This window comes from Methylocystis sp. Sn-Cys (assembly GCF_016745395.1).
GTDB lineage: Bacteria > Pseudomonadota > Alphaproteobacteria > Rhizobiales > Beijerinckiaceae > Methylocystis > Methylocystis iwaonis.
Window position 1 is genome coordinate 77,083 of sequence record NZ_JAERVJ010000010.1, and the last position, 112,385, is coordinate 189,467.

Genomic DNA, 112,385 nt, shown 5'->3' on the forward strand with positions numbered 1-112,385 from the left:
CCTTCTCCCGCCTGCGGGAGAAGGAGACTCCCTTATTCGTGATTCGCCTTCCGTTCTCCTATATGCTCGTTTGAGGAATCAGAAGGAGCAAAGGGTTGACCGATTTCGACGATTACGCGCCGCAAGCCGGCGGGCTCGCCGCCCGCGCCGCTGCTGCGGCGCAACGGCCGCGCTATCTCGACGGTCTCAACCCCGAGCAGCGCGCCGCGGTCGAAACGCTCGACGGCCCCGTGCTCGTCCTCGCCGGCGCCGGCACCGGCAAGACCCGCGCGCTCACCACGCGCATCGCGCATATCATGGCGCTGGGCCAGGCGCGCGCCTATGAAATCCTCGCCGTCACCTTCACCAACAAAGCGGCGCGCGAGATGCGCGAGCGCGTCGAAATGCTCGTCGGCGACGGCGCGCAGGCCATGCAATGGCTCGGCACCTTCCACGCCATCAGCGCCAAAATCCTGCGCCGCCACGCCGAGCTTGTCGGGCTGAAACCCAATTTCACCATTCTCGACACGGACGACCAGATCCGCCTGCTCAAGCAGGTGCTGCAGGCCGAGAACATCGATGACAAGCGCTGGCCCGCCCGCGCGCTCGCCATGCGCATCGACGGCTGGAAGAATCGCGGCCTGCTGCCCGCGCAAGTGCCGGCGGGCGAGGCCGAGAGTTTCGCCAATGGCAAAGGCGGCGCGCTTTACGCGCTCTATCAGGAGCGCCTCAAAATCCTCAACGCCGTCGATTTCGGCGATTTGCTGCTCGAGACGCTGCGGCTCTTTCGCGAGAACCCCGACGTGCTCGCGGATTACCAGAAACGCTTCAAATATATTCTCGTCGACGAGTACCAGGACACGAATGTCGCGCAATATCTCTGGCTGCGGCTGATCTCGCAGGGGCGACGCAATGTCTGCTGCGTCGGCGATGACGATCAGAGCGTCTATGGCTGGCGCGGCGCGGAGGTCGAAAACATCCTGCGCTTCGAGCAGGACTTCCCCGGCGCCAAGATCGTGCGGCTCGAACGCAACTATCGCTCGACAGGGCACATTCTCGTCGCCGCCTCGCATCTGATCGCGCATAATGAAGGCCGCCTCGGCAAGACGCTGTTCACCGATGGCGAAGAGGGCGAGAAGCCGACGCTCACCGGCGTCTGGGACAGCCAGGAGGAAGCGCGCGTCATTGGCGAGGACATCGAGCAATTGCAGCGCAAGGGCCATTCGCTCGAAGAGATCGCCATTCTCGTGCGCGCCTCCTTCCAGATGCGCGAATTCGAAGAGCGCTTCGTCGAAATCGGCCTGCCCTATCGCATCATCGGCGGCCCGCGCTTTTATGAGCGCGCCGAAATTCGCGACGCGCTCGCTTATCTGCGCTGCGTCGCGCAGCCTTCCGACGATCTCGCCTTCGAGCGCATCATCAATACGCCCAAGCGCGGCTTGGGCGACGCAACGGTGCAATTGCTGCATGAATATGGACGGCGCGAGCGCATTCCGCTGATGCAGGCGGCGCGTTTTCTCGTCGAGACGGAGGAGCTGAAGCCCAAGCCGCGCGGCGCGTTGAAAAGCCTCGTGGCGGATTTCGAGCGCTGGCGCAATCTGATCGATTCGAAGCCGCAGCACGAGCTCGCCGAAATGGTGCTGGATGAATCCGGCTACACGCAAATGTGGCGCGACGATAAGACGCCCGAAGCCGCCGGGAGGCTCGAAAACCTGAAAGAACTCGTGCGCGCGATGGAGGAATTTCCCGACCTCGCCGCCTTTCTCGAGCATGTTTCGCTCGTCATGGAAACCGAGGAAAGCAAGGAGCAGGCGCGCGTCTCGGTGATGACGCTGCATGCGGCGAAGGGCCTCGAATTCGAGACCGTCTATCTGCCGGGATGGGAGGAAGGGCTCTTTCCGCATCAGCGCTCGCTCGACGAGCAGGGCCGCGCGGGATTGGAGGAGGAGCGCCGCCTCGCCTATGTTGGCGTCACGCGCGCGAAACGCCGGGCGCGCATATTTTTCGCAAGCAACCGCCGCATTCGCGGATTGTGGCAGCCCACCGTGCCGTCGCGCTTCGTCGATAATCTGCCCTCGGACCATGTCGAAGTGGTCGAGGCGCCGAGCGCCTCGCAATATGGCGGCTATGCCGTCTCGCGCTTCGCCAATCTCGATGTCTATGGCTCCGATTATTCGACGCCGGGCTGGAAGCGCGCCAAGGCAGGCGCCGCAACGCCGCGCGCCGAGCCGATGCGCGAGTCGCGCCCACGCGCGAAGCAGCCGATGACGATCGAGGGCGAGGTCGTCGCCCGCTCATCGACCAATGCGCGATACGGCGCGGGGTCGCGGGTGTTTCATTTGAAGTTTGGGCCGGGCACGGTCGCGGCTGTCGACGGGAACAAATGCACGGTGGATTTCGACAAGGCCGGACGGAAGATGGTGCTGGAGAGTTTTTTACAGGCGGGGTAGTGGCCGAAAGGTAACGCCGATCCCGAAAATACAAGCAGGCCGGCCATCAGAAGGGCCATTTTGACTCATGGAGTGAGCTTCTCGGAGCGGCGCAAATCGGGAGAGCCTGGTGATCAGAAGATCTCTTCCAAGGGCCGTGCTGGCTGTACCTGTACTTTTCGCGGCATCGACATTCCATGCGCGCGCAGAAGACGCGCTGTCGTCCTTGGCCACGCAATCTTCCCTGACCGACACGCCCGATGGCCCCAAGGCGCAATTGCGTCGCTTTGGCGTCGCGCCCGATGTTTGGGTGACGCAGTTCTACCAGGGCCAGATTGCCGGCGACGCGAGCCAAACATGGTTCTATGGCGGCAAAGTCGACGCCTTCCTAAAGGTCGATGCGGAGAAACTCGGCCTGTGGCCGGGCTTCCACGTCAGCGCGCAATACGAGCATTATTTCGGCGATAATATAAACCGCAGGGACAACGCGCTCCTTCCCGTCAACACCGCTCAAGCCTATGTGAATAAGCAAGGCTACCACTCGGCGCTTTCCGTCTCCGTTACGCAAGATTTCGGCGAGCACATCTCCGTCAGCGCCGGCAAGTTCAACATGATGACGATCGCATCCCAGACGCCGCTCCTCGGCGGCGGCGGCATCGACACCTTCATGAACAGGGCTTTCGCTTTGCCATCGACCGGGGTGGCCTACACCGCCGTCCGAGGCGGAGCCGCCGACAGGGTCGTCGTCTCCGCGCCTTACCTCATCGGCGGCGCGGTGACGTTCAAGACTGCGCCGGCAACCTTGACGCTGGTGGTTGTCGATCCGCGTAGCGCGCAGAATCCGCAAGTGATCGAACATCCCTTTGAAAAAGGCGTTGCGGTCGGCGGCTCAGTGACCATTCCAACAGAGATTCTCGGTCTTCGCGGGTTTCATACACTTCGCGCCGCCTATAGCAACGCGCGCGGCATAGACCTGAACGACGTCCCGCAGGAGCGTCTATTGGCGGCGACGGGCGGTCCCGTGATCACCAAGAAAGGCTATTGGTTCAGTTCTTACGCGTTCCAGCAAAACCTCTTCCAAAGTAAAGATAAGCCGGCGGTCGGTTGGGGGCTGTTTACGCTCGGGACCCTTTCTGACGGAAACCCCAACCCGGTCAAATGGAGCGTTCTCGTGGGCCTTGCGGGGAATAATCTCATCGAGGGGCGCGAGAACGACCGTTGGGGCGTCGGCTTCTTTCACTATGGGCTGACCAAGCCGTTGCTGAGCGCGTTGGAGGCGCGTGATGTCAGGAGACGCAGCGAGGGGGGCGTGGAAGCTTTCTATAATCTTGCGATCACGCCTTGGCTCCGCCTGTCGGCCGATCTGCAATTGATCGATCCCTGGAACCCGGCCAAACAACGAGAGACATACATGGCGTTGCGTTTGCAAACTAAGCTGTAGGCTCTCATAGGCCAGCTAATTTGCTGACAATCTTTTGGATCAACTCCGCCACGGGGTATTTGAACAGAAATAACGGGACCATTGGCAGCAGCGCGGCGACCATGACGGTTATCACTAGACGCGTGCTTACCGGAACGAGCCGCATATTGCGCAAGATTGCGACGCTGTTCGACAAATCAGCCAGCGATTGCAAATCGGCTGTGCCGAGCAAGGGTTCGGCCTGGGAGCCGGGCGCGCTCAGCCATTTCCTGTCGAAGTCGTTGACGTAGCGCGCCGCCAACACCGAATAGTCGCTCAAGCCCCTCTCTTGGCAAGCCTTGAGTTTGAAGGCGAAAAAACACGGGGGAAACAACACCAGCACGAGGTCCAGGATCAGAGTGATCGCAAGCGCGGGGTAGATGGCCTCGAAAACGGATATTCCAGAGGAAATTTCTTCCGCAAACGACGCGGACATAAGCGCCGAGATCGCGAGGACCAATGGGAAAAAATAGGTCTGCGCGACTTCCAGATATCCGAGCCCGCCGGCGCCATCTGGATGGGCTGGCGCAAGGTGGAGTTTCAGTCTCGCCAACCGCCAGAGGAAACACCACCAGAGCGCGATCCGCCAGAGCCAACGAAACGCCAGGAAGCGCACGAGCGGCAGGCAAACCATCCAATACCACAGGCCGGCCAGCCGAAATTCGCTGACGGCGGCGCCGAGCTCCGATCCGGTTGTCCTTCCAGAGAGATGCTTCTGCGCGGCGATCACCGTCAACAGCACAGTCGCCAGCAGGCAAATTGCTTCCGGAACCCAATGGTCCCGCCACCGATTGGTCCGCGCGATCTCAGTCGCCAGCTCCGGCAGCGTATTCTTGGGAACGACGCCCGAACGCACGATCAGGCTGACGAACGCCCTTAACCGAACGTCGAGCAAGGATTCGCAAAGGAACAGCAACGGGATGACGACGAGCAGGCGAACATGCGCCGCAATCACCGAGAGTGAAAAAAACTTGTAACTGACGCCCTCGATCAACGCCAAGGCGAACAGGATCGACCAGGACGACAAGCCCAGCGCCAGTCCCAGCGCAAAGGCGCTCCTCCCCTTGCGGGCGAGGCCCAAGCGCCCCGCCAAACGGTGAAGCGGACCGCCGAACAGTGAGAAATTCTCGAAGGCTCCGTATCCTTCCATGACTTATGAGTAAGGCGACGGCGCGCCGCGGGTCAAATGACGAATTGCCACAACCTATGGCGGCGCAAAAACCTCAGCTTGTGGCGCATCGCGGGCGCCGCCCCTTCGTCGCCACCAGTCGATCCCGTCCCTCTGTCATGTTGCCCTCCCGCCACAGTGTCTCTTTTTGCGACATTCCGGCGGCCCGCCGCCATGTGCGCTGATTAACAGCCTGCCGCCCTCGCGCTAGATATTGTGACGGAGCCTGGCGCGGCGCTCCGGCGGCGACGCGTCCACATCCTTAATAATTCAGGTTTATGAAACCGACGCCGCGCACCCGGTTTCTAAGGGGCAGCCCATGCAGGCTCGCATATCTATTGCCCGTTTCTTCCTTTCCGCCGCCGCTATCGCCGCGGTTCTCGCCGTTGCGCCAGCCGGGGCCGCGCCGCGCCGCGCCGATATTTTCGCGCCGCCCGCTTCCGTCGCGCTGACGGGTCTCGACAAGCTGCCCTCGGCGGCGCCGTTCGATCCGCTCGAAGCCCCGGAGGCGCCGCCGGTCGTGGCCGTCACGGCTGCAAGGCTGCAAGCCGAGCCCGCGGAGCCGGACAGCCTCGACCTCGCCTGGAGCCTGCTGCCCGACCACCAGCGAGGGCTCGCGCTCGCGCTTCAGGACTGGACCTCGGGTCCTGAAGCCGCCCGCAACCCGGCGCGGCGGGCGATGCGCGCCAAGATCGCGGCCGCCTATGTGGGGCGCAAATTCGAGCCCTTCTGGACCGACGCCAATGGCTGGCGTGAGGGCGCGGCTTCCGCGGTCTCGCGCCTGCGCGCCGCAAATGAAGACGGGCTGGACCTTCGCGGCGTAACGATCCCGGAAGCCGACAAAGGCGCGTCCAGCGCCGCCGACGAGCTTGCGCTCTCCGAAGCTGTCGCAACCTACGCCTTCCAGGCGCGCGGCGGACGGCTGCAGCCCGAGCGGCTCTCCCGTCTCATCGGCGCCAAAACGGCGCTTCCCGATCCGGCGCAGGCCGTGGCCGACGTCGCCGCCGCCGGCTATCGCGCGGGCGAGACGCTGCAGGGCTTTAACCCGCCCCATTACGGCTATCAGCAACTGCGAGAGAAACTGGTCGAGCTCAAGACGCGCGGCGCCAGTGCGCCGCCGCTCGACTCGCTCTTCGCCGCCGCCGAGGAGGGCGTCGCTCAGACCGACGCGCTGCCGCCCGTGAAATCGAAGCGCCGCCGCATGGAGACGCTCGGCGGCCCCTCCACCTCGGCGCTGGAGAACGAGATCATCGCCAATATGGAGCGCTGGCGCTGGCTGCCGCGCGACATGGGCGACGATCGCATTGAGGTCAACATCCCGGATTTCGAGCTGGCGGTCATCCGCAATGGCGCGGTGACCCACCGCACGCGCGTGATCGTAGGCAAGGAACAAACGCCGACGCCCATCTTCTCCGACGAGATGGTGGAGATCATCGTCAACCCGTCCTGGTATGTGCCGCAGTCGATCATCCAGAAGGAGTGGCACGGCGGGGTCGGCGACGGCTATCAGGTTTCCTATCGCAACGGGCAGATGGTGGTGCGCCAGCCGCCGGGCGAGAAGAACGCGCTCGGCCGCATCAAATTCGTCTTCCCCAATGATTTCGCCGTTTACATGCACGACACGCCGTCGCGCGGGCTTTTCGCGGCGTCCCACCGCGCCTTCAGCCATGGCTGCATGCGCGTCGATCAGCCCTTCGCTCTGGCGGAGGCTGTGCTCGGACCGGGCTGGTCGGAGGAGCGAGTGAAGAAACTCGTCGGCCCCAGCGAGCGCTACATCAATCTCTCCAAGCCCTTGCCGGTGCATATCGTCTATTTCACCGCTTATGTGGACGATATGGGACGGCTGGTGCAGCGGCCGGATCTCTACGGCTATTCGGCGCGGGTGCGCAAAGCCCTGGGCCTGGGGGGCTAGGCCCCCGGGGCCGTGCGTCGCCGTCAAATGCGAAATAATGCGCTGACATGCGCATCGCCGAGTAAAGTCGTGACAAACGCCGCGCGCCGGTAGAAAAAGCCTCTCCTCTAGGCAACATCCGGTTCGCGCAATGGCTCCCCCTCCCCTTCTCGCCCTTCAGGGCGTCATGCTTACCCTCGGCGGCAAGCCGCTTCTGGAAGGGGTCGAATTGTCGGTCGCGCCGGGCGCGCGCATCTGTCTCGTCGGCCGCAACGGCTCCGGCAAATCGACGCTTTTGAGGATCGCCGCCGGCGAATTGGAATCGGACGCGGGAACGCGCTTCCTGCAGCCGGGCGCCTCGCTGCGCTATCTGCCGCAAGAGCCGGACTTTTCGGGGTTCAAAACCACCGCCGCCTATGTCGAGGCGGGGCTCGGGCCGCTGGATGATCCCCATGTCGCCACGACGCTTCTCCTCGAGCTTGGCATGACGGGCGACGAAGACCCGTCGAACCTCTCGGGCGGCGAAGCGCGCCGCGCGGCGCTCGCCCGCGCCCTCGCGCCCGAGCCCGACATTCTGCTGCTCGACGAGCCGACGAACCATCTCGATCTGCCGACGATCCTCTGGCTCGAAGAAAAGCTCGCCTCCCTGCGCTCGGCCATGGTCATCATCAGCCACGACCGCCGCTTCCTGCAGGATCTGACGCGCGAGACGGTATGGATCGACCGCGGCCGGGCGCGGCATCTGGCGCGCGGCTTCAAGGAATTCGAACCGTGGCGCGACCGCGAGCTGGAGGAGGAAGAGAAGCAGGCGCACAAGCAGGAGCGCAAGATCGCCAATGAGGAGCATTGGCTGCGCCATGGCGTCTCAGGGCGGCGCAAGCGCAACATGAAGCGTCTCGCGGGCCTGCATGCGCTACGCGCCGAGCACCGGAACCGCGTCATGCCGACGGGCGAGGTGAAGCTGGAGGCGAGCGAGGCCAATCTCTCCGGCAAGCTCGTCATCGAGGCGATCAAGATCAGCAAGAGCTACGGCGAGCGGATTATCATCGAGAATTTCACGACGCGAATCCTGCGTGGCGACCGGCTTGGCGTCGTCGGCGCCAATGGCGCGGGCAAGACGACGCTCATCAAATTGCTGACCGGGGTTCTGCCGCCCGACAGCGGCAAGGTGCGGCTCGGCGCCGCTTTAGAAATGGCGACGCTCGACCAGAGCCGCGCCAGCCTGAGGCCGGAGACCACCCTGCAGGACGCGCTCACCGGCGGCGGCTCGGATACGGTCGAGATCAATGGCGAGCGGCGCCATGTCGTCGGCTATATGAAGGACTTCCTCTTCAAGCCGGAGCAGGCGCGCACGCCTATCGGCAAGCTCTCCGGCGGCGAGCGCGGCCGTCTGATGCTCGCGCGCGCCCTGGCCAAGCCCTCCAATCTCCTCGTGCTCGACGAGCCGACCAATGATCTCGACCTGGAGACCCTCGATCTTCTGGAAGAGATGCTCGCCGATTATCCCGGCACGCTGATCGTCGTCTCGCATGACCGCGACTTTCTCGACCGCATTGCGACAAGCGTGTTGATGAGCGACGGCACCGGCCGCTGGGTCGAATATGCCGGCGGCTACAGCGACATGGTCGCGCAGCGCGGCAAGGGCGTCGAGGCCCGCGGCGCCGCGACGCGCGAGACGCCGAAGGAGAAGGGGCCGAAAGAAAAGCCTGCCGAACGGCAACCGGCAAGGGTCAAGCTCTCCTTTAAGGAACAGCATGCGCTGGCGACCTTGCCCACAAAAATGGAGGAGCTGAAGATCAAGCGCATAAAGTTGCAGGCGCTGCTCGACGATCCCGAGCTTTACTCCAAGGACCCGGGGAGATTTGCGAAGGCGAGCGAGATGTTTGCCGCGGTGGAGAGCGAACTCTCCGCCGCCGAGGAGCAATGGCTGGAGCTGGAAATCAAGCGCGAGGAGATCGAGGGGTAGTCAGCGTCATATGAAATCCGCTTGACTGGTTCGGTGTCATTCCCGACGCTCGCGCAGCGAGTGATCGGGAATCCAGAGCAAAACCGGCGCTTTTGTGGCTCTGGATTCCCGATCGGGCCTTTGGCCCGTCTGGAATGACAAGCGCCAATGCGAGCTATTCAAGCGGAATTCGTATCATTTGCGCGCATCGCGCGAAGCGCGCCCGATCCGCCAGATCATCGCCGCCCCCAGCAGCGGGCCGGCGGCAAGGACTAGCAGGGCGTCGGAGAATTCGCCCGTGGCGCCTTTGATGACGCCGATGAAATAAGGCCCCGCCAGCCCCGAGAGATTGCCGATCGAGTTGATCAGCGCGACTCCCACAACCGCATCGGTCGCGCCGATCGTCGATGTGCAGAAGCTCCAGAAGGTCGGCAGCGCCGCGGCGGACCCTAAAGCCGCCACAGTCAGCGCGACCATCGCCAATACAGGCGTCGGCGCATAAGCGGCGCATGCAAGGCCGACGCTCGCGACGATCGCAGCGCTCGCCGTGTGAGCGACCGTCTCGCCGCGCCGATCCGAGCTACGGCTCCAAAGCCACATCGCCACGGCGCCACAGCCATGGGGAATGGCGGTGAGAAAGCCCGCGGCGAGGATGCTCGCGCCAAAGCCCTTGATGATCTGCGGCAGCCAGAAACTGAGCCCGTAAAGCGCGAGAACCAGCCCGAAATAGGCGGCTCCAATAGTCAGAATGCGAGGATCGGCCAGCGCGCGCCAGTAATTCTCTTCATGCGCCGGCGCTTCACGCGCCAGCGCGGCCTCTAACCATCGGCGCTCGTTCGGGGCGAGCCATTTGGCGTCGGCGAGGCGGTCGGGAAGATAAAAGAAACAGACGAGGCCGAGCGCGATCGACGGCAACGCCTCCAGAAAATAAAGCCAGCGCCAACCGGCGACGCCGGAGACGCCATCCATGGTCGACAGGATCATGCCCGAGATCGGCGAGCCGATCGCGCTGCCGAGCGGCACGGCGATCAGGAAGCCCGCGAGAATGCGCGCGCGCTGCGCGGCGGGAACCCAGTACGTGAGATAAAGAATGACGCCTGGCGGAAAGCCCGCCTCCGCCGCGCCCAACAGCACGCGGAGAACAACGAAGCTGTTCTCGCTCCAGATGAAAGCGGTCGCGGCGGCGATGACGCCCCAGCTCACCATGATGCGCGCGAGCCAAAGCCGCGCACCGACGCGGTGCATGACGTAATTGCTCGGCGCCTCCAACAGGCAATAGCCAATGAAGAAGACGCCCGCCGCCCAGCCGTAGAACTCGGGCGTGAAGCCGAGTTCCTTGTTCATGGTGAGCGCGGCGAAACCGACATTCACCCGGTCGAGATAGGAGACGAAGAAACCTGCGGCGAGAAGCGGCACCAGCCGCCAGGCGACTTTGGCGACCACGCGGTCGCCATCGACTGGAATTGCCGCGGGTCTGTCGAGGGTGAGGGTCACGAGAGCGCCTGTCGCTGGAGGAAGCGAGAAGCCGCCCTCGCTAATGTTGTGGTGGGTTTAACGCAATTCGAAGCCGAGCGCCTTCAAAGCGTCGCGCAGGCGATCGCGGCCGCTCATCGCATCTGTCCCGCGCACGCGCGACAGCACCTGGCGAATCCAGCCCTGCTCGGGCAGTCCCTGCTCCTTCTGGAAATCCTTGAAGACCGTATCGAGCGTCTCGACCGCCTCGCGTTGCGCGTCGCCCCACTGATATTGCTCGCGATGCAGCACCGCCGCCTGGCCCAGGCGCGGCTTGACGCCGGCGTTGGCGGCCGGGTCGGGGACGCCGATGGTCATGCCGAAGACGGCGAAGACATTGGGCGGAAGATTCAGCTCTTTCGCCACTTCCTCCGGCTTGTTGCGCATGGCGCCGATATAGCAGCAGCCGAGCCCAATGGATTCCAGGGCGACGACGGCGTTCTGCGCGGCGAGCGCGGCGTCCACCACGCCGGTCATGAAGATTTCGAGATAAGGGAGCGCCGCCGCGTCGCGACCCCTCTCCTTGCCGAGATTTTCGAGCCGCGCGAGGTCGCAAAGCCAGATCAGCAGGAGCTTGCAGTCGCGAATATGCTGCTGGCCGCCCGCGAGATCGGCGAGGCGAATCTTGCGGTCCTCGTCCTCGACGGCGACGACGCTCCAGACCTGAAGATTGGAGGAGGTCGACGCGGACTGCGCCGCAGCGGTGATGATTTCGAGCGCGCCGGGCGGCAGCGGCTGGTCGAGATAATTGCGGTGCGACCGGTGCGCGAGAAGCAGGTCGAGCGTGTCGTTCCAGATCGCGGGCTTCGGCGAATCGGCGCGGCGATAGCGCTCGAACATGGCCGCGGCGGGCGCGTCGAAATCATCCGGGCTTACGGGCTTGTTCATAATGGCTCCTACGCTGTCCCTCGGCTCGGCGCGATCGACTGCGCGAATGCCGCCTCGGCGTCGGGGGATGGAGAGATCTCGGAAAGATGCGCCGGTCTTATACCCCATTCCGAGCGGCGCCGAAGCGGGATCATGCGCCCGCCTTCTCGATCGGACGGCGCGGCAGAGCCCGGCAAGAACGCCCGTCTTCTCGCCAGAAAGGCCCTCGTCCGGCTCAAATTCCCGGATCGTTCGCCGCCGTCGGCCCCTCTTTGCTCTCCAGACCGAAGGCCGAGCGCGTCCAGAAGCGCTCATGGAAATGACGCAGCGCGGAGATCGCAATCGTCTGGGCGATCGCGATCTCGAACGACACAACGGCGTCGCTCAACAAGGCGTTCACGATAACGAAATTGATGAGGGTCGCCGGAACCAGCCAGGAGGCCGCCTTCAGCAGGCTGCGCTTGGGCGTCGACAGCACGCTCCCTTGATCGAGCGCGACGCCCTCCATCGAGGCATAGCTGACGTCGGCCAAAGGCGCCGCGACACGGCGGCTGGAGGCCGAAACCTCCTTCACCATGCCGACCGCGACAGTCTCATTGGTGATGCGATCAATCAGGATGAAGCCGCCGGTCTCGCGGTTCTCGACATAGGGATCACAGGCGACCACGGTTTCGAGCGAAAGCTGCGCCTCGCCGATTTCGTTGAAGGCCAGCGTCTCCTCCGCGCCAAGCGGCGTCGCCAGGCCGGTCTCGATCTCGATGCGCGACTGCACGAGGTTGACGACCGCGGGCGTCGTCTTCGTCCCGATCTTGAGCAGATAGCTCTTGCCGGTGGTCAGCGGCTCACGCACAAGCCAGAGGAGCTTTGCCTCCAGCCTGTCGCCGACCTGCGCCGGTGAGACCGGCGAGCTCAACAGATCGCCGCGCGAGCAGTCGATTTCCTCGGCGAGCGTGATCGTCACCGACTGGCCCGATACGCCGCTCTCCAGATCGCCGTCATAGGTGACGACGCGCGAAACGCGCGTGTCGCGCCCGGAAGGGAGGATACGCACAATGTCGCCGGGACGGATATTGCCGCCGCTGATGAAGCCCGAGAAGCCACGGAAATCGAGATTCGGGCGGTTGACCCATTGCACCGGCATACGGAAGGGCGCGATGCGCATGACGTCTTCGACCGCGACGCCTTCCAGATAAGCGAGGAGCGATGGTCCGTCGTGCCACGGCATATACTGGCTAGAATGCACGAGATTGTCGCCGTCCTTGGCCACGAGCGGCACGACATAGATCGAGGCGAAGTGGAGATTCTTCGCGAATTCGTGGAAATCCGCCACGATCTTGCGGAACACGTCCTCGCTGTAGCCGACGAGGTCCATCTTGTTGACGGCGACGACCACATGGCGCACGCCGAACATGGAATTGATGACGCTGTGGCGGCGCGTCTGCGGCAGAATGCCCTTGCGGGCGTCGACGAGCAGAATGGCGAGATCTGCGGTCGAGGAGCCGACGGCCATATTGCGCGTATATTGCTCGTGGCCGGGCGTGTCGGCGACGATGAACTTGCGCTTGTCGGTCGCAAAATAGCGATAGGCGACGTCGATGGTGATGCCCTGCTCGCGCTCCGCCGCAAGTCCGTCGACGAGCAGCGCGAAATCGAGATCGTCGCCCTGCGTGCCGTGCTTCTTGGAGTCGGCTTCGAGCGCGGCGATGAGATCGTCCGGCGCCAGATTGGCGTCGTAAAGCAGGCGGCCGATCAGCGTCGACTTGCCGTCGTCGACCGAGCCGCAGGTGATGAAACGCAGGAGCGGCTTGTCTGCGGCGATGCGCGCAACCGCCGGCGCGGGGGCTTCCATGACCTCGACGCCCTGCATCTCAGAAATATCCTTCCTGCTTCTTCTGCTCCATGGAGCTGGAGCCGTCCTGGTCGATCAGGCGGCCCTGCCGTTCGGAGGTGCGGCTTTCGCGCATCTCCGTGATGATCTCGTCGAGCGTGGCCGCCTCGCTCTCGATGGCGCCGGTCAGCGGATAGCAACCGAGCGTGCGGAAACGCACCATCTTGCGCTCGATGGTCTCGCCGGGTTCGAGCGTCATGCGCGCGTCGTCGACCATGATCAGCGTGCCGCTGCGGCGCACCACCGGCCGCTCCTTCGCGAAATAGAGCGGCACCACGGGGATGTTCTCACGCGCGACATAGTCCCAGATGTCGGCTTCGGTCCAATTGGACATGGGGAAGATGCGCAGACTCTCGCCCGGCGCCTTGCGGGTGTTGTAGAGGCGCCAGAATTCGGGCCGCTGGTTCTTCGGGTCCCAACGATGCTGCGCTGTGCGGAAGGACAGCACGCGCTCCTTGGCGCGCGACTTCTCCTCGTCGCGGCGCGCGCCGCCGAAGGCCGCGTCGAATTTATATTTATCGAGCGCCTGCTTCAGCGCCTCGGTCTTCATGATCTCGGTGTGGAGCTTCGAGCCATGGACGAAGGGGCTGATGTTCATCTCAATCCCTTTGGGATTGATATATTCGACGAGCTCCAGGCCCCATTCCTTGACGATCTTGTCGCGAAACTCGATCATCTCCCGGAACTTCCACATCGTGTTGACATGGAGCAATTGGAACGGGAGCTTCGACGGATAGAAGGCTTTTCTGGCGACATGCAACATCGCCATCGAGTCCTTGCCGATCGAAAACAGCATCACGGGCCGCTCGCATTCGGCGACAGCCTCGCGCATGATGTGAATGCTTTCGGCTTCCAAACGGTCCAGATGGCCAAGCGAACGGGTCGGAAGCGCGCTCATTCGAATACCTCCGGCGAGGCGGAATCAGGCGCCGGACCGCGACGCAGAACGCCATCCTCGCCGACATGCAGGCCGCACTCTTTCTTGTCGTCCTGCTCCCACCACCAGCGGCCGGCGCGTTCGTCTTCGCCGGGCTCAATGGCGCGCGTGCAGGGCGCGCAGCCGATCGACAGGAAACCCTTGGCGTGGAGTTCGTTCACGGGGATTGAAAACTCCTGGGTCGCGGCGACGATGTCTTCGCGCTTATAGTCGAGGACGGGGTTGATTTTGATGACCCGGTAATTGGCGTCGAAAGCGACGAGCGGAACCTCGGCGCGCGCGGCGGACTGATCGGCGCGCAGGCCCGTGATCCAGCCGGAGACGCCGGCCAGCAGGCGAGAAAGCGGCTCGACCTTGCGCACATGGCAGCAGGCCTTGCGCGCTTCGGGGGATTTGTAAAAGCCGTTGACGCCCTGCTCTTCGACCAGCGCTTCGAGCGCCGCCGCCTGCGGATAGGCGGCGCGGATGCGCCGGGCGTAGCGAGCTTCGGTCTCTTCCCACAGGGTGTAGGTTTCGGGAAACAGGCGTCCGGTGTCGATCGTCACGACGTCGATATCGAGCCCCTGCGTGAAGATCGAATGGGTGACGAGCTGATCTTCGACGCCGAAGCTCGTCGTGAAGACGATACGGCCGGGGATGAACTCGCGGACGAGCTTGAGCCGGAGATCGAGATCAAGCGGCGCGAGACGCGGGCCGAGTATTTCCGGGATGGAAGGATTCATGATCTGAGCGCGCCCAAAGTGTCGGCGGACCGAAGGCCCGACCGGAAATCGAGCGCCCAAAGGGAGCCCTGGCGAAGCAACCAAGCCTTCATTTCGCCGCCGCCTTGCGCCGCGCTTCGAGAATAGAGCCCGGCGCGACATAGCCGCGCTGATAGGTGCGCGCATGCGCCGTGCGCTCCGCCTGCCACTGCGACTCATCCTGCCGCTCAGCGAGATCGTCTGGAATTTCGATCGTGTCGAAGCCGCAACCGAGCGCATGGCGATACTGGTCGGCAAGCAGCCGCCCGCTTGCGCGCAGCTCGCCCGTAAAGCCGGCCCTGCGGATCAGCCGCGCCAGCGAGAAGCCGCGTCCGTCCGCGAAGGCGGGAAAGACGATGGAGATAAGAGAGAGGCGGGGCAGCGCGGAAACGAGCGCCTCGGGCTCTGTGGTGTTCGGCGCGAGGACGCCGAGCGCCACGCCCGCATCGAGATGCGCGACCGCATGTTCGAGACGCGACAGCGACACGATTATCTTGCCGCTCTTGGGCAGCGCCTCTTCATCGGCGAGGCGGCGCCAGGCGTCTTCGATAAAGCGGCCTTCAGATATCAGCGCCATCTTCACCCTCCCGCCGCAGCACATCCTTGAAGCGGGCATGACCGATGCGCCGCCATGTTTCGATGAATGTCTCGCCCTCCTGGCGCTCGGCCAGATAGAAATCGACAATATGCTCGATCACGTCGGGCACTTGCTCCGCCGTGACGCCGGGGCCAAGAATTTCGCCGATCGACGCCGAGAAGGTCGGATCGCCCCCAAGCGTGATCTGGTAGGATTCCTGACCCTTCTTTTCGAGCCCCAGAATGCCGATCGCGCCGACATGGTGGTGGCCGCAGGCGTTGATGCAGCCGGAAATCTTGATGCCCAATTTGCCGATGCGGCGCTGGCGCGAGAGATCGGAGAAGCGCTTGGAGATCGCCTGCGCAATCGGGATCGAGCGCGCCGTCGCCAGCGCGCAGTAATCGAGCCCGGGGCAGGAGATGATGTCCGAGACGAGACCGGCGTTCGCCGTCGCCAGCCCCGCGCCGTCGAGCAGCTTCCACAGATCGAATAGATCGTCCTGCTTCACATGCGGCAGAATGACGTTCTGCTCATGGGAAATCCGCAGCTCGCCGAAGCCGAAGCGCTCGCTCGCGTCAGCGAGAACGCGCATCTGCTGCGAGGTGGCGTCGCCGGGAATGCCGCCGATCGGCTTCAGCGACACGGTGACGATGGCGTAGCCCGGAACCCGGTGCGGCGCGGCATTGACCTCGGCGAAATTGCCGAAGGCCGGATGGGCGACGCGTTCGGCCCGCAGCTTGGCCGACTCCGCCGGCAGCGCCTCGTAAGGCGGCGGCGTGAAGAAACCGGCGATGCGCTCGAATTCCGCAGGGTCATAGGAAAACGCGGAGCGATCCATCGCGGCGAATTCCGCCTCGACGGCGGCGCGCACTTCCTCGATCCCCTTCTCGTGAACGAGGATCTTGATGCGGGCCTTGTATTTATTGTCGCGACGGCCGAAGCGGTTATAAACCCGCATGACCGCCTCGAGATAAGCGAGGAGATCGGCCCGCGGCACATAGTCGCGGAGCACCTTGCCCACGAAAGGCGTGCGCCCGAGTCCGCCGCCGACCACCACCTGATAGCCGACCTCGCCCGCCGCATTCTTCACAATCCGCAGACCGACGTCGTGAACCATGATCGCTGCGCGATCATGCTCGGCGCCGGTCACCGCGATCTTGAACTTGCGCGGCAGGAAGGAGAATTCGGGATGAGCGCTCGACCACTGGCGCAGGAATTCCGCCGTGGCGCGGGGATCCTCGATCTCATCGGGCGCGACGCCCGAGAAATGGTCGGCCGTCACATTGCGGATGCAATTGCCGGAGGTCTGGATGGCGTGCATCTCGACTTCCGCGAGCGCCTCCAGAATATCCGGCGTGTCGATCAGCTTCGGCCAGTTGTACTGGAGGTTCTGGCGCGTGGTGAAATGGCCGTAGCCCCGATCATATTTATCGGCGATGTCGGCAAGGCGGCGCATCTGCCGCGCCGTCAGCGTGCCATAGGGGATGGCGACGCGCAGCATATAGGCGTGGAGCTGCAGATAAAGCCCGTTCATCAGACGGAAGGGGCGGAACTCCTCCTCCGTCAGAGAGCCTTCCAGACGCCGGCGCACCTGCTCGCGGAACTCCGCGACGCGCTCGCGCACGAAGGCGGCGTCGAATTCATCGTAGCGATAGGTCGTGACCGGCGTGTTCGGCCGCGCCAGACTGGGATCGTGAGCGGTCATCTCAAGCGCCTCCTTTCGCCTGCTTGCCAAGATCGGGGCGCACGCTCGGCCCCTTGAGGCGCATCTTCTCGCGATAGTGCAAGGGCGTCGGAACGCCGTCCGCGCCGACATCCACGTCGGCGAGATAAACGTCGACGACGCGATTCTTGGCGATCTCCGCCTTGCCGAAGCCCTCCAGCGCGGCGGCCTCTTCCTTGTCGCGCGCCACGCGGGCGCGCCGATGGTCGCGCTCCCAGCTTTCGGCGCCCAGAAACACGACCTCGCCGTCGGCAAGGTCGGAGGCCAAGAGTATCTGCGGATGTTTGAGCGCGGTCATCACGTCTCCTGCGCCAGCTTGAGGGAGAGGCCGCTCATCTCGTCGGACCAGATAATCTGACAGGCAAGGCGCGAATTTTCATAGAGCATCGGCAGCTCGTCGAGCTTTTCGAGCTCGTCCTCCTGCGGCGGCGGCACGCGGGCGGCCGAACCGGCGTCGAGCACCACGTGACATTCGGCGCAGGCCAGCGCGCCTCCGCACGTATTTTCCATGCCAATGCCGTAATCGCGCAATATCTCCATCAGCCGCCAGCCCTCTACGGCCGCCAGCTCGTGGATGACGCCGTTCCGGTCCTCGACGCGCAAGAACGGCGCCTCGGGCTCCAGGGGAACGGGGGATGGGTCGACGGCAGTTTCCAAGGCAATGCTCATGGGCTTTTCGTTGAGGCGGAAATCGCCACAGCAGTGGCGTTCTGTATTTCGAACGGTTAGATACTCTAAATCGCACGTAAGTCAATTCACTTCTAAAATATGCCATATGGACTAAAATCACATCTGTTTGCCGTTAAATATGGCGCCGCCAAATTTCATAGCTGGGACATGACAAGCGGCCAGAATCCATGTTTGTTAAGAATCAGGTGACCAATCGGAGCGGTGGGCGAAAGGGCTGCGCTCATCGCCAGAGGAGACCTCATGGTAAAAAGGCCAATAAAGACCGCGAAAGAAACGCCGCCTCCGAAAAAGGAGCCGGAGCCGCGCCGCGACGTGAGAGAAATCACGCCGCCTCAGCAATCCTCGGGAGCGATTATGAAACCAACGGTCATAGTCGTCGGCGCCGACAAGGGCGGCGTCGGGAAGACGACGATCGCGCGCGCGGTCCTCGACTTCCTTTCCCTCAACAATCTCGACGCCCGCGCCTTCGACACCGAGACGCCGCGCGGGACGCTGTATCGCTTCCATCCGGAAGAGACGATGATCGTCGATCTGACGTCGACCGCCGATCAGATGAAGATCATCGACACGCTGAATTCGTCGCAAGCGAAGGTCAGCGTGATCGACGTGCGCGCCGGCGGCTTGAGCCCCGCGCTCGAAGCGCTCGACGAGATCGGCTTTTTCGACGCGGTGAAAGCAGGCGAATTCCGCTTCATCCTGCTCCACGTCATCGGCCCCTCGATCGCCTCGCTCGACGAGATCGCCGAGATCGCGCCCTATATGTCCGACGCCAACTACTTCATGGTGAAGAACCATGTGAACGACACGACCTTCTTCGAATGGGACCCCCAGACCCACTCGAAATATTTCGAGGACGTGAACACCACAGGCGAGATCACCATCCCGAAGCTCGGCGAATTGGCATATGAACAGGTCGAGCTCGCAGGGACGCCCTATTCGACCTTCATCGCCAATCAGACGGCGGAAGGCGAACCGGCGGATCACTCTTTCGTCCTGCGCGGTTACGTGCGCACATGGCTCGCGAGAGTCGCGGATGAATTCGAGCGGGTCGGACTTCTCGATCTCGTCACATCGGGTGTGGCCAAGGCACGTTGAGACGAAGGCGGCGTCGCCCTCGTCAAGAGGATGAAATGAGTCGCCGCACCCTCGTCTTCTTCGTCTGCTCGCCGCACTCACGCACTGGCGTGACAACTGCGGCGCGGCTGCTGACCGATTATTATCTCTCGCGCGGGGTCCCTGTCGAAGGTTTCGACACGGATTCGCGCGAGCCTAACTACGCCTTGCTTTTTCCGAAGGTCGCGCGCGTTGTCGATATTGGCGACGTCAAGGGACAGATTTCCCTGTTCGACCGCCTGCTGGTCGCCGACGACGCCCCCAAGATCGTCGACGTCTGGAGCCGCTCCTACGACCAGCTCTTCGCCACGATCGCCGAAATCGGCTTTCTGGAGGAGGCGCGCCACGCCGGCGTCGAACCGATCATTCTCTTCCAGGCCGACAGTTCGCAGACGGCTGCGAGCAACGCCCGGCTGCTCAACACCACCTGGCCGAATTTGTGGCTGACGGTCATCCACAATGAGGGGGCTGCGCCGCTGCGCGCCGAGGCGCACGACATCCTCGCCCGCTACCCCGCGCGCGGGAAATTGGTGATCCCGAAGCTCGAAAGCGCCATCGCCGCGGCCCTCGACGACGCCGAACTCTCGCTGTCGACCTTCTTGCACGCGCCGCCACCCCATATATCCATCGTCGTGCGCGCGGCGCTGAAAGCCTGGCTTCTCCCGATCTTCACGCAATTTCAGAGCTTCGAATTGCGCATGAATCTGCAATCGAGCGAATTTCTACGTTAGGGCGCGATATGGAATACCGAAAACTTGGAGCCACCGACCTCTCCGTCTCGGCCATTTGTCTTGGCTCCATGACCTGGGGCCAGCAGAACACCGAGGCGGAAGGCCACGCGCAGCTCGACTATGCGCGGTCGCGCGGCGTCAACTTCATCGACACGGCGGAAATCTATTCGATCCCCCCGCGCCCGGAGACGCAAGGCTCGACCGAGCGCATAATCGGCTCGTGGCTGGCCTCGCGCAAAAACCGCGACAAGGTGATCATCGCCACCAAGGTCGCCGGGCGCGGCGAGGCGCATTGGCTGCGCGATGGGGGCGGGGGCACGGTCCTCGACCGTAAGAATATCCATTTTGCGATCGAGGGCTCGCTGAAGCGCCTGCAGACCGATTATGTCGATCTCTACCAGTTGCACTGGCCCGACCGCTCTTTGCCGCTCTGGGGCGCCGGCGGGACGACCTATCGGCCTCCCTCCAAGCGCCCCGAAGTTCCGATCGAAGAAACGCTGGACGCGCTGAACGCGCTGGTGAAGGCCGGCAAGGTCCGCCACATCGGCCTATCCAACGAGACGCCTTGGGGCGTCGCGCGCTTCCTGCGAGCGGCGGAGCTCGGCCATGGGCCAAGGGTCGTCTCGATCCAGAACGCCTATAATCTTATCACTCGCACGTTCGAGATGGGCCTCGCTGAATTTGCCGAGCGCGAGGCCGTCGGCCTCCTTGCCTATTCGCCCCTCGCGCAGGGCTATCTCACCGGCAAATATCAGGGCGGGGCAAGGCCGCCCGGCGCGCGCACGACGCTTTTCGAACGCGGCCAGCGCTATGAAACACCGGGGGTCGAGGCGGCGATCGGCGCCTATCTCGCGCTCGCCAAAGAGATCGGCGCCGACCCGGCGCAGCTTGCCCTGGCTTATGTCACGTCGCGCCCTTTCGTGACCTCGAACATCATCGGCGCCACGACGATGGCGCAGCTTCGAACCGATCTGGATTCAGAGAGCATCGAGATCACGCCGGAGATCGAAGCGCGGATCGACGAGATCCACCAGCTTCACAGCAATCCAGCGCCGTAAGGGATCACCTCCGTCATTGCGAGGAGGCGGAGCCGACGAAGCAATCTAAGGCCGCATCGCCGCCCTGGATTGCTTCGCTTCGCTCGCAATGACGGGTTCTGGGCAAAACCTGCACTATTGCGGCTCTGGATTCCCGGTCGGGCTTTCAGCCCGCCGGGAATGACATGCCCCAGTGCGAGCTATTCAAACGGATGTCTCAGCCGCGCATCCAACCGCTACGCGTGCCCCGAGATGGACGACAGCCGCTCCAAATCGACCCCCATGGAGCGCAGGGCGCGCACATATTTGCTGCCGAGGTCCCGGTCGAAGAGCAGCGCCGGATCGGCCGGGCAATGCAACCAGCCGTTCTTTTGGATTTCGTCCTCGAGCTGCCCCGCGTCCCAGCCCGCATAGCCCAGCGCGAGCAACGCATGGTGCGGCCCCTCGCCCGCGGCGATGGCGCGCAAAATGTCGATTGTCGCCGTGAGCGACACGCCGTCGTCGATTGGCAGGGTCGAATTGTCCAGGAAGAAATCCGGCGAATGCAGCACAAAGCCGCGGTCCGTCTGCACCGGGCCGCCGGAAAGCACCTGAATCTCCTCGGCGCCGCTCGGCAGCCTGATCCGCTCTTCAGGAGCGATCACTTGCAGTTGCACGAGAAGATCGGGGAAGTTCTTCACCCGAGCAGGTTGGTTGACGACGATGCCCATCGCGCCTTCTTCCGAATGCGCACACAGATAGATCACCGAGCGCGCAAAACGCTCGTCCGTCATGCCGGGCATCGCCACCAGCAACTGCCCGTCGAGATATCTTCGGCCGGGAGTCCGAGCGTCGCCAGCGGAAGACTCTTCGGAAACTTGCTTGGGGCGCAACCTACTCATAGCTTCATGCTACGCCCGCAACGCCCCCTTAACAAGCGGCGTGGATAAATCGCGCCAGCCGACCGGAAACCAGACCCGATGACTACGCCAAAGCCGAAGATGCGCGTCTTTTTTGCTTGCACAGCCACGCTCGCCGCGGCGCTGGCCTTCGCGCCGGCGCGGGCCGCCGAGCCGGCTTTTGCGACAGCGCCGGCAAAGGGAACGGTGTCCGCCATCAGGCTGCTCTCCGCCGGCCCGGCGGAAGGCGGCGCCTATCGCGCAGGCGTCGAAATCAGCCTCGCGCCCAAGACCGCCACCTATTGGCGCCAGCCGGGCGAGGCGGGCTCGCCGCCTGTCTTCGATTTCTCGAAATCGGTTAATGTCGCCAAGGTCGAAACCACCTTTCCGGCGCCCAAGCATCTGGATGAAGCGGGCACGATCGTCGCCGGCTATGACGAGACCGTGATCTTCCCGCTCAGGGTCACGCCGAAGGACCCAAAGGCGCCGGTGACGCTCGCCCTCGACCTCGACTATGCCGCCTGCGGCAAGATCTGTCTGCCCGCAAAAGCCGAGCTTTCCCTGGCGCTGCCACAGTCCGGCTCCTCGCCCTTTGCGAGCGCGATCACCGCCGCCGAGAAGCGCGTTCCGGTGAAGATCAGTGGGGCGGAAGCGGCCAAGCGATTGTCGTTGAAGAAGGATGGCGAATCCTGGCGGTTGAGCGTCGCTGGGCCCGGCAAGGTCCAGGACATTTTCGCCGAAGTCCCCGAGCCGCTCTTCATCGAGAGCAAGCGCACGGGCGCGGATTTCGCGCTGGCGCTGTTTTCGACCGGCCCCAAGCCCAAGAGCGCCAACGCCACGCTAACCATCATCACCGACAAGGAAGCCTTCGAGGCGCCGGCGCATCTGGAGTGAGGGCGTCTCGTTCAGATCGCCATATCGAAGACCAGCGCCTCGGCGTCGTCGCGCCCTTCGAGACGTATGGCGTCCGCCTCGCTGACCGCGATCCCGTCGCCGGCCTCCAGGCGTTCGCCATTCACCATGACGAGCCCCCGCGCGACCTGCACCCACGCTGCCCGGCCCGGCGCGACCTGATGGGACACGCTTTCGCCCGCGGATAATATGGTTGCGTAAAGATCGACGTCTTGATGGATGGTGAGGGAGCCGTCGCGTCCGTCGTGTGAGGCGATGAGGCGCAGGCGGCCGCGCTTTTCCTGCGGCCCGAAACGCTTCTGCTCATAGCCCGGCGCGAGGCCCTCGCGTTCCGGCACGATCCAGATTTGCAGGAAATGCGCGGGGGCGCGATCCGAGGCGTTATACTCGCTGTGGCGCACGCCGGTCCCGGCGCTCATGCGCTGCACGTCTCCAGCGCGAACGATCGAGCCGACGCCGGTGCTGTCCTTATGCGCGAGCGCGCCGTCGAGCACATAGGAGATGATCTCCATGTCCTTGTGCGGATGGGTCGGAAAGCCGCCTCCCGGCGCGACGCGGTCCTCATTGATGACCCGAAGCGGGCCGAAGCCCATATGGTCGGGGTCGAAATATTGGCCGAAGGAAAAGCTGTGGCGGCTGTCGAGCCAGCCGAAGTCAGCCATTCCCCGCTCGGCGGCCTTTCTGATCGCAACTTGCATCATCCCGCTCCAACTCGCTTGCTTTCCAAGCAAATGGCCCCGCGCCTGCCAAACGGCAATGCCGCGCCGTCACTCGCCGGCGATAATCGAGCGCCCGTAGCTGATCCGATAAATCGCGCCATTCTCGTCGTCCGTGACAAGAAGATCGCCATGGGGCGTCTGCGCCACGTCGACCGGGGTGCCGAGATAGGGCATCGAGCCCTTGTTCCAACCTTCGACGAAAGGTTCGCTGACGCCGCCCGTTCCATCCGGCCCGGGGCGCGTGAACATCAGCCGCGCGCCGACCGGCTGCGTCCGGGCGCCCGAGCCGTGCTGGGCCGAGAAAATGCCGCCCCGATATTTTTTCGGGAAAGTGTCGCCCGTGTAAAAAACCATGCCGAGGTCAGCGGCGTGGGCTTCTTCCTCCACCTCCGGAAAGATGACGCCCGGCGGCGGCTCATCCGACGCATATTCCGCCGTGCGCACATGCCCGCCGCCGTACCAGGGAAAGCCGAAGTGCAGCCAGGGGATCGGCGCGCGGTTCAATTCGCCGGGCGGCTTGTCGTCTCCCAGCTCATTCGTCTGATTGTCGGTGAACCAGAGCGAGCCATCGGCAGGATTGAAATCCATGCCCACAGAATTACGCACGCCCCGCGCGAAAACGTCGCGTTTCGAGCCGTCGGGATTCATGCGGATGATCCCGCCGACGCCGGTGCGCTCGTAGAATGCGAGCTTCTCCTTCGGCTCGACGTCATAAGGCTGGCCGAGCGAGATATAAAGCTTGCCGTCCGGCCCCACGCGGCAGACGCGCAGCGTATGGCCGTCGCTTTCCTCCTGACGCGGGATGAGGTCGCCCTTCGCAACGACAATGCGCGCGTGCGGCCGGCGCCATTCTTCTTCCGCGTTCGGGATGCTGAGCACGCGGTTCCGTTCGACAATGAAAAGCGTTCCCTCCGGCGAAAAGCACAGGCCGTGCGGCAGATCGAACTCGAAGGCCAGCTCCAGGCGTTCCACACGAACCCCGTGACCGCCGCCGGGCGTCAGCACATAGACGATGTTATCGGCGCCTGTGCCGATGAAAATCACTTTGCCACTCGGCCCCACCGCGAGTGTGCGGGCGCCAGGGGCGCGCGCATAGAGGGAGATGGAAAAGTCTTCCGGCAAACGCAGACCTTCGAGGATCGCGTCGATCTCCGCCGCGCTTCTCGCGCGTTGCGGCTCGTGTGGGCGCTGCGTGAGCGCGAGTGCGCCCGCAAGGACAAGCGCGCAGGCGAAAACAAGAGTGGCAAGGAGCATGCGCCGCATCGGCGTCCTCCGAAGGGAAAGACGTCAAGAGCGCATTCCGCAAAAGTTGATAGGCTTTCGCAGCGGAAGGCGCGCTAGAAGCCTTTAAATTCCCTCGATCACGGCTTTGTTCCCGACCAAGCGGGCGGGCGCGTCTTTGTCTCCTGCTGCGCTTGGAGGGATCAATCTCCGAAGCGTTTGAAGAAGGCCGTCTTGGCGATATGGGCAAGAATAGCGTAGCCGATGAGGAAGACGCCGATCGCCGGCCAATAGGACGCCGGCAGCGGCACAAAGCCGAAGGCGGACGCAAAGGGCGAATAGGGCAGCGCCGCGCCGATGAGGCAGACCAGAACAGTCGTCAGCAGCAGAGCCGTGCTCGCCCGGCTTTCGATGAAGGGGATTTTCTTCGTGCGGATGACGTGGATGATGAGCGTCTGGGTGAAGAGGGATTCCACGAACCAGCCTGTCTGGAAGAGCGCTGGATTGTTCCAGCCGTCAAAGGCCGTAACCATCAGGATGAAGGTGGCGTAATCGAAGACGGAGCTGGCGGGGCCCAGATAGAGCATGAATTTCGCGATGCCGCCAATGTCCCATTTGCGCGGCTGCGCGATAAACTCCTCGTCAACCTCGTCGGTCGGGATCGCGGTTTGCGAAAAATCGTAAAGTAGATTGTTGGTGAGAATTTGAATCGGCGTCATCGGCAAGAAGGGAAGGAAAACGCTCGCGCCGAGCACGCTGAACATGTTCCCGAAATTGGAGCTCGCGCCCATGCGCACATATTTCAGAATATTGGCGAAGACTTTCCGGCCCTCGACGACCCCGTCGTTGAGCACGGAGAGGCTCTTTTCGAGGAGGATGATATCCGCTGATTCGCGCGCAATATCGACCGCCGAATCGACCGAAATGCCGACGTCGCCTGCTTTCAACGCTGGCCCGTCATTGATGCCGTCGCCGAGATAGCCGACGACATGGCCGTTGGCGCGCAGAGCGGCCACGACGCGCGCTTTCTGCGGCGGCGATAATTTGGCGAAGACGGTGATGTCGGAGACGCAAGCGGCAAGCGTCGCGTCGTCCATCGCCTCGATCTCGGCGCCGAGCGCGAGGCGTTCGACGTCCAGCCCGACGTCGCGGCAGATTTTGCGCGTCACGATGTCGTTATCGCCCGTCAGGATTTTCACGGCGACGCCGGCGTTGTGCAGATCGGCGATGGCCTGGGCGGCGCTGTCCTTGGGCGGATCGAGAAAAGCGATATAGCCGAGGAGCGTCAGCTCCTTTTCATCGGCGGGCGTGAAAACGCTCTGCTCACGCGGCGCGGATTTATAGGCGACGGCGATGACCCGGAAGCCGTCGGCGTTCAGGCGCGCTGTCTCGCGCTTGGCGGCTTCAAGATGCGAGAGATCGAGCGCGCCCTCGGTCTCGGCGGCTTCGAAATGGGTCGCCACGGCGAAAAGCTCTTCGACGGCGCCCTTGCAGATCAGCAGCCGTTCGCCATCGTCGCGCTCCACCACGACGGATAGGCGGCGGCGCTCGAAATCGAAGGGGATCTCGTCGATCTTCTTGAAACTATGCTGGGGCGACAGGCGCTCTTCTATCTCTGCGTGTTGCAGCACGGCAACGTCGAGGAGATTACGCAAGCCGGACTGGAAATGACTGTTGAGATACGCAAACTCCAGGACGCGGTCAGAGTCTTCGCCAAAGATGTCGAGGTGACGCTTGAGGATGATACGATCCTGCGTCAGCGTGCCCGTCTTATCTGTGCACAGCACATCCATCGCGCCGAAGTTCTGCATGGCGTTGAGGCGCTTCACGATCACCTTCTCGCGAGAGATCGCCATGGCGCCTTTGGCAAGATTGACCGTGACGATCATCGGCAGCATTTCCGGGGTCAGGCCGACCGCGACGGAGACTGCAAAAAGAAAGGCGCCCAGCCAGTCGCCTTTCAAATAGCCATTCACAAAAAACACGAGCGGCGCCATGACCGCCATGAAGCTGATCATCAGCCAGGTGAATTTTCGAACGCTCTCGTCGAAGGCCGTAGAGCTATCGGCGTCGACGATCTTATCGGCAATGGCGCCGAAGTAAGTGTCCCTCCCCGTCACAACGACAATCGCTTCGCCATAGCCGCTCACGACATTCGAGCCCATGAAGGCGAGATTGTCGGCCTCCGAGAGATCGACGGGCGCCGCAACGCGATGCGCAAATTTCTCGACCGGCATCGACTCGCCGGTCAAGGCCGATTGATTGACGAAGAGATCTTTCGTCGTCAGCATGCGAAGGTCTGCGGGGATCATATCGCCCGCGGCGAGCCGCACAATATCTCCGGGAACCAGCTCTTCTAGGGAGATTTCGACGAAAGGATCGTCGCTGTCGACGCGCTCGGGACGGCGCACCGAGGCATGGGTGCGCACCATCGCGCGCAGCTTCGCGGCGGCGGCGTTGGAGCGATGCTCCTGCACGAAAGCAAGAAGAACGCTGAGGATCACCATTGCGGAGATGACGATCGCCGCCCGTCGATCGCTCAACGCCCAGGAAGCGACCGCGAGCGTGAGCAGAAGGCCGTTCAGCGGATTGAAGACATTGCGCGCCAACTCGCGAAAGACGCCGCCGCCCGTTTCGCTGGCGACGCGGTTGGACCCATGCCGCCTGAGGCGGCGCGCCGCTTCCGCCTCGGAAAGCCCCTGTGGAGAGGCTTCAAGATCACGCGTGAGCGCATCCACGTCGTTCGAGGCCGCCCTTTCGAGCATCGAGTGAACGGCCTGGCTCTCTTTGGCGCTGAAGTTCATGGACGGGTCTGTTATCGAGGCCAATTCACGGTCTGCCACCGGTTGCCTCAGGATACAGCACCTTCATTGTTATGAAAGCCCGGCCTCCGACGCCTTGACGCGCTAAGATTTCAAACATAGGTTTCAGCTATTGGCTCGAGAAAAGTAGTTCCAGGATTTTATACATGAATCGTCGCAGTTTCGTGAAGCTTCTTCCTTTGTCGATCGGCGCGGCGTCGGCGCCATCCTGGGCCGCTGACGGCCTCCCTATCTTTCACGTTGAGAGGTTCAGCGACCGCCTTTTCGTTGCCGCCGACCGGGTCAGCGATAAATCGCTCAGTCGAGCAACACTGCAAGAAGCAATTCATCTCGCGTCTCGGCACGGCCTCGCATTGGAATTCGGCGAAGGGGTTTTTCGTACCCGCGGATTTGTAATCGACGCGCCTCTATCGGTGCGCGGAACGCCCGGCAAGACGATCATCAAACCGATGGGGCAAGAAAGCTTTACGATTGACGTGCGTCCACAAGCCGGGCGTGAACGTCTTTCTGGCGTCTCCCTGAGCGGCCTGACGTTCTCGGGGGGCTCCTTGCCGCACGCCATGGGCGTCAATCCTCTCGAGCGCCCGATCGACACCCTTCCTTATGCGCCAGAACGCTTCAACGGCTTGCTTACAGCTTGGCGCGTCGATGGTTTTTCCGTCTCGGATTGTGTCTTCGAAGGGGCGCCGCAGGCCGCTGTCGCCCTATGGGAGTGCCAGGGGGCAAGGATTTCGAATAACAGGATCAGTCTCAGCCGCGTGGCGATGTTTTCCCATGCAGGGCGCGACAATGTCTTTTTTGGCAACGACTGCGCCGAGTCCATTGAGTTCGGCGTTTATCTCGCACATTTCGCCTAGAGGGTGTTATGTACTTTGGTAGTTGATTATCTTAATGGAATCGGATGTCTCCGATTCGCAAACCGTATCCGTCTGATGTCAGCGACGAGGAATGGTCGCTGGTTGCGCCGTATCTGACGCTGATGGACGAGGGCGCTCCGCAACGTCAGCATTTGCTTCGTGAGCTATTCAACGGCCTGCGCTACGTTCTGCGTTACGGCATAGCATGGCGCGCCATGCCCAACGATCTGCCGCCCTGGTCCGCAGTGTATCAGCAATCGCAGCGCTGGCTGGCGGCGGGCGTGTTCGAAGAGCTTGCGCAGGACCTGCGCGCCTTGTTGCGCGTCGCCTCCGGTCGCGCCGAGGAGCCAACCGCGGCGATCATCGACAGCCGCACGCTGCGTTCGACGCCGGAAAGCGGTCCACGGGCCGGCTATGACGGCGCCAAGCGCAAGCGCGGCTCCAAGCTGCACATGGCGGTCGACACGCTGGGGCACTTGCTGGCGCTGCACGTTACGCCAGCGAATGTCGACGACCGCGCCGAGGTCGGCAAGCTCGCCGCCGCTGTGCAGGACGCCACAGGCGAGAACGTCGAGCTTATTTATGTCGATCAAGGTTATACCGGCGAGAAAGCCACGGAGGCGGCCAAAGCGCAGGGCGTCGAACTCTGCGTGGTCAAACTCTCCGAAGCGAAAAAAGGCTTCGTGCTGTTGCCCAAACGCTGGGTCGTCGAACGATCCTTCGCTTGGGCGACCCGATGCAGGCGGCTGGTCAAAGACTACGAACGCTACGCCGACACACTCGCTGGCCTCCACGTCGTCGCTTTTGCCTGCCTCATGCTCAAACGCGCAGCCGACTTCGTAATACAGAGTGCATAACACCCTCTAGGACTTTTGGGAGTAAAATATGCCTTCGATTACATCCTCGCCAACAAATATCGTTTACTCGACTGCAGCGGGGACGGGCACGCTGCAAGGCGCCATCAATCTCGCCCAATCGACGGGGCTGCCGCTATTTATCGCGCCTGGCATTTATACGGAAGCATCCGTCATTATCGCTGGAACAGTGACGATTTACGCACGAAAAGATAGCGTGCAACTGAGATCGTCGACGAGCAATGCTTTCGTTATGCAGATCGGGTCGGGAACGACCTCCTCCCGCATCCCGGGCGTTGTCATCAGGGGATTGAATTTCGACGGGGAGAACAAGCCACTAGGCGGACAAAATGGCCTGCTGCAGTTTTTCAATGCCGATCGCATGGTGGTGGAGGATTGTTTTTTCTGGCGCTCCACTTCGTCTGGTCTGTATCTCTATGGCGCTGAAGGCCGCGTCAGCGGCAACCGCTGCGACAATTGCAGCGCCTCCCTGAGCAGCGTAAACGGGGCCGGGCTGACGATAGAAAACAACTATCTTACCAACAGCCTCAACACCGGCATCGAATGCTATCGGTCGCCCTGGGCCGTATCGCAAACTTATTTTGATGGAACAATCATTCAACGAAATCGAGTGTATACCGTCCTCAATAATTCTGGCGGAAGCGGGCAATGGGGCAACGCCATTGCTTGCAATGGCTTGCGCTTCCTACGCATAGCCGATAATTTCATATCAAACGCCAATTACTCTGCTATCAGAGTAAATTATTGCAAAGACGTTACTATTTCCTCCAATCAGGTCGACGCCGCGCGCGAGGTGGCCATCTTTGTAGAGAACCCTGCCGATTATGCAGGCGGTTGGACAAATGTCGTCATCTCTGGGAACACATTGAATAATGTCGGCGGCGGAATAGTCTGTGTCAATAATAACGCCGGCAGCCGTCGTGCGACAATAACTGGAAACGCCATATATTATGTCAAGAAAAACACTTTCACCGAATATACAGACGGCGTCAGTGGCGGCTATAGCCGCATAACACATGGCGTTGGGATTTGGCTTGCTGCGGATTGCATTGCCGATGGCAATACGATCGAATACGCGGAAGCGGCGGGCATAGCCGCGATCTTTTCTGGAACATGGAATGGCCAAGGCGCCCCGGACCAAAATACGGTTACTGCGCTCATCTCGAACAATATTCTAAAGTATTGCTACGTTGGAGTCGGTTATTCCGATAATGACCCACGCACCTTTGTCGAAATATCCGGCAATATCATTGTCGGCGCCGGCGCCTTTCAGATCGTCAAAATGGCGGTGACGAGTCTGCCTTCGCCTGCGCCCGAGGGCAATTACTATGGCCCGCCCGCCCCAGTCGCCGGCGCGCCCGAAATGGGAGGCGTTTCCAACGCAGTCAGCACGCGCTGGTCATTCAATCGGAACAAGATCGTCAGCGCGACGGTGTGATCGGGCCGGCGCAGTCTCATTAACAGTTGCGCAACCGGGCCAACTTAGGCTGCGGCCTTCGAAACTATTTGGAAATCAGCGGATGGCTTTAAGCAGGGAACCCGCAAATGACATAAGTGCGATCGTGGCGAGCCTTGGCTATGATCCCGACTTCAACTGGGCTTGGGAGAATTACAAGCGCACGATCATCGAAATCGCACGCCAGAAAGGTTTGAGGCGCCATCTCGAAATCGGCGGCGGCCGCGATCCGCTCTTCCTGCCGGACGAAATCGTCACCCTGGGCTTCGACGTCACGCTCAACGATATTTCCGCGCGTGAATTGTCGCTCGCGCCGGCAGGCTATTCGACGGTCGTTTGCGACATCGCCGGCAAGGACGCCAAAGCCATCCTCGGGCCCGAGCGATACGACATCGCGTATAGCCGCATGGTGATGGAGCATGTCCCCGATGTTGCGAGCATGTGGGAAAACATTGCTTATACGCTCGCGCCGGGCGGCGTCGCTTTCAGCTTCTTTCCAACGCTTTATGCGCCGCCCTATGTCCTCAACCGCCTCATCCCGGAAAAAATTTCCCGCTGGATGCTGGAGACAGTATTCCCCGATCGCAAGGACGACGGAGACAATCCGAAATTTCCCGCCTATTATGACCATTGCTTTAGCGACGAGTCGAAGATACTCCCGATACTGAAGCGCGCCGGTTTCTCTGAAGTAGTTGTCCTTCCCTTCTGGGGGTACAGCTATTTTTGGAAGTTTCCCGGCATCAAGCAGCTCGACGCGGCTTTTACGAATATCGCGCGCAAGCGCCAATGGCGCGCCTTTTCGAGCTTCGCCTATGTGATCGCAACAAAATGACTCTACGCATCATTGTCGTCACCGATCACGCGCATATCAACGGCGGCCTCGCCAAGGTCGCCATCGACAGCGCCAAGGGCTTTGCGGAACGCGGCTATCGCGTCGATTATTTCTCCGCCGTCGGCCCGGTGGAGCCAGGCCTCACTGAGGCGGGCGTCACGGTGACGCTGCTCGATCAAGCCGATGTGACGTCAGCCTCTTCTCTCGCGCGCTTCGGCGCGCAATGGCTGTGGAACGCGGCGGCGGAGCATGGGCTCGCCAACCTTCTCGCCTCTTGCGATCCCGCCGAGACGATCGTCCATGTGCATGGCTGGGCCAAGGCGCTCTCGCCCTCCATCGGCCGGGCGCTGAGGCGCTCGGGCCTGCCGGTGGTTCATACGCTCCACGAGTTTTACCTCGCTTGCCCAAATGGCGGGTTTTACGATTATGGCGCGGCGCGCAACTGCGACTACAAAGCCATGTCGCTCGGCTGCATCGCGCATAACTGCGACTCGCGCGGCTATCATCGCAAGCTGATGCGCGTTGGCCGCCATGCGCTGATGCTCTATGGGAGCGGCCTTTATGAGACGGCGCGCCATCTCATATCCATCTCGAAGCTGCAGCGCGAGGTGATCGCGCCCTACATGCCAAAGGACGCTGTTTTCTACGAGGTCGGCAATCCAATCGATGTGGCGGACCTGGGACCGAAGGGCGACCAAGCGCCGGGCGATTTCGTCTTTGTGGGGCGCCTCTCGGCGGAAAAGGGCCCGCGTTACTTCGCCGAAGCCGCGCGCCTTGCGGGCGTCGCGCCCGTCTTCGTCGGCGATGGCCCCGAGCGCGAGGCGCTTGGAAAAGAATTCCCTGAGTCAAAGTTTCTCGGCTGGCGGAGCCCGCCGGAGGTGCGCGCGGCGTTGCGCGCGGCGCGGGCGCTCGTTTTTCCTTCCGTTTGGTACGAGGGCCAGCCGCTCACCGTCTATGAGTCGCTCGCCCTCGGCACGCCCGTGATCGTCAGCGATCTCTGCGCCGGGCGCGAGGCGGTCGTCGACGGCGAAACGGGCGTCTGGTTCAAATCCTCCGACGCGCAATCGCTTGCCGAGGCCATTACGCGTCTCAAGGACGGTGGAGTCGCGCGGCGAATGTCCGAGGCGGCCTATGCGCGCTATTGGGCGGCCCCGCTGACGCTCGATCGCCACCTCGATTCCGTCGCGGCCGTCTATGAGAAGGTTCAATCACATTGGCGCGCGGCATGAAGATCGTTGTCGCCATCGCCACGACCGGGCGTCCACATGTCGTCGGGCAATGCCTGCAGCGTTTCGCCAAATTCTCGCATGAGCTGCATCGCTTGCTGGTGATCGGCGCGTCTCCCGAAGACGCGCCGATCCCGGCGGGCGCAGCGGAGTTTCATGTCGCGCGCGCACGCGGCCTGACGATCCAGCGCAATCACGCTTTGGACCTTGTCGGGAGAGATGCGGATGTTCTCGTCTTCGTCGATGACGACTATGTTCCGAGCGAAGGCTTCATCGACGGCGTCAGGCGCTTGTTCGCCGAACATGCCGACATCGTGGCCGCATCGGGCCATTTGATCGCCGACGGCATTCACCACCGCGAACCGCTCGATTTCGCTCAAGCGGACGCCCTCGTCGCCGCCTATTCGCCCCCCTGCCCCGGCGATGTCCGAATGACCGACGAGACGGGCACATATGGCTGCAATATGGCTTTTCGCCTTGCCGCCGCGCCGCAAGCGCGCTTCGATGAAAATCTGCCGCTCTATGGATGGCTCGAAGACACCGACTTCTCGGCGTTGTATGCGCGCGTCGGCCGCGTTGTCCGCACCAATGCCTTCGCGGGGGTGCATCTTGGCGTTCGTTCCGGCCGCACCTCGGGCGTGCGGCTAGGCTATTCGCAGATCGCCAACCCACTCTACCTTTTACGCAAGGGAACCGTTTCGGCTGGTTTCGCCCTGAACCTCGCGAGCAGGAATTTTCTGGCCAATGTCGCCAAATCGCTCGTCCCAGAGCCCGGGATCGACCGCTTTGGCCGATTGCGCGGCAATCTGCTCGCGCTTCTGGATCTAGCGCGCAATCGTTGCGACCCGCGCCGCGTGCTGGAGTTATGAGCGCGCCTCGGCGTTTCTTCCCCGCAGCCGCCTTAGAACGCTCGGCCAGATGACGCTGCGCAGATCGGCGATGTCGAACGCATAAGCGACGGCGCCATAGACAGCGGCGCCTGCGAGAATTTGCATCGCAAGGGTAACGACGCCCGGCGCCAGGGCCCGCATCGGCGCGCCCAGGAGAAGCATGGCGGATGTCGCGACGACGGCCCCGATCACGTCGCGGGCGCGTGGCCACATCGGCTCCAAAAGAAAGAGCATGGCGACAAGCGCTGCAAAGCCGGCGACGGATGAAATCGATTGCGCATAAGCGAAGCGCGTGGCGTCCGCGGTCGCAGGCAACAGCGCGACGGCCACAAGATCGGCAAGCAAGGCGATCAGCGCGGCAATGATCAGCGGCGTCAATCGATGCGCGAGCTGGAAGGCGGTGTTCACGCCATAATTTGTCATTGCGAAAGCGAAGAGCGCGGGCGTCATCTGCGCAAAATACAGCGCGAATGGACCGCGGAAATTCTCCGGCGCGAACAGCGCCTCGAAGCTCGGGAGAATGAGCCAGGAGCCCGCGACGGCGGGCGTGACGATCGCAAAAACAACGCCGAGATTACGGGAGATTTGCGCGCGCGCGGCAATGGCCCCTGACGTGCGTTCCGTATGCACGGCGAGCTGGAAAAGAATCACGTCGATGGCCGAGCCGATCGCGCCGACGATTCGAACGCCCGTCTCGAAGGCGAGCGAGATTTGCCCAACTTCCGCGAAACCATGGTCCCGCGCCAGCAGCGTGCGGTTGATGAGCGGCACGATCTGATAAAGAACGCTGGCAAGGACAATCGGCGCGCCATAGGCCAGAAAGCGCGTCGCCAGCCGGCGCTCCGCCAGGCGAAAGCGCGTATTCGGATCGGCAAGCTCGCCCCTCGCCACAATGAGGCAGCCTGCAACCGAAATGATCATGCCAACGAGCGCCACATTGGCGGAGCCGAACACGAAAGCGCCGCCGACCGTCAGAGCGAAGGCGAGCGCGTTCTTGGCGATGACCAGAGCGCCATAGGCCCTGTCGTGGAAGCGCGCGCGCACGAGGGCGGTCGCCGTGTCGAAGAGCGCATTGGAGAGCGAGACGCCGACAGCGAGCGCGGCAAGGTCGTGGCTCAGCGGGAGATCGAGCCCCAGCCAATAGACAAGGAGCGCGGCGAGCAGCGCGAGCGCCGCAAGCGCGGCGAACGCCAGATCGAGCGTCGAGCGGACTTCCGGATGCTCTTTGCGGTCCTGCTCCGAATAATAGCGCGTCGCCGCGAGCCGAAGCCAATCGAAAACGAAAGTCTGCAGGACGACGGCGACGGAGAGCGCCAGCACGAAACGCCCATATTCGGCGGGGCCCAGAAATTTCGCGACGAGCAGTCCGACGACGAAATTCAGCAGGCTGTTGAGGATGAAGGGAACCATCATCCACATTGCGACGCGCTCTCCTCGATAGCCTGCGGACGCGGACTCAAAGCTGGAACCTCAGGCCCAAGAGATAAACATTCGCCGAGTAGCCGGCGTTGCGGAACGAGCTGCTGAGCTGCTCATGCGTGAAGCTGCCGCGCAGCGTGATCGATCGCGTCAGCTTGTATTCCAGCCGGACGGCCGCGCTGCCGCCACGTTCGCGGACGTTCAAACTTGCGCCGGAAGCCACCGCAGCAGCGACGACAATGGGGGAGTCCGAACTCTGGTAGTCGTTGGTGAAATAGTTGCCGGTGAAGGTGATGTTGAGATTGCGCATCAGATCGTGCGAGAGCGTCGCGGTGATCGACCGCGTCAGCACGCCGCTCGCGTAGGCGAGCGTCGTTTCGTTCATTGTTGTCGAGCCGCGCAGCGTCAACGTCGTCAGCGCGGAGGGCGTATAGATGAGCGCGGCGTCGATCACCGGGCCGCGCAGCTCCGCCAGACGGAAGTCGGCGTAGTTTCTTTGGCCATAGCCGCCGGAAATCTCGCCTTTCACCATCTCCGTGACGTTGAAGGTGGCGCCGCCGCGGATGGTGTAGCCCGTGCTGTCGCGATAGAAGCCATAAGGGTCGACCGGCGAGTCGTGAATGCGCTTGTCGAGGGTTCCTTCCACGAAAGGCTTCAGATCCGGCGTGACCTCGTAGGAGGCTCGCAGCAGCCCGCCGAAGTCGTTGTAGCTCGTCGATGCGAGATTGAGCGTCGTGCCGTTCGAATATTGCGCGTCCTGATACCAGACGCGATCATAGGTGCCGCGCAGCGACACCTCGATCCGCGAGAATTTCTGCGTGACGCCGCCCTGGGTTCCGACCCCGAGTATGATCGGCCGATTGACCACGTAGACGCTCGACTGATCGGCCGAGATCGCTGGCGCGCCGGGCCGCTGCGTATCGAGCTGCAAGCGTCCGCGCAGATCGAGCGCGGTGTCGGTCGTCAGATCGTAGCGCGCGGTCATGGCGCCCTGGGCGTCGGCGCGGCTCGCGGTTGGATAGTCGAAATATTCCGAGTATCCGCCGCGCAACTCGCCTTCGAGGCTGTGGCGCGACCAGTCGGATTTGACCCGCAACCCGCCTTCGCCGCGAAAGAGCGTCGAACCGCGCGGGTTGTAGCTCGCAGACAGACGGTTGGGGTTATCGTCATAACCGCCGGACGTCTGGACGAAGGGGAACAGCAGCGTCGAGCCGACCGCGACGCCGAGCGGATCATAGGGGTTCATCTCGACCTTCGGCTTGCCCTTCGCCTTGATCGTCGGCTCGGCGGCGACTGTGACGGGCGGAGGCGCAGGCGCGAGAAGATGCTGACCAGGCGGCGCATAGGTCGACCGCAGCCGCAAAGCCCGCTGCTTGGCGACATAGGAGGATTTGTAAGGCTCCAGCGCCGGGAGCGGCGTTTTCGGCGAGAAGGGCGGCGGATAGGGCGCGCGCCGAGGCGGGTAAGGCTTGGGAAGCTTTTGCCGCTTCACCGGCGCGCCATAGTTGGCCCCGGCGGGAAGGCCGGAAGTCTGGCCGAGGCCGAGGCTCCCGGCTTGGGGAGCGACGGCGGAGCCAGGGGAATCCAGTCGGCGTAGCGGCGGCTTATCCTGTCCCGCAAGCGTCGAGAGAGGCGCGCTCGCCTTTGGTTGCGGCAAGGCCTGCCCGCGCGCCGGCGTTGCCGCAGCCACGGCCAATGCGGCGCAGAGCGCAGCCAACGCAACGCGGCTCCTTGAGCTTCCCGGCGGCACCTGATCCCTCGCCTGCGCCTGAAAGGCCCGCGAGACGGCGCGGGCGGCGCATGGCAAGGGTTAGGGCTTTATGGTTAACGCGAGCTTATCGGCCTATTCCATGCCGAGCGCGGAAAGGTAGAGCTCCATGATCTCTTCTTCCTCCTCGCGCTTATGCTTGTCCTGGCGGCGCAGGGAGACGATCTTGCGAATGATTTTTGGATCGAAGCCGGTTCCCTTGGCTTCGGCGTAGACGTCCTTGATGTCGTCGGCGATTGCGCGCTTTTCCTCTTCGAGCTTTTCGATTCGCTCGATAAAGGCGCGCAAATGACCGCCGTCGACGGCGGAGTCCACCGCATTGGTGTCCATGGTGCTTTCCCGCAAAAGTTGGCCGGCTCGGGTTTGGCCTGCCGGCGATTTCCGGCGAGGCTTGCGACAGCTTCGTGACCTCGTCAAGGCGGAGGCGCCGCTAATCCCCCATTATCTCTGTCCCAGACCCAGGGCGCCTTGAAAGCGAGTCTGTGGCGTCCGACATTTGCCTGTGGCGCGGTGAGCGCATTGGAGAGAGACATGGCCGGCGACGGCGATTTTGGCGGTTACTCGAAGGGCGCGCCGCCGCCCTACCAGCGGGCGCAAGGCCCCTATATTCCGGCCGCGGCGCTCGAAAGCGTGCGCACCCGGCGGATCATGGCGGTGGGGCTCGACCTCATCCTCGTCTCGGGCCTGTCGGTGGCGCTCTTTTTCGGGCTTTTCATATTGAGCTTCGGCATGTCGGCGCTGCTGCTGCCGCCGATCTTCCCGATCGTCGCTTTCTTCTACAATGGCTTGACGGTCTCCGGCTGGCGCATGGCGACGCCCGGCATGGCCTTCATGGACCTTGAAATGCGCACGATGCAGGGCGAGCCCGTGCCCTTCCTGCAGGCGGCCGTCCATGCCGTTCTCTTCTACGTGACCTGGATGTTTCCGCCGCTGTTCCTGGTGTCCTTCATCACCAGCGACAAACGCTGTCTGCACGACATTCTGGCGGATGTGATCGTGCTGCGGCGATCGGCGTGAGGTCGCCATGGCGCGCAGCGGTTTCTAGCCCTATTCTTGCGATCGTCATCTACGAAACGAGACGAGCGTGACCAGAGAACCTCGCGACGCGCCACAGTTCTATCTCACCTCGCCGGCGCCGTGCCCCTATCTGCCGGGGCGGGCGGAGCGCAAGGTGTTCACGCATCTGATCGGCCTGCGCGCGCCGGCGCTCAATGACACGCTGACACAATCCGGCTTCCGCCGCTCGCAGACCATCGCCTATCGTCCGGCCTGCGAGCATTGCCGGGCTTGCGTCTCGGTGCGGGTCAAGATCGAGGAGTTCGTTCCCTCGCGCACGCAGCGGCGCGGGATGCGCCATAACGCCGACATCGCCGGAGAGGCGCGTCCGGCGCGGGCGACGGCGGAGCAATATGCGCTGTTCCGCCGTTACGTCACCGCGCGCCACTCGGATGGCGGGATGGCCGACATGAGCATGGTCGATTATCAGATGATGATCGAGGACAGCCATGTCGACACGCGGCTGATCGAATATCGCCTGTCGCCCGACGCGCAGGGGGCCGACGCCGACCGCCTGATCGCCTGCTGCCTCACCGATCGACTCGCCGATGGCCTGTCGATGGTCTATTCGTTCTATGAGCCGCAGTTCGAGGAGCGCTCGCTCGGCACCTTCATGATCCTCGACCATATGAGGCGGGCCCGCGTCGCCGGACTGCGAAATCTTTACCTCGGCTATTGGGTCGAGGGCTCGCATAAAATGGCCTATAAGGCGCGCTTCCTGCCGCAGGAGCGGCTGGGGACGGATGGCTGGGTGCGGGTGGACTGAACCGCGCCATCTCGCCTGCTACGTTTACGCCGGAATAAGCATATTCCCAAAGGTACACACGCGGTAACGGTCCCTCAAAGCCCGGCGGATGAAGCTGCGCGCGGAGGGCTCGCTATGGCGCCGTTTCTGATCGCTTTTATTTGCCTTTGCATTGCTGCGGCCGTGTTGGCGAGCCGCTTTCTGCGCCTCCAGTCTTTGGATGCGCAATGCAAGGCCGCCGCCGAGCAGGTCGACGCCGAGCTCGCCAATTGGCACGCGATGCTTCCAGCGCTGGCCGGCGTTATGCGCGCCTTTGCGCCGAAGGAGCGCGGGGCCGTCGATGTGGTCGCTCGGCTTCACGCCTCGGGGCGGCGGGCGGGCTCTCCTCAGGCGCGGCTTCTGGCGGAGGCGCGGCTCGGCGATGGCGTTCATGGTCTCCTCGCGCGCGCAGGCGACGCCGGAGATCCAGAGGCTCGATGATTTTCGCCAGTTGCGCGCGGCGCTCGAAGAGGCGGAAGGCGGTCTCGCCGCGGCGCGCCGGCGGCTCGCCACGGCCACCGCCGATTACAACCGCGCCCTCAGGCGCTTTCCTGAATGCCTGTTTGCCGGGCGCCTGCGTCTAACGCCCCGCGACTACTACGATATCGCTGTCGACGACAGTCGCGCGGGGGAGACGCTGGTCTGAGCGCTGCGCGCCGCGGCCCGGGCGGGTCACAAAATCGCCGCCTATTCGGGCCTTGTTAACTCAGAAGCCGCAGATCATATGGACCTCAGCCGGCGTAGCTTGGGCGGCGCCGATCTTTTCCATTTCCCTCCGCGGCCGCGGAACAGACTGCGACTGGAGCGAACAGTGCACAAATCGGCGATCCTTCCCCTTTCACTCTGCCTCGCGCTCGGCGCGGCCTTTTCCGCGCGCGCGGAGACTGGGCAGGCCGAATGGGCGCAGCGCTACGACGCCGACGCGCGGTTGACCGTGTCGCGCTCGACCACCCCTATCCTGTCCGAAGCGACTGTCGCCGCGACGGAAGCCGCCATCGAGCGCTATCGCGAAATCGTCGCCAATGGCGGCTGGGCGGCGGTGCCGAGCCAGCAATTGCGGCTCGGCTCCAACGGCCCGGCGGTGTCGGCGCTGCGCCGGCGCCTCATCGTCTCGGGCGACATCGGCGCCGAAACCGGCACGAGCCCGGTTTTCGATTCCTATGTCGAGGCCGCCGTGCGCCGCTTCCAGGCGCGCCACGGCATTATCGAAACCGGCGTCGTCAACCAGCAGACGCTCACCGCGCTGAATATCCCCGCCGAAACGCGTCTCCGCCAGCTCGAGACCAATCTCGTGCGCCTGCGCAGCTTTTCCCATGACCTCGGAAATCGCTACGTCACCGCCAATATTCCGGCGGCTCAGGTCGAGACGGTGGAGGCGGGCCAGGTCGTTTCGCATCATATCGCGGGCGTCGGCAAGATCGACCGCCAGTCGCCGGTGATGCAAACCAAGGCCTATCAGATCAATTTCAATCCGTTTTGGACGGTGCCCGCCTCGGTCATCCGCAAGGATCTGATTCCCAAGATGCAGGCGGACCCGAACTACCTGCACGACAACCATATTCGCGTCTACAACAAGGAAGGCCAGGAGCTGCAGCCCGAGCAGATCAACTGGCGCTCGCTCGACGCGATGAACTACAAGTTCCGGCAGGACATCGGCGGCGACTTCAACTCGCTCGGCGTGGTGCGCATCGACATCGCCAATCCTTACGGCGTCTATATGCACGACACGCCGGCCAAGGGCGTCTTCGGCGACGATTTCCGCTTCGTCTCCTCGGGCTGCATCCGCCTGCAGAATGTGCGCGACTATGTCGCCTTCCTGCTCCGCGAAACGCCGGGCTGGGACCGCGACGCCATCGACCGCGCCATCGCCTCGGGCGAGCGCATCGACGTGAAGATCAACCCCGCCGTTCCGGTCTACTGGGTTTACATCACGGCCTGGGGCACGCCGGACGGCGTCACCCAATTCCGCGAGGACATTTATCAGCGCGACGGGTTGAACGCGCGGGTCGTCGACGCGCCGGATTATTCGCAGACCCCCGTGACGCAGCAGGCCTCTGCGCCGCAGGCCGCGGGCCCGCGGCCGCGCGGCGAGCCGCTGCTGCCGCGGGACGAGCAGTAAGGCTTGCGCTTTCAGGCGGCGGTCATAACGACCGCCGCTTTTTACGAGATTCCTGTGGGCAAGAACCTTTTCCCAACGCCGGGCGCGGGGAAGGCGCGGCGCGCCCTTTATCTAGCTTCTGTTTGACCAGGAAGAAGCCGTCTCCTGCATCCGCTTGGTCTGACCTGGCTTCGTCTCGGGCCTTGCGACACGATCGACCGCCGCCACGATCTGGTCTGGCGCGGTGTGGTGGGCCATGTGGCCGGCGCCGGGGATCACGATCAGCTCGCTTTGCGGCGCCTCGTCGTGAAAGCGCCTCGACTGGCGATCCAAATCGACCATCTTGTCGCCGTCCCCCGCCAATATGACGATCGGCAGCTTTAGTTCGGCATAGCGGGCTTGTAGCTGCATCGCCGAGGCCACCATCAGCACGCTATCCTCCGCTTCTGCGCCGATCTGGACGGGCCGCGCCGCAAAGGAATTCGGGAAACCCTTCTCGAATCTCTCCGTGACCGGGGCAGGCGAGAATAGCCACCGCAGAACGCCAGGCAGGAAGAGTCGCGTGAGAGGCGGCGAGATCGTGTAGCGCATAACATCGCCGAGGCCGGGGATCGCTGTGAAGGACATGAAAAACACGTCGGCGCGCGCTGTCGGATAAAAATAGCCCCCGATCAACACCAGCCCTTCGACCAGCGCCGGGTACTGGAGCGCGAGGTCCAAGGCGATGAGCGAGGCGAAAGAATGGGTGACGACCGTCACGCGCTCGACGCCGAGCTGCGAAAACGCCTTCTGCAACAACTCGGCGTAGGCCCCGGGCGTCCATACGCGATGAGGTCTGTCGCTATATCCGAAGCCGGGGCGATCGAAGACGATGACCCTGTAGCGCTCCGCAAGCTTGTCGACGATGCCGCTCAGCAGGAAATCCTCGGCAAGCGTCAGATTGCCGTGGATGAGCGTGACGACATCGCCCTTCCCCTTGTCGATGTAGTGCAGGCGCACGCCGTCGACGTCGATGAACCGACCGATCGGGGGATGCTCGCTTTCGTCCTGGCGCGTCTTGCGGATGTTGTAATAGGCGAGCCCCCCCATCGCAGCCGCGAGCCCAACCGCCGCCGAACCGACGATAGCCGAAACGCTCCGGCTTGGTCTGGCTGCCTTGGTGAGCGCGGACTCGGCGCGCGTTGCGGCTTTTTCGACAGGGCCGCGTCCGTCGAGCCACTGCAACACGCTGGTTCCGACGGCGGCGCCGGACTTGGCGCCGGACTTGGCCAAGTCTTTTTGGATCGATTTCGTGAAGCTCATGATTGCTCTCCCGCGCTCGAAGGCACTTAACGCCCTCGATCCGCGGGGGTTTCAAACTTTGCACGTGAAAAGGAATGCGACCGCATTTGCGCTCATGAGCGCGAAATCATGGGAATCCGGGGCGCGGAATTGAGTCAATCTGTGCGTTGCGTCCCAATATGACGCAACGCAAGGCTTTGATTACACAGAACTTTACGCCCCGGGCATAAATAGTTACGGCGACGCAACGCAGCGCCGGGCCCCAGGTTTAATTTTTAGCGAAGTATTTCGCCCCGAGGTTCTGAATGATTTCATTCGCAGGCAGCATGCCCGAGCAGGGGTCGGCCTTGCTCTGCTTACAGAACTTCACCATCGCATCCTCGCCCGGCTCGACTACGGTATTGCGCGTCCCTGGCCGATAGGTGGTGTAGGCAGTGTTGCCGGAAACCCTTGTCTGCGCTGTGCTCGGCGTCGTGTATGTGGATTCGGTCGAGGCGTCTTCCGAGCTGATAATAGCGAAGTGCGTGAACCCGCGCGCAGTGGCGGTCTCCGCAGCTTTCAGCAGGATAAAATCCTGGACTCTCGCCTTCTCCGTAAAACCGTTGCCGCGCGCCGATATTCTTGCAGTGTCGTTGGTGATCATTTGGGCCTCGGCCCCACCGGCCAGCCCTATGCCATCGCGGCTATATTCGGTCGCGCAGCCAAAAGACCAGAGCGCAAAAGCAAAGCAGAGAAAGGGCCGAGCGCGCATTAGGTAGAACCCCGAATTTTGCACAGAAAATGGACGGCGAAGCTTGGCCGTGGTCGCCAGGGCGATACCAAAAGCAATGACTGCGGGCAAGCGCGGTCGCGAGGGGCGAGCGCTCCAAGAAACGGGCCCCGCCGCCCCTTTCGCGTCCCATGATGACGCAATCCAAGGCTTGGATTAACCGGAACTTTACCCTGTTTCGCAACGATGCGCCCCGGGCACAAATCGCCACGGCGACGAAACGCACAGCCGGGCGGCAGGAACAATAATGACCTCCACAATTCTCATCGCCGATGACGATCCGGTACAGCGCCGCCTGCTCGAGGCCATGGTCAAGCGCTTTGGTTATGCAGCGGAGACGGTCGAAGGCGGCGAGGAGGCGCTGGCGCGGCTGACGCGGGGCGGCGCGGAGCCTGTCGCGCTGTTGATCCTCGACCTCGTCATGCCCGATCTCGACGGCATGGGCGTGCTGACGCGCCTGCGCGACGCAAAGATCACGACGCCGGTGATCGTGCAGACCGCCCATGGATCGATCGAGGCGGTGATCTCCGCCATGCGCGCCGGCGCGCATGACTTCGTGGTGAAGCCGGTCGGCGCGGAGCGGCTTCAAATCTCGATCAAGAACGCGCTTTCGGCCGACGCGCTCGCGGGCGAGGTTCGCCGCATCAACCGCCGCGCGCAAGGGGCTTTGACCTTCAAGGATCTGGTGTCGCGCAGCGCGGAGATGCAGCGCGTGATCCGGCTCGGCGAGCGCGCCGCGCATTCCAATATTCCAGTGCTCATCGAGGGCGAATCGGGCGTCGGCAAGGAGCTCGTGGCGCGCGCGATCCAGGGCGGCTCGGACCGCAAGGGCAAGCCCTTCGTCACCGTCAACTGCGGGGCCCTGCCCGCCAACCTCGTCGAATCGATCCTCTTCGGCCATGAGAAAGGCGCCTTCACCGGCGCGACCGAGAAACATACCGGCAAATTTATGGAGGCCAACGGCGGGACGCTTTTCCTCGACGAAATCGGCGAATTGCCGCTCGATATTCAGGTAAAGCTCTTGCGCGCGTTGCAGGAAGGGGAGATCGATCCCATCGGCGCCAAGCGTTCCCAGCGCGTCGACATCCGCTTGATCTCCGCGACGAACCGCAACCTCATCGAGCAGGTCAAGCGTGGCGAGTTCCGCGAAGATCTGTTCTACCGCCTGAATGTCTTTCCGATCGGCATTCCGTCGCTGCGCTCGCGACGTGAAGACATCGCTGATTTGGCGCGGCGCTTCGCGGCGCGTTTCGCGGCGGAGGAAGGACGCAACATCCGTGGCATGACGGCGGAGGTCCTGTCGCTGCTCACGAGCTACGACTGGCCCGGCAATGTGCGGCAGCTCGAGAACACGGTGTTCCGCGCCGTCGTGCTCTCCGAGGGCGACGAGCTGACCGTCGCCGAGTTTCCGCAGATTGCGGCGCATGTCGAAGGCTATGACGTGCGCGTTCCGCCGGCGCCTGTATTTGCGCCGCCCGTCGACTCGCCGCGCGAGCGCGAGATCGTGCGCGTCGAAATCCGCGACCCCAATGTGCTTCCGCTTCTCGCGCCCAATGGGGAGATGCGCAAGCTCAATGATTTGGAGAAAGAGACGATTCGCTTCGCGCTCACCCATTACCGCGGACAAATGTCGGAGATTGCGCGACGTCTCGGGATCGGCCGTTCGACGCTTTATCGCAAGATGAAGGAATATGGCCTCGAAGAAGAAGGAGCGGAATCCCCCGCCGACAGCCTGGTGGCGTGAGGGGCGATTTTATGCGAGCCTCCTTTCCAAAGGAGTCAGCGCATGACACTCTACGATATCGAGGCCAAAACGATCGACGGCGCCACGAAGTCCTTGCGCGATTATGAGGGCAAGGCGCTGCTCATCGTCAATGTGGCGAGCAAATGCGGATTCACGCCGCAATATGCCGGGCTGGAAGCGCTTTACAAGACATATGCCGACAAGGGCCTCGTCGTCCTCGGCTTTCCCTGCAACCAGTTCGGCGCGCAGGAGCCGGGCTCGGAAAGCGACATCGCCTCCTTCTGCTCGGCGACCTATGGCGTGAGTTTTCCCATGTTCGCCAAGATCGAGGTGAATGGCGAGAACGCGCACTCGCTATATAAATTTTTGAAGCATGGGGCGCCAGGGATTCTCGGTTCACAGGCGATCAAATGGAACTTCACCAAATTCCTGGTCGATAGGTCCGGCAAGGTCGTGAAACGCTACGCGCCCACCGATACCCCGCAATCGCTCGAAAAGGACATAGAGGCGACGCTGTGAGCGCAGCGATCACAGTTGCGCGCCTCGAAGGCGGCGATCCGCTGCGCTTCGATGTTTATGTGCGAGAGGGAGACAGCGAAACGCGCCATCGCGTGACGCTGTCGGCGGCCGACGCCGCGCGCCTCGGTCGCGGCGCCGCGGCCGAAGAAACGATAGCAGCCGCCTTCCGCTTTCTGCTCGACCGCGAGCCGAAGGAGTCGATCCTCCCAGGCTTCGACGTCAGCGTGATCTCGCGTTATTTTCCACAGTTCGAGAACGAGATTGGCGCTTATCTCGCCAAATAGCGGCGGGTTTTTTCCTGGATCGCAGGACGGGCGGACGCGGCGATCAAAATGCGGCGCGCAGCCTCAGGGCGAAGACATTGATCGGCCCGCGCGCGGCGTTATGCGCGGGATCGACAATAAGCTGATAATCGAATGTTGCGTCCATGTTCTTGCCGAAGCCCAGCTTGTAATAGGCTTCTATGTTTTTCTCGCCGGCGTAGGAGAGTGCGCCATCGCCAATGTAAACACTCGTGCCGCCCAATCCGAAATAACGCACGCGATCGCCATGCAGACCGCTCAGCGCCCCCGCGGCGCCGATTTCGTCGTCCTCGCGCCCCCATAAAGCGCCCGCGGCGACGAGGCCCATCGAGAGCTGCCTGTCGACATCGGTGTAATCGACGGTTTCGTATCGGCCGTCCGTCATGCTCGCGCGCAGGAAGAACCCGAGATTCGGCATCAATTGCTGCTTGATGTTGATCCCGCCGCCCATTTTCACCGCGCGGCGACGCGCCGGGCCCACCTGGGGAGGAAGCTGGCCGGTCATCAAGGCGTAGTCTATGAGGTCGTTGACTTTGCTCAGATAGCCGTTGTCGCCATAAAGCAGGAATTTGATCGCGCCCGGCTGGTTGAATAGCGCGTAACGCGCTTCGATCTCCCCGACGCCCATGAACTGGCGAAAGAGTTGCGGCTCGATGTCGAGGCCGTTGGGAATTTTCGAGAGCTGAAAGACCCCGCCGCGAGCGGTCCACCAATCCTGTTTCCACTCGACCGCGAGGCCATGGGTATAGCCCCAGGAGTCGGCGGCGTAGTCGAAGGCGCCCATCGTGTTGAAGGCGAAATTCAAAAAGCCTGTCGTTGGATCATGTGCGTAGATATTGTCGTCGAAGACGTCGCCCACGGCAAATTTGCCGAGCGTTATGATGATGCGATCCTTATCGACGAGGCCGGAGATTTGGTTCTGCGTCGACTCCAGCACCTCGCTGTGCGAACCTTCATCAGGGTCCCTGCTGCGTTCGCCGTCGCTGAGCCCAATGATCTGGCGCAGAAAGTAGCGCTGGAATCGCATATACGGCGCGGCGCGGCCGACCTTCGCGACGGCGCTGTCCACATAGGCGGCCGAACCAACCGAGTTCGCCAAGCCATAGCCCTGATCGATTTCGGGATTGAGATAGACGGCGCCGCCTTCCCACAGCCGCAGGCCGAGAAAGGCATTCGTCGTCGAGCCAACATTGGCCTTGCCGCCCGATGGAAAACTATTTGCCCCATCGTACTGCGCCCGAAATCTCGGATAGCCCTGCGCAACGAGGGTCGTCTGCGCATGGACGCTATATCGCTCGGGGGCGTCGCCATTGCCCCCCTTGTCGCCTTCGTTGCCGCCGTTCTGACGCTTGCCGTAATCGATCGAGCCGGGAATCCGGTTTTCATCTCCGAAGTGATAGTTCAGGCCGAATCGAAGGATATGATTCTCGTTGCGCACGCGCGAGGCGTAGGCGAAACCCGCTCCGCCATCGAAGAGATGCGTGTTGAGCGATTGATTGAGAAAGAGATACTCGGCGCGAGCGGACCAATCTTTGGCGAAGGCGTATTCGAAACCCGCGCCAAGTACATATTTCATCCGGGACGATTGCGACCAGGGGGCCGAAAATTCGGCGCCTGCGATCGATAGAGTCGCGGGCCCACGCGAACCGCCCGCCGCGACGCCGCCGGTGACATACAGGAGCGCGCGATTGAAGGCGACGCCGGCGCGACCGCGTATGGTCGCGTAATAATTTGCGCTCGAATGGGATGTCTGCGTGAAGAAGGGGAGCCCATAAGCGGGCGAAGCGGCATAGATCCCCGTCGGCCCCCGCCGCCCGTCGAGAAGGCCGAAATCAGTCTCGACGCCCCAGACCCAAGGCCCTCTTTGCCAATTATAGCCGGCCTGTGCGCCGACGGTGACGCCTGTCCGCGTGACGGAAGCTGGATAAAGGTCGAAGACCGTCGAGGTAAATCCGCTCCCCGCCTGGAGTCTCTCGCCGCCATGCAGCGGGAAGCCCGCGCCGAGGCTCGCGCCGATATACATGCCCGCCCAGGTAAAATCAGACGCCGGCGCGAAATCGGCAGTGGCCGGCTCGGCGGCGCGCGCGGTGAAAGAAGCGAGAAGCGCGCTTCCAAGGAGAAGGGCGGAGCCCGATTGTCGCAGGAACTTCATGAACCGCTTCTAACGCCGGTCAAATGACGCGCCGAAGACGCAAAAGAACGCACATGCTGAGATGACGAAAAAATCGGGTTTGTGTGATGCCACGGCAACGGTCGAGCCTCTCGCAGTCTGGCGCGCTTCTTGCCTCTGCCCTTCGCAAGCCTGATCGGAAGCCTGTAGGGGCCCCGAGCAAGAAGGCGCCGGGGCAAAGAGAGGAGCGTCGACAAGTGGATCAGCGCGTGACGCAATTCGATGAAATGGGTGGCCTCGACGGTCTGACCCGCGCTCCTTATCAAAAACTCTCGCAATGGCTCGCCGCCTCCCCTCCGGAACTTCTCGCCTCCCGCCGCGAACAAGCGGAGCTCCTCTTCCGCCGCATCGGCATCACCTTCGCCGTCTATGGCGCGCAGGACGCCACGGAGCGCCTCATCCCCTTCGATATTCTCCCGCGGATCATCGCCAGAAGCGAATGGGCCGCGCTCGAGAAGGGGCTCGTGCAGCGCATAACGGCGCTCAATCTTTTCCTCAAAGACATTTATGGCAAGGGCGAAATCCTCAAGGCCGGCAAGATTCCGAGCGAGCTCGTCTATCACAATCCCGGCTATTGCCCCGAGATGGCGGGCCGCCGCGTGCCGCACGACGTCTATGTGCAAATCGCCGGCGTAGACATCGTGCGCACCGACGACCACGGGTTCTATGTGCTGGAAGACAACGCCCGGACCCCGTCGGGCGTCTCGTATATGCTCGAAAACCGCGAAGTGATGATGCGGCTTTTCCCCGATCTCTTCTCCATGCATCGCGTCGCGCCCATCGAGGATTACCCCGACGAGCTGCTCGCGACGCTGCGCTCGGTCGCGCCACCCCGCGCGTCACACGAGCCGACCATCGCGCTGATGACGCCGGGACAATATAATTCCGCCTATTACGAGCACTCCTTCCTGGCGGACAAGCTCGGCGTGGAGCTCGTCGAAGGGCGCGACCTCTTCGTGAAAGACGACGTGGTCTATATGCGCACGACCGAAGGGCCGCGTCGCGTCGACGTTATTTACCGCCGCATCGACGACGATTTCCTCGATCCGCTCACCTTCCGCCCCGATTCAGCCCTGGGCGTTCCGGGGCTGATCGGCGCCTACCACGCAGGCAATGTGACGCTCGCGAATGCAGTTGGCACCGGCGTCGCGGACGACAAGGCGATGTACACCTACATGCCCGACATCATCCGCTTCTATCTCGGGCAAGAGCCGCTGCTGCAGAATGTCCCGACTTGGCGATGCCGGGAGCCGGAAGCGCTTTCCTATGTGCTCGACCATCTCGACGAGCTGGTGGTCAAAGAGGTCAATGGCTCCGGCGGCTATGGCATGCTCGTCGGCCCGCACGCCTCCAAGGCGCAGGTGGAAGAATTCCGCGCAAAGCTGAATGCGCAACCCGATAATTTCATCGCCCAGCCGACGCTTGCCCTGTCGACCTGTCCGATCTCTGTCGCCGAGGGCATCGCGCCCCGGCATGTCGATCTGAGGCCCTTCGTGCTGCAGGGCGCGCATGGCGTGCGCGTCGTGCCGGGGGGCCTCACCCGCGTGGCGATGACCGAAAGATCGCTCGTCGTGAATTCCAGCCAGGGCGGCGGGACGAAAGACACCTGGGTGATCGACGACGCGATCTTGGGGCAGGCATGATGCTCGACGCCCGCCCCTCCATCGACGAAATCGAGCGGCGCAGCCAGGAATCCGGCGAGACCGCAGCCCATCTCCCTGCCCCGCTCGAGACGATCAGACAGGACATCAGCCGCGAGCGCGCGCAAACGGAACGCCCTATGCTTTCAAGCACCGCCGACAATCTTTATTGGCTCGCGCGCTATATGGAGCGCGCCGATTTCCTCGCGCGCGCCATCGAGGCGTCCCGGCGCCTCGCGACATTGCCGAAAGCCTATGGCGGCGCCGAAACCGAATGGGAAAGCGTGCTTCTCTCCTCCGGCGCCGCGCAGGCCTTCGAGCAGACGGGCAAGCCGATTACCGAAAGCAATATCATCGAGTTCCTGACTTTCTCGCGCGACAACCCGGGCTCGATCCGCAATTGCATCGAATTTGCTCGCACCAACGCCCGCGCGGTGCGCACCGCCCTGACGGTGGAAATGTGGGAGGCGATCAACGGCGCCTATCTCGAATTGAAAGCGATGGAGGCGCGTCGCGGCGCCTATTCGGCCGACGAGCTCGGGCGCTTCCTCGATTTCGTCAAGCAAACCTCGCTCATCTATGACGGCGGCGCCTATCGCACCATGCTGCGAAACGACGCCTATTGGTTCTCGCGCGTCGGACTATTCGTGGAGCGCGCGGACAACACGGCCCGGCTCCTGGACGTAAAATACCACGTGCTGCTGCCGGATAAGGAAGTCATCGGCGGCTCGCTCGACTATTTCCAATGGGCGGCGATTTTGCGCGCGGTCTCGGCGCACACTGCCTATCACTGGGTCTATCGCACGAGCATGAAGCCCTGGCTCGTCGCCGATTTGCTCATCCTGCGCCCGGAGATGCCGCGCTCGCTCATCTCCTGCTACGAGAGCATCGTGCGCAATCTCGATAGTCTTGCCCGCGCTCACGGCCGGCAGGGCGCAGCGCAGCGTCAGGCGCGCAACATGTACGGCAAGCTCGAAACGATGACCATGGAGCACGTCTTCCAGGGCGGGCTGCACGAGTTCATCCAAAGCTTCATCAGCGAGAACAACCGCCTCGGTTCGCTGATCTCCGAGCAATATCTCTTCTAGCTTCAGGCGCTTTCGGCTGGCTAAATGGCGAGATGGAAACCGGCGCGGCAGGTAGAAACGACACGAAAGCCGCGCCTCTTCGACGAGCGTCCCATGCGTATCCGCATCCGCCACGAAACAACCTGCCGCTATCTCGAGCCCGTAAAAGCGGCGATCCAGAATTTGCGGCTGACCCCGCGCAATTCCGATGGCCAGCATGTCAAAAGCTGGCGCATCGACGTCGATCGTGATTGCCGGCTGATCGCCTCGGAGGACGCCTTTGGCAATGTGGTGCATCGCTTCACGGCCGACGGTCCTTTCGACTCGATCACGACCACGGTCGAGGGTGAGGTGACGACCTTCGACACGGCCGGCGTCGCCTCGGGCGCCCCAGAGCGTTTTCCGCCCACGCTCTATCTGCGTCAGACCCCACTCACCGCCCCTACACCGGCCATTGCCGACTTCGCCCGCGCGACAACGGCCAGGGAGAACGGGACGCTCGCCTCGCTCCATGCGTTGCTTTCGGCCATCCATGAGAAAATTGCATTGGAGACCGATGCGAGCGCCGCCGCGACGACCGCCGCCGCCGCCTTCGAAAGCGGGAAGGGCGAGTGTCAGGACCTTGCGCATCTTTTCATCGCCAGCGCGCGCGCGATCGGCGCGCCCGCGCGCTATGTCAGCGGCTATTACCTCCGCGACGACAATGATTATGGGGTCGCGGGCCACGCCTGGGCGGAGGCCTATGTCGAAAATCTCGGCTGGGTTGGATTTGACCCGGCCAATTGCGTGTCTCCCGGAGAGCGGCACATTCGCTTGGCGATTGCGCTGGATAAGCTCGGCGCCGCCCCGATTCGCGGCGCGCATGCCGGCGGCGCCGGCGAAAGCGTGGATGTCAGGGTCCGGGCCACGCGGACACAGACTCAGTCTCAGTCTCAGGCGCAGTAGCGACGGACATCACGCTAGCGCGCTTTCCGCGCGCATGGAATCATGTGCCCGGAAAGCGCGCCGATTCAGAAGTCGGAGCGCATTCTTCGCAAAAGCCGATCAACTTTTGCAGGATGCGCTTTAGGCTGCGAATTGCTGCGGCGGCGCATTCTCGGCGGCGGCTATCGGCGCCTGCTCGGCCCAGCGAAGCCGGTCGGCGTAAAGAAGCAATTCAACCGCGCCCGTTCTCTGCAAGGCCTCGAAGACGCGCGGCCAAACTCTTTTCTTGGCCCAGCGGTGATACCGCGTATAAGTTGTATACCACTTGCCGAATTCGGGCGGGAGGTCGCGCCAAGGCGCGCCTGTTCGGGCAACCCAGAAAACGGCCTCCAGAAAGAGACGGTTGTTGCGGCCATGGCACCCGGGATCGCCCTCTTTTCCGGGTAGAATATTTGCGACAGCCTCCCAAGCCTCGTCCGATAATACTCTTTCAGCCACCCCAGCCTCCTATCGCATTATAAAAATAAGGGACCAGCCCTGGTCCAAGCCACGCCGCAAAGGGCTCCGACCTATCGAATATGCAGAGCCCAAACGGCGCCGGCCGAGTTACAGCGACACGAATACTACCTTAGGTTGTATTTCTGATCAACCTGACAGTTTGCCTGGGATCGGAAAAAAGCCTTGCGGCTCTCCCTTTTCGGGGACGCGCCGCCGCAGACGTTTCAAAGGGCGGGGCGACTCTTTACGCGATTGCTTTGGAGTTCATTGTCCTCGCCCTTGCCACTCGGGCCGCACTATGGCAAAAGGCCCTCGTTCCGGCCGCCGCGGGCGGTTTCAGGAATTCAGCGCTGCAGTAGCTCAGTGGTAGAGCACTCCCTTGGTAAGGGAGAGGTCGAGAGTTCAATCCTCTCTTGCAGCACCACCCACCCTCTTGATTTTGTTGCAGCCTCTTGTGTTTCGGGGCTTTTCGTCCATTCTCGCGTTACAAACATCGTTACAAAAGCGCGAGCTGTTCGTCCGTTCATGGCTACCAAGATTCGACACCTGCTCTTCCGGGAGGGGCGATATTACGCCCGAGTGGTCGTCCCCAAAGACCTGCGCAAAAATCTTGGAAAGACAGAACTCAGGATGCCGCTTGGCGCAGATCGTCGCGAAGCTATCCGCAAGCACCCGGCAGCAATAGCTAGGCTGCAAACCCGAATTAGCGACGCCCGGCGCAGAGCCATCGCTGAGGGACTAGCTCCCAGGGGCGGACCATCGCGCCCGGTAGATTTAGCGACATTGGCTTATCACCATTACGCTGAGCTCCTTGAGCTCGATAGCCGCGCGCGGAATATCTCACCCGACCTAGCGGGCGTTACCGTGCCTGAAATCAATGGGTGGTCTCTAGGGCCTCGCGAGAAGGTATTGCGGCACATTGCCAGCGGCGCTGCGTCGGAAGACGAGACTCGCGCCGTCCTGGGCGTCTGGATTGATGAATTGCACGCTCGTGGAACCATTGCCTGCCTTGAGCAAGGCCCTCAGTGGCGAGAACTGGCCCGAACTCTTGCGTCAGTCCACCTAGAAGCGCTCCAAAGGGCTAGAGAACGCGATCAAGGCGATTTTTCGGGGGAACCCAAGTTGCGTGCTTTAACGGTCGCGCCGCCAGAGATTGAGCCCGTTTTGGTAGCCCCACTAGGCGAGCTCTTTCAAGCATACATTTCGATGCTAAGCCGCTCAGGGAACGGTGCCGAAGCCGGAAGACGCTGGCGGCCCGTGTTTGAAAGTCTGGTCAAATACCTTGGTCACGATGACGCTGCGCAGATAACACGCGCAGACCTTTTGCGGTGGCGCGAAAGCCTTGAGCCGTCGCTTTCACCTAAGACGATTCGCGACGTCTATGTCGCCGCGGTAAAAACTGTGCTGCGCTGGGCCTCAGAAAACGGGCGTATCGCGTCCAATCCTGCGGACCGCATAAAAATTAGAATAGGCCGGACACAGAAAACTCGCGAAAAGGGGTTCACGAACGAAGAAGCGAAGAGGCTATTAAAAGCTGCAAAACAGTATGAGGCGACGCCGTCTGCCAACCCCAGCACTAGAGAAAGCAGCCATATGGTGCAGGCGAAGCGGTGGATTCCTTGGCTTTGTGCGTTCACGGGGGCGCGAGTTGCGGAAATCGCGCAGATTCGGAAAGAGGACGTGCGCCGAGAGGGTGAATGGTTTTTCTTGCGCATTACGCCTGAGGCGGGATCAACAAAGACCGGCGAGTTTCGGGATGTTCCGCTACACCCCCAGTTGGTCGAATTAGGCTTCATCTCATTCGTAGATGCGACCTCGCACGGGCCCATATTTTACTCCCTTAGCAAGCGCAGAAGTTCTCAGCATCCCGCAAAATTTGTGGCTCAACGCTTGGCTGTATGGATTAGGACGCTAGGCGCGGTGGGAGACGTGCAGCCTAACCATGGTTGGCGTCATCGGTTTAAAACCATCGGCCGCGAATTGGGAATTGACCAGCGCACACTTGACGCCATCCAGGGACACGCGGCACGCACTGCCGGCGAAGCCTATGGATCTGTGAACCTGAAAACGATGGCGGAAGCCGTTAGGCGCTTCCCCTGGATTGAACTCGAAGCGCCGTGAGCCCGGCGCTTCGAAACATTTACAAAGCCGGTCTGCGCGCCGTTACCGCCCCCCGTTCAGAAACTCCTTGGTCTGCTTATTAAGCCGCCCGATAGAAGTTAGAACCCTCATCTCCTCGTTAATTTTCGAAAGCTCTGCGGGATCGTCAATTTTAAGGAGAACCTGCTTTCTCAGCCGCTCAAGCTTAGAATTCAGAATGGATTCAAGCGGTGAGTCTGTTGTTTCGGTTGCCACTGGTTTTTTCATTTCCCGTATCTCTATGAGTAGCATCACGAAAGAGCCGTGACTTTCCCTATTATAGCGACACGTTCACCGCGACCGATCAGAAATCGCCTATTTTTACGCCCTTGATTGCGGGCTCTAAATTTGCAGACGAAGCGACATCTCCCGTGCTTAAAGCAAGATGCGGGTGTCTTTTGATCATCGGGCACAGATTTACCCCCCTCAGGCGCGAGGAGCCGGTAATGGAAACCAGCTCGTTTAGTTGCACCTGACAGGGATAGAGGTCATCGGTATACAGACGACGGTGGCGCGCCTAGCCTTTGATATGACACCGGGAGGAAGCCATTCCCCGGAAATCAGCGCGGTCTACCTCCCCCTTTTGGGGGAACTTCGGTCGGCTCCTACGAGCCTCAACGCCACCGGCCCTAACTGCTACCGGTCGACGCCACGGGTCGCGTCGCCGCGTTGCCCCGATCTTTTCCATTCTATTCAAATGGCTCTTTCGAGACCGCTTCTGAAATAGCTGCCTCACGGCTTTCACCTCCCCGTGGGTTAGGCGGGGCGATTTTCCGCTTCTCCCGGCTCGCGACTCTCTGCGGTCATGTTCCCGCCTCGGAGCCTCCTATTGTCCGGTATATGTTTTGGCCTTATCAGGGCCGCAACGTGCTGCCTGCTCGCGACTTGCCCGATGGGCGTATGCATGTGGCGCTAATAGTATAGCTGCGGCTCGAAAGTTCGTGCAATAATTTTTGAGCTAAAGACTCACTACATGGGGGTCGCATTAGGACCCGCTTTCTAGGACTTCGACCATTTAGAAGTTCGCTCGAACATTGCAGGCGGTGAAATTAGGACGACTTTCATACCACCTCCAGCTCACACCCCTCTTCATTCTCTCGGCGCATTCGGTTGATCTCGTCGTCTGTCAAATCGACAATATGGATTTGGGGAAGCTCGTCGCTCGTTTCGTCGCCTTTAATGCCCAGACACGCAGACTTGATATTGAAACATCGTTCCAGCGTCGCTGTTGCCATCGACATCGCTCGAAGCGCCGCGCCAACTTTATAACCTTCTGCCGGGTTCGCCTCGGCCGACGCAACCAGTCCCATTACGGTGCGTTCGATACGAGTGAGGGTATCGAAGGTCGACGCACGCATCGCCCGACTCTTTTCGAGCCGAGCCTCAGGGTCTCCGAAAACCTCGCTCAAAACCGCAGCTTCGATTTCTGTTGCAATTGCCTTTGCGCGAGTGCCTTTTTTCGACCCATGTTTAGCGAAGTGGCGCTGAATCGCTCGGGTCGTTACGCCAAACCTCGCCGCCAGTTCTTCGAGCGTCGCTGCATCCGCCTCCCATAAGGCTCTCGCCTCGCTCCACTGTGCTGCCGACAAGCGCTTATACTTCCGCCCTAACTCAGCCATGCCTTACCTCAGCCTTCAACGTGCGCGGCTTTAACGCGCTGGATTAACCGGCGATCGACGCCCCATTCGGCCGCCAGCTTGGAAACACTGGCTCCGTTCGCGAGGCTCTTTGCGATTTCCGCCCGTTGCCGATCGGTAAAGCGGGCCGGCCGCCCAGGCGTTTTCCCTTCCGCACGAGCGCGCGCTAATCCGGCTTGGGTGCGCTCTACCAGTAAATCACGCTCGAACTCTGCCACCGCGGCAAGAACCCCCATAACCATCTTGCCGGCGGCCGAAGTTAAGTCCGCGCCGCCAAGCGCCAGACAGTGAACCCTAATCCCGCGCTGCGCCAACCCCTCTACAGTTTGCCGAACGTCGATTACGTTACGGCCGAGCCGGTCGAGTTTCGTGACAATCAACACGTCTCCCGCTTCGAGCCTATCAAGCAGCGACCGGAAGGCGGGGCGCGCCGAAGCCTGAACGCCACCCGAGACGGTCTCTGAAATTATTCGATGGGGTTCGATTCTAAATCCCGCGCTCGCGATCTCGCGCGCTTGGTTTTCGACCGTTTGATCAGCGGTGCTGACCCGGCAATAGGCAAACACACGACTCATTTCCCGCCCCTGCGCGTTTCATAGGGAGATTTTTCGCACAGTGTGCGATATTGTCAATAGCTATATTTTGCACATCAAGATGCCGCCCTGCGCGCAACCGATCGTTTACGCACATTTTAGAAGGCGCGTGACATATTGTATGGCGAGGGCTCAGGTTGCGCCGCCTCGCAACAAAGGCTTAAGACAAGCTATCAGGAATGTGGCTTGTTGCTTACGCTTTACCCCCTCCAGAAAGCGGAGTTCAGCTGTGCGCGGTAGTTTGGCGATTTGGTGCGATCCAATCGAGACAGAGATTGATGGACACGCGCCAAAAATTGAACTCCATTTCAATATGTGGCAGGATTTACCTCAAGATAATGCCGCCCTCGACGTCGGATTCCGCATTAAAGAAGCTCGAACAATTCGTCAGCTGCACTTCTATATTCCAGCCGAAATATCTCTTGACCGAGTAACCGACTTATCAACGGTCCTGAAAAACAAAAACACGATATCTGCTATATTCAATAATGTCCTAAAAATTGGGTCCGAAAACTCACTCACCTATCAAGTCAAAAATTCAAACGACAAGGTTTATCTGAGAGTCGTCTATATCGATTTCGAAAAACACCTGAGCATTTTTCACCTCAAAGATGGAGATAATACTGACGGCACAGTTCTCACGTTCAACGACTCATTATTCCAGAATCTAGATGAAGTTGGCGACTACTACATCCGCTTGAGGCTTAAATTCGGAAGAAAAGAACTATACAAACTGTTTGCAAGCAAATTTGACGCAGAAGAGAAGTTGTTCATAAGCGTTTTCTCCAGAACGGACATAATTGAATTCAGAGTGAACGAAAAACGGAATTTCAGCAATACTCTCAGATCAAATATTCCAAATATGTTTTTCCCAGACATAAGCGCTATTCATTTTCTACTTGCGCGACGCGTAGACGTTGAGCTCATAAAATCCCATGCAGATTTTAGGAAAATGCGCAAACTAGAGCCTAATATATGGGATCACTACCTTGAGCAATTTGGCAAGGTCCCTTCTGAGATGGTCATATACCATTGGAGGGAGATTGCACAGCCTGGTGCGAGCGTCGATGACTTTATGGCACTTGCAATCTTCCGAAAGTTCATTCCCAATTTTGGCCTCTACGCTCTAGCATTGGCTTTGTTTGGCGGCCTAGGAAGTGCCGTTCAAGGCACCTTGGCGGCGCTCCTGAAGCAAATAACAGAGGGGAAGCAGACCACCGAGCTTACGATCCAACTGAGCGCTCTCGTTATGCTCGGACTCGCTCTGCTGGGTCTTTACGACCGCATCCGAAAAAATAGGTCTGAAAACGGCGATGTGTAGCTCGAAAGAGCTTGCATTTCAGAGCAGAGGTCACATCCTGCGGCGATCGTGGAGCGTTAGAATGATTCGGTCTAGTCAATTATGCGAGCATGTCTCTGGGGTTGGACATGCGCCAGCAAGGGGGGCGCTTTGCCGTCCCGACTTCGACGCCATCTTTGGTGCTTTAAAGGAGCTGGAAAGAACCTATCCGGGCTTCGGTGAGTGGTATTTTGGTAAAGTTGTTCCCGGAGTTTACGCTGGGGAAAGGCTTCTGCTTGCGCACGTTTCGGGGGCAACTATTAGCGGCGTCGCTATCGCGAAGCGGGGGACTGAGCAGAAATTATGCACCCTTTGGGTTCATCCAGACGCACGCTTGAGCCGTGTTGGCACCGAATTGGCTGAAGAAGCTTTTGAGTGGATGGGGAACTCCAAGCCTCTTTTCACAGTGCCGGAAGAACGGTTGCACGAATTCAAAGGGCTCTTGAGGCGATGGAGCTTCGGCCCCGGCCTGTCCGTCTGCGGATACTACGGGCAGGGAAGAGTTGAACACGTCTTCAACGGAACATTGCTCCCCACTATGTGCTCATGAGGCTGTTAACAATCCTGGTTAGCCCAGCTGAATCTCTGCTTTCCAGCTGATAACGCTTTACGTGGTGGCGCAGTGCTAGCTTCGAAGACTGCTTAGCCTCCAGCTTTATCAGGCGGATAAGTTCTGCCACCGGTTTGGCGGTGAGACTGTTAATTCGTCGCCTAACAATTGCGCTTGGCAGCGCGTGAATTTGGATAACACCCAACAACGGTAAGGCATCAAGCGCCTCGATGGGAATAATTTGGGTCGTGTTACCTGATTCTATTATTAGGTGGCCGTCGAGCACGATTGTGCCGCCACTGCGTGCAAGTAGCGCAAGGAGGCCCTCAGTTAAGACCGCTTGGTTTCTCGCAATGTCTTGGGGGGTTAGTGAGGTTATTTTTTGGCCCAGGGTTTGCAGAAACTCGCTAGCGACAACGTGTCGAATGCCATATCGCTCAAGCCTTGCACTCCTGATCAGGCTTGTTTTGCCCGATTTGGACAAACCACACGCAAAGATGATCACGGTTCTCCACCTATCGCATCGATCAGCTTTTGGCTTGCCCAACACCACGATTGTGGTGGCCTAAAGGAGCAACTGCTTCGTAATTCAGCTAACGAAAATACGGGATCGAGCTCCCTAACGTCGGAAACTCTAATTGCGCTCGCTGAATTCAAGCCGGAAAAATAAAGATCGAACTCTGCCCTGCTTAGGCAAGACTTTTCACCTGCAAGGTCCCATATCGCTTGCGGTGCGGCGATATGAGTTGGGCCCATTTTGCATTGAGCTCTCAATCTGCAATGGGGAGCAGATTCGTAGATTAGTGCATTTATGGCAGTGCTGAGTTTCGGGGGACGGCGTCTCAGCTCAAAGGATTTGTTTCCACTCAGAATCTGCTCAACCCAGCGAGGCCTAACGCTAATCAGAAGGACTTGGGACAAGGCTATCGTCGCAATTTTTGGGTCGTTGCGCAGGCCTGCGTTGCTGCATCGAATCAGTAACCCACTTGAGACCCCAAGGTCAAATCAGCGCCCTCACGACCTCTCTAATGGAACAAAAAGCGGGCCGTTCCAATGTTACAAATCGGCTCGCACCATCGCTCGCAATGCATTGATTTACAACGCACAAAAACCGCAATGCCAGAGTTCAATCCTCTCTTGCAGCACCACTTTCCCCTCTTCGTAGCAAATCCCCTTTGGCCTCGCGCGCATTGAGTCCACCGCTCGAGCGCCGGCCGAGGACTGCGCGGCGCGCGACCGCCATCGAGCTGCAAGCTTCCAAGCGCGCACAGCCTGGCGCCAGATACGCGGGATATTACAGCGGCTAGGCGCATTGCGTCGGACAATCCGCCGAGTGTAAGCTCACCCCCGGCATCGAGAGGCGGCCATCGGCGAATCGCCATATGCACTACTACCTGTTTTTCAATGCAAAAGAGGAATAGGTTTAAGTTATTCTTCACCAACCACGGACATAATCCGCATATTCGATGGTAACGAGGCCAGTCTAACGATGGGTAGAGCGAACCAGATCGGCGCAGCACCAAATGCTCCTGCTATGCCGACGATCGAAGAATGTCAGCGACTGCGAGATCCACTTCGTGGGCAGCTCGAATTACTTGATTATGACGTTCGGAACGCCATCGCTCGCGGTTTGAACGATATAGAGGCGAATGGCAAAGACGATATCGTGTTCATGAACGCCTCTGTGACCGTGCTCCTTTCCATCGCAGCGCGCATCTTCCAAAGAGCGGCGGAGTGCGACGACACCCAGATTACCGAGCAGTCCTTTGTCCTCGGGGCGCAGGATGCGATCGGTTGGGCGAAGACGCGCCGGCTCCGCTACAATGTTGCGGGAGAAGGTTAGCAGAGCCCCTCCAGCGGCAAGCCCTGCTTGCCCGGCGCCAGAGAGCGCCGGACGATGCTTCTATCGAGCTCGCGGAGTGCGCGCATTTAAATCGAGCCGCCGCCTCAGGGCAATGCGCATATTGCCGTTTCGCCCTTGCGCGCCGCCGCGGCTCGACAGGAAGTGGATGAGCTCCGCGATGGGACGGAAGAATTCGGGGGGGATCATGCGATCGACCTCGACAAACTCGTACATCGCCCGAACCAGCTCTTTCTTTTCGAAGACTGGGATCTGGTTCTCCTCCGCCACCTGACGGATTTTCAGGGCGATAAGGTCCTTACCTTTCGCCAGAACGAGCGGCGCCCCGCCCTCTTCCCTGACATATCTCAAAGCGATGGCGTAATGCGTCGGGTTGGCGATCACGAGCGTGGCGCGCGGCACGGCGTTCATCATCCGCTTTCTCGCGCGGCTCTGGGCCAACGAGCGCATGCGCGCCTTCACCAATCCGCCGCCTTCAGCCTGCTTGATTTCTTCCTTCAGCTCATGACGGCTCATGCGAAGATCACGCCGCCATTTGAAGCGCGTCCAGGCCCAGTCCGCGCCCGCGAGCAATCCGGCGACGATGCAAACGACGCTGGTAAGATGCAACAGGATCGTGAGGATCAGCTCGGGCGCCAATCTCGGATCGGTGCGCATCGCATTGACGAGCGTCTCGCGGTCGACAATCAAGGAAAAGGCGAGGCTACCGGTAAGAATCGCGATCTTGGCGGTCGATTTGCCAAGCTCGACCAGCCCGCCCACGCCGAAAAGCCGCTTCCAGCCCTTAATTGGAGAGATGCGGCCCAGGTCGGGCGTGATCCTGTCGAAGGCGACGCGCGGCGCGCCCTGGACGAAGGACGCCGCGATCCCCAAACCCGCGATAAGCCCCAGAAAGGGTCCAAGAAAGCTGAGCGCCTCGCCGCCGATATAGGCGAAAAACCTTGCGAGGTCCTCGCCGGTCGAGATTCGGACCGTGCCCGCGTTTTCCAGCAAAAGCGCCAGCGTGCCGCTGAGACGCCCTGTGGATGCCCGGTAGATGAAAGAGAGGCAAAGAAATAGGCCCAGGAAGCCCGCGAAGGTCGAAACCTCCTTCGAAACCGCCGTCTGACCCCGCTCGAGAGCGTCGCCAATTTTCTTTTCTGTCGGCTCTTCTGTTTTGGAGTCTGCGTCTTCGCTCTCGGACATCGACGACCGCCTTCCGCTTTACGCGGCGCTTTCACGCAAGTCGACGAGCCCGGCCTCCGACAGTTTCAGCACCGTTTCCGCGATGGCGCGCTGCGCTTTGATGATCTCTCGTCTTGGCGGCGGATCGCCGGCGGTAAGCTCTGCCTCGACCATGCGCCGCATGCGCGCGGACAAGGACGGAAGTATCGCGCTGCGCAAGCTTTCGTTCGCCCCGCGTAGCGCCACGATCAGACGATCGGTCGGGACTTGATCCAGCAAAATGGCGCGCGCGCGAGGGCTCAGCGACGGAATATCCTCGAAGGTGAACAGCATTCCCTTCAGATCTTCGGCGATCGCCGGCTCGGTTTCCGCGACGGACTGCAAAATCTCCTCGATTTGATTGCTGTCCATCTGATTGACGATGGCCGCGACCTTTCGGCTCGCGCCAGCCGAGGAGCTCGACGCGCCCGCCCCCATCAAATCGTCTTGCAGCGCCGCTTCGAGCAAGCGGAGAGCAGAATCAGAGATCGGTCCAGAGGTGAGCATTCGGCGCATCACCTCATTGCGCATCGAGCTCGGCAAAAGCGCCAGGAACCGCGCCGAGACGGCCGGATCGACCTTCGATGCGACGGCCGCGATGGTCTGCGGATGTTCTTTGGAAAAATACTCGGCCAGCGTCGTTTCGGGGATTGTGGAGAGCCGCCGCCAGAAATGCTCGTTCGACTTGCCGAGCACCTCCGACATGATCTCGGCCACCTGCTCCTCGGGCACGACGCCCATCAGCAAAGCCTCGGCCTGCCCGAGCGTGCCCATCAGATCCGTCCCATCCATGGAAAGCTGGCCAATCAAATCCTCGATAAGCTGCTCCATGACGGCCGCGGGCACGGTGCCGAGACTCGCCGCGACTTTGGCGATGCGCCTCAGCTCGACCTGGTCGAAATGCTTGAGCAGCCGCTGCGCAACGTCGCGATCGAGCGACAGCAAGATCGCCGCGACTTTTTCCGCGCCCGCCAGCGGTCTCGAGGGAAGGCTCGCAAGAGAGCTATCCATGAAATGCGATCACCAGTTCTATTGTTGCAGAGCGCTGAGAGTAGGATCGCGAATTTCGGTCAGGGACACGCCGAACCTCGTATTGTCGTCCTCGATGACGACCACCTCGCCACGCGCGATTTCCCGGCCGTTGATCATGATTTCGACGGGATCCCCGACTCGGCTGTCCAGCGGTATGACCGCCCCGCGTCCGAGGTTGAGAAGATCGGCCACGGGAATCGTCGTCGAACCTACCACGACCTGCAGCACCACGGGAATCTGCAAGATGGCGTCGATCTTTGGAGCGCCCGGGCGCATGTCCGGCTCACGAGCTTTGGGGGCCGCAGGCGCCGGCTCGGCCGCGTCCTCCATGCCCAATTGCTCGAATTGTTCCATGTCCTGCGGATCCATTATCGGTTTCTCACTTTAGCAGACATCGCCTCTCCGTGAAACGGTCCCATTTTACCGAACGTCACGGTTGATTGCCGATGATCCTGTTGATGAACTCCTGCTCGCCGTCGATTTTTTCCTCGATGCGAACCGTGTAGAAACCCTCTTTTTGCCCGAGTTCGCAATTGAAGAGCGATCGTGAACCGTTTTTCAGTGGGATCAAGCTCGTCGGAGAGAAGGGAAGAGCAATAAGCTGGCCAACGTGGAAACATGCGACGTCGCCCAAGGTCATCCCACGCTTCTCCATGACCGCGGAGACCTTCACGGTCGCGCGGACGACCTGATCCCGGAGATTTTGCGCCCAGGCTGCGTCCTCTATATTGCCGTTGGCGTTCGGCGCGCGTGCGAGAACGTCGTTATACGGATCCAGTGCGATGCGCGGGATCGCCAGAACAGCTTCTCCCTGACGACCCTGCGCCTGGAGAATAAATTTGCACACCACAATCGCTGCGCCTTTGCCGGCAAGCGTAAGCCAATCGAGCGTTTGCTCCGTGGATTCCAACTTGAATGACACCTCGACGACCTTCGAGAAGGCGGCCTGGAACGACTCTATCAAGGAGGTTATCGCATATTCAACGGCCCGCGACTCGACCTTGGTGAGCCCGCGATCATGTTGGGTGAAGGGAATTGAGACGCTCGCCCCAAAAAGCAGATCGATAAGCATCAGCGCGACGTCCGCATTGATGCCCACCGCCACCTTGCATCGAAGCTCGGACGCCTGAAAGACGCTCGCGACCGCGGCGCTGATGTCTTTGGCGTCGCCCACGCGAACGGCGAGCACGTCTTTCACTTGGAAGTCGACGTCGGCGCCGGTGGTCTCGAATAAAGCTTTCTCGAACCGCGTCGCGGCGTCGTCGAGGATGGCGCGAAGGACCGGGAGACGGCCAACCGTCGCAACGCCATTTGCAACCAGCGGCGCGCGGCCCGCAGACGGCCTCGAGAGATCGACCGACATCAAGCGGCCCCCTTGGCTGCGCCGTTCATCGCCTCGCTCTCCACCTCGTCGATCGAGGGGCGGTCATGAGAGGGAATGGATTTGCGGCCGTGCTCGATCGCCACTTGCGGAAGCGCCCCATTCATGAAGGCAAGCAGCGTCTGCTTTACGATCAGATAGACATGACATTCTTTTGTCCGCGCCACTTTCACCTTGAAGGCGAGGGGCGTGACGATGCCATATGAAACGAAAATGCCCGCGAATGTCCCGACCATGGCCGCGCCAATGAGACCGCCGAGCAGCTCCGGCGACTGATCGAGGGCGCCCATCGCCTTGATCACGCCGAGAACGGCCGCGACGATGCCGAGCGCCGGCAGGCCGTCGCCGACCGCCGACAGCGCATGATAAGGCTTCAGGCGGTCATATTTGATCGAGGAGATTTCCTCGTCCATGAGATTTTCGATCTCAAAAGTGCGAACATTGCCGATAATATAAAGACGGCAGTAATCGCAGATAAAAGCCGTCATTTCCTGATTCTTCAAAACCCCGGGGAAGGCGTTGAAAATCGCGGATTCGGAGGGAGCGTCGATGTGGAGCTCGACTTCATTGCGCGCCTTGCTGCGGATCTCGCGCAACAATGCGTGCAGCAATCCGAGGACGTCGAGATAGTCTCGCCGCTTTGGGACCCTATCCAGCACAGCCTGAGCAATGGACTTGCCGGTGTCCAGAATGACCTTCGTTGGATTGGCGACGATGAAAGTCCCTAGCGCCGAGCCGAGAATGATGACGAATTCCCAGGGCTGCCAGAGCACGATCAAATGGCCGCCGAGAGCTGCGAAGCCGCCTAACATGCAACCCATCGTCACAACGAGACCGAGCAAAAAGCCCATTACGCAGCGCCCTTCATGTGTGCTTTCGTGCGTTCACATTAAGGATTTTGGCTTGCCCGGAACTGACAGCCTCAAGCTGGAGCGCTCACTTGCCCGCCGGGTTTCCGGGCGAAATGCCCAGAGCCTGGCTAAGCTCGCCGGGGCCGGGGCAGAAGGCCGACATATATTGCTCTGGAATATCGACCAGACTCACGATCACAATACGCCCCTCGGGCGTGCGCAACGCAACCGGATTGCTCGTCGAGAGATTGGGACAGGCCCTTATGAAGGTGGAATGTCTTTGTTCAGCGGCGTTCCTTTGCCATAAGCCGAAAGCGACGCCGCCGGCAAGAAAGGCGGCCAGCATCGCCAGCCATCGCGAGTGACGGTCAGTGGCGGCCGCTTTTTCGATGATACTCATTCGCGCGCCTCTGAAACACATCGAATTCGAGCTGCGAGCGCCAACGGATATTCTGGCGTTTGGGGACTTGGAGCGCATCTCGAAAAGTTGATAGACTTTTGCGAAAAAAAAATGCGCTCCAACTTTCTAAATCTTTGCGCTTATCGGCGCACGTGAACGCCGCCGAACCGCCAGCGCGTTTACAAAGCTGTCAAAATCTCGACTGCGTCTCACCGGGACATCCTGGCTGCAAACCGGCGCCAACAGCCCGGGGTGACCCTTTCGGATCCTCGATCCAATCTGCGTTGGTTGGATGTTAGGCCGAATTGCTTACGAAATTCCGACCGGTTTCAGTCCGGTTGAGAGTCTCTCTCGTCGGTCGCCAGAATGGAAGCGACGACGCTCGGGCCGAGCGGCTCGCATTTTGCGCCGGAACGCTCGCCGCCGCTTTGGACCGCGATGCGCGCCGCAGCAAGAAAAGCCGACTCATCGAAGGGCCGCCCCATCCGGTAAGATGTGAACTCCATCATGGACGCGGCGATCGACAAAATCACGGTCGCCGAGGCGCTGTAAACGAGCCTTTCGTTTTCACCATTCAGATGAGCGTCGGCGATGAGCCTGTCATGCGCCATCTGAATTTTCTGCTCGAGAGAGTCGAGCTGGTCTCTCAACCCCTGCGCCAACTGTCTGCATTCGGAAAGAGACGGCAAAACGACCTCGCCTCTGGCGTCCTTTCCGGCTTGAACGCGTCCAATCTGCAAAGTGGATTTTGTCATTCTGGGCTCCCACCGCGGCTGGAGACGCGATAAAAACTTCCTATTCGGAAATAATGTGCGCAACAGAACCTCGTTACCTGGAAAGATCGCAACGGCTCTCGCGGATTCTACCGTCGATCTGAATGAGTTCGCCTTTCAAAACGCCGAGCTGAAATGCGTGGCTGTCCTCGAACGGAGTGCCTAAAGGGGTCGGTATGCCGAGGGTCGTTGTTTGATCAGCTCGATAAAGATTATCCTGGTAAAGGTTAGTGAAGATTAACCGCTGGGTCAAGCGAGACCGTACTATCGCAAGTTCTTCACATGTGCGCCCGAAATCTGGCGGCGGATAAACAAAGATTGGCCCAATTTCTGACACCGGCAGCGAGCAACCGGCCAAGCACAGCGTCGCTGAAGCAATCACCAGACACTGAAAACGCTGCATTTTTCCTCCAGCGAAAAGAACGTCGCGCGCCTGCGCTCAGAGCGGCGCCATTTTTATCGACGCGCGTATTCTGGGGTCAGTCAGCGAATACATGCCGCTTGGCCCGACGGAGGAGCGAGCCAAGCCTCGAGATTGCCTTTGCCCGCGTCCTCGCAGGCTGCCAATTTGAAGCATCTCGCTTGTGTGGAACTTACAAGAATCTGTCCGTCAGCGAAGAAAATTGTCGCGAGACATGGAAGCTACCGAATGCAAACGTCTCTATCTTGGCCTCGAGGCTATTTCGTCGGGCCGCTCGACTTTTTTTCTTGAATGAGCGCGTCGATACGCGCGTTGAGCTGCGCCATCGCGTCGTCAGCTTTCGGTCTATCCGCAAGCGTGAGACGGTCTGGATGAAAGCGCCAGGCAAGTTCTCGCCGCAACGCGTGCAACTCCAGCAAGGACAAGGCTGGATTATTGAGCTGCAGGATCAGTCGACGCAACTCCGATGGGGTGAGTTCGAATTTTCCTTGAACGACAGCCGGCTTGTGATTCCGAGCCGAGCCGTCCGATTCGGACGCGGCGTAGAGCTCATTGGCCCGGCGCGACCGGGCGCCGGCCGGCGGCTCGCGTGTGCGCGCGCAGTCAAAGCGCTCGATTTCCAGTAGCCGCAAGTAAGCTTCGTCGTGGCTTGCAAGTTCCGCGGCGCCTTCGGACAAGCGCTCCACTTCTCCCAGAATATGCGCGAACTCGACCATCAATTACGCCCACCAGCACACTAGAAAATTTCCAACTCTCCGCTCGCATGGCTCGGGTGAACATGCCCTTCAGGCGCCGACAAACGATGCGCCAGAGCGGATAATTTCAACTTCTGCGCGGCGGCCTTTCCGATGACCTCCCACTCCGGTGGGATGATCTCGACGAGCTCGACAAGAAAATGCGACAAGCTCGAGAGCCGCTGTTCGATTAGGTCGATCGATTGGGCCTCTTGCAAGAAGGCGTCCTTTTCCTTCTTTCCCGGGCCATCGACGCTCTGGGCGAGTGAATGCAACCGGTCGACGGATTGGGCGAGGTCTATCAACTCAGCCGAAATCCGCGACAAAATTTCAGTAATAGGCTGCGGCGTGCGGCTAGGCATGATCGTTCCCCCCTGATACGCAAAAATCGACTTCTATGCCGCGCCTTGGCCATGGCTGATCGACATCGCACTCGCTTCAAAACAGCTCAACCGAGCCTGCGGAAGACGGCTTGATGACGCGTTCGCTCATGACCCTCGCGTCGTCGCCTCCCGAAAGGAAGATTTGCCGGGCCTGTCCGGAAACCGGGAAATATTCGATGCGCCGGCCACGCGTGCCGCCCAGCGCTTGCGCAACGATCTTGATCCCCTCGTTCGTCAAGAACCTTTGCGCAAAAGCGGCGTTTTTCGCGCCGATGTCGGACAATCCCTCCATCATTCGAGCGCCGCCGAAGAGCTTTCCCTCCAATCTTTCACGCCGCGCGCCCCGCTTCAAAAGCCCATTGACCAGCAACTCCATCAGGTGAACGCCGGCTCTTTCGGCGTCGCCGTTTCGGAAGGACTCCATATCGCCCGGGAGCAGAAAGTGATTCATGCCGCCGACGCGCGCCTCGGGATCGCGCAGGCAAGCCGCGACGCATGACCCGAGAACGGTCGTCAACACGACCTCGGGATCATCCACGACTTGATACTCGCCCTGAATGACGTGAATTCGCTTACCGGAGCGCTGAGTGGCGTGACGCATTAAAATTTACCGATGATGGCTTCGAGCGCCTTTTTCAGCGTCGCGACGGTGAAGGGCTTTGTGAGGTAGTTATTCACGCCCAATTTGATTGCGCTCTCGAGAACCGCGCGCTCGGAGCGGCCGGTCAGCATGATGACCGGAACCTTCTTCGTCGGCCCATACTCCCGAATCGCTTTAAGCAACCCCAGCCCGTCGAGCTTCGGCATATTGACGTCCGAGATGATCAGATGCGCCGGCGTCGACATCATCATCTGAAGCGCCTGCTCTCCATCTTTCGCCAGCAAAATGTTGCGGATGCCCAATTCTTCGAGCCCGTCACGAATCAGCATCCTACTCGTGTTCGTATCGTCCACGACGAGTATCTTGATCTGGTTGGCTATGGACATGACACCCTCGCTTTTGCCGCATTTGTCGCCGCGATAATCCGCGGACCAATTTTGTGAAGCGGCAGCTGCGTCTCAACTGCGCCTATTTCATATGCCGCTCTCGGCATTCCGTACACGATACACGTCGCCTCATCCTGGCCGATGGTGCTCGCGCCGGCGTTCCTCAGCTCGAGCAATCCTTCGGCGCCGTCTCGTCCCATACCCGTTAAAATCGCGCCGACCGTATTGGCGCCGCTTACCCTGGCGGCCGACCTGAAGAGAACATCGACGGAAGGGCGATGCCCGCTCACCGTGTCCCCCTCGACCAGCCTGCAAATGGTTCGACTGCGCTTCACGAGCTCAAGATGGGCCGATCCGCCCGGCGCGATCAGCACGCGGCCGACCTCTAGCAGATCCCCGTCCTTCGCTTCCGCGACCGACGCCTTACACGCCCGATCCAAGCGCGCGGCGAAACTTTGTGTGAACAGGGCAGGCATGTGCTGCACGACGACTGTCGGCGGGCAATTGGCTGGCAGCGCGGACAGCACTGTGAAAAGCGCGTCCACCCCACCCATCGAAGACCCGATGGCGACAATCCGCCCGTCGGGAGAATATGCTCTATCGCCTGCGCCATTATCGTCGGTTCGAGAGCGAACCGGAGGACCCATCGGCTTCGGCGCCGCGCCGATTTGCACGACCTTTTGCGCAAGATCGTCGAACGAGGTCCGGTCTTTCGGCGAGGGCTTGGCGATGCATTCCATCGCGCCGATTTCCATCGCCCGAATGGTTGTCGCGGCGCCGCGCTCGGTCAGGCTCGAAATGACCACGACGCGCGTCGGCCGCAGCCTCATAAGCCGTTCGAGAAACTCCAGCCCGTTCATTTTGGGCATTTCGATATCGAGCGTGACGACGTCCGGATTGAGTTCCTTGATGGCGTCTCTGGCGGCAAGCGGATCGGCCGCTTCGCCCACCACTTCGATCCGAGGATCGCGACGAAGCGTTTCCGCGATCAACGCCCGCATGCTTCTGGAATCGTCGACGACAAGCACGCGGCAGCTCATGCCTCGCCTCCGCGCAGCTTGTACGTCGTGACCCCATCGATGACGAGTTCGGTGGACGCCGACCCGTTCACGCGCTCGGAATGTCCGATATAGAGGCGCGCGTGGCGCGCCATCATCGGAATGAATCTCTGCCATATTTTCATCTGAGTGGCCTCCTCGAAATAAATGACGACGTTCCGACAGAAAATGGCGTCGAATGGGCCTTTGAAGGGCCAGGAGCCAACCAGATTCAGTTCTCGAAAGGCGATCAACGCGGAAAGCTCTTCCGAAGCAACCCAGGGACCTTTCTGTCCTTCCTCCAGAGGCGCGAACCACCGCGACCGCATCGACGACGGCACCGCGCTCATCGCCTCCGCGTCGTAAACGCCCGCTTTGCCGGCGGCGATCATGTTCGGATCAATATCCGTCGCGAGAATACGGACGTCGTAATCGGCCGCGTCGGGCATGACGGACAGGACCGTCATCGCCATCGAAAACGGTTCCTGCCCGTTGGAACAGGCCGCCGACCAAAGACGCAAGCGTGCGCCTTTGCGCACCGCTCCCGCACGCTCGGCGACGAGCTTCTTCAGACTCTCGAAGTGATGCGGCTCGCGAAAAAACTTGGTGACGTTCGTCGTCAGGGCGGCGAGCATTTTCTGACGCTCGTCGACCCCTTCCCGGCTTTTCACCAATTCGCAATAGTCGCGGAAACTTTCCAGACCGAGCGCCCGCAAGCGTTTCGCGAGACGCGAATACACGAGCGGCGCTTTGGCGTCGCTGAGGAAGATTCCCGCATCCTCGTGCAACATCGAACAGATCTCGCGGAAGTCGCGATCCGTAAAGGGAAAGGAACCGGAGCCGGAGATCTGAATCTGTCTTCCAGGCATCGAAACGCTCATCTAATCGCCCTTACCGTGTCGATCGCCGAGATTCGAAACGACTGCCATCATTCCGCTGCGAGATTGAGGCCTTCCGCCGCATCGCTGTCCGCGCGCAAACTATTGATGATCCCGTCGACGTCGATGATGAGCGCGACCCTGCCGTCTCCGAGGATTGTTCCCGCCGCAATGCCGAAGACACGCCCATAATTCGCTTCCAGACTTTTGATGACCACCTGGCGTTGGCCTTGAATCTCGTCCACCAGCAGCGCGCATCTGCCGCCCGACTCCGACTCGGCCAGCAAGGCCACCTGCGTGGTCGGATCGACGAGGCTCGGGCGGTTGTGGAGCACCGCGCCAACATCGACCAACGGAATAAAGGCGTCCCTGCTGCGAATCAGGCGCGTGCCGGACCCGATGAGGTGCACGCTTTCCTTCTTCGGCTGCATCGTTTCGACAATCGCCGTCAAAGGAACCACAAAGGTCTGCTCGCCGATCGTTACGACCATCCCGTCGAGAACGGCCAGGGTAAGCGGCAGGCTCAGGGAAAAAGTCGATCCCAGTCCCGGGCGCGACGCAATAGAGATGCGACCGCCAAGGGCTTGAACGGCCCGCTTCACCACGTCCATCCCGACTCCGCGGCCCGAAATCGCCGAGGCGGTTTCGGTCGTGGAAAATCCCGGCGCGAAAATCAGATTATCGATTTCTTCGTCGCTCAACAGGGCGTCGGGCGCGATCAGATTTTTCGACACTGCGATCTGCCGGACCCTTTGCCGATTGATGCCCGCGCCGTCGTCCGACACTTCGATGACAACCCGGCCAGATCGGTGCATCGCCGACAATTTGAGCGTTCCCTCTTCGGGCTTGCCGACCGAGAGTCGCTGCTCCGCCGATTCGATCCCGTGATCGACAGCGTTGCGAATCATATGCGTCAGAGGATCGGTGAGCCTCTCGACCACAGTTTTGTCGACTTCAGTCGACTCCCCCTCCGTGACGAGTCGCACGGATTTTTTCGTAATTGCCGCCACTTCACGAACGACGCGGGACATCCGCTGGAAGATCGGCTTCACAGGCTGCGCGCGAATCGCCATCACGCTGTCCTGGATGTCGCGCGTCAATTGTTCGAGCTCGTCCAACGCGATCATCACCGAAGACGCGCGCGACAGGCCCGCCTCCGAAACGCGCTGCGATAAAACCGCCTGATTTATCACCAGCTCGCCGACCAGATTGATCAAGCGATCGACTCGCTCTAGGTCGACGCGGATCGTCGGCTGCGGCGCCGGCGACGACGGCTCGCTCTTCCGAGGCTCCGCCGACGGCTGCGCTTGTGGCTGAGGCTGCTGCGGCGCGGCTTCCGGAACTATGGCCGCTGCTTGCGCGTCATGAGTCGTGACGGTGCGTTTAGGCTCCTCGATAAAAACCGCCGGCTCCTCGACGTCCTCGATCACGCTGTCTTGCCGCGCGTCATTCTCATCCTCGATCGACAGGTCGCAATCGAACTCCACGAATTCGAAGACAGCCTGAATATCCGCCCGCGCGTCGTCCTTGGTCTCGAGATGAACCGTCCAAGAGAAATAGGCGCCTTCCGGATCGAGCTCATCGAGAAAGGGCGTGTCGGCGGTGTTGCACGCCACACGGAATGAGCCCAACTCTCCAAGCGCGCGCAACAGCAAAAAGGCCTCATTCCCTTTGGCGTAAAGCGCCGGCCGGGGTCTGAAGCTCACGACGTAGCGGTGCGGCTCCGGCTCGCTGTCGTCGAAGTCCCCGAAGATAGTGTCAAGGGAAATAGCGACCGGCTCGAAGTCCAGATCGGCGAAATCTGCGTCTGAAGCAGCATCGCTTTCTCCGCCGGCTGCTTCGCAGAGCGACTGAAGCTCGCCTTTGGCCTCGGCGACTTTATCGGGGTTCACGGCGGACCCCTCACGCGCGCCACCGACCAGATCCGCAAGGACGTCGGATGATCTTAGAAAGCAAGCGGCGACTTGCTGGGTCGCCTCGATCCGGTTCGATCGCAGCAGATCGAGCGTCGTTTCGAAAACATGCACGAACTCGACGAGATCGTCGAAGCCGAAGGCGCTGGCGCCGCCCTTGATCGAATGAACGGCGCGAAACACGGCGTTGACCGTCTCGGGGTCACGGTCGCCCTCATCTATCTTGATAAGCCCGCTTTCGAGGTCTGCGAGCTGCTCATCGCATTCCTGAAAGAACGTCTGCCTGATCGCCGCCATCGGATCCATAGATCATCCCCTACTCAGGCCGTAACGCGACGAATGGCGTCGACGAGTTTTGCTGGATTGAAAGGCTTTACGATCCATCCGGTCGCGCCGGCGCGGCGCGCCCGATCTTTCTTTTGATCGTCGCTTTCGGTCGTCAGGACGAGAATGGGCAGAGCGCGATGGGTCTCGTGAACGCGCACGTTCTCGATGAATCCAAACCCGTCCATGCGCGGCATGTTGATGTCGGTGATGATGGCGTCGGGAGTTACGGTCTCGAGCACCTCCAGCCCGTGAACGCCGTCCTCCGCCTGAACGACGTTATATCCAGCATCGGCAAGCGCGATGCGTAGCATCTCACGCATCGTTCGCGAGTCGTCGACCGTCAATATCGTTTTCGTCATCTTCTCGATTTCCTATTCGCCGATAGTCGGAATGCCGAGTATTTCGAGCGCGCCAAGGAAGGCGCTCGACGGGTTCGAAAGGGTGAGAGCGACTCCGTCGCGCGCCCATGTCTGCTGCGCCGAAACGAGAACCTGAACGCATTGCGCGCCGACTTTTTCGACCTCTGACGCATCGATGGCGAGGGGCCGCCCGCGAAAGCGGCCGAAATCAGCGGCGAGCGGCGCCGCCGCGCGTAGATCGAGCGTTCGAGGGAGGTTCAGTGTCGAGAACAACCCGCCGCTGTCATTCGAAATGTCGTTCATGCCAGGAATGCTCCGATCTTGCATCTCAAGCCGCAACGGCCTCGCTCGACTCCGGCAGGAGATTCTTGATGATGAGAATGCTGATCACCTCGTCCTCCGTGGCGACGATGCCTTTTATGAAGAGGCGGGTCGGATCAGCGCCCACCTCCGGCGCCGGCTGGATCGCCGACGGAGCCAACATGAGAATGTTGGAGACGGCGTCGACGAGCAGGCCGACAACCGCGCCTTCATGCTGGAGCACGATGATCGCGTGTCGGGGTGTTGGTTCGCTTACCGGCAGGCCAAGGCGCGCGGCGAGATCGATCACGGGAAGAACCGCGCCTCTGAGATTGATGACGCCGCGAATATAGGACGGAACTTGTGGAAGCGGCGTCGCCGGAGACCAGCCGCGGATCTCCCGCACGGCAATAATGTCGATGCAAAAGGTCTGCTCGCCGACATGGAAGGCAATATATTCGGAAGGCTGTTGAGCGTTAGTCAGTTCGGCGCGGTTTTTCATAATTTGAAACTCCTCACAACCTTCCGTTTCGTTGTTGGCTCGGACACTCGAATCGCCAAACGCTCGATCGACGACCGCACCGCAGGATTGCAGTCTCGACGTCGCCCTCGCCGCATAGCGCCGCCCGCCGCCGCAATCGGAGCTATCCGGACCAAGTGAACGGCCTGCGCGTTATTGACGAAGGGCAAGCCGTCCTCGGAAGCTCCCGACCATAACGCTAGGGATTTTTTGACAGGGACATCCCGGAATGGACCGGAGGAGCGGGGGACGGCGTCATGCTGATCAACCCCGCCGCTGCGTTCGGGGTCTCCCCATTCTGGATTAACTAATGCGTTCCGCTTAAAATTTTCTTATGCGCCCCCGCACCACGTCTCCGAGCGCCCACAGACGCGGAAAGCTTCGCGCAAGTTGCGCTCCATAAAGAATGAACTCACCTGCGCAGACAGCCCTACCTGGAACGGATCTACGTTCATGTTTCCTGCCGCCATGCGAGCGCTACCCTCGATATGTCTGCTGGCTTTGCTCTGCGCGACCAGCGCCTATCTCGGCCAGGCGCACGCGGTCGAGGGCCAAGCCGGCGACAGGCCATTCGCCGATCGCGAGAACGGGCAGGACTATTGTTCGAGTGTCGCCAAGGCCGCATCCACCGCCAAGATGGCGGCGCAAGAAACCCGCCTGCGTGAGCTGGAATCGCTGATCAAGCGCCGCGGAGAAGAACTCGAAGCCAAAAAGCGCGAGCTCGAGGCAGTCCTCGAAAAATACGAAGCGTTGCTGAAAAGAGCCGATGAGAACCTCGTCACCGTCTACTCGAAAATGAAGCCAGACGTAGCGGCTGCGCAATTCGCGGTGCTCGACGACGATGTCGCCATCGCCTTGCTCAGTCGCCTGAACCCGAAAGCCTCGAGCCAAATCCTCTCGGAAATGACCGCATCCAGGGGCGCGGGCCTCATTAAAAAACTGGCTGCGTATAGTTCGGCAAAGTCTTCAGGAAAGCCGCAATGACAAAAAAACTAGCCGCTTTGCTTGCTCTATTTCTTTGCGGCTGCGCCACTGACCCGCGTGACATCGGCCGCGAGCCTCATATGACGGCGGTTGGCAGCGGTTTGACTCCCTTTGACGAGAATCTCCCCGTTGGGGCAACGAGACTCCCCGCCCCAGGTCGGGGAATGCGTTTCGACGACAACCGCATCAATATGTTTCGCGACGTGCGCGCAATGACTGTCGGAGATCTCGTCACCATCACGATCTCGATGGACGACAAGGCGATCGTGGGTAATTCCACCGACCGCTCTCGCGACTCGAAAGTCCACACCAAATGGCAGTATCTGGCGGCGTTCCTGCCCGGCTTCCTCGGCGGCGGACCCGTGAACGCTACGGGCAACTTCGAAAACGAAATCGACTCGACGACCTCCACGCAGGGCCAGGGTTCGATCAACAGACGGGAACAGATAAAGCTCTCCGTGGCGGGAATGGTCACGGCTGTCCTTCCGAATGGCAATCTTGTCGTTCAGGGGTCGCAGGAGTTTCGAATCAACTACGAAATGCGCGTCCTGACCATCGCCGGCATTGTGCGCCAGCGCGATATTTCGAAGGACAACACCGTTGCCTATGACAAAATCGCCGAGGCCCGCATCTCCTACGGCGGACGCGGACGTTTGATGGAGGTCCAGCAACCGGCCCTCGGGCAGCAGCTTTACGATCTCGCTTGGCCATTCTAGCAAAAGGCCAAAGGTCAGAGGCTCATGAGCGACACCGAAAGCAAAACTGCGTCGGACACTATGACCGTCATTGCAATTACGCTGGCAATGACGGTCGCGATCGCTATCGCGGGCGCTTTTGTCGGAATGATGCTTGCGCGCACGCCCGAACCCCTCAAATCTCCCGAGCCTCCAGCTAGTGAGGCCCCGGCGGGCGATGGCAAGCATGTTTCTTCCACTCACGCTCATGGAGAAACGCCGTCACGCGCGAGCGCGCGCAAAGCGGGCAAGACCGCATTGAAAGAGCTCGCGCCAATCGTCACGAACCTGTCGGATGGCAATTCGAGTTGGATCAGACTGCAAGTCGCTATCGTCTATGATCCCGACACACTCACGCATCCGGATATTCTCATAAGCGAGCTGACCGGAGATATCGTCGCTTATCTGCGGAGTCTCTCCCTTCGCTCGATCGAAGGAAGCGCCGGCTTGCGCAGGCTCAACGAAGAACTTTCGGAGCGCGCTTCTATCCGCTCGGAAGGCGCTGTTCAGGAGCTCGTCATCCAATCTCTGGTGGTGCAATGAAGCGCGCTCTGATCATCCTTCTCCTCGCCCTTGTCCCGACCGCCGCCTGGGGAGCAAATCAGACCTTAGATCTGAATGCGCTAATTCCAGCCGGCAGCGCCTCCGCCTCCGGTCGAATCATTCAATTGGTCGCGGCGCTGACCGTGTTGTCGGTTGCGCCCGGCCTCCTCGTCACCGTCACGAGCTTCACCCGCTTCTCTATCGCTCTTTCATTCTTGCGTGCAGGTCTTGGGCTGCAAAGCACCCCCGCGAATCTCGTCATGATCAGCCTTGCTCTCTTTATGACCTTTTACGTTATGCATCCCGCGTTCGACGAAGCCTGGAACGCTGGGCTCAAACCTCTGCTGGAGAACAAAATTGCCGAACCCGAAGCGGTCGACAAGATTATCAAGCCGTTTCGATCGTTCATGGTGGCGAATGTGCGCGACAAGGACATCCGCCTGTTCGAGGACCTCACGAAAAACAAGGCTGCGGCCAATGTCTCCGCCGATCCGGATCTTTACGTTCTGATCCCTGCCTTCATGATTTCGGAGCTGCGGCGAGGTTTCGAGATCGGTTTCCTCATCGTCCTGCCCTTTCTCGTAATCGATCTGATCATCTCGATCGTGACGATGTCGATGGGCATGATGATGTTGCCGCCAACAACGATCTCACTGCCGTTGAAGGTCTTGTTTTTCGTCCTTATGGACGGTTGGCATCTGCTGGTTGGCAGTCTCGTGCGTTCCTATCCAATATGATCTCTCGGCATCTGCCCTGTGCTCGCCACTTCAGTGCGGTTCAACGCAAGGCATAATATTTGGCCCTGAACCGACGCAGCAGGCGCTCGTCCAACGCGACGTCGGAACCTCTATAGCGGCAGCCGACAACGCCGCCGTTTTGCCATACCACTTCAGCGCCCCAGCAAATATGGTTGAGATCCTCGTATAGCCAGATCCTCCTCGGGAGCGCCAGATGACGCGTAAGCGTTATGCGCACGCCGCCAGAGCCACGATTGACGAAAAGAAAATCGGCAAGAAAACGCCCGTCGACATCGAGGACTTTGCCTGATTGCAGGCGGACCGCCACTCTCTTTTCCTGCCTGCGTTCCGATTGCACGGTCTTGACCGTATAGGTCAACGCCTGCCCATCTCGCAGAAACGACATCCGACGGAACTTCTTCTCGTCCACCTTCTGCGCGTCGAGAACCGTGTGGCGTCCGTTTTCTGCCATGGTGAACCGCTCATAGCCTCTTTCGAGAGGCAATTTTGCCAAAGACCGAGACTCAAAATAGCTGCCTACCGATTTTCAATCCATTAACTGCACTGGATCAGAGCCCCTGCCCCGATTGTTTTCGCAGTCTCGCGTAAGCTACGGGCCTTACGAATTGTCGTCGAGCAGATTCAGTCTGTAACGGAGCATAGTGCAATGAGCTCAGGATCCAGCCTTTTCAACACGTCCGTTATGGGAATGTCGGCTCAAACAGATTGGCTTGCGGCAATTTCCAAAAATATCGCGAACTCGAACACGGCCGGATACAAGAACGCTCGAACCGATTTCCTGACGGTATTGAATGGCTACGACTCTGTCGGCGGCGGCGTGACGACCGTTACACGCAATGAAGTGTCTCTCCAGGGTTCTCCGTTGACCACCGGCACAACCACCGATCTCGCTATCTCCGGCAACGGCTTTTTTCTCGTCTCCAACGACGCTGGCCAAACTTTCCTTACCCGAGCTGGCAATTTTGTTCCCGACGCTCAAGGGCGATTGGTCAACTCTGCCGGCTATTATCTGATGGGATACGACTCGAAGCTTGGCATGTCAGGCCCCTTGTCCACCATCAAGGTCGACATGAACAAAATGTATTCAAGCCCAACGACGCAGGGCATATTCGGCGCCAACCTCCCTTCGAACTCCAGTGTCGTCCCCGCCGCCAACCTGCCCTCCACCAACACGGTAGGCGCCCAATTCGCCGGCAAATCGTCTCTAACCGTCTACGACAACCTCGGCAACGCCGTGGTGTTCGATCTCTATTTTGCCAAGACAGGCGCCAACACATGGGAGATGACCGCCTACAACCACGCGGACGCAGCCTCCGGAGGCAGTTTTCCATATGCGAGCGCCGCTCTAACGACGCAGACGCTCAACTTCAGCACGACAGATGGAAGCCTAACAAGCCCGAGCTCTGTAACGCTCAACGTACCAGGCGGCGGCGCCATGTCGCTGAATCTTTCCAAGATGACGCAACTCGGAGGCGGCTATACTCCGACCGATAATGACGCCGACGGATATGCAGCTTCGACCATCGACGGGATTCACGTCGGTAAGACCGGGACCTTGAGCTATCAGCTCGCAAACGGCCAAACCATCTCGGCCTATGAGATTCCCTTGGGCAAAGTCGCGAGCCCCGATAATCTCACAAGTGAAACCGGCAATGTATTTTCCGCCAACGCGGAATCGGGCCAGCTCTTTATCGGCGCGGCCGGGTCGAGCGGCTATGGCACTATTCAAGGTTCGAGCTTGGAAGGCTCAACTGTCGACCTTGCGTCGCAACTGTCGTCGATGATCGTTGCGCAACGCTCGTTCACGGCAAACAGCCAGGTGTTCCAAGTCGCCTCCGATATCATGCAGGTTCTCACCAACCTGAAATAGCGCGCCTCTCGAACCTAGCTGGCGCCGCTTGCGATGCGCGGGAAAAAACAATGCCCAATCTTCGGTGAGGCAGGATGTACCAGAGACTCTACAACGAAATCGCCAGTGATTCTTATACCGCCGCTCGCCAGCGCGAGAAGGAGCTGCTCGAAAAAGGCGTCAAGCTTCTGTCGATGGCGCGTATTCGCGGCGTTAAGACCACCGAATCATTCGAGGCGACTCACTTCGTACGCTCGCTTTGGACAACCTTCATTCTCGACCTCAGCAATGACGAAAACCGCCTGCCCGACTCGCTCAGAGCGTCGTTGATCTCCATCGGCCTATGGGTTTTACGCGAACTCGACAAGATCGACTCGGGCGAATCCGCGAATTTCGACGGCGTAATCGAAATCAACCGGATGATTGCCGACGGGCTGCAATGAGGATCAAATGAATATCTCTCTCAAGCGTGGCGAAAAGATCTATATCAACGGAGCCGTGTTCAGAGTTGATCGCAAGGTGTGCATCGAGCTGCTCAACGACGTGACTTTTCTTCTCGAAAATCACGTGATGCAAGCCGCGGACGCCACAACGCCCTTGAAGCAGCTCTATTTTGCTGTGCAACTCATGCTCATCTCTCCAAACGACATCGACGCAGCGCTCTACCTTTCACGCGATATTCTGGCGACGTGCTCGAAGACGATGCCTGATCCCCGCATTGTCGAGGGCTTGTCCTCTGTGGCCAAGCTTATCGAAAGCAAGCGTTACTTCGATGCTCTCAAGATTCTTCGTGGCCTGTTTCCGCTCGAAACCGAGGCTATGGCGCAGTCGGAGACGGGCTGCGCCGCATAGCGCTAGAGAGGTCGATAAATGCAAGTCAACTCCGTCAATAACTCAACGACGTCTGCGACCACCAAAACAACCGGCGGCAGCGGTCTCGCCGACTATAACGCATTCCTCCAATTGCTGGTCACCCAGCTACAGCACCAGGATCCGACCAAGCCGATGGATCCAACGGAAACCGTTACGCAGCTAGCCACCTTCGCTTCTGTCGAACAATCCGTTCAAGGCAATCAGCTCCTGACCTCGCTGCTCGAGTCCTCTCGCCTCGATCAAGCATCGAACGCAATTGGAAAAACCGTTACAAGCGCGGACGGAAGCATCAACGGCGTCATCAAGTCCATGTCGATCACGAACTCAGGCCTCGTCGCCACGCTGACGAACGGCTCAAAAGTAACGATCGGGTCCGGCGTAACGATCAGCTAACAATCATGAACGAAGCCGATGCTCTCGAAATGCTGCAACGGTCCATCATGACCGTGCTGCTCATCACTGGGCCTTTGGTCGGGACCGCTTTGCTCGTGGGCGTCGTCGCCTCATTGATTCAGGCGCTCACGCAAGTTCAGGAAATGACGCTGACCTTCGTGCCGAAAATGCTTGCGATGCTGGTCGTTCTCAGCCTCGCATCTCCTTTTATCGGCGGGAAGATCAAAGGATTTACCGAAACTCTGTACGCACGAATCGAGACCGGTTACTAAAATAGCCGTCAGAAATCCGCTCATGAAGAGACAGGATAAAAAGCCATGATGAAAATGGCGGAAGCAAGCGCACCGACTCGGCGACCGACCGACATCGGCTTCGCACTATCAATTATCTTCATCCTGTGTGTCTTCTTTCTCCCGATGCCGCCGGTCGCGATCGATCTAGGCCTCGCGTTCTCCATTGGGCTTTCCGTTCTCATTCTCATGGTTAGCCTTTGGATACAAAAGCCGCTCGAGTTCTCTTCTTTTCCGACGATCCTCCTCGTCGCTACAATTCTCCGGCTAAGTCTGAACATCGCCACGACGCGACTGATCCTTTCACACGGCGCCGAAGGCACTGCCGCCGCCGGCTATATCATCAGCGGGTTTTCCCGGCTCGTGATGAGCGGCGACTTCGTCATTGGTCTCACCGTTTTTTCGATCATCGTGATCGTGAATTTCCTGGTGATTACCAAAGGCGCAACGCGCATAGCCGAAGTCGGCGCACGCTTTACCCTGGACGCGATCCCGGGCAAGCAGATGGCGATCGACGCAGATCTTTCGGCAGGCCTGATCGATGACCGGCAAGCGCAGGATCGGCGCCGGGAACTCGAGGAAGAAAGCGCCTTCTTTGGCTCGATGGACGGCGCCTCAAAATTCGTCCGTGGCGACGCGATCGCCGGACTCATTATTCTTGCGGTTAATGTCTTCGGCGGCATCGTCATCGGCGTAACGCGTCATGGAATGACATTGGCCAATGCGGCCGACGTTTACACCAAGCTCTCCGTCGGCGATGGCCTCGTATCTCAAATCCCCGCCCTGATCGTCTCGCTGGCGGCGGGCCTTCTCGTTTCCAAAGGGGGCACGCGCGGCTCCGCCGAACAGAATATCGTCCGTCAGCTCGGCGGCTATCCGAACGCGATTTTCGTCGCCTCGATTTTGATGTTTGTGCTGGCCCTGATGCCGGGTCTTCCAATGGCGCCCTTTGGGGCCTTGGGCCTGACGATGGCGTTTATCGCGCGAAAGGTGAGCGGCGAGACAAAGAAGCGCGAAGCAGACACTCAGATGCGCCGCGCCGAGGAGGAAAAGCGCGCTCTTCAGGAGAGCAAGACCTCCCTTGCAGAGGCGCTGCGCCCGGCGGGCGTCGAGCTCCTGCTCGGAAAGCAGCTTTGGACGCGCTTTCTGGTCTCCCAGGAAGAGCTTACCCATCGTGTCGGAAAGATGCGACGCAATTTTGCGAAGCTCTATGGTTTCATTATTCCCGACATCCGAATGGCGGACGATCTTCAGGTCAAACCCAAGGGTTATCAGATCCGAATTCACGGCACGACGATCATTTCGGATGAGCTCCGTCTCGGGCAACATATGATCGTCGTCGGGAACGGACGCATGCCCGATCTGCCTGGCGAAGAAGCTCGCGATCCCGCGTTTGGAATTAGGGCGATTTGGATTGCCGACGCTCTTGTCGAAGAAGCGCGACGCCAGAACTTCAACCCCATCGACCCGATGTCTGTCCTTTTGACGCACCTCGGCGAGATTCTAAGGAACCATCTTTCGCAGCTACTTTCCTATAAGGACGTGCGGCAATTATTCGAGAAGCTCGACCCGGAGTATCGCAAGCTTCTCGATGAAATCGTGCCGAACTTCATCTCCAACTCGGCGCTGCAGAGCATTCTCAAGCTTCTTCTTGGGGAGCGCGTCTCGATACGTAATCTCGAAATGATTCTGGAAGCGGTCGCCGAGGTCGCGCCCTTCGCGCGCAGGCCGGAAGCCATCGTCGAACATGTTCGCGTTCGCATCGCCTCACAAATCTGCGGCGAGCTTGCGGTCGACGGCGTGCTGAGCGTTCTGAGGCTCGGCAGCCGGTGGGACCTGTTCTTCCACGAGCATCTCAAGCGCGATGCAAAAGGCGATATTATCGGCCTCGACGCCGATCCGGCGCAGATCGAACGGTTCAGCCAGGACGCGATTGCGGCGGTGCAGAAATACTCCGACCAAGGCGAAATATTCGCGATTGTCACAACGCCTGACGCGCGTCCCTTCGTACGGCTGATCGTTGGCCGGCTCTATCCCGCGCAGCCCGTGTTGTCGCACCTTGAAATCGCATGCGGAGTGCAGCTTCGTTCCCTGGGGACCATATCTTGAACGCGCCACTCGACTTGATTCTCGAGGCTTGGTTCGTCGTGTTCTGCCGGGTCGCGGGATGCATCATGATGCTGCCGGGTTTGGGCAGTGACCGCGCGCCCGTGCGCGTGAAGCTATATATTGCCATTGCCGTCTCTGCGCCCGTTACGATTTACCTATGGCCGAGGCTCGTCGAACCGATTTCGGCGGCTCCGCTGGTCTCAACCGCAATTGCATGCGTGTCGGAGACGATCATCGGCGTCCTCATCGGCTTGACATGCCGAATGTTTCTGTTTGCGGTCGAGACCATGTTCACTGGCGTCACGCTCTCGATCGGCCTCGGAAACGCTCTTGGGGCGCCGATCAACGAGTCCGAACCGACGCCTGCGCTGACTGCCCTGGTCACAGTCGGCCTGACGGCGCTCATTTTTGCGATGGATCTACACCTGGAACTGCTTCGCGGCATCGGGATCTCTTATGACCACGTGGCTCCATTCGCGTTGCAATCATCGGAAAGCATGCTCCGCGAGGTGTTAAAGGCGCTGGAGGAGGCCTATCTTGTCGTTTTTCGCATCGCAAGCCCGTTCCTCATATTTGGCCTCATCAGCAACATTGCGGTCGCTTTTCTCAATAAGATGACTCCGATGGTCCCGGTCTATTTCGCGGTGACGCCAGCTCTCATCTTTGGGGGACTCGCTTTCCTGTATGCGTTTAGTTCGGACGCACTGGGCGAATTGGCGATGGAATATGCCGCCTGGCTGGCGAAAGGATAAGTCCCTTGCGGGAGAAACAACGGCGTATCGCGAAATTGCTCGCTCTGCAGGAGCGCCGCTTGATGGCGGAAACGGCTAACTGCGCCACGGTCGAGAAGCGATTGCAGGAAACAGATAGTCAAATATGCGACCTCCAGCGGATGTTGGAGCGTGACGATCCAACCGCGATGGCGTTTTCGACGCTCGTCCTAGATCGCCTGCGCCAAGCTTCCCGACAGCGTGAGGAGCTCGAATCAGAATTGGCCCGCCGCCGCGATGCGGCTTTAATTCTCAAACAGCAGATCAAACGTATCGATAAATACGCCGACCGAATTGATGACAAGGCGACGCGTAAGGAAAGCGAAAGGGAGCGTTCGGCAATTTTGGAGCGCTTTTCGACGCCCCGCGACGCCAGCGTCGAGTAAGTCACATACAATATCATATCTTTTCGAAAATTCCGGAGACGTGGCATGTCTATCTTTCCATCGACGGATCTCATCGTCGACGTCGCAAAAGCGGCGGACCCGCGGCGTCAGCAGGTTGCTCTGCGCCGCCTCGAAGCCGCAGCCAACGCGCCATCGGTTTCCTTTGCGTCGCTCTCCAGCGAAAACCCCATCAAAGCAAATGTATCCGGTTCTTCTTCGAATTGGCGCGCAGCCGGCGTGGGGCTCCGTGCAGCCTATCAGACGCCAGCGAGCGGGGCAGCCGTCGCGCCCGCCGCAGCCAATTCCGCTGCGGACGCCGCGAAGAAGTTCGAAGCGTTGGTGCTTCAGACATTTTTTGAGGCGCTCCTTCCGAAAGACGACGAAAACTTCGGCTCCGGCGTCGCTGGCGGCGTGTGGCGCTCGATGATGGCGGAGCAACTTTCGGCGAAATTCGCGGCTTCCGGCGTTATCGGCTTGAACAAGATGTTGGACGCGAAAATTTCGTCGCCATCCTCGGCGCAACCGATCGCGCCCTCGAAGACCTCCTAGATTGTTCGATACTCACTTGGGGCCACGTAAACTCGTGAACGACTCTCTATCTCAGCCAGACAATGGGCGTTGGGACTTGCTTGTGGAACACTCACCAGCCGAAGCTGCTCTCATGCGGTGGATCGAGCGGATGGATGCTCTGGCGCGCGCGGAGACAAAAGCGCTATTGGCCGGAGATAAGGTCGAATTCGAAAACTTCAATTCAAAAAAGAATCATGCGCTGCTGGAATTCATGGTCGTGTCGCGAAGCGTCGCATCCCTTTCGCCACAATTACTCTCGGCTCTGCAACGCCTCAACGAAAGCTTGGCGCAGAATGGCGAAGTCTTGAAGCAGCATCTGCAGGCCGCGTCGGAAATTTCGAGACTGATAATCGATACGATCCGCGCTGAAGAGTCCGACGGCACCTATTGCCGTCACGTCTCCCTCCGGGCGACCCAGAGGCTCGGATGATCCGCACAGTGCTGGTGGGCCTCTGGTGTGGCCTCGTCGCTCTGGCGTCGACTTATGGCGGCGCCTATTGGCAGGCGCATCGGACCAGCACGCCGGCCGCCGCCGATCATCCCGTGAAAACGGAGACGAAAAAAGTTAAACCCATTTCCGTGCCCGTCATCTCTAATGGCGTGCTCAGAGGATATGTTTCCGTCGAATTCATGTTTGTTATGGAGGCGAGTGAGGGCCACGGGAGCGGCGAAATCGACCCCGAAGGATTTCTTATGGATGAGGCTTTCCGGCTTATTTATTCGGACACCAAGATCGACTTCGCGAAGCTCGAAAAGATGGATATCGATTCACTGACGAAGCAGATCACCGCCAATGTGAACGCCCGCCTTGGAAACACGCGAATCAAAGAAACCTTGGTCAAAAACCTCACTTTCGTTCCGAAAGACGAGATCCCCCGCTAGAGCGCATTCCGCAAAGTGCATAGACTCTTGCAAAAAGAGTGCAGCCCAACTTTTCGAACCCTCGCGCTTTTTCATCGCTCGCATGATTCCATGCGAGCGGAAAAGCGCGAGCGTTGCGGGTTGCATGGTCCATCAGCCTCAACCGTTGTGGCAAGCCTCGCGTTAGGTGCGGCGATTAATTTTGCGTTACCGCTGAAGGAGCCGCGTGATGCAGACGATGACGCAATTGAAGGCAATACATGCTCAGATGTTGACTGAGCTGGGTAATCTTCCTCAGTATCGCGCACTGAAGGCCATTGATCGCTTTATCGTGCAGATGAATGAGATATACGACGTCGCGCAAGCTCCGTGCGAGACTGCGGCGCACACGCTCCAGCAAAAGCTCGACGCCGCCATCGAGAGCCGGGTGTCGAATGAGCAGACCTCGGGTGCCGAACCTCGTGTGGCACCCCATGTTACCGACGCTCGTGCGGCCTGAGCGATAGGCCGACCTCCCCAAGATGAACACGGACGCCGATCGACGAAAGTCGATCGGCGTCGGCTGTCATAAGGCTCCATTCTCTATCAATTGCTCAGTTCAGTCCGACGCAAGCGATGCCGGATAAATTCTTTAACGAAAGGAAAAGAGCGATATGGAGCCTGTTCATCTCTTCGGCCTCTTGAACCTCCAGAGGGGGTGGCTCTCGGCCCGGCAATCGATTGTCTCGCAAAACATCGCGCATGCCAACACGCCTGGATACAAAGCCCAGGATCTTTCGGATTTCGCCAAGGTGCTCGATAAAAGTGCCGGCCTTCAAATGGCGACGACAAGCGCATCGCATCAATCGATCACGCCATCGGGAGAATCCGTGTCAGCCAAGGACGGCGAGGCGTGGGAAGTCTCACACTCCGGCAATGACGTCTCTCTCGAGGCCGAGCTTATCAAGGCCGGCGACGTCCGCAACAACTTCTCGATGGATACCAACGTGCTCAAGACCTTCCACGCGATGTGGCTTTCGAGCCTCAAAGGGTAAGTCCCATGGATCCGCTTTTCGCCTCGCTCAAAGTCGCCGGATCGGGCCTGGCCGCTCAGTCGACCAGGCTGCGCGTCGTTTCGGAAAATCTGGCCAACGCCCTGTCGAGCGGAAAAACGGCCGGCGCAGACCCGTATCGGCGCAAGACCGTCACATTCAACAGCGAGCTCGATCGCGCCTCTGGCGTCGCCCTCGTCCGAACGAGCGCAGTTGGCGTCGATCGTTCGCCTTTCAATGTCGAGTACGACCCAGGCAATCCGGCGGCTGACTCAAACGGCAATGTTACGCTACCGAACGTCAACATGATCGTCGAAATGTCGGACATGCGCGAAGCGAATCGCGCCTATGAAGCCGACCTTCAGACCATGAAACAAACCCGCGATCTTCTTTCTATGACGATCGATCTCCTGAAAGGATAATTCGTGAGTGAGATTTCCGCCCTCAGCCTCTCCTACGGGACAAAGGCCGTCGAACGTGCGACTTCCTTCGCACAATCGACGAAGGTCGCATCTTCGGACGTGTCTTTCGGCGACGTGCTGAAACAATTGGCTAACGAAGGAGCCGATACGATCAAGAATGGCGAATCGGCAGCGATCGCCGGGATTCACGGTCAGGCTTCTATGCTGCAAGTCGTAGACGCAGTAATGGCTGCTGAGCGCTCGCTCCAGACAATGATCGCGGTACGGGATAAGGCCGTGAACGCCTATCAAGAAATCAGCAAAATGGCGATCTGAGGAGTTTCAAAATGCGGGCCCTTGCTATTGCGGCGACCGGAATGAGCGCGCAGCAACAAAACATCGAGGTGATCTCGAATAACATTGCAAACATCAATACGACCGCCTTCAAACGCTCTCGCGCGGAATTCACCGACCTGCTGTATCAAGCGGAAAGACTGCAGGGCGTATCGAACCGGGGGCGCGATGCTATCGTGCCGCAAGGATCGCAGACCGGTCTCGGCGTGCGGCTGGCGGCGATTCGCAGTCTCCAGGTGCAAGGCCCTCTTTCTCAGACTGGCAACAGCTACGACCTTGCCATCAACGGATCCGGCTGGTTTCAGATCACCGGCCCGAACAATGAGATTCTCTATACGCGTTCCGGCTCCTACAGCACGAACGCGAACAGCCAGCTTGTGACGGTCGACGGTTATCTGCTGTCTCCGACAATCACCATCCCGAACAACGCCGTAAGCGTTTCGGTGTCACAATCCGGCCTTGTCACCGCGGTCGTCGCCGGCCAAACGGCGCCGCAGCAATTAGGGCAGCTTACGACCGCAACATTCCCCAATGACGCAGGTCTCGAAGCGCTCGGCGGCAATCTCTTTCGCGAAACCGCTGCCTCCGGCACGCCCGTCGTGGGTGTCCCGGGCGACATCGGTTACGGCGTGATCGCGCAAGGTTATGTCGAGAGCTCGAATGTCGATCCGGTGAAAGAGCTGGTCAGCATGATCTCGGCCCAGCGCGCTTTCGAACTCAATTCCAAGGTCATCCAGACTGTCGATGACATGGCTGGCACGATCACGAAGGGAATTCGTTGATGGCGACGCGGCCCCGGGGATTCATGCTTGCTGTCGCCGTGGCCGCCGCGGCGGGGCAATTTTGCGCTGCGTCATCTTTGGCGTCGGAAAGGAGCATTCCCACGCCTCGAGTAACGATCTATCCGGGAGACCGGCTCGACGACAGTGTTTTGGACGACATGGAGGCCCCGCTGGACGCGGGGGCGCGACGCGGCGTCGTCGAATCGCGAAAGGATCTCGTCGGCAAGATCGCGCGACGAACCCTATTGCCCGGTCAGCCCATTCTCACGATCGCAGTGGATAACCCGCGCCTGATCACGATCGGAACGCTGGTCAAAATTGTTTTCTCCGAGGATGGGCTAACGATCACTGCTCTCGGAATGGCCATGCAGGCTGGCGCAGCGGGCGATCTCATTCGCGTGCGCAACCAGGATAGCAACTTGGTCGTCGTCGGCGTCGTTCAGCCCGATGGAACTGTAAAGGTCAACGAGGGATGAAGCGTCATTGGCTCGTGCTGGGCGTATTTCTGCTCGCTTCGGAGACGTCGCTCGCGGGAGTGCGAATCAAAGACATCACCTCGACATACGGTCTTCGAGACTACCAGCTTGTTGGCTACGGCCTCGTCGTGGGTCTGCAGGGTACCGGCGATACGTTGAGGAACTCGCCGTTCACCGAGCAGTCCCTGTCGTCGATGCTCAGCCGCATGGGCGTCAATCTCAATAACGGCCCAAATACTCCAGGCGGTCCGCCGCAAATGAACCTCATGCGCACGAGGAATCTCGCGGCAGTCATGGTGACTGCGTCAATGCCGCCCTTTGCCGCTTGGGGCACGACGCTCGACGTGACGGTGTCCTCGCTCGGCGATGCATCGTCGCTCATGGGCGGCACGCTAATTCTGACGCCTTTGACCGGCGTCGACGGCGCCGTTTATGCGATTGCGCAAGGACCGCTTGCCGTATCAGGCTTCGCTGTGTCGGGCCAAAATGAAACGCTGACCCATGGCGTCGCGACGGTTGGGCGAATAGCCAATGGCGCGACTATCGAGAAGGAGCCGCCACGGCCGAGTTCAGGCGACGGCACGCTTGCGCTCGAACTCCACAACCCGGACTTCGCCACCAGCGTCCAGATCACAGATGCGATCAATCATTTCACCAAGCGGCGCTATCATGCGGCTGCAGCCGTCGAACGCGACAATCGAACTGTCGCCCTTCGACTTCCTCCCGGCGTCCACGCAACGCGTTTCCTCGCAGAAATCGGCGATCTTCACGTATCTCCGAGCACGCCCGCCAAGGTTGTCATCAATGAACGCTCGGGCACGGTCGTTATCGGCGCCGATGTTCAAATTTCGCCCGTTGCCGTGACGCATGGCGGTCTCACCCTCCGCGTAACAGAGTCGCCGCAAGTGTCGCAGCCGGCGCCTTTCTCGAATGGGCAGACTGTCGTGACGTCGCAGACCGCGGTAACGGCCTCCGAACCGGCCGGGCAGGTCGCGACCCTCGCGGGGCCAAATTTAAAGACGCTCGTGAAGGGGCTCAATCAGATCGGTCTCAAGCCGACCGATATTATCTCGATCCTGCAGGCGATCAAAAACGCCGGAGCGATGCAGGCTGAAATCGTCGTGCAATAATTGGAAAGCTATTCCTTCACGGCGTCAAAAACGCCGTGAAGCCATTTCGCTGCGAACCATGGTACAGAAAGCTTTCGACTGCTCTGTCCAGGAACCGAATCCGCTGGCGATCATATTTCCGATAACCGCGCACACATAGCTTTTTTGAGCAGGCGCATTGCCTGGCCCTGCATGGTACCGCGCGACGGCGCTCGTCCAGGTCTTTTCGCTTCGGTATAAATCGCGCAGAAACGTGGCCGCATAATCGACATTCTGACGCGGATCGAACATCGCCTCGACAGACTTGAACATGCGGCCGTGATAATGATGATTGACTTGCATGCAGCCGATGTCGATCAGCTTGACGCCACGGGCGCGAGCGTTTTCGAATACAGCGACCGCTTCCGGTAGAGAGGGACTAAAAACCGGGCGTCCGCCCACATTCATCGCGAATTCGTGCAGATCGCCTTTTTGGCCGGTCTCCGTTAAGGCGACAGCGTAAAGCACCGCGACCGGTACGTTATGCTCTTGGGCGGCGCGAATCATCTCGCGCTCGCACACATTGCTGGGCGTTCCGGACCGAACGTCCGCTCGTGCGTCAGAGATAGACGCCGGAAGCGCCAGAAGCGCCGCTATCGCGCGCCACGGCGCCATGTTCCTGGGACTGGTCTTTTCGCGGCGCGCGTGAAAAGCTTTGGCCATCCCGATTGTTTCCCGCGCCATCGTTCTCGCCAAATGATCCCCCTTCGCCTCGTTGATCGAACGGCGCCTGAGAGTCATTCTGGCGCGCATCGTTCATGGTATCCGACGGAACGGGAGCGGGGCTGACCCTGATGGCTATATCGTCGACGGAGTGGCCGGAAACGCTCAGCGCCTGAGAGAGTTGATCCCGAGACTGCGTCAAAAGGTTTTGTACCGCCGCCGAATTCACGTCGATCTTCAAGGAAACGCGTGTCTTCGTGAGCTGCATTCTCACAGTGACGGCGCCGAGATCTTCGGGCTCCAATTGGAACGTCAGAACTTTTGTAGGGCTATCCTTCGCGTGATCGCTTATTGCTTTGATGGAGGCCGGAGCTGTCGCTTGGGAGACGCTGCGAGACACAGAACTGCCTTCGGAGGCGGGCGAACCAACCGACAATGGCGTTGCCGCCGCGTTCGGCGATTCGAGCTGCAGACCAAAAGCGTCATTCGCAGCGGCGGAAACAGATTCTTCCTTCGATTTATCGGTGCCCGCAAAAGGAGGCGCGTCCATAGAATCCGCGTTTCCGACGGAGGCGCCCTCCATAGCTAAAACTGGCGTCTGCGTAACTGGGAGATGCGTGGCGAGCGACACGATCGTCAATTTTGGTGACGCGGTCGACTCCTCCGTTCCCGTCGCGGCTAGAGCGGACGTCGAGGCGCCGGCGAGCGACGCGCCTTCCGCGTTCGCGCCTTGCGAAGAGACGATCTTCCCGGAGAGCGCCTGCGCCAGATCATCTGGCAAACGCGCGATGAAATCCTCGAGTGTCATACGCTTGGGCGCCGTTGTCGCTACTGAGAGAGAAGCGTTCGCTGATTCAATCGCCCCGAGCTTTGGCGGCTCTTCAGTGTTTGCAGCCGATTGGGCCGCGTCAGCCATCGCCGGCGACAGAGTCGGAAGCGAAGGATTGCCCGACACAATGGGCATCGCGGGGAAAAGAGCCGCAAGCTCGTCCAGCATCATCGAACCAGATGCTTCGACGCCAGACGCCGTTGCACCCGAATCGCCGGGAGCCCCAGCGTCACTGGTTTTTCCAAATCCGGCGAAGAGCGCTGATAATTGGCTGGGGCCTAGCGCGCTCAACGGCCAACTGGCGGCCTCTCCGCCGGTTGCTTCAAAAGCAGCCGCCTCGTCTGGTTTGTCCTTTTCAGCCGGCTGATCGTTCTGATCGGCCTTTTGCAACCGCGATAGTCGCAGCATAGTCAGGCTTTCGACAATCGGACGGGGCGTTCCCGGGCGGTCCGACGCCTGCTCGTCGCCACCCTCGCTAACGCGCGCATTGCCATGTGAGGGCTCTTGCGCCTTTTCTGCGCTCGCGTCGTTATGGAGCGCGGTGACTTGCGCCTCGAAGGTCGAAGCCTGCGCTCCATTCGAGTCGGACGGCTCGCGACGGTTCATCGTCGAAGCAATGCCGCTGTCCGGTAGAGTGGTCCGTTGCATGGTCAACGAGTTCATTAGCGGCCCGCCCTTTCCAGGAGTTTTCCCGAGTCTTCGAGCGACTGTTCCAAGTTCTGAAATTGCGGCGTGTCGTCTCGGTCGTGAGACGCCGTCGCCGCTTGCGCGGGTGCAGGCTCGTCCCCAGCTCCAAGCCTCGCGCCAACGCTCCGAAGCGTCTTCAAGATCATGGCTTCTTCTCTATTCAAGTAAGAAGCGTCGACGTCTTTGAGATCAGAATCGCTTGGCGGCGAATCGCCGCCCATCACGCGAAGGGCCGCCTGATAGAGCTTCATGCGCTCTTTCGCCTGTGCGCTTTCAGCGAAAACCGCGGCGGCCTGTGTTTGCGCCTTCAAAACGTCCGGTCGGGACATTTGAATGCTCGTACGAGCGAGCGCAGCGTGGAGTTCGAATCCATAGCCAGCAGGCGCCGCTTTAAATAATTCTTCGAGCTCCGCCAGATGCCCTCCCAAGCCCATCTTGGAAAGCGCCCCGGTTAACGCCTGCCAATATTTCGTAGCAAAGGGCGAATGCGAATAGACGAATTGGTAACGCCTCGCGAGCAGCAAGTACCGGTCCATCTCGACGCTCGGATCGCTTATCGCTATTTCACGGCGCAGCGCCGCCTCCTCGACTTGAGACCCCGGCATCGCCAGCCGTGCATAGGCCAACGACCTCGCGGCTTCTTTGTTGTCGACGCCGATCAACAACCCTCCTCTGACAAGCGCCAAGTGCCCCGCGAGGATCGGAGGGTAGCTTCTTACGTCCAGCGGGGTCATCAGTTTCGTGGCGTTCTGCCGATCGCCGTCGGCAAAAGCCAGACTCGCTGAGAGAAGCGGCGGGTCTTTCTCCTCGATCGTGTGATCCTGCAACAGTCGTTTAAGGCGCGCCGATCCGCCGCCAGCCAACACATAAATGACTGCGGCCCGGTAATTTCGCAGCTCTTTCCAATTCTCGGCCGAAAGCGACGAGATGCAGGCCTCGATTCGCGGCGCTATCTTCGCTTGACGCGAGGTCTCGCCAGCGACAACGCGGTCCTGCCCCTCTATCAACTCCCATACGCTACCGACGAGGTCGCATGCGCGCGCCTGTATTGCCGTGCAACTAAGCGCGACTATAGACAACGATGCGAGGAGCCGGCGGAGCTTCAATTGCGATCCCCACGCAGAAGGATTTCGATGCGGCGGTTAGCTGGAGCGAGCGGCGCTTCAGGCGTCTTCAGGCGTCGATCGGCATAGCCGGAAATTCTCGTCACGCGCGCTTCGGGCAGCCCGCCACGCACAAGCATGTAAAGGACCATGTTGGCGCGATCGGCGGATAATCGCCAGTTATCATACGACCCAGACTTGTAGGCGCGTCCATCTGTATGGCCGCCGATTTCTATATTGCCGGGGCGCTTTGTCAGAACGCCGCCGATTTTTTGCAGAATGCGGACCAACTGCGGCTTCGGCTTAATCGAACCGACGTCGAACATTGAAAAGTTGGCGTCGTCCGTCAGGCTGATCAACACGCCGTCTTCGACGCCTTTCACCTCGAGTTTCGGGACCGCGTGCGTTCCCTGCGCTTCGGCCTTGATGACCGTTTCGATCGCGCTCCCGACTGCGGCGTTGGCGTTGGCGTTGGCGTCGGCCTTGGTTGGAGTGGTGGTAGCGGGTTGGTTTTGTCGTTCTTGCGCATCGCTTTTTTTCTGCGGGCTCGATTTCGGCGCGCTCGCAGCGGCCTCGTCGGGCATTGCCCGCTGATCCATACGATCGAATGGATCAGGCAGCGTATTGCCGGGTGATCCGGCCCCTGCGCCAGGAGGGGGATCGAGCTTGGCGATCGCATCGAGCGCCTTGATCGGATCTTTGTGCAGAGAGGCGGCGTCCGCCTCCGCCGTATCCTGGCCCGACTGCCGCTGATTTGAAGATTTGTCCTCAACGGTACGCTGCATGCTCGAGCCCTGACCACTATCCTTGGGATCTTGAAGACCTTTTTTGGCGGGTTTCGAGTCGACGAGTTGCACCGGATTGAAATATTGGACAATCGACGCTTTCGTCTCCTTCGTGGTGGAGTTGATCAGCCACATCACGAGAAAAAACGCCATCATCGCCGTCATGAAGTCCGCGAAGGCAAGCTTCCAAACGCCGCCGTGATGATCCTCTTCGCCATCGCCGTGCCGCTTGCGGACAATAATCACGTCATTCGGGTCTTCGCGGCTCATTGTCGGTTATTCTCCATTGCGCAGACGCCGGACCCATTCTTCCATGCGCGTTTCGATAAGCGTGCTGTTTATTTTCGCTGCGATGTCGACGCCGTCCGTCTCGACCGTGCGCAACGATATCTGTTCTCGGGACAAGCGCTCTTTCACGACGTCGAGCAGGTCGGGCGGTCCGTGCAGTTCGACGAGCGGATTTGCCTCGTCCAGAGCGGCCGAACGCACTGTCTCGATAAAGTCTTCCAGCGAACGCGTGAGCGCACTGTGTGTCAGGAATGGCGTCAATATATGCCCGAGCGCGTCACGAATGTTCCCGAGGCACGATTCGATGTCGTGTTGGATCACCTGCGCGATTCGTGTTCCTTCTTCCTCCGCCCATGTGGCTCGAAGGGCTTCCAACCGCTGGTCGAATGCTTCACGCTCTTTTTCGAACGCCTGCCGTTCCTCTTCGAGCTTCGCCTCGTATTCTCGTTCGAGTTCGGCTCGCAGCTCCTCCCTCGCCTTTTCCCTTTCTTCGGCAAGGAGATCTTCGCTGGGCGGCGTGTCGGCCTCCAGGGCGAACATGGGCGCTGCCTCTGGAATCGCGAAAACCTGTTCGGCCTCCGCCATCCCAGCGTCGAAGTTGGTAAGATAGGACCCGATCGGGCGAAGCTGTATCATGCCGCTTCATCCGATCGCATCCACCGTTTCAGAACCGAAGCGGCCTGCATTTCATCTATTTCGATGAGCTGCTCCAGCTTTTGGCGCGACGAGACGCGCCCCATTCCCCCAATTCCGGCGAAGGGTTCGAGATCAGAGTCGAACGCCAGAGTCGGCGCGTTCATCTGCGGGAGCAGACCTTCATCCTCGTCCCCCGCTGCTTCACTTTCAATTCCGAGCAATGGAGAAGACTGAAGGGAATTGACCTGGGGCGCTTCGGCGAGGAGGGCGCGCGTTGCCGGCATGAGGCCGAAGATGACGAGGGCTGCGGTGATCGCGAGCATCGTGGCCGCGTTGATCATCGTGCCAAAGTAGTGACTCAGAGTCTCGATGATCCCAGGCGACTCGACCGGGTTCATCTCGTGCTCATTGAAGGTGAACTCGACGGCCGAAACCTTCAGGACGTCGCCCCGCTCTTTTCTGACGCCAGCGGCGGACGCCACGATCTGCTCGATTTCCTTCACCTGCCGCTCGATCACATCCGCGCTCGGCGCCGGCTTGCCTGCCTCCGCCAGAGCCGCCCGGTTGATCAAAACCGCGATCGCCAGATTTTCAACCGTGTAACCGCCGCTGACCGTCGTGACGGTCTTCGTCGAAACCTCGTAATTGGTGAGTTCCTCGTGCTTTTTGTTTTCGTCGTTGGATTGCTTTCCGTCTCCGCTTTGTTGCGGCGGTTGCGGGACGTTTCTTTCAACAGTTGTGGGCGACGAGTTGCTGGCGTTTTGCGAGAGCGACGACTCCTTCACCGTGCGCGTCGAACGCTCGACCTTCGACTCGGGATCGTAGATCGTCTCATTGGTTTGGCGGCGATCGGTATTCACCCTCGCGCGCACGCTCACTTGAAAATTTGGAAGACGCAGATAGGGAGTCAATGTGCGTCGAACATTGTCCTGAATGTCTTTTGCGACGCTTTTCTCGAGCGCCAGCGTTTTGGTCGGAACGGCTTCCGACGGATCGCCGTCTGTGGCGGAGAGGATCATTCCATCGGTGTTGAGCACCGTGACTTGGTCGATCGACATGCCGGGCATCGCAGAGGCCACCAGATGGCGAATGGCATGCGCGGCGCTCGAGTCGTCCGGACCTTCGGTCCGTATCACAACCGATGCAGATGGGGGTTGTTTGGCGCGGCGGAACGAACCTTCGTCGGGCATGACGATATGGACGCGCGCGGCCTTCACGCCCCGCATCGACTGGATGGTTCGAGCAAGCTCCCCTTCGATCGCTCGAACGCGCGTGACCTCCTGCATGAAAGACGTCAGGCCCAGAGCGCCGACCTTGTCGAACAGCTCATATCCAGCGTTGGCGCTCTGCGGCAGGCCGCGCTCGGCCAACAGCATGCGCGCGCGGCCTGTCTGTCCATAAGGGACCAGAACGGCGGTGCCCTCCGGATTGACGTCGAATGTGACGCCCATCTCCTTCAAAGCGGCGCCGATCCTGCTCACGTCGTCGCGATCGAGGCCGGCGTAGAGGGTCTCTTCGTTGGGTCGCGACAGATAATAGGTCCCAGCCAGCACGACGCTGACAATCAAGCCGAACACCAATGCGAGAGCCGCCAGCTTCTTGCTTCCGAGGCTCTTTAGATTGTCCAAGACGAGCGAAACTTGTTCCATCGAGGCAAACTTCTGCTTTCGGGCCGGGATAAAAGATCAGATTGTGTTATTGGAACAGCTTCATGATGAGCTGGGAGTTTTGATTGGCGATCGATACGGATTGAACGCCAAGCTGTTGCCGGGTCTGAAGGGCCTGGAGTCGAGTCGAAACCTCGTTCATATCCGCGTCCACAAGAGAGCTGATTCCCGTCTTCAGGGCGTCGTGGAGCGACTGCGTAAATGTTATTTGCAACGAGACTCGCGACTGCACCGCGCCGATCTGCGAGGCGTAATCGGCTAGCTTGGCGATGACCAAATCCGCGTTGGAAAGCGTGTCGGCGGCCACGGCCGAACCGATATTCGCGGCGTTGAGGTTGGTGAAGTCGGTCGCCGTGACGGCGCCGATCGCCTGCGCCGATTCCAGCAACCCCGCGCCGGAGCTGACGAGGGCCGTCGTGAGCAAGTCGATCGTGCCGGTTTGAGAGGGCGCGGCGCCGCCATTGTTCTTGTAGGACGTAATGAAGCTCACCTTACCGGCCGCGGCGGTCGAACCGTCGAGCAGATTGAGGCCCATGAGCGACGCAGAAGCGACGATGCTCGACAACTGCTGGCCAAGCTGAGTGAGGTAGGAGCCAATCTTATCGAGGTCCGCCCCGGGCGTCTGAGCCTGTACGACAGCGTTCTTGATGCTGTCCATGACCGAGATAGCGCTGGTCACCGCACCAGAGGCTACGGCCAGAATCGAGACGCTTTCGCCCAAGGAGTCGTGCAGCACGCTGGTGACGCCTTGATCCGAGCCCATGGTTGTGGCGATCGCCCATGTCGAGGCGTTATCCGAGGCCGCGGAAACTTTGAGGCCGGTGGAAATTTCCCTTTGGGCGTCGCCAAGGGACATCTGGGTCGAACGCAGCATTTGAAGCGCAAGCAAGGACGAAGGATTAGTCAAAATGCTGGACATGCCGGCCTTTCCGAATCTCTCGGGCGCGAGGACTGCCAGATGCTCGCCCCGGCCCTTCGGAAGGATAATTCTTATCTAGCCTTGTGCGAGGCTGCCCGCATTAATGTAAAAATTAACAGACAGTTAAACGACGCTTAACAAAAAATAAACAAAATGGCCACCCGATCGCCTCGGGCGGCCACCTATTTCTTTCTCGGTGAGAAAGATTACTGGAACAGCTTGAGAATCAGCTGCGAGTTCTGGTTGGCGATCGAGAGAGACTGAACGCCGAGCTGCTGCTGGGTCTGGAGCGCTTGAAGGCGCGTCGAAACCTCGTTCATGTCGGCGTCGACGAGCGAGCTCACGCCCGAGGTCAAAGCGTCATTCAGCGACTGAACGAAGGCCGCCTGCGAGGCGACGCGCGACTGAACGGCGCCGATCTGCGAGGCGTAGGTGGTCAGATCAGCGATCACCTTATCGACATTGGACAGCGTGTCCGCCACGGTGCCCGCGGCCACGTCGGCGGCGCTGAGGCTCGTGAAGTTGGTCGTCGCGGTCGAGCCGACCGCCGTCGCGGCTTGCAGAATGCCGGTGCCGCCAGCGTTGGTGAGATCCGTCGTGGCAAGGGAGATGAAGCCCACGCTGGACGCAGCGGCGCCGCTGTTATTCTTATAGGAGGCAGTGAAGTTCACGCCAGGTACCGCGCCGCCCGCAACAGTGGTCGTCGTCGAGCCATCCAGCATATTAATGCCGGTGATGCTCGCCGAAGAGACGACGCTCGAGAGCTGCTGGCCGAGCTGAGCGAGCTTGGTGCCGATTTTGGCGAGGTCAGCGCCGGGCGTCAGGGCCTGGGCGACAGTGTCCTTGATGCTGTTCACGACCGAGATCGCGCCGGTCAGCGCATTGGCGGCGACGTTCAGCGTCGAACCGGCGAAATTCAGCGAGTCGCTCAGCGTGGACATCACGCCCTTGTCCGACTTCATCGTTTCGGCGATCGACCAAGTCGAGGCGTTGTCGGAGGCGCTGGAGATTTTCAGACCGGTCGAAATTTGCTTCTGGGCGACGCTCAGCGAATTCTGCGTGTTGCGCAGAGACTGCAGCGCGGTGATGGCTGACGGGTTGGTGTTGATGCTCGACATGACTCGTCGATCCCTTTCGATAAATCTTTACAAGAGGGACATACCGGACTTCCACCGGTTCGACGGAATTGGCGTCATGCCTCGGAAACTCGATCCGATCCGTTGTCTTCATCGGAGGCGTCGCTGATTTCAACGCCCGCTCGACAGCTCGACAGTCTCATTCCGGCGAGCCACGAGCAAATGAATACACGGCCTATAATTAAGAATGCGTTTAACCGGTCTCAGCGCGCCTTTCTGCCGGACGCGTCACCAGGATGCTACGTGCGAGGCTGGAAACCAACTGCAGGACCTTCCAAGGCCTTTCCCAGGAGCGTCAAGCGGACTTTTTATAAGCCAATTCGCGCGCGGCGACGCCTTGCTCGCTTTTGGACTCGCAGCCGAGGGCAGCCGCGTAGCGGTTCGCAAGTTCGTTTGCGCGTTTGACGAAGCGGGTCGGCTCACTCGGCGAATCGAACATGCCGCTCATCAGAAAGCTGAACTCGCGCAAATCTCTCGGGCTGTAACCCTTGTTCAATACGCAGTCCAGCGCCACGACGTCCCGTTGATCCAAATCGGCGTCGCCCGCGATTCTCGCCAGATCCTCCCGGCAAGCGCCCCGATGCGCCGAGAGGGCGGGTTCCGTTGGGATCCTCTTTCGAAAAAAGGGAGAAGCCAGCACGGCGGTCCAACCCGACGTTTTTGCCCAGCCTTGGGGCGCAGCGCTTGCCTCCAGAACCTTGTCGCGCGCCTTGAAATCGACAAGGGACACACAGGGACGTTCCGCGATGAGTCGACGCAGCTCCTGCGCAGCGGTGCGCGCCGCCTCGATGGCCTCGTCGCCGGCAAGACGTCGCCGACAAAGGCTGCCGATTTCCATCAGCTTCAGCCGTAGCACCGCCGGTCCGGCCTTCTCGATGAACTCCTTCTCGACCTGCAGGATTTCGAAAGCTTCATCGGCGGTCATGGACATCCTCGATCGCGCCGCCCCTCGAGGGAGACATTCCGAAACATCTCGGTCGTTGCGCTTCATCAAATGTATACGGCGCAGCTTTCGCGAAGCTGGACCCTGCCAGGGGCTCCGACGCCGCTTTGGCCCGGTCGCGAAGGCATGGCCTGGCGCGGGCGCACTGCGCAAAGTTGATAGACTTCAGCGGAAAAGAATGCGCTCCAGCTTTTTGAATCTGCGGGTTTTCTCATCGCTCGCACTATTCCGTGCGAGCGCAAAGCGCGCCAGGCGGAGACCTCACCCTCCTCCGCGATTGATCCGCTCCGCCAATTCTTCGAGCGCCACAACGGCTGGCGGGTCTTTAGGAGCTTGCCGCAGGGCGTCATATACGACCGGCGAGAGGACGACCGCGCGATCGAGCTCGGCGTCCACGCCAGCGTGATACCCGCCGAGCATGCGCAAATCGCGCGTTTCCTCGAATTTCGCGAGCATGGATTTCAGCCGCATCACCATCTCGCGTTCGTCTGGCGTCCAGACGCGATCGGCAAGGCGAGAGATGGATTTGAGAAGGTTTATCGCCGGATAGCGGCCCTGTTCGGCGATTTCTCGGTCGAGAACGATATGCCCATCGAGCGTGCCTCGGATGCAATCGGCGATGGGATCATTATGGTTGTCGCCGTCCACGAGGACGGAATAAATTCCCGTCACGGCGCCCACGCCATCCTCGCCGGGCCCCGCGCGTTCGAGCAGGCGCGGCAGGTCGGCAAAAACGCTTGGCGTGTAGCCGTTGGCGACAGGCGGCTCGCCCGACGCCAACGCCACTTCGCGCGCGGCGTGGGCATAGCGCGTCACCGAGTCGACGATCAAAACCACAGAGGCGCCCGCGTCTCGGAAAAACTCGGCAATCGTAGTGGCGGTCAGCGGGGCCATTCGCCGCATCATCGGGCTTTCGTCGGCGGTGGCGACGATCGTGACGACGCCGCCGGGGTTGGCGGAGATCACCGTGTCCACGAAATCGCGCACTTCGCGTCCGCGCTCGCCGACCAGACAAATCACCGCGACAGAAAAACCACCCGCGCGGGACAGCATTTCCAGCAAAGTGGACTTGCCGACTCCCGAACCCGCGAAAATGCCGATCCTTTGGCCCTCACAGATCGGCGTGAATGCGTCGATCGCCCGGACGCCTGTACGCAATGGTTTCGTGATCGGCGTTCTGCGCATTGCCGCGGGCGGGGGCGCATCCAGGTAATAAGGCTTCAGGCCGGCCGAGACAGGCCCTTGCCCATCGACCGGCCGGCCGAAAGCGTCGAGAACCCTGCCCCTCCACGACTCATGCGGCAAGAGTTCGATCGGACCGACGAAGCGCACTTTCGAACCTAGCCCGACAGGGGAATTATTTTCGAAAGCCTTGACGATGACGCCATTCTGGTCGATTCGCACGACCTGTGCGAGCGTCTCGCCGCGCGCGGTTTCCACGCCAACGCAATCGCCGAGCTTGACGAATTTCGAGAGCCCGGCCGTTCTGAAGTAAGTAGGCGTCACCTCCACCACCGCGCCAGAGATGGCGATCTGTCGCTCCGTGCGAGCGAAAAGCTCGGCCGAACGCTGCAATTGCGCGAGTTTGGACATGCGGGCGCCTCAGGCGCCGCCGAGCGTGCGAATAGCGTTTTGCTGGGCCGAATCCAGCGTGTCGTACATGGAGGTGACATTATCGAATGATCGGGAGGTGGCGATAAGTTTTGTCAATTCCGTTATGGGATTGACATTGGCGCCCTCGAGAAACCCTTGCGACACGCCATTGACGGAAAATTCGAGAATAGGCGTCGCCGGCGTTGACGGTATCACGCTGGAGTTCGGGCCCCTTGTCAGAGCGGCGCTGGGATCTATCGAGAACAGGCCCAGGGCGCCAACCTGATTGGCCCCCTGACTGATCATGCCATCGCGGAAGATCATCGGCGGGCCCTGCGTCGGATCGAGGACGATCGGCGCATTGCCGGCGTCCAGGACTGGAAATCCTTCGATCGTCTGGAGCTCGCCCGTTTGCAGCATCTTCAGGCGGCCATCCCGAGTGTAGGCGACGCCATTAGGGGTTCGGATCGCCAACCAACCGGATCCTTGCACGGCGACATCGAGCGGATTGTCGGTCTTTGTGACGGGACCCTGCACCGTCGAGATGAAATCCTTCCCGGTGGAAGCATAAGCAGTTTGCGCGGGGCCCGATTTGGAGAGAGCCGTCTCGAAAGAAACGCCCGCTGCACGAAATCCAACAGTATTCGCGTTGGCGACATTCATGGCAATCGTCGACATGCGCTTGTCCAGAGCGAGCTGTGACGACAAAGACACATAATAAGACGAAAGCATTCTTGGTTCTCTTCTCGGGAACGCCGCAGGGATTCGCTCGAAAGATAACGAGCCCGCCTTACGCGAAGCTGCATTTAGCAGGCGGGGCCGACGCCAGTAATGGCAAGCCTTGACTTAGGTCTTAGCCGTTGACGACCCTCTGGGGTTACGACTACACCCAGTAGAGGGGTCGATTCGCATGAACTGCCCGACATGCTCGCCCATCCGCCGGGAGACGCCGAATGTTAATCATTGTGGATGAAAGGGAAATAGTAACGAGTGCGTATACTAGTCGGTTTGGTCAAGAGGGTGTGTTCTCTACGGGGTTCGGCTTCGAGCAGTTCTTGGAGTGGGTCGACTCGGCTCGTGAAAAGGACTTGCAGGCGGTTGAGGCGTTTTTGATTGGCGATTGCCCGGATCGGGAAGAACTCCCGCGGGTTATCCGGCGGCATTCCCAGGCTCCTGTCATCGCGATGAACGACACGCTATCGTTGGAGCAAACGCTGGGCCTGTTCAGCGCGGGCGTCGACGACGTCGTCCGCAAACCGATTCACGTGCGTGAAATACTTGCGCGTGTTCACGCTATCCGGCGGCGCGCCGAAGCTCGGCAAGATTATGCGACATTCGACCGCATCCAAGTCTTCTTCGATGGCCGCGATCCGGTGATCGACGGCGAGCCCTTCCCGCTGCCGCGCCGGGAAAGGCGCGTTCTGGAATTGCTCGTTTTGAACAAGCGCCGGCGGCTGACGAAGACTCAAGTATTCAACGCCGTCTACGGCCTCTTTGACGAGGAAGTGGAAGAAACGGTGATCGAAAGCCACATCAGCAAGCTGCGCAAAAAGCTGCGAAAGCAACTGGGCTATGACCCGATCGACTCGCAGCGGTTCCTTGGATACCTTCTTGTTTCACAAACGGAAGCCACGGGCAAATAAAGCCAGCAAAATTCCCGAATGAGGACGCTCTCGTTGCGTCCTCCGGGCGCGTGGCCACCACTGAAAGCCGGCCAAGGCGCAAAACTTAGAGCGCATTCCGCAAAAGTTGATAGACTTTTGTGAAGAGAATGCGCTCCAGCTTTTTGAATCTGCGCGCATTCATCGCTCGCACGATTCCATGCGAGCGGAAAGCGCGCGCTAGAGATATTTCGTAAGGCTCAACTGTTGAATTCGGGCCGTCAGCGAATAGGACGTTTCGATCTGAGTCATCAAATTGGTGACCGTGACAGAGGCCAGCGAAGGATCGACGCCCTCCAACGCGCCGATCTGGGCGCTCAATAGATCCTTCTGTGTCGCCATGTTGTCCAGAGCGCTTTTGACGTCGGCCTGCATGACCCCGACTTTTTCCTGTAAATTTGTAAGCCCCGATACGCCTTGATCGATGGCGTTCGTCGCCGCCGTAACGACAGCCTGGAAAGTATCCTTGCTCAGATTGCTCGCGCCGAGACTGGTCAGCATCGTATAGCCGGCCGCAAGCTTCTGGAACGACGCGTCATTCGCCGTAACGGAAGTGGCGCTCGTGCGGGTGATCGATATGCGATTTTGCAGCGGCGAGCTCGACGCCGAGGACCAGTCCGTGGTCCAGCTAGCCGGTGAAAACAAAGCGGCCATAGGACCGGAAATAAAGGCGTCCATCTGGGACGCCGTGATCGTGGAGACAAGCGGATCCGAGGGCGGAAAGCCAAAATTACTGGTAAAAGCGGCGTCGAGGGCAGCTTTTGCTGCGCTCGGCGGCGCCGATGCGGTATCCGTAATCGGCGCCGTGCCCCCCTTGACGCCGCCAAAGACAAACACGCCGCCGCTCGAAGCGTTCAAGCCCGACATCATGGCGCCGAGTGCGGTTTGCGCCTGCTGAATGATCGCGCCCCTGTTGCCGATGCCGTTTTGAGCCGTCATCAGCGCGCTTCGCATGGCTTGCGCGTCTGTCGAGAGCTTCTGCAACGACGTCTGCGTAATCTCGAGGCGAGAAGCAACCACATTGTTGCTTGCAGTGATTGCGTCGATGTCGCTTACGCTGAGATGCAGGAGGGAATCCCGCGTATGCTGAGAACCGATCGCCACGCTCATATCGGCGTGCTGCCCGGTCGACAGTTCTTTCTGAGCGATCGACAGGCGCTTTTGAAGATCGACAATCGAATTGCTCAAGGCGTTCGACATTGCCGAAGTGGAAACGGATGAGATCATCGATCTGCGCTCACGGTCTGATGGCGTTGAACAGGGCTGTATAGAGGGCGTCGATCGACGAAATCAGTTTCGCCGTCGCCTGGTAGGAATTCTCCAGCTCGAGCATTTTGGCCATCTGGCTGTCGAGATTCACGCCGACTGCATTCGACAGAGCCTGGGTGCTCTGGCTGAGCATGGCGCTCTGATAGGTATCGGCGCTGTGGGCCTGCTGTTTTTGCGCAGAGAGCCAGCCATCGGAGGCGCTCGCAAAGGCGGTCAGCGACGTATTCGTATTGAGGCCAGCCGCGGGATCGAAAGATTGAGTCGCAGACAGCGACGAGATCATCTGCTCGATACGGGCAGTATAGAGCGCGCCCCCGGAGGTGTTGTAGGTATAGGCAGGATTTCCGGGATCCGAGATTCCACCGTCGCGCAAGCGCGTCGGATCGCCGCCTTGGCTGGGGTCGGCGTTGGCGTTGACTTGAATTTGCCCAGCGAGGCCAGAAACCATGGCGCCGGGTATGCTCGTCGCGCCGGGATAAGTGAACAGCCCAGGGAGCGTCGGCGCGCCGCCGCCGGTCTGATCGCTCTCGGAAAAGGCCGAAACAAGCCCACGCGCAATCTCGTCGAGCTGGCTCTGATATGCTGGCGCGATAGAGTCCCGCAACTGCGTCAAACCCGCGAGCTTGCCGGAATGCACGCTTGTTGCGAAATTGCTGTTTCCCGTCACCTGCACGCCATCGACATAGACGGCGTTTCCGCTCGCGCCCGCCGCCAGCGCGGGATTGCGCTGGAACGTCACCGCGCGCGGAGCCGTCTCGAACAGCGTCACGCCGCTGTCCGTGAAGATCATCATATCGTTGTTGGGGCGCGTGACCGTCGTTATGCCAATCTCGGAGGAGAGCTGCGTAAGGAGAGAGTCTCTCTGGTCGAGGAGATCTGTGATGTCCCTCTTGGCGCCCGCGCCCGCGACAATCGCGTTGTTGACCTGCTCGAACTTGCTCAGAATCGAATTGATGTTCGTGACCGAGTCTTCGATCTGTTGATCGGCGTTCCGGCGCACATCCTGAACCGTGGTCGTAGCCTGGTTCAAGGAATTGGCCAGGTCCTTTGCTGCGGTCACGGCGCCCGCCGCCGCCGTCGGATCGGAGGGCGCGGCGTCATAGCTCTGCAAGGCGCTTGAAAGCTTCCCCATGAAGAAAGACGGAGAAGAACTGTTGCCGTCGCTGTCGGTAGCCAGCAATTGGGCGATGGAGGAGACGCCGTCATAGACAGCGGACGCCTGAGCGCCGCCAGATGTCGATTGAAGCTGACTCTTGAATAAAGCGGGATTCGTGATGCGCGCGACGCCGTTCACCTCCGCCGCGCCCCCGCCCCCTGTGCTCGTCTGCGCGACCCGCGTGGAGTATCCCGGCGTGTTGGCGTTCGACACATTCCGCGAGAGAATGCTGATCTCGTTCGAGATCGTCCCGAGCGAGGTGTTGGCGATCATTCCCGCGATCGAGAGATTCATGAATTATCCCATTCGCTAAGAGAGCGGCTGCGCAGACGACAAATCTCGCGTGCGCGCCAGCGAGGCGCAGGTCGCAAGAAACATCGCATCGGGTTTTGAATGAGCGGCGCTTATCGTCCGAGCGACTCATAAAAGGAGCCTGGAACGATGGCCGCCTTCATGGCGGCGCATGTGATCGAGGGCGAAGCAAGCGCGCTTCTCGACAACGATCTCCGCAAGCCCATTTAGGCGACGATCTCTTAATACTTTGTTTAACACAAAAAGGAGATTCTTCTCGCATTCGCAGTTGCTCGATTCTCGCGAGCTTTCGCGAAACTTGCGAGGGATCGGCGAAGAGCGAACTCGATCGTTCAACACGCCGCGACAGCGCGACGCCAGTAAACAACAATAGTGATTCTTTTGTCCTGAACCAGAGGCTGTGAGAGCCGCCATGCAACGACCCGCGTCTTCTTCCAATCAAAATTCGCCCAAGAAAAAAATTGCCAAGATCGGCCGCAAACAAGCGCCGCTCGCGGAACGCGCTCTGCATGTCGCGACAGTCGCGCTCGCTGTCGGCGCGACAGCTTTCGCGGCGGAGATGATCAGCGTTTCCGATCGCATCCCTACTTTCGCCGGGTCGGAGCATTTGATGATCTTCGCGCGGCCGTCCACCATCGCGGCTCGGCGCAACCAGGAAAACCCGGCGCTGGTCGTCGCGAACAAAAATGGCATCGATTACAGCCCGGTCGGAGGCGTCGGAAAAAACCCGGCGCCCATGCGAAATGGTCCGATCGATTACAAGCTGATCGAGGCCGACCAGAATTGGGCTCTCATCCGCGATCCTCGCGGATCGATTATGCGCGTTTCGAAGGGAGAGTTCGTGTCGGGTCTCGGCAAAATCGAGGACATTGTCAGGAAGAACGACCGCTGGACCGTCGTCACGCCGCGGGGCGTCATCGCAGAGAACTCGGCGTCAGGATCGAAAGAAAACTGAACAACGCTCGGACTTATCGGTCTGCCTCGTAAAAGTGCGCCGAAAACTGCCCCTTTCATAAAAACAGTGCATTCATATGATAAATATCAACATTTTCGCTTAAATTTACGGCGATTTGCACACTTATTTACTGGTTGGATACCAGTAGGTGTTTTTACCTAGATTAGGCATGACGCCTCCCTGCCGCCGAATGCAATCGGTTTCCGTTTACCAGCCGCGCGCAAGGACGCAGCGCGGCTTTCCCTTCATGTGGAAGAGGCGTTTATGGCCCAGTCTCCAGCCCCCCAGACCACCGTTTCGTCGATATCGATGGATGAACGCCTCACGTTCATTGGCATAGACGAGCGCTCGAAAACACGGTTGCGAGAACTGAAGCCTCTTTTGAGCGTCGCCCTCGACCAGGCTCTGACGGTCTTCTACGACAAGGTGCGCGCGACCCCGGAAACACGGCAATTTTTCTCCGACAACCAGCATATGGCTGCCGCCAAAACCCGCCAGCAGCAGCACTGGGGTCTGATTGTCGAAGCGCAATTTGGCGACTCTTACGCGCAAGCCGTGCGCGCGGTCGGCAAGGCGCATGCGCGGTTGGGCCTGGAGCCGCGGTGGTATATCGGCGGATACGCCGTCATTCTGGAGCGGCTCATTCATGACGTCGTCAAGGACCGCTGGCCGAGGTTCGTTTTCCGCGGCCAGAATGTCGCCGAAGGCATGGCGGAAGCGATAACGAGCCTGGTGAAGGCGACCTTTCTCGACATGGATCTTTCCATTTCGGTCTATCTCGAAGAGCTGGAGGCAAGACGCCGCCAGCAAGAGGAGCTTCGCGCCGCCGAGGAAAAGAATCGGTCCGAGGCGCTGGCGGCGATGAGCTACGCGCTCGAGCAACTCGCTAACGGAAATCTCGAAATCGGCATCGACGCCAATCTATCGCCGGAGTTCGAGAAGATCAAAACCGAATTCAATCACACGGTCGAAAAACTGCGCGAAGCTTTCGGCATGGTTTCTGCGTCGGTTTCGGTTATCGAAAGCGCGACCAACGAAATCGGCGCCGCGGCCGAAGATCTGTCTCGCCGCACGGAGTCTCAAGCCGCGGGGCTGGAAGAATCGTCGGCGGCGCTCGCCGAAGTGACCACGACGGTCAAAGCAACGGCCGCCAGCACGCAGAACGCCAACGAAATTGTCGCGGCGACGAAGTCCGACGCGGAAAAGGGCGGCGAAATTATCGTCTCGGCCATCGACGCTATGGGGCAGATCGAAAAGGCGTCGAAAGACATCGGCCAGATCATCGGCGTCATCGACGAGATTGCCTTCCAAACGAATCTGCTTGCATTGAACGCTGGCGTCGAGGCCGCGCGCGCAGGCGAAGCCGGCAGGGGCTTCGCGGTGGTCGCCTCCGAAGTGCGCGCCCTCGCCCAGCGCTCCGCCGACGCCGCCAAGGAGATCAAGGGACTGATCGCCGCCTCCAATTCGGCGGTCGAACAGGGCGCCAATCTCGTCGGACAGACGGGCCGGGCTTTGAAGGCGATCGTGTCTCAGGTGGGCGAAGTCGCGACGGTGGTCGGCACGATCGCCGATGGCACAAGAGAGCAGGCATTGGCGCTGAGTCAGGTGACGGAAGCCATCAATCAGATGGACCAGATGACGCAGCATAACGCGGCCATGGTCGAGGAAACGACCGCAGCGACGAAAAACATGGGCCAGGAAACCGAACGGCTGGCGGCGGCCGTCCGGCGCTTCAACATCGGAAAGCCGATTGCGGCGCACGCCGCTCCCAGACCTCCGGCGCGCAAACCCGCCAAACCGGCGTTGAAGACGCGCGGCTCAGCGGCGCTCGCCGAACCCAGATATGAGGAAGAGAGCTGGGAAGAGTTCTGATCAAACCGCCGCGGTTTGAAGCGGAAACGAGCAAAAGCCCGTCTAAAAAAGAGGAAAGACCAGCGCACGGAGCTCCGCGCGCTGGTCTTTTTCTTATCCGACTTTTCGAAGGTGTCGCTCCGGGCAAACGGAAAGAAGGACGGGCGAAATCCCGGAGGCCGCGACTGCCACACTGGAAACCCAATCAAAAGCGGATCCCGTATTAAAACTCCGTCCAGTCCACTTCATCTGGCTCTTGAACGCGGAGCTTGCGCGCCGTCGCGCCCGAGACAACGGCATGGTCGCGCGCCCGCCTGTTCTCCCGGAACGCGGGCGCATGCGCGCTTTGATGCAGTCGGAAACTTCCAACCGAGCGCGCCAATTCATCCGCCTCGTGCCGGAGACTATGGCTCGCCGCCGTGGTCTCTTCCACCATGGCGGCGTTCCTCTGCGTATCCTGATCCATCTGTCCGACGGCGACATTGATCTGTCGGATTGCCGCGGCGCCTTCCGCGGCGCCGGCGGCGATCTCGGACACCATCGAGCTGATCGACACCACTTCCGAGGCGATGCGCTCCAAAGCGGCGCCAGTGGAGACGACGAGCTCGACCCCATCTGCGACCTCCGTCTTGGAGGATAGGATCAGTCCTTTTATTTCTTTCGCCGCTTCCGCCGATCGCTGTGCGAGCGCGCGCACTTCCGACGCGACAACAGCAAATCCCCTGCCCGCTTCGCCGGCTCTCGCGGCCTCGACGCCAGCGTTGAGCGCCAGCAGATTCGTTTGGAAGGAAATCTCGTCGATGAGCCCGATGATACTCGCGATATCGGTCGATGATTTCTCGATGCGCGCCATCGCTTCGGTCGCGCTTTGGACGACGGCGCCGCTGTTTTGCGCCTCTGATTTCGCGCGCGCGACAATATCCTGGGCGCGTTTCGCGGCGTCCGAGTTGCGGCTGACGGCGGTCATGACCTCCTGCAATGCAGCGGCGGTTTGCTCGAGACTTGCCGCCTGTTGCTCCGTGCGCCTCGACAGATCATCAGCGGCCGAAGCGATTTCCGCGGTCGAGGAAGAGATAACTCCGGCGCCGTCACGCACCTTCGTGAGCGCCGATTCCAGCGCTTCCAGCGCGGAATTGAAATCCGCCGTCAAGCGTCGATATGCTGCTGGGACCTCTTCGCTCAATCGGAAAGAGAGGTCGTGATCGGCGATTTTCGAAAGCCCTGCTCCCAGCGTCTCGATAAGAATTTCTTGTTCGGCGGCGACGGCCGCCCGCTCGGCGTCGCTGCGCGCGCGTTCGGCTTCCAGTATCGCCTGCTGTTCCGCCGCCTGATGCTGCGCCTGCAATCTCTCCTTGGCGATGAGGCGGAATTTTCGATAGACGATCCCAAGCCGGCCGATTTCGTCGGTTCGACCGGCCTCATAGACGTCATAGTTGAGATCGCCTTCCACGAGGCGCGAGAAGGTGAATGTGATCCAGTCTAAGGGCTGCGTCGCCCAACGCCGCGCCAACCAGCAAGCCAGCGCCGCCGTCGTTATGATCGTGCCAATCGCCATGAGCGCGGCGATCTGCGCCCACGTGCGCAGCGCCTCCAGAGCGAGGCCGGCGTTCGCCTTATTTCTGTCGATACGTTTGCGAAGCGCGTCGACTTCGCCCCTCGTATTGTCCACCGCCATCTGCACCGAAAGCGCAAGCTGGTCGAATTTCAGCTTTCCGTCAGCGGGCGCGGTGGCGTCGCTCGTCTTTGCGCTTTCGGCGGCTTTTGCGGCGAAAGCGTAGATGTTTTTTTCAGCCTGGGTCAGGACGCGGACAAGATCCGGACTGTCCAGAACCTTGGCGGCCTCCAAGGCGCCTTTGACGTGAAGAGAGAATCGCTTGGAATGCGCGCCGAAGTCCCGGAAAGCGTTCTCGAGCCCCTCCGGATGACGAGACGCCATGAAATCGACGAGGGAAAGCCGCGCCTGGGCGATGTCATATCTTGCGCTTTGCAGCATCTCGACGAGCTGCGCAAATAGCCTGTCGGTTTTCGCCTGGCTTTGCTCTCGGTCCGCGGAGGCCGTCGCTTCCTGCCTGAGGACAAGAAACGCATATGAGGAAGCCGAAAGGTCGAGCAGCGCCATAACGAGGAAAAGCATGAGCGCCGCTCGCGAAAGAGTCCCCGCGAGTGAACGGCGCAAAGCGGAAAACGTGCCGGCGGCGTTAGAGGCCATAGTTGGCTTATCCCTCATAGGAAGGCCTCCTCAGACGAAGGCGTCGGCCAGGTAGGAAAAGGCGGCTGGGGGAGACGCCACTGGATCGGCGTCGCGAAGAAGACGGCGCCACCGTCGTTATCCATCAGACGTGCAATTCGACGAAAGATCCGCCGTAAACGCCGGCATTGATGCGCTTACGGGGAATAGGCGCGGATCCGCTGAGTCACGTTTTCCACCGGCCCCTCGACAATGCGCTTTTCGATCGCCTTCGCGGCAGAATCCGCGTCGCTCTGATTTTTATTCTCGACGGTCGGCGCGTCGGAGCCGTAAATCTCGGACATCTCGTCGATGAATTTCTTCATGGCCTGAACGGCCCGATACTCGGGCATCTTGCTCAATTCGTCGATCATCTGCTGACGCATCTGCTTCAACTGGGCGATCGTTTGCATAGGAGGACCCCTTCGAGAATCTGACAGCCAATCATACCGAAGGGCCCTCGCGCGAGGCTTACCCCGCAGGGACTTTAACTCCTCAGAGATTTTCTGGGCCTAGTGTCGATGCGCACGAGTTGGAGGAGTAGGCGCATGCCGTCTTTTGGGCATATCCGACAGAATGTCGAGAAACAGCGCTGCGCGACGGACCTCGACCGGGCCGGGCATTTCGCGGGGCTTTGGAACGCGAGCCTGGAGATTTTCGAGACGCGCGCCCCCTCCGGACGGATGGAGCAGGTTCAGTGGGTGCGCGCCCTTGGGAAAATAGCGACCGGTTTCGATGGGCCGCGATCGGAAATGGAAGCAAAAGCGCGCCAAGACTTTCGGGCGCTATGCCGGCTGAATATGGCGGCGCTTCACACGAGATTGCCAGAGGCGGCAGTCGGCTTGCGTCAAATGGCGCAAGCGACAGCGCTGGTTGTTCCCGATCGCGTGAGCGCGCATCTCATAGCGGACCAGATTGCGCGGAGTCTGGGCCCTCGCAAAACCGCGTGACCCCGAGCAGCGATTACGCGCTTTCGCACACCAGCCGCGCCAGAGCAAAACGCACCAGTTCCGACGCTGCTGCGTCGTCGATCAAATCCATCGCCTCGAAAAGGACGAGAATAGCGGCTTGCTTGCGATCGAGCGGCTCGGCGGCGGACCGAATCACGTCGCCAGGATTGCGCGCGGCGCGAAGCGCCCGAGTCTTACGCGTGGTCATGCGTCTCTCCTTATTCAATTACTCAACACGTTAACGATTAATTAACCAAGCTTGCGCGGACCTGTCGTCAAGACGATTCGTCGCAAGCGTGAAGGTTGCGACGCCCAGCTAGATACAGATCAACATTTTGATTTTATTGCGTCTTCTAAGAGAACGCCGCACCACGGGCGGCTCGTTGGCGCGAGCCGCCGCGCGGTGCTAGTTTCCCCGCCAGAATGTCGAGAGGCATCGAAGCTCAAGGAGATGCGGCCCATGACCCTCCGTCTCGCCGTCACCGGCCTCAAAGGTCAGGTCGTCAGCGCTTTGATCGAGCGGGCGCCGAAGGACGTCGAGATTATCGCGCTGGGAAGACCGCAATTCGATCTCGAGATGCGCACCGCCGTGCTCGCGGGTCTGCGCCACGCGCGTTGCAACGCAATCATTAACGCCGCGGCTTATACGGCCGTCGACAAGGCGGAGAGCGAGCCCGATCTCGCGATGCGGATCAATGGCGAGGGGGCGGGCCATGTCGCAGAGGCCGCCGCCGAGCTTGGCGTCCCCTTGCTGCATCTCTCGACCGATTATGTCTTCGACGGCGCGCTCGGCCGGCCCTATCGTGAGGACGATCCAACCGGGCCAACGGGCGCCTATGGGCGCTCCAAGCTCCTGGGCGAAGAAAAGATCGCCGCGACTCACGGCGACCACGCCATCTTGCGCACGGCATGGGTTTACAGTCCCTATGGCGCGAATTTCGTCAAAACCATGCTGCGCCTGGGCGAATCGCGCGACGAGATCAGCGTCGTCGCGGATCAGCTCGGTAATCCCACGAGCGCTATCGACATCGCCGACGCGCTGGTCCTCATCGCGCGCCGCCTTGTCAGCGACAATTCGACGTCCTTACGCGGGATATTCCATCTCACCGGCCAGGGCGACGCGAGCTGGGCCGATATGGCGGAGGCGACTTTTGCGGCGGCGGAGAGGTACGGCCGCAAGCCTGTGCGCGTCGCGCGGATCACAACCGCGGATTACCCGACGCCCGCGCGCCGACCGGCGAATTCGCGACTCGACAATGAGAAGCTCGCCGCCCGTTATGGCGTAACCCTGCCGCCTTGGCGCGAATCCCTGGAAAATTGCGTCGCCCGCCTGCTGCGGACGCCGTAACACAATCATACCCGCAATGCCCGCAGTCGCTCGGCAAAGGCGGGGATTTCGAAAGGCTGCTTGATCTCCACCACTGCTTTCGGCGTAACGCGTCCCGTCGCCTCCCCGATACGTGGCTCCGCCTGCGCGACCGCAGCCTCTATGGCGTCCGCCAGGGACGCTGGCTCGAGCGGATCGAGCGAGTCGATGTTATCGAAACGGCTCTCGAGGTTCTTGCCCTCGAAGGAATTGGTGATGGTGAGCAGACCGGCCTCGGCCATCTCGAGCGGCGGATAGCTTGGATGCGGCGAGAGCATCAGCGACACACCGACGCTCGCACGACTGAGATAGCCGGCATAATCCTCCAGGCTCGCCTTGCCGCCGACTGTTGCGTTCTGAACGGGATAGACGAGCGTGTCCGGAAATTCTTCGCCAAGGAAGACGAGCCGCCAGCGACTCGCCCGAATTGGATCGCGCTGCTGCCAGCGAAAAAGCGCGTCGCAGACAAGTTCGAACGCATTCCGGTTCACATTCGGCCGGCCGTAGATGAGGATGAGACGTTCGCGCGGCGCCGGGCGCAAAGCCGCTGAAATGGCGGTATTCATTTGATAGGGGACGCAATAGGCCTCCCCGAAGGCATGCTTTGCTTGCATTACCGAGAAAAGCTCCTCGGAATTGATGATGGCGATTGTACGCGCGCCATGCCGGTACGTCGCTTCGGCCAAGGCGGAGCGGGAACTGCGCCCCTGGAAATAGGGCTCGTCATCCTGAATGAGATAGACAAAAGGAAGTTCGCCGCCGAAGAGGCGGGCGCGATCGCGCTCGAGATCGAGCGCGAATAAGGCCGTCCACCATGCGGTCGCGATGAAAATATCGTTCGCCCGCACATCCAGCCTGCCGCCATCGCGCTCATAGGCGTCGACCAGGAGACGGCGGCCGAGGTCGAGGCTCCCAGCGTGCGGTACCGCCTCGTAGTCCGAGAACCTCGTATAGCCTTCAGGCTCTATGTCGGCGTCCGTCGCAATAATGCGGCGGTCATAATCTTCACCGAGCGCGTCGGCGATCTCCGTGAAGAGCTTTATCGC

At 60.4% G+C, this 112,385-nt stretch carries 115 protein-coding genes, 1 tRNA gene and 1 pseudogene (1 of these 117 running past the window's edge); 55 read left to right on the top strand and 62 right to left on the bottom strand.

The genetic code is table 11. The features are described 5' to 3' along the window. The first annotated feature begins 95 nt into the window (after positions 1–95). Positions 96–2,429, top strand: a complete 2,334-nt coding sequence (locus JJT62_RS17200) for an ATP-dependent helicase (protein ID WP_202074008.1) — start codon at positions 96–98, stop codon at positions 2,427–2,429. Between the two features lie 205 nt (positions 2,430–2,634). Next, positions 2,635–3,849: a carbohydrate porin gene (locus tag JJT62_RS17205; protein ID WP_246744973.1), complete on the top strand. Its 1,215-nt coding sequence runs from the start codon at positions 2,635–2,637 to the stop codon at positions 3,847–3,849. A gap of 4 nt (positions 3,850–3,853) precedes the next feature. Here JJT62_RS17205 and JJT62_RS17210 read toward each other — a convergent pair whose 3' ends face one another. After that, a complete protein-coding gene (locus JJT62_RS17210; protein ID WP_202074009.1) occupies positions 3,854–5,017 on the bottom strand; it encodes a hypothetical protein in 1,164 nt (387 codons plus the stop codon). A 337-nt stretch (positions 5,018–5,354) separates the two neighbouring features. Between JJT62_RS17210 and JJT62_RS17215 the strand changes: the two genes are divergently transcribed. Continuing rightward, positions 5,355–6,947, top strand: coding sequence for a L,D-transpeptidase family protein (locus JJT62_RS17215; RefSeq protein ID WP_202074010.1), 1,593 nt, complete (start codon positions 5,355–5,357; stop codon positions 6,945–6,947). 130 nt (positions 6,948–7,077) lie between these two features. Next, positions 7,078–8,892 (top strand): ABC-F family ATP-binding cassette domain-containing protein, encoded by a 1,815-nt coding sequence (locus JJT62_RS17220; RefSeq protein WP_202074011.1) that lies wholly within the window; start codon positions 7,078–7,080, stop codon positions 8,890–8,892. A gap of 174 nt (positions 8,893–9,066) precedes the next feature. Here the strand turns inward: JJT62_RS17220 and JJT62_RS17225 are convergent, their stop codons facing one another. From JJT62_RS17225 to JJT62_RS17265, 9 genes are all read right to left on the bottom strand, one after another. Continuing rightward, positions 9,067–10,365, bottom strand: coding sequence for an MFS transporter (locus JJT62_RS17225; RefSeq protein WP_202074012.1), 1,299 nt, complete (start codon positions 10,363–10,365; stop codon positions 9,067–9,069). 57 nt (positions 10,366–10,422) lie between these two features. Further along, positions 10,423–11,271, bottom strand: coding sequence for an NADPH-dependent oxidoreductase (locus JJT62_RS17230; protein ID WP_202074013.1), 849 nt, complete (start codon positions 11,269–11,271; stop codon positions 10,423–10,425). Between the two features lie 214 nt (positions 11,272–11,485). Next, positions 11,486–13,117, bottom strand: coding sequence for a sulfate adenylyltransferase subunit CysN (gene cysN / locus JJT62_RS17235; RefSeq protein ID WP_202074014.1), 1,632 nt, complete (start codon positions 13,115–13,117; stop codon positions 11,486–11,488). Position 13,118: 1 nt separating this feature from the next. Next, on the bottom strand, positions 13,119–14,036 hold the full coding sequence (gene cysD, locus JJT62_RS17240) for a sulfate adenylyltransferase subunit CysD (RefSeq protein WP_202074015.1): 918 nt from the start codon (positions 14,034–14,036) through the stop codon (positions 13,119–13,121). Next, a complete protein-coding gene (locus JJT62_RS17245) occupies positions 14,033–14,797 on the bottom strand; it encodes a phosphoadenylyl-sulfate reductase (RefSeq protein WP_202074016.1) in 765 nt (254 codons plus the stop codon). Before JJT62_RS17245 ends, cysD begins: the two co-directional genes overlap by 4 nt. Before the next feature lie 88 nt (positions 14,798–14,885). Further along, entirely contained in the window at positions 14,886–15,392 is a 507-nt protein-coding gene (locus JJT62_RS17250; protein ID WP_202074017.1) for a DUF934 domain-containing protein, read from the bottom strand. Continuing rightward, a complete protein-coding gene (locus JJT62_RS17255; protein ID WP_202074018.1) occupies positions 15,376–17,097 on the bottom strand; it encodes a nitrite/sulfite reductase in 1,722 nt (573 codons plus the stop codon). The genes JJT62_RS17250 and JJT62_RS17255 overlap by 17 nt, the downstream gene beginning before the upstream one ends. A 1-nt stretch (position 17,098) precedes the next feature. Then, entirely contained in the window at positions 17,099–17,413 is a 315-nt protein-coding gene (locus JJT62_RS17260; protein WP_202074019.1) for a DUF2849 domain-containing protein, read from the bottom strand. Beyond that, a complete protein-coding gene (locus JJT62_RS17265) occupies positions 17,413–17,784 on the bottom strand; it encodes a 2Fe-2S iron-sulfur cluster-binding protein (RefSeq protein WP_202074020.1) in 372 nt (123 codons plus the stop codon). Before JJT62_RS17265 ends, JJT62_RS17260 begins: the two co-directional genes overlap by 1 nt. A gap of 372 nt (positions 17,785–18,156) precedes the next feature. Between JJT62_RS17265 and JJT62_RS17270 the strand changes: the two genes are divergently transcribed. The 3 genes from JJT62_RS17270 to JJT62_RS17280 are packed head-to-tail and all read left to right on the top strand — an operon-like array spanning position 18,157 to position 20,707. After that, complete coding sequence (locus JJT62_RS17270) at positions 18,157–18,900, top strand: hypothetical protein (protein ID WP_202074133.1); 744 nt, start codon at positions 18,157–18,159, stop codon at positions 18,898–18,900. Positions 18,901–18,935: 35 nt separating this feature from the next. Beyond that, the gene (locus JJT62_RS17275) at positions 18,936–19,649 is read left to right on the top strand and encodes a hypothetical protein (protein WP_202074021.1); all 714 of its coding nucleotides are present in this window, start codon (positions 18,936–18,938) and stop codon (positions 19,647–19,649) included. Between the two features lie 8 nt (positions 19,650–19,657). Next, positions 19,658–20,707, top strand: a complete 1,050-nt coding sequence (locus JJT62_RS17280) for an aldo/keto reductase (protein WP_202074022.1) — start codon at positions 19,658–19,660, stop codon at positions 20,705–20,707. Between the two features lie 215 nt (positions 20,708–20,922). On the opposite strand, the gene JJT62_RS17285 is transcribed toward JJT62_RS17280, so the two are convergent. After that, complete coding sequence (locus JJT62_RS17285; protein ID WP_202074023.1) at positions 20,923–21,567, bottom strand: YqgE/AlgH family protein; 645 nt, start codon at positions 21,565–21,567, stop codon at positions 20,923–20,925. Between the two features lie 78 nt (positions 21,568–21,645). Here JJT62_RS17285 and JJT62_RS17290 point away from each other — a divergent pair, with 78 nt between their 5' ends. Next, complete coding sequence (locus JJT62_RS17290) at positions 21,646–22,458, top strand: protein-disulfide reductase DsbD domain-containing protein (RefSeq protein ID WP_202074024.1); 813 nt, start codon at positions 21,646–21,648, stop codon at positions 22,456–22,458. An 11-nt stretch (positions 22,459–22,469) separates the two neighbouring features. On the opposite strand, the gene JJT62_RS17295 is transcribed toward JJT62_RS17290, so the two are convergent. The 3 genes from JJT62_RS17295 to mgtA all read right to left on the bottom strand — a co-directional run bounded on the left by JJT62_RS17295 (position 22,470) and on the right by mgtA (position 27,220). Then, positions 22,470–23,138: a pirin family protein gene (locus JJT62_RS17295; RefSeq protein WP_305076403.1), complete on the bottom strand. Its 669-nt coding sequence runs from the start codon at positions 23,136–23,138 to the stop codon at positions 22,470–22,472. 105 nt (positions 23,139–23,243) lie between these two features. Next, positions 23,244–24,458, bottom strand: coding sequence for a sorbosone dehydrogenase family protein (locus JJT62_RS17300; protein WP_202074026.1), 1,215 nt, complete (start codon positions 24,456–24,458; stop codon positions 23,244–23,246). Between the two features lie 161 nt (positions 24,459–24,619). Further along, on the bottom strand, positions 24,620–27,220 hold the full coding sequence (gene mgtA / locus JJT62_RS17305) for a magnesium-translocating P-type ATPase (protein ID WP_202074027.1): 2,601 nt from the start codon (positions 27,218–27,220) through the stop codon (positions 24,620–24,622). A gap of 164 nt (positions 27,221–27,384) precedes the next feature. Here mgtA and JJT62_RS17310 point away from each other — a divergent pair, with 164 nt between their 5' ends. The 6 genes from JJT62_RS17310 to JJT62_RS17335 all read left to right on the top strand — a co-directional run bounded on the left by JJT62_RS17310 (position 27,385) and on the right by JJT62_RS17335 (position 33,353). Then, complete coding sequence (locus JJT62_RS17310; RefSeq protein ID WP_202074028.1) at positions 27,385–28,095, top strand: hypothetical protein; 711 nt, start codon at positions 27,385–27,387, stop codon at positions 28,093–28,095. Positions 28,096–28,139: 44 nt separating this feature from the next. Continuing rightward, positions 28,140–28,952 (top strand): IS5 family transposase, encoded by an 813-nt coding sequence (locus JJT62_RS17315; protein ID WP_202074029.1) that lies wholly within the window; start codon positions 28,140–28,142, stop codon positions 28,950–28,952. Between the two features lie 28 nt (positions 28,953–28,980). Then, complete coding sequence (locus JJT62_RS17320) at positions 28,981–30,408, top strand: TIGR03808 family TAT-translocated repetitive protein (RefSeq protein WP_202074030.1); 1,428 nt, start codon at positions 28,981–28,983, stop codon at positions 30,406–30,408. 82 nt (positions 30,409–30,490) lie between these two features. Next, positions 30,491–31,258, top strand: coding sequence for a bifunctional 2-polyprenyl-6-hydroxyphenol methylase/3-demethylubiquinol 3-O-methyltransferase UbiG (locus tag JJT62_RS17325; RefSeq protein WP_202074031.1), 768 nt, complete (start codon positions 30,491–30,493; stop codon positions 31,256–31,258). Beyond that, positions 31,255–32,487 (top strand): glycosyltransferase family 4 protein, encoded by a 1,233-nt coding sequence (locus JJT62_RS17330; RefSeq protein ID WP_202074032.1) that lies wholly within the window; start codon positions 31,255–31,257, stop codon positions 32,485–32,487. The genes JJT62_RS17325 and JJT62_RS17330 overlap by 4 nt, the downstream gene beginning before the upstream one ends. Further along, the gene (locus tag JJT62_RS17335) at positions 32,484–33,353 is read left to right on the top strand and encodes a glycosyltransferase family 2 protein (RefSeq protein ID WP_202074033.1); all 870 of its coding nucleotides are present in this window, start codon (positions 32,484–32,486) and stop codon (positions 33,351–33,353) included. Before JJT62_RS17330 ends, JJT62_RS17335 begins: the two co-directional genes overlap by 4 nt. On the opposite strand, the gene JJT62_RS17340 is transcribed toward JJT62_RS17335, so the two are convergent. From JJT62_RS17340 to JJT62_RS17350, 3 genes are all read right to left on the bottom strand, one after another. Beyond that, positions 33,348–34,793: a lipopolysaccharide biosynthesis protein gene (locus tag JJT62_RS17340; protein ID WP_202074034.1), complete on the bottom strand. Its 1,446-nt coding sequence runs from the start codon at positions 34,791–34,793 to the stop codon at positions 33,348–33,350. The genes JJT62_RS17335 and JJT62_RS17340 overlap by 6 nt on opposite strands. A 37-nt stretch (positions 34,794–34,830) precedes the next feature. Beyond that, positions 34,831–36,510: an outer membrane beta-barrel protein gene (locus JJT62_RS17345; protein WP_246744974.1), complete on the bottom strand. Its 1,680-nt coding sequence runs from the start codon at positions 36,508–36,510 to the stop codon at positions 34,831–34,833. Between the two features lie 126 nt (positions 36,511–36,636). Next, the gene (locus JJT62_RS17350) at positions 36,637–36,891 is read right to left on the bottom strand and encodes a DUF2312 domain-containing protein (RefSeq protein WP_202074036.1); all 255 of its coding nucleotides are present in this window, start codon (positions 36,889–36,891) and stop codon (positions 36,637–36,639) included. A 201-nt stretch (positions 36,892–37,092) separates the two neighbouring features. Between JJT62_RS17350 and JJT62_RS17355 the strand changes: the two genes are divergently transcribed. Together JJT62_RS17355 and JJT62_RS17360 are read left to right on the top strand one after the other, a co-directional pair. Then, positions 37,093–37,578, top strand: coding sequence for an RDD family protein (locus JJT62_RS17355; protein WP_202074037.1), 486 nt, complete (start codon positions 37,093–37,095; stop codon positions 37,576–37,578). A gap of 67 nt (positions 37,579–37,645) precedes the next feature. Beyond that, positions 37,646–38,383: an arginyltransferase gene (locus JJT62_RS17360; protein WP_202074038.1), complete on the top strand. Its 738-nt coding sequence runs from the start codon at positions 37,646–37,648 to the stop codon at positions 38,381–38,383. A 24-nt stretch (positions 38,384–38,407) separates the two neighbouring features. On the opposite strand, the gene JJT62_RS17365 is transcribed toward JJT62_RS17360, so the two are convergent. Further along, entirely contained in the window at positions 38,408–38,794 is a 387-nt protein-coding gene (locus JJT62_RS17365) for a hypothetical protein (protein WP_202074039.1), read from the bottom strand. On the opposite strand from JJT62_RS17365, the gene JJT62_RS17370 reads away from it, so the two are divergent. Further along, the gene (locus tag JJT62_RS17370; protein ID WP_202074040.1) at positions 38,784–39,047 is read left to right on the top strand and encodes a LemA family protein; all 264 of its coding nucleotides are present in this window, start codon (positions 38,784–38,786) and stop codon (positions 39,045–39,047) included. The two genes, JJT62_RS17365 and JJT62_RS17370, sit on opposite strands and share 11 nt — an antisense overlap. A 147-nt stretch (positions 39,048–39,194) precedes the next feature. Then, a complete protein-coding gene (locus JJT62_RS17375; RefSeq protein ID WP_202074134.1) occupies positions 39,195–40,520 on the top strand; it encodes a murein L,D-transpeptidase in 1,326 nt (441 codons plus the stop codon). A gap of 111 nt (positions 40,521–40,631) precedes the next feature. Here the strand turns inward: JJT62_RS17375 and JJT62_RS17380 are convergent, their stop codons facing one another. Both JJT62_RS17380 and JJT62_RS17385 read right to left on the bottom strand, forming a co-directional pair. Then, on the bottom strand, positions 40,632–41,801 hold the full coding sequence (locus tag JJT62_RS17380) for an alpha/beta fold hydrolase (protein ID WP_246744975.1): 1,170 nt from the start codon (positions 41,799–41,801) through the stop codon (positions 40,632–40,634). Positions 41,802–42,048: 247 nt separating this feature from the next. Beyond that, the gene (locus JJT62_RS17385; RefSeq protein ID WP_202074041.1) at positions 42,049–42,621 is read right to left on the bottom strand and encodes a hypothetical protein; all 573 of its coding nucleotides are present in this window, start codon (positions 42,619–42,621) and stop codon (positions 42,049–42,051) included. Between the two features lie 175 nt (positions 42,622–42,796). Here JJT62_RS17385 and JJT62_RS17390 point away from each other — a divergent pair, with 175 nt between their 5' ends. From JJT62_RS17390 to JJT62_RS17400, 3 genes are read left to right on the top strand one after another with little or no spacing between them, the layout of a single operon-like run. Next, positions 42,797–44,293: a sigma-54 dependent transcriptional regulator gene (locus JJT62_RS17390; RefSeq protein ID WP_202074042.1), complete on the top strand. Its 1,497-nt coding sequence runs from the start codon at positions 42,797–42,799 to the stop codon at positions 44,291–44,293. 42 nt (positions 44,294–44,335) lie between these two features. Beyond that, positions 44,336–44,812, top strand: a complete 477-nt coding sequence (locus tag JJT62_RS17395) for a glutathione peroxidase (protein WP_202074043.1) — start codon at positions 44,336–44,338, stop codon at positions 44,810–44,812. After that, entirely contained in the window at positions 44,809–45,096 is a 288-nt protein-coding gene (locus tag JJT62_RS17400; RefSeq protein WP_202074044.1) for a hypothetical protein, read from the top strand. The genes JJT62_RS17395 and JJT62_RS17400 overlap by 4 nt, the downstream gene beginning before the upstream one ends. A 43-nt stretch (positions 45,097–45,139) precedes the next feature. On the opposite strand, the gene JJT62_RS17405 is transcribed toward JJT62_RS17400, so the two are convergent. Further along, positions 45,140–47,266, bottom strand: coding sequence for a carbohydrate porin (locus JJT62_RS17405; protein ID WP_202074045.1), 2,127 nt, complete (start codon positions 47,264–47,266; stop codon positions 45,140–45,142). Between the two features lie 245 nt (positions 47,267–47,511). Between JJT62_RS17405 and JJT62_RS17410 the strand changes: the two genes are divergently transcribed. The 3 genes from JJT62_RS17410 to JJT62_RS17420 all read left to right on the top strand — a co-directional run bounded on the left by JJT62_RS17410 (position 47,512) and on the right by JJT62_RS17420 (position 50,936). Next, a complete protein-coding gene (locus tag JJT62_RS17410; RefSeq protein WP_210340721.1) occupies positions 47,512–48,927 on the top strand; it encodes a circularly permuted type 2 ATP-grasp protein in 1,416 nt (471 codons plus the stop codon). A 137-nt stretch (positions 48,928–49,064) separates the two neighbouring features. Beyond that, positions 49,065–50,012: an alpha-E domain-containing protein gene (locus JJT62_RS17415; protein ID WP_202074136.1), complete on the top strand. Its 948-nt coding sequence runs from the start codon at positions 49,065–49,067 to the stop codon at positions 50,010–50,012. Positions 50,013–50,105: 93 nt separating this feature from the next. Continuing rightward, positions 50,106–50,936, top strand: coding sequence for a transglutaminase family protein (locus JJT62_RS17420; protein ID WP_202074047.1), 831 nt, complete (start codon positions 50,106–50,108; stop codon positions 50,934–50,936). A 293-nt stretch (positions 50,937–51,229) separates the two neighbouring features. Here the strand turns inward: JJT62_RS17420 and JJT62_RS19650 are convergent. Continuing rightward, positions 51,230–51,365 (bottom strand): annotated as a pseudogene (locus tag JJT62_RS19650) (transposase); the annotation flags it as partial. 397 nt (positions 51,366–51,762) lie between these two features. Here JJT62_RS19650 and JJT62_RS17430 point away from each other — a divergent pair. Beyond that, a tRNA-Thr gene (locus JJT62_RS17430) sits at positions 51,763–51,837 on the top strand. Between the two features lie 101 nt (positions 51,838–51,938). After that, complete coding sequence (locus JJT62_RS17435; RefSeq protein WP_202074049.1) at positions 51,939–53,534, top strand: DUF6538 domain-containing protein; 1,596 nt, start codon at positions 51,939–51,941, stop codon at positions 53,532–53,534. 42 nt (positions 53,535–53,576) lie between these two features. Here the strand turns inward: JJT62_RS17435 and JJT62_RS17440 are convergent, their stop codons facing one another. From JJT62_RS17440 to JJT62_RS17450, 3 genes are all read right to left on the bottom strand, one after another. Then, a complete protein-coding gene (locus JJT62_RS17440) occupies positions 53,577–53,780 on the bottom strand; it encodes a hypothetical protein (RefSeq protein ID WP_202074050.1) in 204 nt (67 codons plus the stop codon). Between the two features lie 833 nt (positions 53,781–54,613). After that, positions 54,614–55,171: a hypothetical protein gene (locus JJT62_RS17445; protein ID WP_202074051.1), complete on the bottom strand. Its 558-nt coding sequence runs from the start codon at positions 55,169–55,171 to the stop codon at positions 54,614–54,616. An 8-nt stretch (positions 55,172–55,179) separates the two neighbouring features. Continuing rightward, positions 55,180–55,764, bottom strand: a complete 585-nt coding sequence (locus JJT62_RS17450; RefSeq protein ID WP_202074052.1) for a recombinase family protein — start codon at positions 55,762–55,764, stop codon at positions 55,180–55,182. A 40-nt stretch (positions 55,765–55,804) separates the two neighbouring features. Here JJT62_RS17450 and JJT62_RS17455 point away from each other — a divergent pair, with 40 nt between their 5' ends. Next, complete coding sequence (locus JJT62_RS17455) at positions 55,805–57,103, top strand: hypothetical protein (RefSeq protein ID WP_202074053.1); 1,299 nt, start codon at positions 55,805–55,807, stop codon at positions 57,101–57,103. Positions 57,104–57,164: 61 nt separating this feature from the next. Then, positions 57,165–57,671: a hypothetical protein gene (locus JJT62_RS17460; protein ID WP_202074054.1), complete on the top strand. Its 507-nt coding sequence runs from the start codon at positions 57,165–57,167 to the stop codon at positions 57,669–57,671. Here the strand turns inward: JJT62_RS17460 and JJT62_RS18980 are convergent. Further along, positions 57,658–58,176 carry a hypothetical protein gene (locus JJT62_RS18980; protein ID WP_210340715.1) on the bottom strand — a complete coding sequence of 173 codons (519 nt, stop codon included), beginning with the start codon at positions 58,174–58,176 and terminating at the stop codon, positions 57,658–57,660. The genes JJT62_RS17460 and JJT62_RS18980 overlap by 14 nt on opposite strands. 1,029 nt (positions 58,177–59,205) lie before the next feature. On the opposite strand from JJT62_RS18980, the gene JJT62_RS17465 reads away from it, so the two are divergent. Then, entirely contained in the window at positions 59,206–59,514 is a 309-nt protein-coding gene (locus tag JJT62_RS17465; protein WP_202074055.1) for a hypothetical protein, read from the top strand. Between the two features lie 60 nt (positions 59,515–59,574). Here JJT62_RS17465 and JJT62_RS17470 read toward each other — a convergent pair whose 3' ends face one another. From JJT62_RS17470 to JJT62_RS17555, 18 genes are all read right to left on the bottom strand, one after another. Beyond that, a complete protein-coding gene (locus JJT62_RS17470) occupies positions 59,575–60,717 on the bottom strand; it encodes an EscU/YscU/HrcU family type III secretion system export apparatus switch protein (RefSeq protein ID WP_202074056.1) in 1,143 nt (380 codons plus the stop codon). Between the two features lie 18 nt (positions 60,718–60,735). Next, positions 60,736–61,746 carry a flagellar motor switch protein FliG gene (locus JJT62_RS17475; RefSeq protein ID WP_202074057.1) on the bottom strand — a complete coding sequence of 337 codons (1,011 nt, stop codon included), beginning with the start codon at positions 61,744–61,746 and terminating at the stop codon, positions 60,736–60,738. An 18-nt stretch (positions 61,747–61,764) separates the two neighbouring features. Beyond that, a complete protein-coding gene (gene fliN / locus JJT62_RS17480) occupies positions 61,765–62,043 on the bottom strand; it encodes a flagellar motor switch protein FliN (protein WP_246744982.1) in 279 nt (92 codons plus the stop codon). A 154-nt stretch (positions 62,044–62,197) separates the two neighbouring features. Further along, the gene (locus JJT62_RS17485) at positions 62,198–63,130 is read right to left on the bottom strand and encodes a FliM/FliN family flagellar motor switch protein (protein WP_202074059.1); all 933 of its coding nucleotides are present in this window, start codon (positions 63,128–63,130) and stop codon (positions 62,198–62,200) included. Further along, entirely contained in the window at positions 63,130–63,999 is an 870-nt protein-coding gene (gene motA, locus JJT62_RS17490) for a flagellar motor stator protein MotA (RefSeq protein ID WP_202074060.1), read from the bottom strand. The genes JJT62_RS17485 and motA overlap by 1 nt, the downstream gene beginning before the upstream one ends. 85 nt (positions 64,000–64,084) lie before the next feature. Beyond that, positions 64,085–64,399 (bottom strand): hypothetical protein, encoded by a 315-nt coding sequence (locus JJT62_RS17495; protein WP_202074061.1) that lies wholly within the window; start codon positions 64,397–64,399, stop codon positions 64,085–64,087. A gap of 329 nt (positions 64,400–64,728) precedes the next feature. Beyond that, positions 64,729–65,154, bottom strand: coding sequence for a hypothetical protein (locus tag JJT62_RS17500; RefSeq protein WP_202074062.1), 426 nt, complete (start codon positions 65,152–65,154; stop codon positions 64,729–64,731). Between the two features lie 73 nt (positions 65,155–65,227). Beyond that, positions 65,228–65,575 carry a hypothetical protein gene (locus tag JJT62_RS17505; RefSeq protein ID WP_202074063.1) on the bottom strand — a complete coding sequence of 116 codons (348 nt, stop codon included), beginning with the start codon at positions 65,573–65,575 and terminating at the stop codon, positions 65,228–65,230. Positions 65,576–65,850: 275 nt separating this feature from the next. Further along, positions 65,851–66,309 carry a hypothetical protein gene (locus JJT62_RS17510; protein WP_202074064.1) on the bottom strand — a complete coding sequence of 153 codons (459 nt, stop codon included), beginning with the start codon at positions 66,307–66,309 and terminating at the stop codon, positions 65,851–65,853. A 20-nt stretch (positions 66,310–66,329) separates the two neighbouring features. After that, a complete protein-coding gene (locus JJT62_RS17515; RefSeq protein ID WP_202074065.1) occupies positions 66,330–66,689 on the bottom strand; it encodes a hypothetical protein in 360 nt (119 codons plus the stop codon). Positions 66,690–66,765: 76 nt separating this feature from the next. Further along, positions 66,766–67,311 carry a chemotaxis protein CheD gene (locus JJT62_RS17520; RefSeq protein ID WP_202074067.1) on the bottom strand — a complete coding sequence of 182 codons (546 nt, stop codon included), beginning with the start codon at positions 67,309–67,311 and terminating at the stop codon, positions 66,766–66,768. Beyond that, entirely contained in the window at positions 67,311–67,697 is a 387-nt protein-coding gene (locus JJT62_RS17525) for a response regulator (RefSeq protein WP_202074070.1), read from the bottom strand. Before JJT62_RS17525 ends, JJT62_RS17520 begins: the two co-directional genes overlap by 1 nt. Then, entirely contained in the window at positions 67,688–68,737 is a 1,050-nt protein-coding gene (locus JJT62_RS17530) for a chemotaxis response regulator protein-glutamate methylesterase (RefSeq protein WP_202074072.1), read from the bottom strand. The genes JJT62_RS17525 and JJT62_RS17530 overlap by 10 nt, the downstream gene beginning before the upstream one ends. Then, positions 68,734–69,615: a protein-glutamate O-methyltransferase CheR gene (locus JJT62_RS17535; RefSeq protein WP_246744976.1), complete on the bottom strand. Its 882-nt coding sequence runs from the start codon at positions 69,613–69,615 to the stop codon at positions 68,734–68,736. Before JJT62_RS17535 ends, JJT62_RS17530 begins: the two co-directional genes overlap by 4 nt. A gap of 47 nt (positions 69,616–69,662) precedes the next feature. After that, the gene (locus JJT62_RS17540) at positions 69,663–71,831 is read right to left on the bottom strand and encodes a chemotaxis protein CheA (protein ID WP_202074073.1); all 2,169 of its coding nucleotides are present in this window, start codon (positions 71,829–71,831) and stop codon (positions 69,663–69,665) included. 14 nt (positions 71,832–71,845) lie between these two features. Then, a complete protein-coding gene (locus JJT62_RS17545; RefSeq protein ID WP_202074074.1) occupies positions 71,846–72,211 on the bottom strand; it encodes a response regulator in 366 nt (121 codons plus the stop codon). A 12-nt stretch (positions 72,212–72,223) separates the two neighbouring features. Then, positions 72,224–72,514, bottom strand: coding sequence for an STAS domain-containing protein (locus JJT62_RS17550; RefSeq protein ID WP_202074075.1), 291 nt, complete (start codon positions 72,512–72,514; stop codon positions 72,224–72,226). A gap of 25 nt (positions 72,515–72,539) precedes the next feature. Beyond that, entirely contained in the window at positions 72,540–73,013 is a 474-nt protein-coding gene (locus JJT62_RS17555; RefSeq protein WP_202074076.1) for a chemotaxis protein CheW, read from the bottom strand. A 654-nt stretch (positions 73,014–73,667) separates the two neighbouring features. Here JJT62_RS17555 and JJT62_RS17560 point away from each other — a divergent pair. The 4 genes from JJT62_RS17560 to fliP all read left to right on the top strand — a co-directional run bounded on the left by JJT62_RS17560 (position 73,668) and on the right by fliP (position 76,029). Beyond that, positions 73,668–74,015 carry a MotE family protein gene (locus JJT62_RS17560; protein WP_202074077.1) on the top strand — a complete coding sequence of 116 codons (348 nt, stop codon included), beginning with the start codon at positions 73,668–73,670 and terminating at the stop codon, positions 74,013–74,015. Positions 74,016–74,179: 164 nt separating this feature from the next. Next, positions 74,180–74,731 (top strand): flagellar basal body L-ring protein FlgH, encoded by a 552-nt coding sequence (locus JJT62_RS17565; RefSeq protein ID WP_330083933.1) that lies wholly within the window; start codon positions 74,180–74,182, stop codon positions 74,729–74,731. 24 nt (positions 74,732–74,755) lie between these two features. Continuing rightward, complete coding sequence (locus JJT62_RS17570; RefSeq protein ID WP_202074079.1) at positions 74,756–75,292, top strand: flagellar basal body-associated FliL family protein; 537 nt, start codon at positions 74,756–74,758, stop codon at positions 75,290–75,292. After that, positions 75,289–76,029, top strand: coding sequence for a flagellar type III secretion system pore protein FliP (gene fliP, locus JJT62_RS17575; RefSeq protein WP_202074080.1), 741 nt, complete (start codon positions 75,289–75,291; stop codon positions 76,027–76,029). Before JJT62_RS17570 ends, fliP begins: the two co-directional genes overlap by 4 nt. Before the next feature lie 40 nt (positions 76,030–76,069). Here fliP and JJT62_RS17580 read toward each other — a convergent pair whose 3' ends face one another. Beyond that, complete coding sequence (locus JJT62_RS17580) at positions 76,070–76,501, bottom strand: hypothetical protein (RefSeq protein ID WP_202074081.1); 432 nt, start codon at positions 76,499–76,501, stop codon at positions 76,070–76,072. A 195-nt stretch (positions 76,502–76,696) separates the two neighbouring features. On the opposite strand from JJT62_RS17580, the gene JJT62_RS17585 reads away from it, so the two are divergent. The 18 genes from JJT62_RS17585 (at position 76,697) to JJT62_RS17670 (ending at position 88,325) form a co-directional block, all read left to right on the top strand. After that, positions 76,697–77,920 carry a flagellar hook protein FlgE gene (locus tag JJT62_RS17585; protein ID WP_202074082.1) on the top strand — a complete coding sequence of 408 codons (1,224 nt, stop codon included), beginning with the start codon at positions 76,697–76,699 and terminating at the stop codon, positions 77,918–77,920. A 74-nt stretch (positions 77,921–77,994) separates the two neighbouring features. Continuing rightward, complete coding sequence (gene flaF, locus JJT62_RS17590; protein ID WP_202074083.1) at positions 77,995–78,342, top strand: flagellar biosynthesis regulator FlaF; 348 nt, start codon at positions 77,995–77,997, stop codon at positions 78,340–78,342. Positions 78,343–78,349: 7 nt separating this feature from the next. Further along, positions 78,350–78,751, top strand: a complete 402-nt coding sequence (gene flbT, locus JJT62_RS17595; protein WP_202074084.1) for a flagellar biosynthesis repressor FlbT — start codon at positions 78,350–78,352, stop codon at positions 78,749–78,751. A gap of 18 nt (positions 78,752–78,769) precedes the next feature. Beyond that, on the top strand, positions 78,770–79,165 hold the full coding sequence (flgD, locus tag JJT62_RS17600; RefSeq protein ID WP_202074085.1) for a flagellar hook assembly protein FlgD: 396 nt from the start codon (positions 78,770–78,772) through the stop codon (positions 79,163–79,165). 5 nt (positions 79,166–79,170) lie between these two features. After that, complete coding sequence (fliQ, locus tag JJT62_RS17605; RefSeq protein ID WP_202074086.1) at positions 79,171–79,437, top strand: flagellar biosynthesis protein FliQ; 267 nt, start codon at positions 79,171–79,173, stop codon at positions 79,435–79,437. Between the two features lie 48 nt (positions 79,438–79,485). Next, on the top strand, positions 79,486–81,564 hold the full coding sequence (gene flhA, locus JJT62_RS17610; protein WP_202074138.1) for a flagellar biosynthesis protein FlhA: 2,079 nt from the start codon (positions 79,486–79,488) through the stop codon (positions 81,562–81,564). After that, positions 81,561–82,316 carry a flagellar biosynthetic protein FliR gene (locus JJT62_RS17615; RefSeq protein WP_202074087.1) on the top strand — a complete coding sequence of 252 codons (756 nt, stop codon included), beginning with the start codon at positions 81,561–81,563 and terminating at the stop codon, positions 82,314–82,316. Before flhA ends, JJT62_RS17615 begins: the two co-directional genes overlap by 4 nt. A gap of 5 nt (positions 82,317–82,321) precedes the next feature. Then, complete coding sequence (locus JJT62_RS17620) at positions 82,322–82,720, top strand: hypothetical protein (RefSeq protein WP_202074088.1); 399 nt, start codon at positions 82,322–82,324, stop codon at positions 82,718–82,720. Between the two features lie 45 nt (positions 82,721–82,765). Further along, positions 82,766–83,269 (top strand): rod-binding protein, encoded by a 504-nt coding sequence (locus JJT62_RS17625; RefSeq protein WP_202074089.1) that lies wholly within the window; start codon positions 82,766–82,768, stop codon positions 83,267–83,269. Between the two features lie 130 nt (positions 83,270–83,399). Next, complete coding sequence (locus JJT62_RS17630; protein WP_202074090.1) at positions 83,400–83,720, top strand: hypothetical protein; 321 nt, start codon at positions 83,400–83,402, stop codon at positions 83,718–83,720. Continuing rightward, positions 83,717–84,172 (top strand): flagellar basal body-associated protein FliL, encoded by a 456-nt coding sequence (locus JJT62_RS17635; RefSeq protein WP_202074091.1) that lies wholly within the window; start codon positions 83,717–83,719, stop codon positions 84,170–84,172. Before JJT62_RS17630 ends, JJT62_RS17635 begins: the two co-directional genes overlap by 4 nt. Positions 84,173–84,380: 208 nt before the next feature. Beyond that, positions 84,381–84,650 carry a hypothetical protein gene (locus tag JJT62_RS17640; protein ID WP_202074092.1) on the top strand — a complete coding sequence of 90 codons (270 nt, stop codon included), beginning with the start codon at positions 84,381–84,383 and terminating at the stop codon, positions 84,648–84,650. A 154-nt stretch (positions 84,651–84,804) separates the two neighbouring features. After that, a complete protein-coding gene (locus JJT62_RS17645) occupies positions 84,805–85,185 on the top strand; it encodes a flagellar basal body protein (RefSeq protein ID WP_202074093.1) in 381 nt (126 codons plus the stop codon). Between the two features lie 5 nt (positions 85,186–85,190). Further along, entirely contained in the window at positions 85,191–85,604 is a 414-nt protein-coding gene (flgC, locus tag JJT62_RS17650; RefSeq protein WP_202074094.1) for a flagellar basal body rod protein FlgC, read from the top strand. Positions 85,605–85,607: 3 nt separating this feature from the next. Beyond that, positions 85,608–85,919, top strand: a complete 312-nt coding sequence (locus JJT62_RS17655; RefSeq protein WP_202074095.1) for a flagellar hook-basal body complex protein FliE — start codon at positions 85,608–85,610, stop codon at positions 85,917–85,919. A gap of 11 nt (positions 85,920–85,930) precedes the next feature. Beyond that, the gene (gene flgG / locus JJT62_RS17660) at positions 85,931–86,719 is read left to right on the top strand and encodes a flagellar basal-body rod protein FlgG (protein ID WP_202074096.1); all 789 of its coding nucleotides are present in this window, start codon (positions 85,931–85,933) and stop codon (positions 86,717–86,719) included. After that, positions 86,719–87,195 (top strand): flagellar basal body P-ring formation chaperone FlgA, encoded by a 477-nt coding sequence (gene flgA, locus JJT62_RS17665; RefSeq protein WP_202074097.1) that lies wholly within the window; start codon positions 86,719–86,721, stop codon positions 87,193–87,195. Before flgG ends, flgA begins: the two co-directional genes overlap by 1 nt. Then, positions 87,192–88,325 (top strand): flagellar basal body P-ring protein FlgI, encoded by a 1,134-nt coding sequence (locus JJT62_RS17670; RefSeq protein ID WP_202074098.1) that lies wholly within the window; start codon positions 87,192–87,194, stop codon positions 88,323–88,325. Before flgA ends, JJT62_RS17670 begins: the two co-directional genes overlap by 4 nt. Before the next feature lie 24 nt (positions 88,326–88,349). On the opposite strand, the gene JJT62_RS17675 is transcribed toward JJT62_RS17670, so the two are convergent. The 11 genes from JJT62_RS17675 to flgF form a co-directional block, all read right to left on the bottom strand. Continuing rightward, complete coding sequence (locus JJT62_RS17675; RefSeq protein ID WP_202074099.1) at positions 88,350–88,850, bottom strand: transglycosylase SLT domain-containing protein; 501 nt, start codon at positions 88,848–88,850, stop codon at positions 88,350–88,352. A 52-nt stretch (positions 88,851–88,902) separates the two neighbouring features. Beyond that, positions 88,903–90,243: a flagellar hook-length control protein FliK gene (locus JJT62_RS17680; RefSeq protein WP_210340716.1), complete on the bottom strand. Its 1,341-nt coding sequence runs from the start codon at positions 90,241–90,243 to the stop codon at positions 88,903–88,905. A 254-nt stretch (positions 90,244–90,497) separates the two neighbouring features. Further along, positions 90,498–91,628 carry a hypothetical protein gene (locus JJT62_RS17685; protein WP_202074101.1) on the bottom strand — a complete coding sequence of 377 codons (1,131 nt, stop codon included), beginning with the start codon at positions 91,626–91,628 and terminating at the stop codon, positions 90,498–90,500. Then, positions 91,625–92,680: a flagellar motor protein MotB gene (locus JJT62_RS17690; RefSeq protein ID WP_202074102.1), complete on the bottom strand. Its 1,056-nt coding sequence runs from the start codon at positions 92,678–92,680 to the stop codon at positions 91,625–91,627. The genes JJT62_RS17685 and JJT62_RS17690 overlap by 4 nt, the downstream gene beginning before the upstream one ends. Before the next feature lie 6 nt (positions 92,681–92,686). After that, complete coding sequence (locus tag JJT62_RS17695) at positions 92,687–93,334, bottom strand: hypothetical protein (protein WP_202074103.1); 648 nt, start codon at positions 93,332–93,334, stop codon at positions 92,687–92,689. Next, positions 93,331–94,983 (bottom strand): flagellar basal-body MS-ring/collar protein FliF, encoded by a 1,653-nt coding sequence (fliF, locus tag JJT62_RS17700; protein WP_202074104.1) that lies wholly within the window; start codon positions 94,981–94,983, stop codon positions 93,331–93,333. The genes JJT62_RS17695 and fliF overlap by 4 nt, the downstream gene beginning before the upstream one ends. 46 nt (positions 94,984–95,029) lie before the next feature. After that, positions 95,030–95,920, bottom strand: a complete 891-nt coding sequence (locus tag JJT62_RS17705; protein WP_202074105.1) for a flagellin — start codon at positions 95,918–95,920, stop codon at positions 95,030–95,032. Positions 95,921–96,126: 206 nt separating this feature from the next. Continuing rightward, positions 96,127–97,038 carry a flagellin gene (locus JJT62_RS17710; RefSeq protein WP_202074106.1) on the bottom strand — a complete coding sequence of 304 codons (912 nt, stop codon included), beginning with the start codon at positions 97,036–97,038 and terminating at the stop codon, positions 96,127–96,129. Between the two features lie 313 nt (positions 97,039–97,351). Further along, positions 97,352–97,981 (bottom strand): hypothetical protein, encoded by a 630-nt coding sequence (locus tag JJT62_RS17715; RefSeq protein WP_202074107.1) that lies wholly within the window; start codon positions 97,979–97,981, stop codon positions 97,352–97,354. 279 nt (positions 97,982–98,260) lie between these two features. Beyond that, on the bottom strand, positions 98,261–99,592 hold the full coding sequence (locus tag JJT62_RS17720) for a FliI/YscN family ATPase (RefSeq protein ID WP_202074108.1): 1,332 nt from the start codon (positions 99,590–99,592) through the stop codon (positions 98,261–98,263). Between the two features lie 9 nt (positions 99,593–99,601). Beyond that, positions 99,602–100,324, bottom strand: coding sequence for a flagellar basal-body rod protein FlgF (gene flgF / locus JJT62_RS17725; protein WP_202074109.1), 723 nt, complete (start codon positions 100,322–100,324; stop codon positions 99,602–99,604). Between the two features lie 221 nt (positions 100,325–100,545). Here flgF and JJT62_RS17730 point away from each other — a divergent pair, with 221 nt between their 5' ends. Further along, a complete protein-coding gene (locus tag JJT62_RS17730) occupies positions 100,546–101,235 on the top strand; it encodes a response regulator transcription factor (RefSeq protein ID WP_202074110.1) in 690 nt (229 codons plus the stop codon). 198 nt (positions 101,236–101,433) lie between these two features. On the opposite strand, the gene JJT62_RS17735 is transcribed toward JJT62_RS17730, so the two are convergent. Continuing rightward, entirely contained in the window at positions 101,434–102,480 is a 1,047-nt protein-coding gene (locus tag JJT62_RS17735; RefSeq protein ID WP_210340717.1) for a flagellar hook-associated family protein, read from the bottom strand. 10 nt (positions 102,481–102,490) lie between these two features. Beyond that, positions 102,491–103,972, bottom strand: a complete 1,482-nt coding sequence (gene flgK / locus JJT62_RS17740) for a flagellar hook-associated protein FlgK (protein ID WP_202074112.1) — start codon at positions 103,970–103,972, stop codon at positions 102,491–102,493. 430 nt (positions 103,973–104,402) lie between these two features. Here flgK and JJT62_RS17745 point away from each other — a divergent pair, with 430 nt between their 5' ends. Further along, positions 104,403–104,945 (top strand): hypothetical protein, encoded by a 543-nt coding sequence (locus JJT62_RS17745; RefSeq protein ID WP_202074113.1) that lies wholly within the window; start codon positions 104,403–104,405, stop codon positions 104,943–104,945. 309 nt (positions 104,946–105,254) lie between these two features. After that, the gene (locus JJT62_RS17750; protein WP_246744984.1) at positions 105,255–106,817 is read left to right on the top strand and encodes a globin-coupled sensor protein; all 1,563 of its coding nucleotides are present in this window, start codon (positions 105,255–105,257) and stop codon (positions 106,815–106,817) included. Between the two features lie 202 nt (positions 106,818–107,019). Here the strand turns inward: JJT62_RS17750 and JJT62_RS17755 are convergent, their stop codons facing one another. The 3 genes from JJT62_RS17755 to JJT62_RS17765 form a co-directional block, all read right to left on the bottom strand. Next, entirely contained in the window at positions 107,020–108,930 is a 1,911-nt protein-coding gene (locus tag JJT62_RS17755; RefSeq protein WP_246744977.1) for a methyl-accepting chemotaxis protein, read from the bottom strand. Positions 108,931–109,181: 251 nt separating this feature from the next. After that, positions 109,182–109,436: a hypothetical protein gene (locus JJT62_RS17760; RefSeq protein ID WP_202074115.1), complete on the bottom strand. Its 255-nt coding sequence runs from the start codon at positions 109,434–109,436 to the stop codon at positions 109,182–109,184. A gap of 550 nt (positions 109,437–109,986) precedes the next feature. Then, positions 109,987–110,181, bottom strand: a complete 195-nt coding sequence (locus JJT62_RS17765; RefSeq protein WP_202074116.1) for a hypothetical protein — start codon at positions 110,179–110,181, stop codon at positions 109,987–109,989. Positions 110,182–110,433: 252 nt separating this feature from the next. Here JJT62_RS17765 and rfbD point away from each other — a divergent pair, with 252 nt between their 5' ends. Beyond that, positions 110,434–111,321: a dTDP-4-dehydrorhamnose reductase gene (gene rfbD, locus JJT62_RS17770; protein WP_202074117.1), complete on the top strand. Its 888-nt coding sequence runs from the start codon at positions 110,434–110,436 to the stop codon at positions 111,319–111,321. Positions 111,322–111,326: 5 nt separating this feature from the next. Here the strand turns inward: rfbD and JJT62_RS17775 are convergent, their stop codons facing one another. Beyond that, on the bottom strand, positions 111,327–112,385 hold the 3' end of the coding sequence (locus tag JJT62_RS17775; protein WP_246744978.1) for a rhamnan synthesis F family protein. 1,272 nt of this gene lie beyond the right edge of the window; the window shows 1,059 of its 2,331 coding nt (coding positions 1,273–2,331); its start codon lies off the right edge, out of view — the gene reads right to left on this strand; the stop codon is at positions 111,327–111,329.

Coding starts and splice junctions, on each gene's coding strand:
- JJT62_RS17210 (WP_202074009.1), bottom strand. CDS start 5,017: ATGGAAGGATACGGAGCCTTCGAGAATTTCTCACTGTTCGGCGGTCCG.
- JJT62_RS17215 (WP_202074010.1), top strand. CDS start 5,355: ATGCAGGCTCGCATATCTATTGCCCGTTTCTTCCTTTCCGCCGCCGCT.
- JJT62_RS17220 (WP_202074011.1), top strand. CDS start 7,078: ATGGCTCCCCCTCCCCTTCTCGCCCTTCAGGGCGTCATGCTTACCCTC.
- JJT62_RS17230 (WP_202074013.1), bottom strand. CDS start 11,271: ATGAACAAGCCCGTAAGCCCGGATGATTTCGACGCGCCCGCCGCGGCC.
- cysN (WP_202074014.1), bottom strand. CDS start 13,117: ATGCAGGGCGTCGAGGTCATGGAAGCCCCCGCGCCGGCGGTTGCGCGC.
- cysD (WP_202074015.1), bottom strand. CDS start 14,036: ATGAGCGCGCTTCCGACCCGTTCGCTTGGCCATCTGGACCGTTTGGAA.
- JJT62_RS17245 (WP_202074016.1), bottom strand. CDS start 14,797: ATGAATCCTTCCATCCCGGAAATACTCGGCCCGCGTCTCGCGCCGCTT.
- JJT62_RS17250 (WP_202074017.1), bottom strand. CDS start 15,392: ATGGCGCTGATATCTGAAGGCCGCTTTATCGAAGACGCCTGGCGCCGC.
- JJT62_RS17255 (WP_202074018.1), bottom strand. CDS start 17,097: ATGACCGCTCACGATCCCAGTCTGGCGCGGCCGAACACGCCGGTCACG.
- JJT62_RS17260 (WP_202074019.1), bottom strand. CDS start 17,413: ATGACCGCGCTCAAACATCCGCAGATACTCTTGGCCTCCGACCTTGCC.
- JJT62_RS17265 (WP_202074020.1), bottom strand. CDS start 17,784: ATGAGCATTGCCTTGGAAACTGCCGTCGACCCATCCCCCGTTCCCCTG.
- JJT62_RS17275 (WP_202074021.1), top strand. CDS start 18,936: ATGAGTCGCCGCACCCTCGTCTTCTTCGTCTGCTCGCCGCACTCACGC.
- JJT62_RS17280 (WP_202074022.1), top strand. CDS start 19,658: ATGGAATACCGAAAACTTGGAGCCACCGACCTCTCCGTCTCGGCCATT.
- JJT62_RS17285 (WP_202074023.1), bottom strand. CDS start 21,567: ATGAGTAGGTTGCGCCCCAAGCAAGTTTCCGAAGAGTCTTCCGCTGGC.
- JJT62_RS17290 (WP_202074024.1), top strand. CDS start 21,646: ATGACTACGCCAAAGCCGAAGATGCGCGTCTTTTTTGCTTGCACAGCC.
- JJT62_RS17295 (WP_305076403.1), bottom strand. CDS start 23,138: ATGGCTGACTTCGGCTGGCTCGACAGCCGCCACAGCTTTTCCTTCGGC.
- JJT62_RS17300 (WP_202074026.1), bottom strand. CDS start 24,458: ATGCGGCGCATGCTCCTTGCCACTCTTGTTTTCGCCTGCGCGCTTGTC.
- mgtA (WP_202074027.1), bottom strand. CDS start 27,220: ATGAACTTCAGCGCCAAAGAGAGCCAGGCCGTTCACTCGATGCTCGAA.
- JJT62_RS17310 (WP_202074028.1), top strand. CDS start 27,385: ATGAATCGTCGCAGTTTCGTGAAGCTTCTTCCTTTGTCGATCGGCGCG.
- JJT62_RS17315 (WP_202074029.1), top strand. CDS start 28,140: ATGTCTCCGATTCGCAAACCGTATCCGTCTGATGTCAGCGACGAGGAA.
- JJT62_RS17320 (WP_202074030.1), top strand. CDS start 28,981: ATGCCTTCGATTACATCCTCGCCAACAAATATCGTTTACTCGACTGCA.
- JJT62_RS17325 (WP_202074031.1), top strand. CDS start 30,491: ATGGCTTTAAGCAGGGAACCCGCAAATGACATAAGTGCGATCGTGGCG.
- JJT62_RS17330 (WP_202074032.1), top strand. CDS start 31,255: ATGACTCTACGCATCATTGTCGTCACCGATCACGCGCATATCAACGGC.
- JJT62_RS17335 (WP_202074033.1), top strand. CDS start 32,484: ATGAAGATCGTTGTCGCCATCGCCACGACCGGGCGTCCACATGTCGTC.
- JJT62_RS17340 (WP_202074034.1), bottom strand. CDS start 34,793: ATGTGGATGATGGTTCCCTTCATCCTCAACAGCCTGCTGAATTTCGTC.
- JJT62_RS17350 (WP_202074036.1), bottom strand. CDS start 36,891: ATGGACACCAATGCGGTGGACTCCGCCGTCGACGGCGGTCATTTGCGC.
- JJT62_RS17355 (WP_202074037.1), top strand. CDS start 37,093: ATGGCCGGCGACGGCGATTTTGGCGGTTACTCGAAGGGCGCGCCGCCG.
- JJT62_RS17370 (WP_202074040.1), top strand. CDS start 38,784: ATGGCGTTCATGGTCTCCTCGCGCGCGCAGGCGACGCCGGAGATCCAG.
- JJT62_RS17365 (WP_202074039.1), bottom strand. CDS start 38,794: ATGAACGCCATCGCCGAGCCGCGCCTCCGCCAGAAGCCGCGCCTGAGG.
- JJT62_RS17380 (WP_246744975.1), bottom strand. CDS start 41,801: ATGAGCTTCACGAAATCGATCCAAAAAGACTTGGCCAAGTCCGGCGCC.
- JJT62_RS17390 (WP_202074042.1), top strand. CDS start 42,797: ATGACCTCCACAATTCTCATCGCCGATGACGATCCGGTACAGCGCCGC.
- JJT62_RS17395 (WP_202074043.1), top strand. CDS start 44,336: ATGACACTCTACGATATCGAGGCCAAAACGATCGACGGCGCCACGAAG.
- JJT62_RS17405 (WP_202074045.1), bottom strand. CDS start 47,266: ATGAAGTTCCTGCGACAATCGGGCTCCGCCCTTCTCCTTGGAAGCGCG.
- JJT62_RS17410 (WP_210340721.1), top strand. CDS start 47,512: ATGGGTGGCCTCGACGGTCTGACCCGCGCTCCTTATCAAAAACTCTCG.
- JJT62_RS17415 (WP_202074136.1), top strand. CDS start 49,065: ATGCTTTCAAGCACCGCCGACAATCTTTATTGGCTCGCGCGCTATATG.
- JJT62_RS17420 (WP_202074047.1), top strand. CDS start 50,106: ATGCGTATCCGCATCCGCCACGAAACAACCTGCCGCTATCTCGAGCCC.
- JJT62_RS17435 (WP_202074049.1), top strand. CDS start 51,939: ATGGCTACCAAGATTCGACACCTGCTCTTCCGGGAGGGGCGATATTAC.
- JJT62_RS17440 (WP_202074050.1), bottom strand. CDS start 53,780: ATGAAAAAACCAGTGGCAACCGAAACAACAGACTCACCGCTTGAATCC.
- JJT62_RS17445 (WP_202074051.1), bottom strand. CDS start 55,171: ATGGCTGAGTTAGGGCGGAAGTATAAGCGCTTGTCGGCAGCACAGTGG.
- JJT62_RS17450 (WP_202074052.1), bottom strand. CDS start 55,764: ATGAGTCGTGTGTTTGCCTATTGCCGGGTCAGCACCGCTGATCAAACG.
- JJT62_RS17460 (WP_202074054.1), top strand. CDS start 57,165: ATGATTCGGTCTAGTCAATTATGCGAGCATGTCTCTGGGGTTGGACAT.
- JJT62_RS17465 (WP_202074055.1), top strand. CDS start 59,206: ATGCCGACGATCGAAGAATGTCAGCGACTGCGAGATCCACTTCGTGGG.
- JJT62_RS17470 (WP_202074056.1), bottom strand. CDS start 60,717: ATGTCCGAGAGCGAAGACGCAGACTCCAAAACAGAAGAGCCGACAGAA.
- JJT62_RS17475 (WP_202074057.1), bottom strand. CDS start 61,746: ATGGATAGCTCTCTTGCGAGCCTTCCCTCGAGACCGCTGGCGGGCGCG.
- fliN (WP_246744982.1), bottom strand. CDS start 62,043: ATGCGCCCGGGCGCTCCAAAGATCGACGCCATCTTGCAGATTCCCGTG.
- JJT62_RS17485 (WP_202074059.1), bottom strand. CDS start 63,130: ATGTCGGTCGATCTCTCGAGGCCGTCTGCGGGCCGCGCGCCGCTGGTT.
- motA (WP_202074060.1), bottom strand. CDS start 63,999: ATGGGCTTTTTGCTCGGTCTCGTTGTGACGATGGGTTGCATGTTAGGC.
- JJT62_RS17495 (WP_202074061.1), bottom strand. CDS start 64,399: ATGAGTATCATCGAAAAAGCGGCCGCCACTGACCGTCACTCGCGATGG.
- JJT62_RS17500 (WP_202074062.1), bottom strand. CDS start 65,154: ATGACAAAATCCACTTTGCAGATTGGACGCGTTCAAGCCGGAAAGGAC.
- JJT62_RS17505 (WP_202074063.1), bottom strand. CDS start 65,575: ATGCAGCGTTTTCAGTGTCTGGTGATTGCTTCAGCGACGCTGTGCTTG.
- JJT62_RS17510 (WP_202074064.1), bottom strand. CDS start 66,309: ATGGTCGAGTTCGCGCATATTCTGGGAGAAGTGGAGCGCTTGTCCGAA.
- JJT62_RS17515 (WP_202074065.1), bottom strand. CDS start 66,689: ATGCCTAGCCGCACGCCGCAGCCTATTACTGAAATTTTGTCGCGGATT.
- JJT62_RS17520 (WP_202074067.1), bottom strand. CDS start 67,311: ATGCGTCACGCCACTCAGCGCTCCGGTAAGCGAATTCACGTCATTCAG.
- JJT62_RS17525 (WP_202074070.1), bottom strand. CDS start 67,697: ATGTCCATAGCCAACCAGATCAAGATACTCGTCGTGGACGATACGAAC.
- JJT62_RS17530 (WP_202074072.1), bottom strand. CDS start 68,737: ATGAGCTGCCGCGTGCTTGTCGTCGACGATTCCAGAAGCATGCGGGCG.
- JJT62_RS17535 (WP_246744976.1), bottom strand. CDS start 69,615: ATGAGCGTTTCGATGCCTGGAAGACAGATTCAGATCTCCGGCTCCGGT.
- JJT62_RS17540 (WP_202074073.1), bottom strand. CDS start 71,831: ATGGATCCGATGGCGGCGATCAGGCAGACGTTCTTTCAGGAATGCGAT.
- JJT62_RS17545 (WP_202074074.1), bottom strand. CDS start 72,211: ATGACGAAAACGATATTGACGGTCGACGACTCGCGAACGATGCGTGAG.
- JJT62_RS17550 (WP_202074075.1), bottom strand. CDS start 72,514: ATGAACGACATTTCGAATGACAGCGGCGGGTTGTTCTCGACACTGAAC.
- JJT62_RS17555 (WP_202074076.1), bottom strand. CDS start 73,013: ATGAAAAACCGCGCCGAACTGACTAACGCTCAACAGCCTTCCGAATAT.
- JJT62_RS17560 (WP_202074077.1), top strand. CDS start 73,668: ATGGCGGCGCAAGAAACCCGCCTGCGTGAGCTGGAATCGCTGATCAAG.
- JJT62_RS17565 (WP_330083933.1), top strand. CDS start 74,180: ATGCGTTTCGACGACAACCGCATCAATATGTTTCGCGACGTGCGCGCA.
- JJT62_RS17570 (WP_202074079.1), top strand. CDS start 74,756: ATGAGCGACACCGAAAGCAAAACTGCGTCGGACACTATGACCGTCATT.
- fliP (WP_202074080.1), top strand. CDS start 75,289: ATGAAGCGCGCTCTGATCATCCTTCTCCTCGCCCTTGTCCCGACCGCC.
- JJT62_RS17580 (WP_202074081.1), bottom strand. CDS start 76,501: ATGGCAGAAAACGGACGCCACACGGTTCTCGACGCGCAGAAGGTGGAC.
- JJT62_RS17585 (WP_202074082.1), top strand. CDS start 76,697: ATGAGCTCAGGATCCAGCCTTTTCAACACGTCCGTTATGGGAATGTCG.
- flaF (WP_202074083.1), top strand. CDS start 77,995: ATGTACCAGAGACTCTACAACGAAATCGCCAGTGATTCTTATACCGCC.
- flbT (WP_202074084.1), top strand. CDS start 78,350: ATGAATATCTCTCTCAAGCGTGGCGAAAAGATCTATATCAACGGAGCC.
- flgD (WP_202074085.1), top strand. CDS start 78,770: ATGCAAGTCAACTCCGTCAATAACTCAACGACGTCTGCGACCACCAAA.
- fliQ (WP_202074086.1), top strand. CDS start 79,171: ATGAACGAAGCCGATGCTCTCGAAATGCTGCAACGGTCCATCATGACC.
- flhA (WP_202074138.1), top strand. CDS start 79,486: ATGAAAATGGCGGAAGCAAGCGCACCGACTCGGCGACCGACCGACATC.
- JJT62_RS17625 (WP_202074089.1), top strand. CDS start 82,766: ATGTCTATCTTTCCATCGACGGATCTCATCGTCGACGTCGCAAAAGCG.
- JJT62_RS17630 (WP_202074090.1), top strand. CDS start 83,400: ATGGATGCTCTGGCGCGCGCGGAGACAAAAGCGCTATTGGCCGGAGAT.
- JJT62_RS17635 (WP_202074091.1), top strand. CDS start 83,717: ATGATCCGCACAGTGCTGGTGGGCCTCTGGTGTGGCCTCGTCGCTCTG.
- JJT62_RS17640 (WP_202074092.1), top strand. CDS start 84,381: ATGCAGACGATGACGCAATTGAAGGCAATACATGCTCAGATGTTGACT.
- JJT62_RS17645 (WP_202074093.1), top strand. CDS start 84,805: ATGGAGCCTGTTCATCTCTTCGGCCTCTTGAACCTCCAGAGGGGGTGG.
- flgC (WP_202074094.1), top strand. CDS start 85,191: ATGGATCCGCTTTTCGCCTCGCTCAAAGTCGCCGGATCGGGCCTGGCC.
- flgG (WP_202074096.1), top strand. CDS start 85,931: ATGCGGGCCCTTGCTATTGCGGCGACCGGAATGAGCGCGCAGCAACAA.
- flgA (WP_202074097.1), top strand. CDS start 86,719: ATGGCGACGCGGCCCCGGGGATTCATGCTTGCTGTCGCCGTGGCCGCC.
- JJT62_RS17670 (WP_202074098.1), top strand. CDS start 87,192: ATGAAGCGTCATTGGCTCGTGCTGGGCGTATTTCTGCTCGCTTCGGAG.
- JJT62_RS17675 (WP_202074099.1), bottom strand. CDS start 88,850: ATGATTCGCGCCGCCCAAGAGCATAACGTACCGGTCGCGGTGCTTTAC.
- JJT62_RS17680 (WP_210340716.1), bottom strand. CDS start 90,243: ATGCTGCGACTATCGCGGTTGCAAAAGGCCGATCAGAACGATCAGCCG.
- JJT62_RS17690 (WP_202074102.1), bottom strand. CDS start 92,680: ATGAGCCGCGAAGACCCGAATGACGTGATTATTGTCCGCAAGCGGCAC.
- JJT62_RS17695 (WP_202074103.1), bottom strand. CDS start 93,334: ATGATACAGCTTCGCCCGATCGGGTCCTATCTTACCAACTTCGACGCT.
- fliF (WP_202074104.1), bottom strand. CDS start 94,983: ATGGAACAAGTTTCGCTCGTCTTGGACAATCTAAAGAGCCTCGGAAGC.
- JJT62_RS17705 (WP_202074105.1), bottom strand. CDS start 95,920: ATGTCCAGCATTTTGACTAATCCTTCGTCCTTGCTTGCGCTTCAAATG.
- JJT62_RS17710 (WP_202074106.1), bottom strand. CDS start 97,038: ATGTCGAGCATCAACACCAACCCGTCAGCCATCACCGCGCTGCAGTCT.
- JJT62_RS17715 (WP_202074107.1), bottom strand. CDS start 97,981: ATGACCGCCGATGAAGCTTTCGAAATCCTGCAGGTCGAGAAGGAGTTC.
- JJT62_RS17720 (WP_202074108.1), bottom strand. CDS start 99,592: ATGTCCAAACTCGCGCAATTGCAGCGTTCGGCCGAGCTTTTCGCTCGC.
- flgF (WP_202074109.1), bottom strand. CDS start 100,324: ATGCTTTCGTCTTATTATGTGTCTTTGTCGTCACAGCTCGCTCTGGAC.
- JJT62_RS17730 (WP_202074110.1), top strand. CDS start 100,546: ATGTTAATCATTGTGGATGAAAGGGAAATAGTAACGAGTGCGTATACT.
- JJT62_RS17735 (WP_210340717.1), bottom strand. CDS start 102,480: ATGATCTCATCCGTTTCCACTTCGGCAATGTCGAACGCCTTGAGCAAT.
- flgK (WP_202074112.1), bottom strand. CDS start 103,972: ATGAATCTCTCGATCGCGGGAATGATCGCCAACACCTCGCTCGGGACG.
- JJT62_RS17745 (WP_202074113.1), top strand. CDS start 104,403: ATGCAACGACCCGCGTCTTCTTCCAATCAAAATTCGCCCAAGAAAAAA.
- JJT62_RS17750 (WP_246744984.1), top strand. CDS start 105,255: ATGGATGAACGCCTCACGTTCATTGGCATAGACGAGCGCTCGAAAACA.
- JJT62_RS17755 (WP_246744977.1), bottom strand. CDS start 108,930: ATGCTTTTCCTCGTTATGGCGCTGCTCGACCTTTCGGCTTCCTCATAT.
- JJT62_RS17760 (WP_202074115.1), bottom strand. CDS start 109,436: ATGCAAACGATCGCCCAGTTGAAGCAGATGCGTCAGCAGATGATCGAC.
- JJT62_RS17765 (WP_202074116.1), bottom strand. CDS start 110,181: ATGACCACGCGTAAGACTCGGGCGCTTCGCGCCGCGCGCAATCCTGGC.
- rfbD (WP_202074117.1), top strand. CDS start 110,434: ATGACCCTCCGTCTCGCCGTCACCGGCCTCAAAGGTCAGGTCGTCAGC.